The following is a 113,818-nucleotide window of genomic DNA, read 5'->3' as shown; positions in this document are numbered from 1 at the left end:
TATGCGTCCAAGCGGCAGAACAGCCAGTCAAATCAGACCTGTCACCCTTACCCGCCAGTACACGTGCCATGCAGAAGGCTCAGTGCTGGTTGAATTTGGTAATACTAAAGTGCTTTGCAATGCCACTGTAGAAGAAGGTGTTCCAAGATTTATGAAAGGGCAAGGCAAAGGCTGGGTGACGGCAGAATATAGCATGCTGCCCCGCGCCACTCATACTCGTAGTCAACGTGAAGCAGCACGTGGAAAGCAAGGTGGAAGAACCCTTGAAATTCAACGTTTGATCGCTCGCTCTTTAAGAGCCGCAGTAGACCTAAAGCTACTTGGTGAAAATACGATTACTATCGACTGCGATGTAATTCAAGCTGATGGCGGGACGCGTACAGCCTCTATTACGGGTGCCTGTGTTGCTTTGGTCGATGCGCTCACGTATATGCGTAGCAAAGGGCTCATAAAAGCGAATCCACTAAAACACATGGTTGCAGCGCTATCTGTTGGCATAGTGGCCGGCGAAGCCGTTGCCGACTTGGAATATATAGAAGATTCACAAGCTGAAACCGATATGAATGTTGTTATGACCGAAGCCGGTAGTTTGATTGAAGTTCAGGGAACCGCAGAGGGCGAGCCTTTTACATTCGACGAAATGCAAGAAATGCTTGAGCTGGCAAAGCACGGCTTAAGAGAGTTATTTGATATTCAAAAAACAGCGTTGAACTGAGTTATGAAAGAGTACCAAAAGGCGTTTATTGAGTTTGCCATTGAGCGTGGTGTATTGAAGTTTGGCGAATTTACCTTAAAAAGTGGTCGGGTGAGCCCCTACTTTTTTAATGCTGGGTTGTTTAATACCGGTGGCGACCTAGCGCAATTGGGCCGCTTTTATGCCAATGCTATCGTCGATGCAGGCTTAACGTTTGACGTGCTGTTTGGACCGGCCTACAAAGGTATTCCCATTGCCACCACAACAGCGGTAGCACTGGCTGATCATCATAATCGTGACGTGCCTTACTGTTTCAACCGCAAAGAGGCGAAAACCCATGGTGAGGGCGGCAGCTTGGTTGGTAGCCCATTACAAGGCAACGTGTTGTTGGTTGACGATGTGATTACCGCCGGGACAGCGATACGTGAATCAATGCAAATTATTCAGCAACAAGGCGCGTCTTTAACCGGCGTGCTCATTGCGCTTGATCGCCAAGAGCGTGGGCAGAGTGAATTATCTGCTATACAGGAAGTCGAGCGTGACTTTGGCACACAGGTGGTTTCTATTGTCAGTTTACACGATGTAATGCAATACATAGAAGGCCATGCTGCTTTATCTCAGTATGCCGACGCGGTTAAGGCTTATCGCGCACAGTATGGCATCTGATCATCAATTAGATACATTGGGCTTGCGCTGTCCCGAACCTGTTATGATGGTTCGGTTGAAGTTGCGTAAAATGGAAGTGGGAGAAACGGTTGAAATTACGGCTGATGATCCCGCTACCACCCGCGATATTCCCAATTTTTGTCATTTCATGAATCACACATTAGTGGAAAAGCAGGATCAAGACATCCCTTATCGCTATGTGATTAAAAAAGACCATTAGATTACCGCGTTAACCACCACACCAAGCCAATCAGAACGACCGATAACAGCATGGTTTTAACCTTGTGCTCGCGTATTAGTTTTTCCGCGCGGTCACCTGCCACCTGCACCAGTAAGGCGATGCCGAAGTATCGCAGCGCGCGTGAAATTGCGACAGCTATCAGGTATAGCGTAAGTGAAAATTGTGTTGCACCTGCTGCCAGCATGGCGATTTGCAGAGGAATAGGGGCTATGCCTGCTGTTAACACAAACCAAAAACCTTCATCGCGCATGCGTTGCATAAATTCACTGAGCTCGCGCTCGGTGACATAGTGCTCAACGATAACGTTGTGCAACAGGTCAAATGCCAGATAGCCGAGCGCATAACCGAACAGCGCACCTATTAAGCAGCCAAGCACGGCAACCGCTGCAATCAACCACAGTTTGTCTCTTCTTGCCTGCATAAGCGGCAACAAGGCTGCTTCTATGGGAATAGGAACAACGGTTGATTCTAAAAAAGACGCGGTCAGTACACCGGGAAGTAAGTGTTTTGACCGCACGAGTGCTTTCGTTTTTTTCTTAAGCTTCTCTACCATGTATGTCTAGAGGGCAAGGCTAGTCAGGTGAATGGAAAACCCTGCCATCTTTCATAACAAATGCGACAGACTCCATAACTGTGATGTCTTTTAGCGGGTCGCCTTCTACGGCAATAATGTCTGCCAGCTTGCCTTTACTGATAGTCCCTAAAGTATCGCTAATTTTTAGCAGCTCTGCAGTGGTGCGAGTTGCGCTAATGAGGGCCTCAGCCTCGGGCATCCCCGCCTCGACCATAAGCGCAAATTCCTGTGCATTTTCACCGTGCGGCGACACACCACTGTCAGTTCCAAAGGCAATGCGAACGCCTGCTGCATATGCTCTGGCAAAGGTATCCTGAATAAGGGGGCCAATTGCAGCTGCTTTGGGTCTAACGATATCTGGGAAAAACCCCTGGATTTCTGCTTTTTTGGCGACGAAGTCTCCTGCAAGAATAGTAGGTACGTAATACGTACCGCGTTCTTTCATTAGCTCCATGACTGATGCACTCATGTAAGTGCCATGCTCTATTGAATCCACGCCTGCCAGTATTGCTCTGCGCATCCCTTCTTCACCATGCGCATGCACAGCTACTGTCATATCATAGTCTTTTGCCGTGGAGACAATCGCGTCCAGTTCATCTGTCATAAACTGCGGATTTTGACCGCTTTTAGCAACACTCAATACACCGCCAGTTGCGGTAATCTTAATAAGGTCTGCGCCGTCCTTATACCGTTGTCTTACTGCTTTCCTCGCTTCAACCACGCCATCTACTACACCCTCTTTAGGGCCCGGGTCTCCCTGAAGGTCTGCCCGCATTCCGTTTGTTGGATCGGCGTGACCACCGGTTGTGGCGATAGATTTACCCGTAGTGTAAATGCGCGGACCATCAGCAATACCTGCGCTGATGGCGTTGCGAAGCGCAATGGTTTCATTCTGTGAGTCACCTAGATTTCTTACGGTAGTAAAACCAGCCTTGAGCGTCTTTCTTGCATAATAGGCCGCCGATAACGCATTGTCTGCATTGCTCTGGGTAAAACGCTTTATGTAGGTAGCAGGGCCTTCATGCTGAAATGAAAGATGTACGTGCATGTCCATGAGTCCGGGTAACACTGTGTGCTCTGACAAATCAATTACTGTGTCATCATCGCCTGCGTCTATGAATCCTTTCTTAATATCTACAATGGTGTTGCCATCTAGCACAATACTCATTTTTTCGTGCAAGGTCTCATCTTCGGCGGTAAATAACTTACCTGCATGAATGATAGTTTCAGCATGGGCGGTGGGTAAAAGCAAAGCAATACAGAGGAGTGAGTGTTTTAATTTCAGCATAGTAGTTGGGCTTATCATCGTTATTTTTACTCCACTTTAGGACAGGTCCGTCCCAGTAGTAAAGCGCATTAGCATTTCATTTGGCCCAAAATTATAGAAAGGCCGTCACTTTTCAGTAACAACAGGGTTTGCCCGTCTTGCTCAATCATGTCCGCTTCGTCGAGCATTTGGTAATACACATTCTGGTGGAAACGGGCATAGAGATTATGCCGGACCTTAACATAGGGGATGTCAGCGTCAGGCTGATTGGGGAGTGGTCGGCAACTTACCGCGTGGTCACTATTCAATGGGAAAGTGCTGCCGGTTTGTGTCTTTACCCAAATTGTTGTCCCCCTCCTCTCCCAGTCAATAATGACAAAAGGCACGTCATCTACGTTTATTTTTACCTTTTCGGCGGGGGTAACTAGAAAATAGTCGTTGCCTTCTTTTTTCAGCACAGATGCAAATAACGCGACAAGCTTAGGACGGGTGAAAGGTGTACCCTGATAAAGCCAGGTACCATCGAAAGCGATTTTTAATGGAATGTCACCGCAAAAGGGCGGGTCCCACGACTCAACAGGCGCGCCTGTTGACGAGTCTTTCAGGGAATCGAGGGAATCACGTAATGAAGCAGATAACTGACTAAGATCCACGTTCTTCTAGAAGCGCTTTTATCTCACGTAGCTTTGCTTTTATTCTACGCATGTTATCCGGACCTGTTCGAAGTAGCTGCTTTTGTGGGCTGGATAAGTTTTCAAGCCGATCGTCTTTGTACTTAAACATTACTGAATCAGTGTAGACTTCAACAGGCACTTTTACCTCAGGTGTGTCCAGCAGGGTATCAATTGCATTGATAAGTACCCGTTCAAAAGGCTCATCAGGATCGCCGATTTGTGCATACTGCGTTTGTATTTCCTCTTCATAACGCGCAAACAAGGTGAGCAATCGCGTATTATCAAGTTGCTCCATCGCATCCACGTAAGGGGTGTATCGTTTATAGCTGGCTGGGTCGATCCATTCTCGCTGTGCTTGTTGATAGGTGCGAAACTTCTGCGCAGGTGGCTCCAACAATCGATGATTCGGCGCCATTTCTTCATTGGCAAGGTTGGTTACCGACACCACAAACCGCTCCAACAGCGCTTCATTCACCAAGAAGTTGGTAATAATGTCACTGTTAGCAATGGTGACTAACGCCGTTTCAATAGCCGCATCGCTAATATCTAATGGTTCAGGCTCAGAAACATCTTCCTGTACAGGAGGCGGCGCTATCTCTGCGTCTGCATCAAGTTCAACAGAGGATGGCGGTGGCGTTGCTTCAAACACTTCAGGTTCGGGCTCAGGCGTTTCAGGAACCACAGGTTCAGGCTCAGCGATTGCAACAGGTTGAGGGGCTTCAGGTTCAACGTCTTCATCGGCTGACGGCCAAAAGAAAACCGCGAGAATTACAACCGCTATGACGACGGCAATAATAATGTGAGGTTTTAATGATGACGTGTTCTCGTCTGCTTCCATTTGATCCACCTTTTTCTTTCGCCTGCTACTAATACTATCAGAGATTGTGTTTTTTGTTAGAAATTCAATTAATTAAATTAGTTCCAATCCATGCACACTTTTGAACTTCAAAAGCCTACCGCGCGTAAATGAACATAGGCTTAATACAGTACTGCGAAGAGATGAAATTTGTTTATTCTGAACTCCTAAAAAATCCGCCCTGTATCGATTTGCTCGAAGTACATTCATTTGAAATGAATGTTTATTTGGTGAATATTGCGGTAGGGCAACACGCCGGCATGGTTTATGACGACTCTGATAAACCCAAGCGATTTCACAGCAGTGGTCATATTCGCGAAGCGTTTGCGGCCTTTTCTGTCAAAAAAGCGGTGATGGTTCACGACACGCCCTACGACGAGATGATCGGCAACCCACCCAAAGCCAGTGAAAAAATGGCGTTGCCATTCTCTATGGACCTACCCTATTAGGTATCTGCAAGGTAAGGCGTCAGCAATGCGTGCAGGTCTACCGTGGCACCCAATCGCTTCGCCAATAAGTACAGTCCGCCCAGCTTTCGATGCATAAAGGCGGCGTCTGCGGGCGGAGCCTGCCAGAAGGCTTCTTCCATACTCAGCGTCCAACCTAATTCTTGCAATCGCTGCGCGGCATCATTGTTGGCAAAGTTGTGGCCGCCTTTACTATGCAGGGGCTCACAGGCAATTTTCAGCATTGACAAAATGATCGACAATTGCGCTTCGGTGGCCGTACTGTCTACAAGCCCAATTTGCATTGCGGCTTGCAACAATGCGTCATCGTTTTGTCTGTGAGCTGCATGAATAAGCGCTAAATAAGCATGAGAAAGCGAGGCAGGAAAATCTCTGGTCGCGCCAAAGTCGAGTAGCACCCAGTAGCCGTCCTCGATATCGACAAGATAATTGGCCAGATTAGGATCTGTTTGTATGAGATTGAACTCGAATATTTCTTTAAAAAACAGTGCAAAGAGCGATGTCATCATCTTATTTTTAAGCGCTTGTGATGACTGTTCAAGAGCAGTAATCGGCTCACCTTTTTGAAATGTCATCGCCAAAACCGTTTCTGTAGTCCATTCTTCAACAATGGTGGGGCACTGATAATCCACCAATCCGTCGATACAGGCAGCATAGCGCTTAAGCATGTTTGCTTCTGTCTGATAATTTGCTTCGGCATGAAGCTGCACCTTTGCTTCATTGAGTAGCGGTTGAATATTGGCAGATTCCGGGATAATGCCGATGAGCTTGATCAGCCCCGCCACATTATCGACGTCGCTGTTGATGCTTTTTTTAATACCGGGATATTGCACCTTAATCGCCAACATGGTGCCATCCATCAGGATTGCCTTGTGCACTTGTCCTATCGAAGCAGCAGCGATAGGTGCATAGGAAAAATACAAGAGTTTGTCATGCCAGCCTTCGCCCCAAGCACTGTCTAAAACCTGTTGCAACTGGCCTTTGGGCATGGGGTCTGCATCGTCACGTAGCCTAGCCAGAATAGTTGCCAGTTCTGGAGGTAGAAACTCACCATCGTCAATCGAAATGAGTTGACCTATTTTCATTGCCGCGCCGCGCATAGAGGCCAGTTGATCAGCAATGCGCTCAATATTGGCAGGCGTCAGCACCAGGTCGGTCAACTTAGGGCGTTCTCCACGTAGCAGTGTCTTTGCCCCTCCTGACAGCACGCTACCTGTTACTGTGGCCGCTAAACTCCCCAGCCTTGAAAATCGGCTTATTCTTGATGTCGGGACGGCTCTACTTTTACGCTGTTTATCTGGCAACGGCCTGCTCTCTTAAAAATAAAGTTTGATTATAACTACAAAGCACTTCAATTTAGTACGTGGGTTTCTTATGCTTGGCTTCACAACGACTCAGTAAAGTGTAATCAATGTCAGCTTTTGAATGGAAACGCGCTGTGATCAAAGTGGGGAGTGCCCTTATTGCACCCTCTGGCAGTCAGTGCAGTGCGACTTATCTGTTACCCATTGCACAGTTTATCTCAGCCAGCCATGCCCTAGGCAAAGAGGTCATTATTGTTTCATCTGGCTCTGTGGCTGCAGGCCGAGATCAGATACCCGTTCACCACAGGGCAACTATCGCTGAAAAGCAAGCCATGGCCGCCATAGGTCAGACACAAATGATGGCTAACTGGCAGCGCTTTTTCGACCGACCCTGTGCGCAAATCATGCTTACGTATGACGACCTGCGAGACAGAACTCGTTACGTGAACATCAAAAATACCTTAGGGGAATTACTAAAGCACAATGCCATTCCTATTGTGAATGAGAACGACACTGTGGCGGTCAATGAATTGCAGGTGGGCGACAATGACAATCTTGCCGCGTATACCGCACTTGTAGCGCAAGCTGATACATTAATCATTTGTTCTGATATTGATGGTTTATATACGGCTGATCCAAGAAAAGACCCATCCGCGCAGTTAATTCCCAAAGTGAATAAAATCGATGAAGCGCTGTTTGCGATAGCGGGAGGAGCAGGTTCAGCCGTGGGTACTGGTGGTATGTTTACGAAGTTGCAAGCAGCTCAAAAATGCATGCAAAGCGGTATCCAAACTCTTATCGTTAATGGTAAAAAAGCAGACATTTTTGATGCGCTAAGACAAGGACAATCCCCCGGCACACTATTTATCCCAGACCAATCGGCCAACAAAGCCAGACAGCTTTGGTTAACGCATACGCTTACTTCATGCGGTGCAATCTCCATCGACAGCGGCGCATATCACGCCCTTTCTTCAAAGGGAGCTTCACTTTTACCAAGCGGAATACTGAAAGTAAGTGGTCACTTTAATGTTGGCGATGCGGTTGATATCACCCATGACAACAATGTTATTGGTAAGGGACTAGCACTGCTAAATAATGACGATTTGCAACGCATAAAGGGCCTGCAAGGTGAGCAGGCGGCATCAGTCTTAGGTTATGCTTTTGGGCCTGAAGTGGTGCACAGGGATGATATGGTGATCCTTAAATGAATGGCGTTATTCTGGATTTTGCCAGCGTGTTACCACATCAATTGGAGGTCGCAGGGCTGTATGAACTTCCCATTAACTGGACAGTGTTTGATAGCACGTCGCCAGAGCAAATCACTGAAAGGATAACCGAAGCAGACCTTATTTTGGTGAATAAAGTGGTGTTAAACGCAGCACAGCTGCAGACAGCTCAACAATTAAAATATATCGGTGTCATGGCAACGGGCACGAACAACATTGACACCCACTTCTGCGCTCAGCACAACATCCAGGTTCACAATGCGGTGGGCTATGGAACAGAAACCGTGTGTCAACACGCGCTGGCACTGTTGTTAACCTTGGCAAATCGCATCACACTGAATCACAAGGCTGCCTATCAGGGTACCTGGCATAACAGTGACCAGTTTTGTGTGCTGCAGCATCATCCTATTGAACTGTGCGGTAAAACGCTGGTTATTGTGGGGTACGGTGAGTTGGGGAAACGGTTTGCCAGTTTAGCGAACGCCTTGGGTATGAAAGTGATCGTTGCAGCGCGTCCCGGCGAAAAAAGCCTGAATCGCCCAGATTTTGACGAGGTGTTGCCAGAGGCTGATGTTGTGAGCTTGCATTGCCTGCTTAGCGAACAGACGCAAGCGATGATGAACAAAACCAGATTTCAGAAAATGAAATCGTCTGCAATTCTAATTAACACCGCCCGCGGCGGATTAATTGATGAGGCCGCATTGTTGTGGGCATTAGACCGAGATCAAATTGGCGGTGCTGGTTTGGATGTATTATGCGAAGAGCCTCCGCAGCGTGATAATGTGTTGTTGCAGAATCAAAGGCACAATCTGCTGATAACGCCACACTGCGCATGGGGAAGTATTGAAGCGAGGCAACGGTTGTTTAACCAAACCCTCGAAAACATTAAGACTGCACTATTCAGGAGCTGAAAATGCCACTCACCATTGCCGATGTCATGACTGCCCCCGTCTTTAGCTTATCCCCTGATGCTACCTTGCTAGACGCTCACAATGTCACCAGAGACAAAGGGATTCGCCATTTACCCATTATTGAGCCCCAGACCAATCAGCTGGTCGGCATAGTGACGCAAAAATTACTCATCAGCCGGGTGATCGCCCTGTTAACCAAGTTCGGCAATGATTCACTGCAAAGTGAAGAGGCAAAAGTTAACATAATGGATATTGCACTGAAGGAATTCGATACCGTCTCTGTCGACCAGTCAGTAGCAGAAGTGGCGAGTTTCTTTTTGAAAAACAAACACGGTTGCATGCCAGTTGTTGACGAAGAGGCACATGTGGTGGGCATTCTGACATCATCAGATTTTGTTAAGCTCACTATAAAACTGCTGGATGGCAGCAAGTCATTGTTCGATTAATGAGATTTAACAGTACCCGCGACATCGCTTTTAAGACAAAATAGGCGTCCAAACCAAACTTAAGCCTAAAAGGGATGAGCTACAGATGTCTGATGTTATTAAGGACGCGCCACTAGGTGTGAGAGGGTCGCTGATTCTCATGCTAAAAGGGGCCGTAATGGGCGCTGCAGACATAGTACCTGGTGTGTCAGGTGGCACTATTGCATTTATCTTTGGCATCTACGAGCGCTTTATTCAGGCATTGAGCCGTGCAGATATGAAGGCATTTAGTTTACTCAAGCGTTTTGACATTAAGGGCCTTTGGCGCCACTTTGACGGTCAGTTTTTGCTGCCGATCTTCTTAGGAATTCTGATCAGTATTGTTACTCTGGCTAAAGGCGTGAGCTGGATGCTGGAGCATCAACCTGTATTGCTGTGGAGCTTATTCAACGGGCTCATTGTTTTTTCTTTGCCCTTTTTTATCAAGGCAATAACGTGGCACGTTAAAACGTTGCTGATGGTGCCCCTGGGTATCGCCTTTGCCCTGGCAATAAACCTGATTAGCGGGAACATTCATGACCCGAATTTATTGCAAGTTTTTCTGGCTGGCACCATTGCGATAAGTGCCTTGCTACTCCCTGGCATCTCAGGCGCGTTTATTCTTGTGTTATTAGGTATGTATGAACCGGTAGTTAGCGCCCTGAAAGCCCTCGATATTACCGTATTGAGTGTTTTTGCATCAGGTTGCCTTGTGGGTATGCTAACCACTTCTAAGTTGATTGCCTTGTGCCTATCTCGGTTTCACGATGTTTTGATAGCCTTTTTAATGGGCGTGGTTATCGGTGCTCTGTATAGAATTTGGCCCTGGAAGTTAGCAGACAGTCCGGTATCCTGGGCAGCATTTGCTGCCAATGGGAACGACCCCCAGTACCCGATGTCCGCGCTATTTTTTGCAATTGGCGGGGGCTTAATGTTCTTGTTGCAGCAAATTGATAAGAGACGTGAAGCTGAGTGACTAGCGTAGCCGTTGGAGGTGTGTAATGAGTAAACGAATAACATTGATAAAAGGTGTAATTTTCTCGGCTGCGATTACACTCGTTTCTGGCTGTGGCACGTCACATTTAAACTGTGACACGCCAGATAACCAGGAGCGGCTGGTAAGTGCTTTGAATGAGTTAGTCAGCGACTACCTTGTTGCCAATGCAGAAAAAAAAGGCATTGCACTTGCCGAAAACCCATCCTATCCAGCGTTTACTGTCACCTCTTTTAATCAGCATATAATTGATATTAATGCAAAAAAGTGTGACTACATTGTAAAGGCCTCATTCCCAGCCACTAAAGCGGTACAGAACGCGATCCCCGTGTCAGTGGTGTTTAGAAGTACTGGCATCAATGGTCAAACCCATGAACTCAACGAATTCACAGTAGACCCCAGTGACGCTGTGAGACTGGGAATTGCTGCGGTAAAAAATGCGGAACAGGCTAAACAATAGCGAAATGAGCGGGATTTTTATACTATCTACCTACAGATAGATATAAGAGTTGTCATGAAAACACTGAACGCCACCGCGCATAAATTGTTAGACGCTGCCCAGGAGCGAACCCAAAAGCAAGGCTTCAATGCGTTTAGCTATAAAGATCTACAAAACGAGGTTGGCGTAAAAACGTCGAGTATTCACTACTACTTTCCTACCAAACATGATTTGGCGCTCGCCATGACACAACGCTACATTGATAGATTCAGTGAGGTCTTGGTGAATATCGAACGGCAACACGCCAGTCCACTAAACAGATTAGAGGCGCTAGGTGAGGTATATATGTCGGAAGTCAACGGGGGAAAGTTTTGTTTGTGCGGTATGCTGGCCAGTGACATGTTCTCGCTGCCTGACGTGGCGAGTAAGCAATTACACGTCTTTTTTGATTTACTCGAAAGCTGGATAGCACAAGCAATAACCGCTGGGCAGCAATCGGGTTTGGTGGCAAAGGTGGAAACTGCGTCATCACTTGCCAGCGCCTACTTAAGTCTGCTGGAAGGAGCAATGTTGATAGCAAGAGTCAAACATTCACCGGCGTACCTAGCCGACGCGATTAATGTGTTCGTTACAGGTCTCAAAAAATAATGGCACGGAGCGGGAAATTTTTTCAGTTGTGGTCCTGTCTGTAGAGCACATACGTACACACTTTGTCTTTCAAGATTATCCAGGTTCACAAGAGGAATCATTATGAGAATATCTGCCATTGCGTTCGCGGTTGCATCCGGTGTTTTATTGGCTAACACCGCCCCCATTCATGCCGAGCAGCGCGTACAAGCCACTGACTTTATCGCCCTATTCGAAAAACTCAGCGGAAAGCAACCGGGTGAACGCAAGGCTCATGCTACCGGTGTATGCGCAAGCGGCCGATTTGAACCTAACACGAAAGTCGATATTTTTACCAATGCGCCGCTGTTGAGTAACGGTAACTTGCCTGCCACAATCCGTTTTTCACTGGGTGGCGGAAACCCTGCCGCTGATGAGCGCGTGCCGGGTACGCGTGGTATGGGCGTTCAGATAAGCCTGCCAGACGGTACCCGTCATATGTTTACCGGGAACAATTTTCCGGTATTTGCGGGTAAAGACCCCGACACGTTTTTTGGGTTTCTTTCCACGTTATTACCCGATGAAAATGGCAACAGAGATCCGCAAAAAACCATGGAGTTTGTGAAAAACAACCCAAGCGTCCAGGCTAATCTCGCGTGGAATCAGCAGGCAAAAACGGCCTCGTCATATGGCAATACCGAGTTTTTTGGGTTGCACACCTTTTTTTATAACGGGAACAACGACCAGGTAATGTTTCGTTGGCACATCACACCCGATTTAGGAGTAAAAACACTCGATGCTGAGCAGGCGAATGCCATGAGTAACCCGTTTCTTGCTGACCGATTGGCTGAACAACTCAACGACGGGACTGTTAGCTACACGTTGAGCGCGATAATAGGTGAAGACGGTGATGCAGTGATTGACCCGTCTGTTCAGTGGCCAGAAGACCGTAAAAAGGTTGTGTTAGGCAAACTGGTGCTTGAGCAGTCTGGCGGCGATGGTTGTACGCCAGTAAATTTTGATCCAAATATCATGTCGGCAGGCTTCTCACCGAGTGACGATCCTGTGTTGAAAATGCGCTCCTTGGCTTATGCGGTTTCGTTCGGAAAACGATTGAGTGGGCAATAGCCGTTGAAAAAATAGCCTGACATTTTGTCAATGTACAAGTTGCCGTTGGAGATTAGGTTTTTTGGGAAGCGCATTACTCTCTGACGTTACTTGTGTTAATGACTTAGCGTTATTGTATTGCAGTGAACTGAGTGTTGTTAAAAGGGGGTTCCACTGATGAATATGATAAATTGTGATACTAAAATAGAGTAGCCCCAGAACGAATAATACGAGCAGCAATTGTACTGTTCTTCTGAGAATTGTGTTCAATATAGAAAACATCTCTAACGCCTCATGGTCTGCGATTTCGTGCCTTTTTCCTGCTTTCTTTGCGTGTGTGGGTAATAAAGTAAAGTCGCTACTTGAGCATGAGTGTAGTCAGGGTTAAGCATCACATACGTGAAACTCAATGGAGGTTATCAATTTGCCTAGTGGATTGGAGACCCTCTGCGGTAGGTAAAACAAAAGTTAAGGTGAGTGCCAAAGCCTATTGTAAAAAAAACCGCCCCCTTTAGCGGGTGGCGGTTTTGAATTTTAAGCAGGGAACCTTTCTGTACTTTTTATCCCCTGATAAATTCAGGCTTTTTCTGTTTTGTTAGAATTCGTAGATTACCGCTGCTGAGAGCAATTCATTTTGGTCTATTTTTGACTGCACACAACGGGTAATCTGCTTTTGACTAAATACATAAATACGGTCTAATTTCCCTTCCTCACCTGTTTTTATGTCGCTTAAAATAAAGGTCACATTTTCATCTTCGTCCAAGGCTCGCAGGCCGCTTCCAAACCGGCATAACACATCGCCGATGCGGGCTTCAAAGTCTGATAGAAACTGATTGGTTAACTTTTCTCTTGCTGCAATGCGTTCTTCACGCTTCTTTTTTTGCTCATTTTCAACTTTAGCTAAGTATTCCCGTACTTCGACCCTTTGCTTGGCCAGTGACTTTTCCTTTTCTCTGACTTTCTCCAGTTCCTTTTTCACCTCTTCCTTGGCTTGGTCTTTCAATGTCCTCATTTGAAACTCTAATTCGCGCACTTCTCGCTCTACTTCTCTTTCCTGCCAGGACATGTCTCGCTCTCTAGAGCGCAAATCCCTGAGCTTTTCTGCTGTTTCTTCCAAGGCTTCGCGAACGCGCTCATGCGCTTCACCGCTAATTTCAGTCCAGTCAGTGGAAAACTCAAAGGAAACGTCACCTTCTGTGGCGCTCATAGAAATGGGCGGCAAGGGAGCGTCATGAGGGAAAGCCTCTGACAATCCGGCTATGTCGATGAACAGTTGTCGAGGACTGCCTTTTGCAGAAAATGTGAAAACTACACCTTGGTTAGCCAAGTAGGTGGCTTGGGTCGAACGAATGCTGATTGGGCTTCTTCTGTCCTGCTGCTGAATAGCGGTATTAATGACGCTGGTCATAATTTCCAACTCTTTTTTTAATTCAGCTGGATCCGTTGCCGCCGACGCAGTGCCCATGACAAAGCTCATTGATAATGCGGAAAGTAACTTTTTCATTGGGATTACTCCTGTAGAGACGCTGAGTACACTTCAGCTTCAAGTTTGTTTAACTGGCGAGCATAAAAACGCTGATCGTCGTCGCGCTGCTCATTAATAAATTTGATTAATTCTGCAAAGTCTTCACGTCGTTCTTCTCTGCTTGTATCCAACAGGAAGCGGGTTAACTCTGTGCGACTCTCTCTGTTTTGTTCTTGCAGTGCATCGATATACTGGGCCAGCAAAACCTGATTATTTTGTTGGTGTTGTGCCATTTTTTCGTCCAGTAATGCAGCCACTTCCTGTTGCGAAGGGCCTAAGTCAAATCCCATTTGAACGCGACCATCTTGCATGTTTACTTCAAAACCTGTTACTACCATCACAATGGCCGCAAACGACATGGCCATTGATGCAGCAGGCATCCAAGACCAACGATTGTGTGAAGGTTGTCTTGAAAATGCGACCGTTTGCTGCTTGTCCCAGGCGGGTGGCACATGCCCAGGCTGATCTACTTCAAATGCAACGCGGTTAGCCGTATCAACCCTGGCCGAAAAGTCACTGTCTTCTATGTATCGGGCTTCAAACAGGGCTTGTTCCTCTTTGGACAATGCATTGTCCAACCATTTCGCCAAAAGCGCTTCATTACTGATAGTCGGCATAGTTATCCTCCAGCGCATATTTCAATTTATCGAGTGCTGAATAAAGTCGTGATTTTACTGTATTTGAAGAAATACCCAGTTGGGAGGCTATTTCATCAAACGTGAACTGACCAAAAAATTTAAGTTCAACCACCGCTTTTTGATTCATCGGCAAGGTTTGCATTGCCACATGTAGATCGCCAAACTCGTTGGCGTTTAGCACACCTTGTTCTGGTGTCGTTCCTTCACAGGCCTGCTCTGGCACATCATCAAGTCCGTCATGAGGGCGTTTGCGACGATAGAATTCAACACAGCGAAAATGGGCGATGCGGAATAGCCAACATTTAAAGCTGCCCTCGTTTCCGCCCCGATAGCTGTCCAGACTCTTGTAAACAGACAGAAAAATATCTTGCATTAAGTCAGCTGCGTCTGCATGACTGCCAGCCATACGAATACCGTAGTTGTATATGGCTTTTTCATAGCGTTCTATCAATGCGATCCAAGCCCTTTCATCACCTCGAAGTGCTTTTTTCACCAGTGTGTCATCTTGACGCTTAAACACCTGATATTCCTGTAAAGATGGTTGTGTTGATTATTAAGTCGAAAGGCGGGAAAAAAAAGTTTTGTTTTCGTTTATTTTTTTCAAAAAAAAAGGCTCACCAAAAAGGTGAGCCAAAACAGCAAGAACGCGTACACACTTCAACAGTGCCTATTCAAAAACGTAAAATAGAATTGTTTGGATCAAAATTGCAAAATTGAAGTGTAAATGATGAATGCCACAGACGTGATCGCTCATTTTTCCATTGATAATGTGCCTCTAAAACGCCTCTTTGCGTTGCGTTTTGTTCTTTCCATCCCCAACGACAATACCGATTTAGGACAGGATGTGCGGGAACTGGATATCTATCCGGAAAGGCTATACGACTCCTACATTCAGGAGTGGAGAGCCTACTCAAAGCGCGCCATTGTCAAACGAGTGAACGAAGAGGGGTGTGACAACATAATCACTGACATTGAACAAGAAATAAGAGAAGTTGTTCGTTCAGAGACGTTTAAAAACATGGTACGGCACGTGGAGTTTACAGCGCGTATGAGAGGCGCTGACAATGTTGCTTATCTCCCACACCCGCTAAAAAGACAATTAGAGGATTTCCTCAAATAGTGTGTGACAAGTTACTCGTCATCACCACTCTTGAATACACAACTTGTGGTGTATTCTTTGAGTTCATTGGCTGTCCAGTCGCCTTTGGGCTTCTCTTTCATATCTTCGCACCAGGCTTCACTCCCTACCTCAGGGGCGCAAGCGCTGAGTAGTCCAAAAGTGGCCATTATCACGGCAATTTTCACTATTTTCATGTTCTTCTCGTAGTTGCTGTACTTGGTCATTTCACCTTGCCGCTATTTCGCGAAAAGGTCAACATCTCATTGTCAGCGTTTGCGCACTGGTTTGTATTGCGTTGGGCAATATCCCCGCGTTACGCCTGCAGGGCGCAGTTTTGAATGTTTGGTTTTTCTACCACTGACTCTGGCTCGCCAGTTTTCGAAGGTCTTTTTTTTCAGATTTGCGCGCATCAATCGAATAACCTCGGGTTCGCTCAACCCATAGAGCTTTTCGATGGCTTCAAATGGGGTGCGATCTTCCCATGCCATTTCAATAATGCGAGACTGACTCGCGTCATCCAGTTCGGGCGTATGTGACATATGCTGAAATTCAGTAACTGCTTTTGCACTCTATACGTGAGCAGGCGTGTTTTGTTCATTTTCCTTATTGAGTGCTAAAAGGAGCAGTTGGCTGGCGGCGACGGCATCAGACATGGCTCTGTGATGGCGCGTCATACCTATATCGAAATGTGCAGTGAGCGCGGCAAGAGAATAGCTTTTCAATCCGGGATACGTTTTACGCATCATTTGCACGGTACACAGTTTGGGGCGTCTGTAACTTTGTTCCAACCGAGCAAATTCCTCTTTTATGAAGCCGAGGTCAAAATTCACGTTATGTGCAACAAAAATACAACCATCGGTAAACGTGTCTATTTGCTCGGCCACGTCACAGAATAAAGGCGCATTGGCAACCATGTTGTTGTCTATTCCTGTGAGTCGAGTTATGGCAGAGGGAATGTGACGTTGCGGATTAATCAACGATTGCCATTCATCCACTATCTTGCCAGCCACCATCTTCACCATGCCGACTTCTGTAATGCGATGATTACCTGCTCTGCCTCCAGTAGTTTCTATGTCTACAACCACGTAGGGCTGATTTGGGTCTCTAATCCATTCTACTTGAGTGATATGAATATCGAACCCATGTCGCTTTAGAACCTGAAGTGCCAATAATTGATTGGCCCTCAATTTATCACCGGGTGCTTTGATTTCTTCAAACCGCAATTGTTCACCGTCCAGCACCATAATGTCTGGATAGCCATCAGATAAATTGCTGAAATCTTTGGTAAACGTGGTGAGGAAATCTAATAATGACTGAATATTAGCGTGTTCGAGCAACACCTTGAGTTTGTCCAATAGGTTACTTCGCCACATAAAGAGTGAATTTACTTTGCCATAATGGGCCGTTGCTTGTTTTAAAATATGCGCAAAAAGGGCGTCTTTTTGGCTCAGCGTTGCGAGTAACTGATCTATCTGGTCACCGCATTGCTGGTAAAACTCATTGTGACGGAGTAATGCCGGACGGCGATCAAACTCATTGCTCAGCGCGCCTTTGTCACCTTCAAACAGCAAGGGCCAAAAGGTTAAGCCAAACAAACTTCGCCATAATTCATTTTCAGTTCGCCAGGCTTTAATGCCCTTGCGCTGGTAATACCCTATTACTCCTTGCTCCACCTGCTGGTTATACCGACTGTCTATGCCAATGCTATGGGTTGCATTTCGTAGCATGTCGGTTAATGTGCTGGTGCGTTTTTGTTTGTACTTCCTTGCATAAAAGTCTTCAGCGAACAACAGCAGTTTTTCAGACCCCCCGCCCTCAATAATGGCTTCAAGTTTTGTCTGAACACAGGCTTTGTGACCGTCTTTGTAGGTTTCTCGCAACCACTTTTCTTTTGCCTCATCACACTCAGACAATGCCATGGCGTGTAGTGCCCAGTGACGATCTATGACTAACGCATATTTACCGGCTTCATAAAGGAATTTAGCTTTCTGACGGGCTGCCTCTTTTGACGTTACATTAGGCAACGTGGCTAAATCGGGTAACTCCGACAAGGTTTTTGCGGCTATCTCTTCGCGCTGGCAAGCATAGTAAAACGCAGCCTGTGCATCCTCAGCATCTGCAAATCGGGCTTCTCCGGTCACGGCGTCAGAGCGAGTACGCATTACCCCAAGATCACGCATAGAAAATTGATTTAACTTGCCGCGCAAGTGACCAAAATAAACAAACAATAAAAATTTAATGGCAGGGTCAAAGCGGCGATAGATGTAGTCGATGCCTTTGAACGAAAGGTTTGATGTTGTCAGATTTTCTTGGCATGCCTGAATCACGGCACTTTTAGTGGCACTAGCAGGTACACAAACCGCGCTATTTTGTGACATTAATAAAAGCAATTCCGTTTTCGTTAAGGCCTGTGTAATCGCTGCTATCGGCGCCTCTTCGGGCAGACCTAATACACCGAGTTCTACGAGCTCTGCGATGCAATGAGAGGGGTGCAGGATTTCCTCGTGCTGCAGTGTTCGGGTTGCAACTAGCGGGTATTTCCGATTTGCTACTCTAACAACAATAGCCTGTTGATATTGGTTAAGTGCGTGGAAACTCCTTATAAATTCCGTCACATGTGAAGGCAAAAGGCCTGCGTTGTCGCCATCAAAAAAAGACAGAAACTCTTTGAAGTGATCCAGGTAGTAAAACGGTGGGAGTGTCTTTTGCATAGCCACAATGACTGTTCATATATACAGTTATTGTTTCACATTTATTTGTTGCTTGCCAACCCATCTAAAATGTCGGGCGAGTAATTCATCCTCTTTCAATGCATCCAGCGAAGTGAAGTGCTTTGCCAACTGCATTTCATTGTAAAGCTTGTGAATGCCGTCATGACATTGTCGGCATATCATCACTCCCTGCTGGAGTGTTTGCTTTGAGAAATGCTTGCGAAAATAAGGGCGTCGGTGCATCTTTTTGGGTATAAGATGGTGAAACGTTAATCGGGCAGTTCGCCGGCAGCATGGGCATGTATCTACTCGTTTTGTTGGCATAAACCTTATCCGCTATATCTGCGTAAAAGTAACACATTACGAAAAAGCAGGGGCTACCGATGAGTTTAACAGACGCAGAACGATTTGAATGTCCGTACTGCATGGCTTACAACGATATTGATATAGACTTGCAAAATGACATTGGTCAGCAACAAATCACCGACTGTCAGGTGTGTTGTCAACCCATTGAGATAGTTATCATGGAAACGGAGTTTGGACGGGAGATAATAGCAAAGCGTGACGACGAATAAACATTTTTCTAAGCGAGATATCGACGCCCTGCCGCAGCGTTTTAGGGCAAACTTTATCAACTGCCTGTCTGGTTTCAAAAGCGCCAACTTAGTGGGTACCCAAAACGCTGAAGGACACTTAAATCTGGCTGTGATCAGTTCGGTGGTTCATTTAGGGGCGAATCCGCCTTTACTGGGGATGATAATGCGCCCTCATACTGTGCGTAGAGATACAATAGAAAATATTACTGCTACCGGGGTATATACCATCAATCACATAGCCTCCGACTGGGTGGATAAAGCGCACCAGACATCAGCCAGATATGAGGCCGATGAGAGTGAATTCGACACAGTGGGCCTCACGCCAGAGTACTTGAGTGATTTTGCCGCACCGTTTGTGCAGCAAAGCCCCATCAAGCTAGGTATGCGATTTGTTGAGTCTGTACCGATAACACACAACGACACCACGTTACTCATTGGAGAAATTCAACATGTGCTTTTACCTGAAAGCGCCGTGACCGAAGATGGTCATGTTGACTTAAACAGGTGTGATATCGCGTGTATTAGTGGGCTGGACAATTATCACAAACCACAGCATATTGCTCGATATAGCTATGCAAAACCGGACAAGTCACTGGAGAAACTCTTACCATGATCCCAAATTTGGACCAACTAATATGGGTATGTTTGATTGCCTTTGGTGTGGCTGGGCTAATAGTATGGCTTATCGTTAAATTTACGTCAGTGTCAGACAATGATGCCAATGAGAATTGAACGATTGTGATGTAAATCAATCCAATTATAGGCAAGTACGGTATATGATAGGGAAAAGCCCGCCTCTGGCGGGTTTCGTTTTTTAAAGGGCAAAGTTAAAAAGAATTATTATCGTTATCAATACTTTGGAGACTGTATGAAATCTGTAAATCGTCGTGATTTCTTGAAACTAAGTGGTACTAGCCTGATCGGCTTAACCCTAGGTGGTGTGGCACTAAGAGCCAATGCACAGGACTTACCCCAGCTTGAGCTGGACGATGCTACGGCAAAAGCGTTGAAATATACGCATAAGTCTGAGGTAGAAGGCGCTGTATGTGATAATTGCATGTACATTCAGGGTACAGAAGGTGCCGAGTGGCGGCCTTGCGCACTGTTCCCAGGAAAGTCGGTCAATGCACAAGGCTGGTGTACGGCTTACGTCAAAAAGCCGGGGTAATTAGTTCGCTTTTGCTCCCTTCTCAGCGCTTTGTAGTGCGGGCGCTGAGAAGTCGTTAGCAAGCATCATAGGGCGCATATCTTCGGTGCGCGCTTTTTCTATCAACTGGCCAGCTTTAAACAGCGAGGCGTCTTCGTACTTTGTAGTGATAAAACTGATGCCAACTGGCATAGATTTAACCTTACCAGCGGGCACCGACAAATGCGGATAGCCTGCAATAGCAGCCATCCAGCCAATACCTGCAAAGCCACTCGGTGCATTGTCACCATATACCGCATCGATTAAGAAAGATGGGTTATTAGACGGCGCGACAAGCATATCGAGACTGTGCTCGTTTAACATGGCATCTATGCCTTTTTCTCTAGTATGGCTTTGCACCAGCGCAAGTGCTTCAAGATATTCTTCTGACTCGAGCCCCTTGGTTTCTTGTGCTTTTTCAAATATCGATTGATCAAACACTTGCAAGGCTTGTGGCGTTTTAGCATTCAGTGCAATTAAGGCCTCAAGTGTTCTGACTGGAATATCAGCGGGCGAATCAGCCAGGTAGTGATTGATACCATGCTTAAACTCGGCCAACAAAACGTGATACGCCTTGCCCCAAAAATCTTCAGGCATAGAAGGGCTCTCAATATCAATTAACTCTGCGCCTGCGTTGGCAAGCTTTTCAAGTTGCGCTTCAAAAACCTGTTTTACCCCCGCAACATTGCCCATCTGGTTACGTACAACACCAATTTTAAGTCCGGTTAAATCTGACTCTGGCGAAGCTGCAAAATTAAGCAGATGCTGACTGATCGCCTTGTGTTCATCTTTTGCCATAACACCGGCAAGCAGTGCCGCTTGGGCAACCGTTTGGGTCATAGGACCAGCCGTGTCCTGGCTGTGCGAAATAGGCACAATATATTGGGCTGATAAAAGACCAACTGTGGGTTTGAAGCCAACAATGCCGTTCATTGAAGCCGGGCATATTACCGAACCGTTGGTTTCAGTACCTATGGCCATATCGACAATGCCGGCGGCAACAGCGGCGCCAGATCCCGATGATGAACCACAAGCAGAGCGAGACAGATTATGTGGATTTCTGGTCAATCCACCCACAGTACTCCAGCCGCTGATGGAATCTTCAGAGCGAAAGTTTGCCCACTCAGACAGGTTAGTTTTGCCTAAAATCACGGCACCTTGCGCTCGTAGTTTCGCAATTATGGGCGCATCGCGTTTGGTGTCGTTGGCGATTAATGCAAGTGAGCCTGCCGTGGTCGGTAATTCTTTTGTTTCTATATTATCTTTAATCAGAATAGGGATACCTGCGAGTAAACCTTGCCCAGAACGGGCCTGATCTTTTGCATTAGGGTTGACTGACAACACGCTATTAATGCCATTGGGGCCATTATCTAAGGTTTTAATTCGGGCTAGCGCCTGTGTGGCTTGGTCTGCCACTACTGAACCTGTTAGCAGGCATGCCGCCATTAACAGGCTGATTCTTTTAATTTTTTTCATTTGTGTTCGCTCTGTGTGATTGTTCGGCTAGGGTAATCTTTTCAGTAAATCATCTTTCACTACGCAATAAAACCTTGACAGGATGAATTACAAGCGTAATCTTTAATTAAAATTACAGTTGTAATCAATGACTGACCATGGATATTTCAAAAACAGAGCTCGACGTAATGCAGGTGATTTGGGATAACGCGCCCGCAACTGCAGAAGAAATCATTCAGCGTTTAAATAAGGATAAAGAATGGCACGAGAAAACCGTAAAAACTCTGTTAAATCGCCTTGTCAAAAAAGGGGCGCTGAGTTTTAACAAAGTAGGTCGTGTGTATGAATACTATCCCTTGGTATCACAGCAAACCTATCAGGAAGAAGAAACGCAAAGCTTCATACAACGTTTATTCCGTGGACGCTTGTCTCCCCTTGTGGCGGGCTTCGCGAAAAAAGAGGAGTTGTCCAAAGAAGACATTGCCGCGCTTAAAAAGCTGATTGAACAATGGGAGCAAAAAAATGACTGACTGGTTAATTGAGCAAACCCTGCTCTTCTCTTGTACTGCTGTTTTTTTACTGTTTCTGCAACAGCCGCTGAGAAAAGCGATAGGGGCAACAGGCTTCTATTATTTATGGGCGATCATTCCTATTCAAATGACACTGTCTAGTTTCAGTATGTCAGTGTATTTGCCAGAATTTGTGACAATGCACCAATATGTAGTTACCGCATCTAAAGCGGTCGCAGTCAGCCACACGACGATGGAAACGTTTATACCTTCCATTTCATTAATTTGGCTCGGTGGTATGGCCTTTTGTGTGCTGTCTATTGCAATCGGGCATGTGAAGTTTGTGCGACGACTTCGGGGTGTTGAGTTAAAGCATAATTATTTTATGGCCGATCCCGCACTTCGTCACTACTGTGATTTAAGGGTATCTATTCAGGTGAGTGAGGCCGTCGATGTGCCCATGGTCAATGGCTTTTTAAAACACTCGATTGTTATACCAAAAGCGTTTTTTAAATTAGATGCCACTCAGCAATCTCTCATACTCGAACATGAATTCGTTCATTTCAGGCGCGGCGATCTTTACTGGAATTTGATGGCGCTGGCCATTGTTTGCCTGTTCTGGTTCAACCCTATTGCATGGCTTAGTTATATCCGATTTCGGCAAGCCCAGGAAATGGCCTGTGATGCACAGGTACTAATAAACAAAACTAAGACAACGCGCGCCGTTTACGCGCGGACCCTACTGAATCAGACCATGCAGGGGCATCAAGAATTACTCACTACGCTTCATTACGGAGGATTACATAACATGAAAGAACGTATTAGTAATATTCAAACCGGTTTTACCTATAATTGGCGGTTACTTCCGGTGGCCGTGGCACTGTTAGGCGGTTCGCTGGCCTTTCAGGCTGTAGGAGAAAACACAACTTCAGCAAAGGCAGACGTGGTCGTATCGCCTGTTAAGCGCATTCCGCCGGTATATCCCGAGTATGCGTCTTCACGAGGCATTGAAGGCACGGTTGTATTGTCATTCAGTGTAGAAAAAGACGGTAGCGTGTCAGACATAAAAGTCATGGAATCTGCTCATCAAGGCTTGTTTGATGCCGCGGCTATGCTGGCATTGCAAAGTTGGCAATACACCAAACCTGTGCATAAAGTTGAAAATCAGTCTGTGGCGATTGAGTTTGTATTAGGTGATACAGTCAGCAGCAACCTTCCCTCTGAGATGGAGGTGATTCACATTAAGGCGTAATAGCTGACAAAAATACAACAGAAAAAACCGTGCTTTAACAAGCGCGGTTTTCTGTGTTGTGTTTGCCATTCGATGGCGCAAGGCTTGTTCAAAATTGCAATCACCGTTATGGTGATCAGGATTGCTATCACAGTAAGGGACAGCGTTTTGAAACGAGTCATTGCATCACTACTATTAATTTTTATGGCCACGCCATTTACCATGGCGAATGACAGCGTTGAGGCCGATGCGCCATCAACCGAAACGACTGAGCATAAAGCGCGTATTCAGGGTAAAAATATTCGTTATCAAGTAGCTGCGGGCGACACTCAACTCAAAGACGAAGAGGGAAATCCCAGCGCAAATATCTTCAGTTTTTACTATCAGCGCACCGATGTAGAAGATCGTGCTCAGCGCCCGCTTATCTTTGTGTTTAATGGTGGACCTGGATCGTCGAGCGTATGGTTACACATGGGCGTATTTGGGCCTAAAAAAGTGGTCATTCCCAGTGATGCAGAACGCGTGGGAGCCCCTCCCTACCCAATTTTAGATAACCCAGAAAGCTTACTCGATATCGCCGATTTAGTGTTTATCGATCCTGTCGGTACCGGCTATTCCAAGCCTGTAGGTGGCAAAGAAGGGAAAGCATTTTGGGGTATCAAAGAAGACGCTGAAACCCTGGCTCAATTCATCAGAGTGTTTGTTACACGACATCAGCGCTGGAATTCGCCTAAATATCTGGCCGGAGAAAGCTACGGTACCACTCGTGCCGCGGCTATTGTGGGCGAGCTACAAGAAGGCTGGGGGAGTATGGATTTAAGCGGTGTTTTCCTCATATCGTCTATTCTTGATTTTCAAACGGGCGATTTCACGCCGGGCAATGACCTACCTTTTATTACCTTTTTGCCCACCTACGCGGCTACAGCCTGGTACCATAATGCCTTGCCTGATAGGTCAAAGTGGGATGATTTACCCGCCTTTTTAGACGATGTCAGGCAGTTTGCTTTAAATGACTACGCTACAACCCTGCTCAAAGGTGCGCTTGCCACCGATGAGGAATACCAGAATGCGGTAGACAAGTTGCATCAGTTTACCGGGCTCAGACAACAATATATTCAGCAAACCGATTTGCGTATTAATGAGCATTTTTTCATGAAAGAGCTGCTTCGCGATCGTGGTGAAGTCGTGGGAAGGTTAGACAGTCGATACGTAGGCGAAGATGAAAGCCAGGTGAGGGAGCGGCCAGAAACTGATCCATCGAGCTACGCCATCGACGGAGCCTATACCGCTGCTATTCAAAGTTATATGGCAAAAGATTTAAACGTGATCCGCGACAACAGGTATCAGGTGTTGTCGGGTGAAGTGTTTAGGAATTGGAATTGGCTGTACGGAGCGTCTCCTCGTGCGCAAGGCTTTGTCAGTATGAGTCCAATCCTGTCAAAAGCGATGCGCCAGAATAAAGACTTTAGAATATTTATTGCCAATGGCTATTACGATCTGGCCACTCCTTTTTTTGCTACCGAATATTCGATGAATCATTTTGGTTACGACCAGGAGCGCATTAAAATGGCTTATTACGAGGCTGGACATATGATGTATATTCACCACCCTTCACTAGAAAGTCTCGCGCAAGATATGCGGGCGTTTTTATTACAACAATAGGAATCAGCATGCCCTGGATACAGTTAAAAATAGATGCAAAAGCCAAAGATGCAGAGCGGATTGGTGACGCATTAGCTGAATGCGGGGCGCAGGCTGTGACTTTTGTTGACGCAAAAGACACCCCCATGTACGAACCCAAACCGGGTGAAGTGCTGCTATGGCCAGACACTACAGTGGTTGGCCTGTTTGATGCGCAAGATGATGTCAAAGCCGTAGCTCAAGCGTTACTCGATAACGAGGTAATTGATGCGGCTACCGTGTATCGCAGTGACCCACTTGAAGACAAAGACTGGGAACGTGAGTGGATGGATAACTTTCATCCCATGCAATTTGGCGAGCGTTTATGGATCTGCCCCAGCTGGCGAGAAATACCTGAACCCGATGCCGTTAATGTGATGCTAGACCCTGGCTTAGCCTTTGGCACAGGCACCCACCCTACCACATCATTATGTCTGCAATGGCTGGATAGGCAGAATGTGAATAACAAAACCGTGGTGGATTTTGGCTGCGGTTCAGGCATCTTGGCAGTAGCAGCCCTCAAACTGGGCGCAACCGATGCCATCGGCATTGATATTGATCCACAGGCGCTTCAAGCTTCAATGGAGAATGCGCGACGCAATCAGGTACAAGATAAACTCACTGTGTTTTTGCCAAAAGACCAGCCACAAATGCAAGCCGACTTTGTGTTGGCTAATATTTTATCCGGCCCATTATTGGAACTACGCCCGGTTATCAGCGGATACTGCAAACCCGGTGGTAAGCTCGTGCTGTCAGGGATATTGGCTGAGCAGGTGGGGGCAATTGAAACCGCTTACTCAGAAGAGTTTGAGCTTGAGCCCAGCGCTATTGAAGGCGAATGGGCCAGGGTGTCTGGTACTAAAATGGGGGCAGAGTAAAACCGTCTCTAGTTCTACTGGTCAATCACATTGAATAATTGGAAGAGCTTTTAACTTTTAGCCGAATATATGCGAGTCTGTTTGATACAGAGGATTAGTTTTCCAATGGTCATGGTAAGTTGGACTATGCAGCCGTAAGCAAGTAACTGTCATAGCGAATGGGCGAGTCAGCTTGGTTGTTTCGTATATGTCTTACTGTCCATGAAAAGCATTCTTAGCCTCAGCAATTAGTTTCTCGTATTGGCTCTGCGTTATTTCGCCTTTTAATAACAAGGCTTCTGCGCGCATCGTGTTCAGAAAATAGGTGTTTTCAATATCCGCGACAATATAGCCATATTCCCGTTCATTTATCAGGTTGGACCAAAACGCGGACCAAGCCAGTTTTTTATTCCATGGCACACCCCGACACCTTGTTGGGATAGCCCTTCAAAACGGCTTAAAAAATAGGGTCAGAGTAGATTTTATTTACACCGACCCATTCAAATGACAGCGTTGACGCAAAAAATCGTAGTTTCGTCGCTGTCAAGACCCAAAAGTGAAAAATTGTGCAAAAATTAGCCTTTTCAAGCGTTGAAAAAATGCGTAATATTGCCGTCCCATTTTTCTGGGTGAACGGTTTTTGAGCAGGGTAGGCATTATTCCATGCGGATTGGTCCATACAATTTAGCTAATAATGTAATGCTCGCACCCATGGCCGGCGTTACCGACAGGCCTTTCAGGCAACTGTGCGCAAGAATGGGGGCTGGGTTAGTCGTTTCAGAAATGTTGTCGAGTAATCCCAGAGTCTGGCACACCGCCAAGTCCAAACAAAGAATGGACCACACCGGTGAAACCGGTATTCGGTCGGTGCAAATTGCTGGTTCAGAACCTGAGCTCATGGCACAAGCGGCGCAAATGAATGTTGAAAACGGTGCGCAGATCATCGACATCAACATGGGTTGCCCGGCGAAAAAAGTGAATAAGAAGCTTGCGGGCTCTGCACTGTTGCAACATCCCGAGCAAGTAGAACAAATTGTAAAAGCAGTGGTTGATGCGGTTGATGTGCCAGTGACGTTAAAAATTCGCACTGGTTGGAATCCGGAAAACCGAAATGGCGTACATATAGCCAGAATTGCCGAACAAAATGGCATTCAATCACTCGCAGTACATGGCAGAACACGCGCCTGCATGTACAAAGGAAATGCTGAATACGACACAATAAAAGCGATAAAGCAGTCGGTGTCGATTCCTGTGGTGGCGAACGGTGATATTTGCTCGCCACAACAAGCTAAGTTCGTGCTGGATAAAACGGGCGCGGACGCGGTAATGATAGGTAGAGGCGCACAGGGGAATCCCTGGATTTTCAAGCAAATTACCCATTACCTGAATACGGGGGAGCTTTTGCCTCCACCGTCATTGGATGAGCAACGCCAGGTGCTTAGAGAACACGTGGCTAATGTGCATACATTTTACGGTGAAGTTACCGGTGTGCGCATTGCCCGTAAGCACGTTGGCTGGTACTTGGAACAATACGACACGGACCGTCAGTTTAGACGGGTGTTTAATGCAATCGAAGAAGAACGCACTCAACTAGATGCATTAAATACTTACTTTGACACGCTGCAAGAAAGTGAAACACGACAGATTTCACCGGCAGCTTAACGATTTTAACAAAAGAGCAAACAAGTAATATGTTCGATCAAAACCTAACTTCTCCTTTCACCACAACTGTGACTACGCCTTCTCAAACGCAAGCACAGAAGCCCTTACGTGATTCTGTAAAGCAAGCGGTTAACCGTTATCTAAAGCAGTTGGATGACACTAACATCGACAATTTATATGATCTTGTACTAGCGGAAGTTGAAGCTCCCTTGTTGGAAGAGGTGATGACTTTCACCCGTGGTAACCAAACACGAGCTGCTATTATGATGGGCATCAACCGTGGCACGCTTCGCAAGAAGCTTAAGCAATACGGCATGAACTAAATATCGTTGGGCCAGGCCCTATTTCAAAGAGCACCACATTGGGTGCTCTTTTTGTTTTACCCACCACCTTTTACTGATGAAAAAGACTATGCAATCAAATACTCCAATCAAACGTGCATTACTCAGTGTCTCGGATAAAACCGGCATTGTTGAATTGGCCACTTTTCTTCACGAATCTGGCGTAGAACTATTGTCTACAGGCGGAACCGCGCGATTACTGGCGGAAAAGGGATTACCTGTAAAAGAAGTATCTGAACACACCGGGCACCCTGAAATTATGGACGGACGTGTAAAAACGCTTCACCCCAAAATTCATGGTGGTATTTTGGGACGTCGCGATCAGGACGCTGCAGTTATGTCGCAGCATGAAATTGCACCGATTGATTTAGTCTGCGTGAATCTTTATCCGTTTGCAAAGACGGTCGCAAACCCAGATTGCACGATGGAAGATGCTGTAGAAAACATTGATATTGGCGGCCCTACTATGGTGCGTGCAGCGGCTAAAAATCACAAAGACGTTACCATAGTGGTGAACGCGTCTGATTATGACCGTGTTATATCTGAAATGCAGCAAAATCAGGGCGCGGTGACGTTTGAAACACGCTTCGATTTAGCCATAAAAGCGTTTGAGCACACAGCTCAATACGATGGCATGATTGCTAACCATTTCGGAGCTCTATTGAGCGAAGAGAGCCCTTATCCGCGCACCTATAACATGCAGCTCACCAAAAAGCAGGACCTACGCTATGGTGAAAATAGCCATCAGGACGCTGCTTTTTACGTTGAAAATGACATTCAGGAAGCATCTGTTGCTACGGCGGAACAGCTACAAGGTAAAGCACTGTCTTTCAACAACATAGCAGACACTGATGCCGCCCTTGAGTGTGTAAAAGAATTTGACCAACCAGCCTGTGTTATCGTTAAACACGCTAATCCGTGTGGTGTGGCCCTGGGTGAAAATATTCACAGCGCCTACGACCGCGCTTATAAAACTGACCCAACATCAGCATTTGGCGGCATCATTGCGTTCAACCGTGAGCTCGATGCGCAAACGGCGCAAGCCATTATCGACCGCCAGTTTGTTGAAGTCATCATTGCGCCAAGCGTGAGTGAAGAAGCCAAGGAGGTTGTCAGCGCTAAGCAAAACGTACGTTTGCTAGCGTGCGGCGAATGGCATGGTCAGCTTACTGAAGGGCATGACTTTAAGCGCGTAAACGGGGGATTGTTAGTTCAGGAACGGGATTTTGGTATGGTGGAGCGTGAAGATATGCAAGTGGTGTCAGAACGTCAGCCTTCAGAGCAGGAATGGAACGACCTACTGTTTACCTGGAAAGTGGCTAAATATGTTAAGTCCAATGCTATTGTTTATTGCAAAGACAGTATGACTATTGGTGTGGGTGCCGGACAAATGAGCCGCGTGTATTCTGCAAAAATTGCGGGCATAAAAGCCGCTGACGAAAATCTCGAAGTCAAAGGCAGTGTAATGGCGTCTGACGCCTTCTTCCCTTTCCGCGATGGTATAGACGCGGCAGCAGAAGCAGGCATTACTGCGGTTATACAGCCGGGTGGATCAATGCGCGACAACGAAGTGATTGAGGCAGCAAACGAACATGGCCTTGCCATGGTGTTTACCGGAATGAGACACTTCCGCCACTAACCGCGTGGGCTCTTTTTAATCGGTTCCGCTCTAAAATAGACAAACAGAGTTAAACAATATGAAAGTACTAATCATAGGTAACGGCGGTCGTGAACATGCATTGGCATGGAAGGCTGCCCAATCTGAAGGTGTTGAAAAGGTGTTTGTTGCCCCAGGTAATGCGGGCACGGCAACAGAGCCCAAGCTTGAGAACGTGGCAATTGGTGTAGAAGATATTGCTGCGCTGGTGGCTTTTGCCAAGGACAATGCCGTTGATTTAACCATTGTGGGCCCTGAAGCACCTTTGGTTATTGGAGTGGTTGATGCGTTTCAGGCTGAAGGCTTGACCATCTTTGGCCCCACTCAGGCCGCTGCTCAGCTTGAAGGCTCTAAAGCTTTTACCAAAGACTTTTTAGCCCGACACAAAATTCCTACAGCCGAATACGCTACTTTTACGCAAATTGATGAAGCCGTTGCGTATGTGCGCGAAAAAGGCGCGCCTATTGTCGTCAAGGCAGACGGACTCGCGGCAGGTAAAGGCGTGATTGTGGCAATGACGCTGGAAGAGGCTGAAGCAGCTATTCAGGATATGCTGGCCGATAACAAATTTGGCGAAGCGGGCAGCCGTGTGGTGATTGAAGAATTTCTTGATGGCGAAGAAGCATCATTTATCGTTATGGTTGACGGTAAAAATATTGCCTCTTTCGCCACCAGCCAAGACCACAAACGCGCCTATGACGGCGACAAAGGGCCAAATACTGGAGGTATGGGCGCCTACTCACCAGCTCCTGTGGTAACACCGGATGTGCATCAGCGCATCATGGAAGAAGTCATTAAGCCAACGGTTGACGGCATGGCATCAGAAGGCATGCCCTATACCGGTTTTTTGTATGCCGGATTGATGATCATGGCCGATGGCACACCTAAAGTCATTGAGTACAATTGCCGTTTTGGCGACCCGGAAACCCAGCCTATTATGCTGCGTTTGCAGTCTGATTTGGTTAGCCTGTGCCTGTCTGCCTGTAAAGGTGAATTGGCAGGAAAAGATATTGCATTCGACACGCGTGCTGCAGTCGGTGTTGTGCTTGCTGCTGGTGGATACCCCGGCAGTTATGATAAGGGCGAGCAAATCCAGGGTTTAGCTGAAGCTGCCCGGTTAGAGGGTAAGGTGTTTCACGCTGGAACTAAGCTAGACGGCGAGCAAGTGCTTACTAATGGAGGCCGAGTATTATGCGCTACTGCATTAGGCAACTCGGTTTCAGAAGCACAAACCGCGGCTTACACGCTGGCAAAAACGATTGACTGGCCCAATGTCATGATGAGAAATGATATTGCGTATCGCGCGATTGCCAGAGAGCAAGATCAGGCTTGATTATTCAAGCCTGCAAGCTTATAAAAGACGTTCTGTGTTGCAACTAGCGGAAGACGCATGTCAATAAAACATCCTATCATCGCCATCACAGGTTCGTCCGGTGCCGGTACGACTACGACGATGAATGCGATACAGCATATCTTCCGTAACCTTAATATTAATGCGGCATTTGTAGGCGGTGACAGCTTTCACCGCTATACGCGACCAGAAATGGAAGTAGAAATTCGCAAAGCACAGGAACAAGGTCGCCATATAAGTTATTTTGGTCCTAAAGCGAATGACTTTGGGTTGCTTGAAGACTTGTTCAAAAATTACGGAGAATTAGGTCAGGGTCAGTACAGACAGTACCTGCATACCTTTGACGAAGCCGTGCCTTTTAATCAGATGCCAGGGACCTTTACGCCTTGGCAAGACCTGCCGCACGATACCGACCTGCTGTTCTATGAAGGTCTGCATGGTGGCGTAGAAACCGAAGAGCACGATGTGGCGCGTCATGTTGACCTGCTGGTGGGCATGGTGCCCATTGTTAATTTGGAGTGGATCCAAAAAATTGTTCGCGACACCACCGACAGAGGGCATTCTCGTGAAGCCGTAATGAGCAGCATAGTGCGAGGCCTTGATGACTATTTTCACTACATCACCCCCCAGTTCTCTCGTACCCATGTTAACTTTCAGCGCGTGCCTACGGTCGATACTTCAAACCCATTTAGTGCCCGAGAAATTCCTACCCAAGATGAGAGCTTTGTGGTGGTGCGGTTTCGTCGCGAGATGAAGAACGTAAACTTTCCGTACCTTATGCAGATGATCGAGGGCGCCTTTATGTCTCGGGTTAACACGCTCGTTGTGCCGGGCGGAAAGATGGGGCTGGCAATGGAACTTATACTCACGCCCCTGATTGAAGAGATTATGGATAAAAAACGTCGTGCAGGTATGCAAATGGATTGGGTGACAGAAAAGTAGCCGCTAATTTACATCAGTAAGGCCAACTTTTTCCGGATAGTGCTTGTTGGCCTTTTTAATGAACTCAGCTTGGTTTTCCATCCAGTCATCGCGCACCCCTTTGCTGTAATTGAGATACAGCTTGTCATCGACAATTGAAAACGCTTCTTCATCAATACCAACAAAACGCCCTGCAGACATCGCATAAGCACAATACCCACCGTATTGAGGGGCATATTTTTCTGGCTCGGCAACAAACAGGTCTTTGTGTGCTTGCGAGCTGAAATACCAATCGGCACCACGCCACGAATAGGTAAATTCGTCAGTGCCTTTCACCGCCTTGTTCATCGTAAAGTAGGCAACAGTGTCATAGCCATAAATGGCCTTGTTGTTAAAGGTACCGGTTTCAATCGGGTCTTTCGCAAACGCCGAAAATGTTGTCAAAGTAAGTAAGGTCAGCAGTGTTGCAAGTCGTTTAAGCATAGGTCTGTCCGATAAATGTGAGGTTACTTACTCATTAAACCGGACAAGGACAAAACAACTTTCACAAGTGTGACACTATTTGTAACACTCTTTTACTTTGCACATCACCAATCACTTTTGAAAATAAGCAGTTAACGCTATAGTGAAACAAAAATCGTGGGAATCCGTTTTATGGGTCAGGAAACATCAAAAATACTGGTAGTCGATGATGATATGCGCTTGCGCAGTTTGCTGGAACGCTATTTAGTTGAGCAAGGTTTTCAGGTTCGAACTGCCGCCAATGCTGAACAAATGGATCGGTTGCTAGAGCGAGAGAATTTTCATTTGATGGTATTAGACCTGATGCTTCCCGGAGAAGACGGGTTATCGATTTGTCGCCGCCTGCGGCAGAAAGAAAATGAAATGCCTATCGTTATGCTAACGGCAAAGGGCGATGAAGTAGACCGTATTATCGGCCTTGAAATGGGCGCCGATGACTATTTGCCGAAGCCCTTTAACCCTCGCGAACTTCTGGCCAGAGTGAAAGCCGTGCTGCGCCGTAAAACGGTTGAGGCGCCCGGTGCACCCTCTCAGGAAGAGCAAATTATTGCGTTTGGTGATTACAAATTAAACTTGGCCACCCGTGAAATGACCGCCAATGGCCAGCCGCTCACGTTGACTAGCGGTGAATTTGCTGTATTAAAATCGCTGGTTACCCACCCTCGTGAACCGCTATCCCGCGATAAGCTAATGAACCTTGCTAGGGGCAGAGACTACAGTGCGCTGGAGCGCAGCATTGATGTGCAGGTTTCGCGTTTGCGCCGCATGTTAGAGAAAGACCCAGCCAACCCGCGTTATATTCAAACCGTGTGGGGGTTGGGTTACGTGTTTGTGCCCGATGGAGAGATGTCTTAAGCGGTAACGTTTGCTGTGAAATTATTACCACAAAGTGCGTTTGGTCAAACGGTACTGCTCATCGGCGTATTGTTGTTGATCAACCAGGTCGTGTCTTATATCTCGGTCACCAACTACTTTATCTTGCCGAGTTATCAGCAAATTAACAGCCTGATTGCTACACAAGTTCAGTCGCTGAAGTCCATCAATGAGGTGGTTGACTCGTCTGATAGCATAAACTGGATCAGTGAAAAAACCGGCATTTTGATTGTGCGGGAAGCTCAAGCGCAAACTCAGGGGCTCGCCGACGCTGTACGATATGAATTTATGTCCGATCAGGTGTCTGATCAATTAGGTGAACGGGCCGATGTGCGCATTAGTAAAAGTGCTGTGGGCGAACCTGCTAAGCCTTATTTGGTATGGGTAAACTTGGCATCCTCGCCAGATATCTGGATAGCTATCCCCATTCAGGGGCTCAGTGATGCTGACATATCCCCGCTAACTATGTATTTGATGGTCATTGGCATTTTAAGTGTTGCCGGTGGTTGGTTGTTTGTAAGTCGCCTAAACCGGCCACTGATGGCACTGCAACGCGCTGCCAATGAAGTGAGTAAAGGCCAGTTTCCACCTCCTATCGAAGAAAACGGTACCAGTGAAACCAAGCTGGTGACGAAGGCATTTAATCATATGAACGCCAGTATTCAGCAACTTGAGCACGACAGAACGCTCATGACGGCGGGTATTTCTCACGATTTGCGAACACCACTGACCCGAATTCGACTAGCAACTGAAATGTTGCCCGATGATCAGGACTGGATACGCGATGGCATTATTAATGATATTGAAGATATGAATATTATTATTGATCAGTTTATTGATTACGCGCGTCAAGACCAGCAGGAAGAGCTTGAGCCCACTGACTTCAATCGCATGATCAACGACATGGTTGATGCGCGGCAAATACAAAGCGATCACCACATCCGCCTAGACCTGTGCCCTTTGCCAGAGGTGCCCATGCGCAGGTTAGGAATTAAACGCGTGATGGACAACCTGATTGAGAATGCGTTTCGCTATGGTAGTAAGCAAATCGAAATATCCACTTTCATCAATATTAAAACCGATGAGATGGTATGCCAAGTGCGTGACTTTGGCCCGGGTATTCCTCCTGACAGGCTCAAAGCCATGTTTATGCCTTTTACACAGGGCGACACTGCCCGAGGCAGTGCCGGTTCAGGTCTTGGTCTGGCGATCACCAAGCGTATTATCGACAAGCATGGTGGCAATATAGATCTTCGCAACCATCCCGATGGAGGTTTGGTTGCAGAGATGACATTGCCACTGTCGTAACCGAGCGGCTATTCAGCACGGTGTGTTAGTGAGCTGAAGAACCGCCCGCTGCTGCACCGTTGTGAATTGCCTCAACATCGATGGCATCAAAACGGTATTCGGTGTGGCAATACTGACAGTTCATCGTGATACAGCCTTCTTCTTCAACGATGGCTAACAGCTCGTCTTTTTCTACATTGAGAAGCGCAGTAGCACTGCGGTCCTTTGAGCAGGTACATTTAAAGGCAATAGGCTGGCTTTCAAACAGCGTGATGTCATGCTCGTGATAAAGACGGTGCAATACCGTTTTAACGGGTAAGCTTAATATTTCCTCTGCGGTCAGCGTGTCAGCAAGTGCAGTGAAGTGGTGAAAATCGTCAGCGTCTTCAGTCGCTGTGACTGCGGCACTTGAGGGCAGCACCTGCAACATAAATCCAGCTGATGCGGTTTCATTGTCAGTTTGCTCAAACAGGTAAACTTTAGTGAGTAGCTGCTCGGACTGTAAGAAGTAGTTCTCCAAACACGCTGCCAATGTTGGTTTGTCGAGTGCAACAACACCCTGGTAGCGTTCGCCTTCATTGGGAGTGATAGTGATCACCAATACCGAATCGGCACACAATTCAGAAAAACTTTGGGGCAATGTCTGCATAGACTCGTCCCAACGCGCAATACCGCGATAGTTAAGCTTGTGATCAGCACTTACAATGGCATAGTTGACAGCGCCTTTACCCTGAATTTGCAGGCTAATCTCACCTTCAAACTTCAATGTGGCAGTTAACAACGCCGCTGCAGATGCTAACTCGGCCATCAAGGTTTTAATTTCAGCGGGGTAATCTGCGTTACCCAGCATAGTCTGCAAGCTGTCTTTTAGGCGTACCAGTTCGCCTCGCACGGGCGCATCGGTAAAAGTGAATCTGTGTAACGTATCAAAATCTGTCATAGGTATCCTGCACCACTATTGGTGTTTTAACTTAATAATTTCTCGTCGTTGTTTCTTGTCCGGGCGATTGTCTGGGCGAGGATTGTGAAAGGTTTGGGCCTGTCGGGCTGCCTTGTTTTCCTCTCGCTTTTCCAAACTGGCGGGTGTTTCGCTGTACAAGGTCTGTGCAATGGGGGCAGATTGTCGTTTATCAACAATGCCTTCTATTTTTACTTCCTTGATATCCCAACCCGCGGGTACTTTTATTAGTGCGCCTAACTCTACAACCTTACCAGGCTTACAGCGCTGTCCGTTGTAATGAACCTTTCCGGCTTGGATCCAGTCGCGCGCAATGCTTCTGGTTTTGCTTAGCCTTACCGCCCATATCCACTTATCCAGACGTACCTGAGCGTCTTGTTCTTTTTGATTGTCTCTTTTCATGTAATAAATTCGTCACTCTTTCGCATTAGAGTTGTGGCCCCTGCATTGACTAAGCTATGATGAACGGTCTCTACAACACAATCAGTAAAGCATGGCAGTAGATAAACTGAACCCACAATCCATGGCCTTGTTCTTTGGGCAACATCAACGGCAAATTAATCGTTTCGTCGTCGCGATACTGGCAATTTATTTGTTGGCCTTTTTGGCTGACCTTGTGTGGCGAATTATACCAGAGCCAAAAACTTCCGCACAAAATGCGGGGCAAATTGCAGAAAATAACGCTCAATCTTCCAGTAACAATAGCCCAAATACTGATATCAGAGCGCTGCAGCAACTGAATTTATTCGGCGATCTGGTTGTGCAAACACAGCCGGTACAAGAAGCCGTAACCGACGCACCTGAAACTCGCCTTAATTTGGTCTTAACCGGGGTCGTGTCCAGTTCGAACCTCGATTATGGTACCGCGGTTATTGAACACAGGGGAAGTCAGGCAGTGTATGGGATAGGTGAGAAAATAGAAGGGACCAACGCCATTCTCCATCAGGTTCAGTCTGATAGAGTGATTATTCGAAATGGCGTGCGCAATGAAACCTTGATGATGGAAGGCATCGATTATGAACAAGCTAACCGGGCGCGAGAAGCAAGACTTCGCGAAGTGGCCGTTGCTCAGCGCAACAGTTCGCGCAATGTTACGGCACCGGCGCCGGCTTCACGGCTTTCTAATGAAGCCATCGAGGCCACTCGTCAGTTACGTGAATCGCCGGATAGCTTTGTTGACTTTATCAGTGTTGCTCCCCACCGCGAAGACGATGTTACAGTAGGGTATAAAATTAGTCCGGGTAAAAATCCTGCGTTGTTTGAAGCCACCGGACTGAAAAGCGGTGATGTGGTTACACTTATTAACGGTTTGGATTTAACCGATCCGCAACAATCCATAGACGCCATGGGAGAGTTGCGCAATGCAGAATTTATCGAGCTAACAGTAAACCGAAATGGTGAAATTTTAACGCTTTATCTAGAATTGCCCGAAGCGTAAAGGTAAGTGAAAAGAATGATAAACAGGAAAACTCGTAGTATGAAGCACTTAGGCTCTACCATGGTAAAACGCCTGAGCGCGGCCGTTGTTGCCTCAATGGCATGTGCCTCGCTCTATGCGGCCGAATACATGCCTAACTTCAAAGAAACGGATATTCAGGAATTCATCAATATCGTCGGCAAAAACCTGCAAAAGACCATTATTATCGACCCCAATGTGCGCGGTAAGATCAGTGTGCGCAGTTACGATTTGATGAATGAGGAGCAGTATTACCAGTTCTTCTTAAATGTATTGCAAGTTTACGATTATGCCGCAGTAGAGATGCCCAACGGCATCATCAAAATTGTGCGTTCGAAAGACTCTAAAAAGTCGAATATTCCTGTTGTTGAAGGCGCTTCGTTGAACGGTGACGAGATGATCACCCGTGTTGTTCCAGTTTATAATGTACCTGTGCGAGAACTTTCGCCCATTTTGCGCCAGCTTAACGATCAAACTGGCGGCGGTAACGTTGTGCAGCACGACGCGTCAAACGTGATGATGCTGACCGGCCGTGCCACCGTGGTAAACCGTTTGGTAGAAATCATTGAACGGGTTGACCGAGCGGGTGATGAAGAAGTTGAAATAGTGAAGCTTAAGTTTGCGTCTGCTTCTGAAATGGTACGCATCGTAGAAAGCATTGAGAAAAACCAGGCCAAAGCTGCTACCTCGGCCAAATCAGCACCTCGCGTAGTGGCTGATGACAGAACCAACAGCGTGATTGTCAGCGGTGACACTAAATCTCGCGCGCGGCTTATCAACCTGATTGAACGCATGGACCAAGAGCTGGAAACCAGCGGCAATACCCGGGTGATCTTCCTAAATTATGCCAAAGCAGAAGATTTAGTGAAGGTGCTGCAAGGCGTAAGTGCCAGTATCCAAGCTGAAGAGCAAAGTGGCAATCAAACCAGACGCACTGGTGCCAATCGTGAAGTCAGTATCGATTCACATGAAGACTCAAACTCACTGGTGATCACCGCTGAGCCCGATATGATGCGCTCACTGGAAGAGGTCATTCGTCAACTAGACGTTCGTCGTGCCCAGGTTCAGGTTGAAGCGATTATTGTGGAGGTGTTTGAAGGTGACGGCACGACCTTAGGCGTGCAGTTTATTTCAGAAAGCGGCGGTGGTACACAATTTACCAATGGTGGTGTGGGAATCGGCTCATTAGGCGTGGCACTGAAGCAAGCGGATGATCGAACCGAAACCACTAACGTGCGAGACAGTGAAGGCAACATTGTGGTGGATGCCAACGGTAACGCTGTAACGCAAACCACATCTACACAAGGTGATTTCACCGCTCTGGCTAGCTTGCTCGGCGGTTTGAACGGCATGATTGCGGGTGTGGTAGAAGACGGCTGGGGCGCTGTGTTACAGGCTGTCAGTACAGACACTAATTCCAATGTGCTGGCAACGCCACATCTCACCACCATGGACAACGAAGAAGCTTTCTTCATCGTTGGTCAGGAGGTGCCTATTCTTACCGGTACGACAGCCAGTGCAAACAATGGTAACCCGTTCACCACGGTTGACCGTCAGGAAGTAGGTATCAAGCTTAAAGTCACCCCGCAAATTAATGAGGGTGATGCCGTACAGTTAATGATCGAACAGGAAGTGTCCAGTGTGAGCGGGGCGACTGCCGTAGATATTTCAATTAATAAACGTGAAATTAAAACCACGGTCATTGTCGATGACGGCGGCACTATTGTATTAGGCGGTTTGATAGATGAAGACGTGCAGGAAAGCGTGTCTAAAGTACCGCTTCTTGGTGATATTCCCATACTGGGTAACTTATTTAAAACCACTACGTCAAGTAAACGCAAGCGCAACCTGATGGTGTTCTTACGACCTAAAATTGTGCGTGATGGTGTTACCATGAATGAAATCAGCCATCGCAAATACAACTTTATTCGGGCTGAACAGCTAAAAAGACAGTCTGAAGGCGTGTCACTTATGCCGATGACAGAGTCGCCTGTATTACCCAAATGGGATGATAGTCTTACCTTGCCTCCAACTTATGATGAGTATTTGCTGAAGAAAGCAAAAAAAGAAGGTAAGGATGAATGAGCACAAAAGACGAATCGGTAGTGAATACTGACATTATCGCAGAGCCTGATGCCGTCGCTGAAAAACAATTAGCGTTTGGTTTTGCCAAGCGCAATCGCGTGCTGTTAGAAACCAATCAGCAACCCGCGATCTTGTACCATACCGCCGATACCCCCTTTACGGCGTTTGCAGAGGTCAGGCGATTTTTCGGCGCGCCGTTTACCCCCAAAGAAGTACCCAGTGATCAGTTTGACAGCATGCTGACCGCGGCGTTTCAGCGAGATTCGTCAGCAGCAAAGCAGCTCATGGAAGACTTGGGTAATGAAAGTGATTTGTTTTCACTGGCAGACGAATTGCCAGACACCGAAGACTTGCTCGACAGCGAAGATGATGCACCTATTATTAAGTTGATCAATGCCATGCTCGGTGAAGCAATCAAAGAAGGTGCCTCAGACATTCACATTGAAACCTTTGAAAATCAGCTGGTTGTGCGTTTTCGCGTCGACGGCGTATTGCGTGAGATTTTGCGACCCAATCGCAAGCTGTCTTCTATGCTGGTATCAAGAATTAAGGTCATGGCCAAACTCGATATTGCCGAAAAACGCGTGCCGCAGGATGGCCGTATTACCTTGCGAATTGCGGGTCGGGCGGTTGATGTGCGTGTGTCCACAATGCCGTCGAGTCATGGTGAGCGCGTGGTATTGCGTTTGCTGGATAAAAACAACGCGCGGTTAAATCTTGAAGATTTGGGCATGACGCAAGCTAACCGTGACCACTTTTCCGCGCTTATCAGAAAACCTCACGGTATTATTCTGGTAACCGGTCCAACAGGCTCTGGTAAAAGTACCACCCTGTATGCAGGTTTAAGCGAAATAAATTCAAAAGACCGCAATATTCTCACAGTTGAAGACCCCATAGAATTCGACCTGGAAGGGATTGGTCAGACGCAGGTAAACCCAAGAGTCGATATGACGTTTGCGCGTGGGTTAAGAGCGATTCTTCGGCAGGATCCTGATGTGGTCATGGTGGGCGAAATCCGCGATATTGAAACCGCACAAATTGCGGTTCAGGCCAGTTTAACCGGACATTTGGTATTGTCGACCTTGCATACCAACACCGCATCAGGTGCAATCACCCGATTGGAAGACATGGGTATTGAGTCCTTTTTGCTGTCATCCAGTTTACTCGCAGTATTGTCGCAGCGATTAGTGCGCACACTTTGCCCTAGTTGCAAGTCAGAACATACGCCCAACGCACGCGAATGTGAAATTTTGGGTATTGAGGAAAGTAGTGCAATTGCCAACCCCATTTTTTCGGCTCGCGGCTGCGCTGAGTGTAATCAAACCGGCTACAAAGGCCGTACGGGTATTCACGAATTGCTGATTGTTGATGAACACATTCGTGAACTTATGCATGCTGGCAAAGGCGAGCAGGTCATCGAACGCTATATACGTGAATCTACGCCCAGTATTCGTGAAGACGGCTGTAAGAAAGTGTTGTCTGGCCTCACTTCGTTAGAAGAAGTGCTGCGCGTTACCCGCGAGGATTAGAAGTGGCAGCGTTTGCATATAAAGCTATCGCATCAGATGGGCGCAATAAATCGGGTGTCCTTGAAGGTGACAATGCGCGCCAGGTACGGCAGCAGCTGCGCGAAAAAGGGCTAATGCCCCTCAGTGTGGAGCAGGTAGCCGAGAAAAACACCACGTCAGGCGGGAGTTTTTCACTCGCCTTATTCAAACCGAGCATTTCAGCATCTGAGCTTGCCCTGCTAACGCGCCAGCTTGCCACACTTGTGGAGTCAGCGTTGCCCATAGAGGAAGCGCTGTTAGCGGTTGCTGAACAATGCGATAAGCAGCGCCACAAAAGCATGATGATGGCCGTGCGCAGCAAAGTGGTAGAGGGTCATGGTCTGGCTGTGGCCATGAATGAATTTCCCAGTGTGTTTGATGAGTTGTTTCGCGCCATGGTGGCCGCAGGGGAAAAGTCAGGTCATTTAGATACGGTGTTGAATCGTCTAGCCGACTACACCGAAAAGCGTCAGCAGATCAAAAATGCGGTTACACAGGCACTGATATACCCCATTATTATGATGGTGTTTGCTGTGGGTATCGTTGCAGCACTATTAACTATAGTGGTTCCCAAAATTGTCGGGCAGTTTGATCAGATGGGCCAGGAGCTACCCCTAATTACTCAAATACTGATTGGCACAAGTGAATGGGTGCAAAATTATGGTGCTTTGTTTGTTCTGTTGATTATTGTCCTTGTTGTTGCTTTCAGGCAACTCTTAAAGCAAAGGCATCTGCGCTTAAAATACCACAAATTTATTCTGTCGCTGCCCATGGTTGGTAAGGTGTCTAGAGGGCTTAATACTGCTCGGTTTGCACGTACGCTGAGTATTTTAACAGCCAGTGCTGTGCCCTTATTAGAAGCTATGCGCATCGCCAGCGACGTACTGGAAAACCTGTATATCAAAGAGCGGGTTGCCGCGGCGTCAGATAATGTGAAAGAAGGCTCCAGTCTGCGGGCGGCTTTAGACAATACAAAACTTTTTCCACCTATGATGATGCATATGATTGCGTCAGGTGAGCGTTCTGGTGAACTTCAGCAAATGCTAGCCAGGGCTGCAGATAATCAAGACAGGGAATTTGAAACGTTAATTGGTGTCTCACTCAAATTATTTGAGCCCATTTTAATTGTCGCTATGGCAGGGATAGTGCTGTTTATTGTAATGGCCATTCTTCAACCCATACTTGCGCTAAACAATATGGTGATTTAATGAAAAATCGTAACGCACTGAAAGGCTTCACACTAATAGAAATTATGGTGGTGTTGCTCATTATTGGTTTAATTACGGCCGTGGTCGCGCCGCAGTTTTTAGGGCAGTCTGAAGAAGCCCAATTGAAAAAGGCGGCGATAGATATTCAGCAGCTTGAAAGTGCTCTGCAAATGTACAAGTTGCGAAATAATGTGTACCCCACTACAGAGCAAGGCCTGGACGCATTAGTTAATGCACCTACCGTCGACCCTATTCCTAGTAATTATCCAGAGGGCGGGTTTATTCGACGTCTGCCTGAAGATCCATGGGGACAGCCGTACCAGCTCATTAGCCCTGGAGAGTTAGGTGTTATCGATATTTTTTCAAATGGCCCTGACACATTACCAGGCACTGACGACGACATTGGTACCTGGAACATTGGTGACTATCAATAGAATACAATGATGCCACTGCCGTCAAAAGCCAGCTCCAAAGGCTTTACATTATTAGAAATATTGTTGGTGCTGTTTTTGATTGGGATGGCTGTCAGCTATGTCTTGTTCAACGCGTTTTCCGTAAGTCAATCTGACAGGTTAAAAGAGCAGGCACGCCGCTTTCAGGTTATTGTTGATATGGCTAGCGATTACGCGGTGCTCAATCAAACCGAACTGGGTATTCGCTTTGAAGCCGCAAAAAATGAATATTTTTTTATGGCGCTGGATGACGAAAACCAATGGCAGGTATTAGACGATCCGCTTTATTCTGGTCATACGCTGCCACAATCATTTTCTTTTGAGCTTGAACTGGACAGCTTGCCATGGGAAGAAACCGAGCGTTTGTTTGACAGAGAACTGTTTGATGAAACCTTGTCGGTGTCTGAAGACAGCGTAGATATTGGTAACGAAGAGGACAAATCACTTCCACCCCCGCAAGTTCTTATTATGTCAAGTGGAGAGATTACGCCGTTTAGTGTAATGCTGGCCTATGAGCCCGACTTTAGTGAAGAGTTTCCAGTGTATTTCTTTTTGAACAACAAAGATGTCCCACCCCTAGAGCTCAAAGGACCTTATGATGCGCCAGAGCAAGAGCCAGAATAAACGCTCACAGCATCATGGGCTGACCTTGTTGGAAGTGCTGGTGGCTATTGCCATCTTCGCCATTGTTGGCACTGCCATTCTAAAAGCCGTAGGTGATAACCTTTACTCGGTGGAGCAAGTGGAGTCTATTACCATTGCAAGCTGGGTTGCGAATAATCAACTAGCCCGTATTGAACTTGAAAAAAAATGGCCTATTCGCAATAACGCTCGAGGCAGTGTGAACATGGCGGGGCGCGACTGGTATTGGCGTCAACAAGTGTTGGATACCAATGACAGTGAACTTAAGCAAGTTACCGTTTATGTCGGCCGTGATGCAGGTTATGAAAACTCTATCACGTCAGTAACCGCTTACTTTGCGAAACCTACAGTTGAGGCTCAGGACTAATGCGCAGCGTTAACGGGTTTACAATGCTGGAAATTCTAATTGCGATGGCGATCTTCACTATGATCGGTATTGGCAGTACGGCATTACTTACCACTGTTATCGACAGCAATGAGGCGGCCAGTGAACGATTTGTACGGCTACAATCTCTACAGCGGGCCATGCTGCTAATTGAGCGTGATGTGCAACAGGCCATCGCCAGACCTGTTCGCATTGAGGGTGAGGCTATCGACAGAGTCATGTTTGGTGGGATCACCGATACCAGTGATGCAGACGGCCTAGCTTTTGTGCGGGCAGGATGGAGTAATCCGCAGTTCATGTTGCCTCGCAGTACGCTTGAATACGTGGCTTACCGGTTAACTGAGGGTCGCTTGGAGCGACTGTCGGGGCACTACCTGGACAATGTCATTGGTTATGAACCGAAGGAGCGTGTACTGCTCGACGACGTGCTTGATTTTCGTGTTGAATTTTATGTGGGGGGAGAAGAAGACGGTGAACTGCGCTGGTCTGATTCCTATGTGGGAACAACCCTACCCCAAGGCGTCGCCTTAATCATTGAAAGCGAAACCTTTGGAACACTCAGGCGTGAGTTTGCTCTAGTGGGGGCCAACTCATGAGAACGCAACAACGGGGCGTGGCGTTGGTTATTGTACTGTTGATAGTGGCAATAGTGGTGATACTTGCAACGGAAATGACGGGGCGGCTGCAACTGAATGTAAAACGTGCGCAGAATATTAAAGATAACAACCAGGCTCAGTGGTATGCCAACAGCGCTGAGGCGTTTGCTCGCAAGTCGATCAAGGACCTAATGCAAACCGAAAGTGCGAAAATACACTTGGCGCAGCCATGGAGTGATGAATTTGCTTTTCCGCTTGAAAACGGCGGTATTAAGGCAAAACTGGTGGATATGTACAGTTGCTTCAACCTTAATGCACTTAAAAAAACCAGCACTGAAGCACAAAGCCAACAACGGGTCACACCTGTTATGGAAGCGTTTCATCGCATGCTACTTGCCGTAGAGTTGGAGCAGCCCATAGAGTCATTTACCGCCGATACAGTAAGAGATTCACTCGCAGATTGGCTTGACGACGATGAACTACAGCGTAGCTTTGGCGCTGAAGACAGTGAATACAGTTCGCGACCCTTTCCTTATCTAGCGGCAAATGGTCTCATGGCTAGCCAAAGTGAGTTTCGTGTTATTCACGGTGTCAGTGCGCAGTGGGTGAATGCGCTTTGGCCACTTATTTGTGTTATTCCAGGGTCGGAAGAGCTAAAGATCAACGTGAATACGCTGACGCCAGAACTAGCACCAGTGTTAGCTGGTGTGCTAGGGGTGACCTTGCAGCAAGCCAATGATCTCATTAATACTCGGCCGCAAGACGGCTGGGACGACATTGCCAGTTTTATGGCTGAACCCATTGTTCAAGCAGCACAAGTCACAGAAGTGCAGCAAGAATGGCTGACGGTAACAACGCAGTATTTTATTTTGCATAGTAAGACCCGTTACAATAATGCGTCATATGCACTGTCTTCACTTTTTTATGTACCAAGTCCCGCATCGGTCACTGTGATTAGGCGCGAAATTGGAGGGGTAGAATAAATGGAACAGCTGATTGTCAGGCTGAATTCCGACGATAAAACACCAGTATCTTGGTTAGTTTGGTCGTCCTCAGAATCAGACGTTATTGCGTCGGGTGTATTGCCTGATGCTTCGCACCTTAACACGTTAAAAGAACGCGCTGGACAAAGGGCTATCATTGCATTAGTTCCAGGCAGTGATGTGTTGCTCAAGTGGGTGACACTGCCACCCAAAGCAAACAGAAAAGTCATCAACGCCATTCCTTTTATGCTTGAAGACGAGCTAAGTGAAGACATCGCTGACCTCTTTTTTGCTACAGGCCCTCGCCATGGCGATAGGCAAGCCGTTGCCATCGTTAAACACGATAAAGTCCGGTTGTGGCAAGCCCAGTTGGATGCTGCGGGTTTGTATTGTGAGCAGCTGCTGCCGGATGTGTTAGCGGTACCTCATCATCAGGATGGTATGTCGTTACTCACGCTAAGTGACCAGGTACTAGTACGCGAAGATGAATGGAAAGGCTTTCAGGGCGAAGCAGATTGGGTAGTGCCGGCATTAGCCCATGCTACAAAGCAGTCTGAAACCAAAGTAGTTATCAATAACTATAGCGACCTTTCTCTGCACGACGTGCCCAATACCGAGGTGGTTTCGCAAACGCTGGAATTACCTATGGCTGTGCTGGCGAAGCATGCTTTGTCTGCGTCTTTTAACTTGTTTCAAAATGAGTACAAAGTACGCAAAAAGTCATCCAGTACCTTGTGGACACAGTGGCGTTTAGCGGCAGGCTTGGCGGCGCTAGCACTTGTGCTGACACTGGTTGATAAAACCCTGACCTTGTATTCTCTCGAAGAAAGAAATAGCGTGTTGAAGGCGCAAATCGATACCCAGGTGAATGCTGGGTTTCCCAATATGGGGGCGTACCGTGATCTAAGACGCAAAGTGTCCAGTGAGCTGGCAAAACTTGAGCAAAGCGGTGGCGGTTCCAGCATGCTGGTGATGATGTCACAGTTGCAACCTGCGTTTGCCCTGTCAAAGGTAAAGCCGCAATTGTTGCGGTTTGATCAAGGCCGCGGTGAACTTCGCATCCAGGCGCTGGCGAGTAATTTTGAGGCATTAGAGCAGTTCAAAAACCAGGCTGAACAATCTGGGTTCATTGTTGAGCAAGGTGCAATTAACAATCGTCCAGAAGGCGTGGTAGGCTCATTGTCCATAAGGAGCGGAGCATGAACGAATTAAAAGCGCGTTTTATCGCATTGTCTGAGCGGGAACAAAAGCTGGTTGTTGCATCGGGTGTAGCTGTGGTTATTGCTTTGTTTTATTTTATTGTTTGGCAACCATTGAACAACGCCATTGAGACGGAGCAAACAAAGCTAAAAAGTCAGCAGTCCCTTCTTAACTGGGTGACTAGCCGAAGTCAAAGGGCACAGTTGTTGCGTGCGTCCAGTGCAACGTCAGGCGGATTCAATGGTTCGCTACCACAGGCTGTGAATACCACCACAAACAGACATAACATTGCCATTTCCCGCATGCAGCCTCAGGGCGATGACCTGCAGGTGTGGATAGACGAAGCTGCCTTTAATGATCTGCTCTCATGGTTACAGTCATTAGAAAGAATGGGTGTACAGATTAAGCAGGTAGATATTACTGATGCCGAGAAAAGTGGTCATATTCAAGTTCGTCGATTACAGCTAGGTAAAGCATGAAAAAAAACGTAATCTGGGGAATTTCCGCCGTCATTATCTTCGTGATCTTTATGCTGGCAAAATTGCCAGCTAGTCAGGTATTAGGGCGTGTATCTGTCGGCCCTAATATTGGCTTTTATCAGGTGGAGGGGACCCTCTGGCAAGGTGCAATGGCAAGGTTGAGCATTAATGGATTACCTGTGGAAGATGTATCTTGGTCCATCAACCCCTTCGCCTTACTGTTAGGTCAGGTTTCCCTAGAGGTACGTGGCGGCAACATCAGAGACCCTGAATTGATCTCTGTCCGTGGTCCGGTGCGTTTCTCGTTGTTCAATGTTAACCGTGTGCAAACGGAGGGGTTACAGCTTTATTTGCCGGCTGATCGCGCCCTTGCCAAAGTTGCCTTGCCAATCCCTGTGCAGGCAGGTGGACGCTTTAAGGTCAGCGTAAGCGAGCTGGATTTTGGTCCTCAATGTCACACATTAACCGGTAATGGCGAGTGGTTAAATGCATGGGTAGGCGGCACACAAGGCCCAATTGACCTGGGTAATTTTTCTGCGGCATTACAGTGTGAAAATAACCAGCTACGAATCCAGGTGTCAGAGCCAAACAGTTTAGGGTTGTCTCTTGTATCTACCATATCACCGGACTTTCAAAGCTTTTCGGTTGAAGGTAAATTCAAGCCCAGCGACACACTGCCCAATGAAGTGCATCAGGCAGGCAAATTTTTTGGCTCGCCAGACGCACAAGGTTACACTGCGTTTAAGCTTTGATGCTTTTGAGTGAATGTACCATCTCAAGGCAGGCGTGATAAGCGCGTTTACTTACGCCTGCGACAGATAATAGTCCATGAAAACAGTCGTTTAAATGGTAATGACTAACAGATACCCCCTGCTCGCGAAGTTTTTTTACCATTGCCAGTCCGCCACCCAGAAGTGGGTCAAACTCAACAGTGTAAATGCAAGTTTTTGGGCATTGGGCTAGATATGGAGATAATACAAGGCTAACGTCAGGCCGGCTTGCACAGGAAGGCGCAGGCAAAAAGTGCCCCTTAAAGTATTCAACCGTGTCACGTGTGAGAATCAGATTTGAGGTATATCGTTGGTAGGCATCGTCTGCGCGTAAATCAGCCATGGGATAGAGTAACCAAAGAAAGTGTGGTTTACTTTTCTCTTCCTGGCTTAGGCATAGCGATGTGGCCAGGTAAGCTCCAGCGCTGTCGCCGCCGGCTCCCATAGTAGAAGCGTTAACACCAAGTCGCTGCTGGTTGGTAACGATAAAATCCCAGCTGGCAGACGCATCTTCTAACTGCGCTGGAAATGGGTGTTCTGGTGCTAACCGGTACTCAACTGACAACACTATGGTTTGACTTTCATTCGCGACCAATCGACAAAATCTGTCATGAGTATCAACACTGCCTATAACGCACCCTCCGCCGTGAAAAAATACTATGGCGTCTGTGGCAGTGTTATTGGGGTAATAGGCACGCAAAGTTGAGTGACCGTTATCACCACGCAGCGGAAACGTAAAATCAGTTACCTTGTAAATAGCTTGCTTTCTTATACCAAGCAAACGATCGAATCCGGCAAAGATGCGTCGGTTCGTTAGCGGTGAGAAATTATGCAGGCTCGGACCCATTCCCAATAAACGGCCAATGTGCCGTTGTGCAGGGGCAAGCCCATTTAAACGTGTGTGAAGATTTGCTTTATTTTTCATAGTCGTTCAAGGCCAGAACGCTTATCCATAAGAGTAGTTGTCATTGCAATGCTGATGACAACTACTCTTATGGGTAGGCTTTCTAGCTCTTGTACTCCAGAGTCATTAACTACAGAAGCAGCAATATAGCGGAATGAAGAAGTGTTCGTTTAGAACGCTATTGCGCTAATCATAAAGGTCAGGAAAGCGAAACCGTGCGAGCGCAAGGGTCATGGCAACTTCATAAACACTCTGCCGGCTAGCTGTGTTATCGGTTAACAGACCAATGGCTCCGCCTTTTTGCTTGACGTTTTCCGTATTGAAGGCTTTGTCCATCACATCGCCTAATTCCATGCCTTGCGTAAGTTGTGTGTAAAACTCCTCGGGGAGTGGCAAGTTAGCACTGCGACCTACGGCCCAGTTATTAGCGTGATAAATGGCAACATAAGCAAAGGTTGCAGGCCCGTCTTCGAACTTATCTACGCCGCCTTCAATGGCAACCAACCAATCATCTTGAGTGGCGAGCTTGCTGTCTAATAACGCGTGTACGCGGTTTACTGCGCCCTGGCGAGTTTCTTCTTCCGTCATTGGCTGGTCGGCCACACCTGAGGGCACAGCAACGCCCTCTACAAGACACTCTGCCAAGCCGTCAAGCTGTCTAATAGTGTTGTGAGCGGCCTGTATTTTTACTGGATTCTTAGAGCCAACAAATAGCATCATCAGGGGTTCTCGTGGCGCGGGTTTGCAAGAATGTCGGCAGTCAGATCTCTATAGTCTTTTACAGCCGGAAAGTCGTTAATCTCTCTCAGTGGCTTTTGACTGTCTGGATTGGCGACACATAACAGGTGAGCAATACCGAATTTTTTTGCGGCATGCAAGATGGGAATGCTGTCATCGACGAACAGGGTGCGTGCGGGGTCGAACTCTAGACGTGAATGCACTTGTTGCCACAACGATTGAAACTCTTTGCTTACCCCAAACTCATGGGTCGATATTAGGGTGTCTATGTGCTTGTCTAGTGCTGTGTGTTCGAGTTTTAAACTCAGTGCATCCGGGTGGGCATTCGTCACCAGTACAACGCGTCTTCCTGTTTGTTTTAGTGCATCTAGGAACGGTATGGTGTCGTCCCGCATGCTAATCAGGTGATCAACTTCTCGTTTCGCGGCAATTAAATCCAGACCCAATTGTGCTTTCCAGTAGTCAAGGCAGTACCACTGAATGGTGCCGACCACTTTTTCATAATGGGCGTACAATTCATCGCGGCAAACGTCAATGGGTTTGCCTGATTTCTCAGCAATCTTTGCAGGCAAATGGTCGAGCCAGAACACGTTGTCAAAGTGTAAGTCTATGAGGGTGCCGTCCATATCTAATAAGACGGTATCAATTTGATTCCACGGCAGAAAGGGCAAGCGAACTTCCTTAAAATCTAGTAAGCTTTATGTATTGATTAATCAGCGACAGTGTAACGCATCAGCATGTCAGAAATCGACCCGGATAAACCACTCCCGCACATTGAGTCACGTAAAACAGTGGCAAAAAGTCGTTTTTTCCATGTAGAGCAGGTGGATTTGACGTTTTCCAATGGTGCTACCAGGCAGTTTGAACGCATGGCCGGTAAGGGGCGCGGTGCTGTAATGATAGTTGCACTGACTGATGATGATCATATGTTACTTATTCGCGAATACGCAGCGGGAACGCATTCTTATCAACTTGGTTTCCCCAAAGGCCTAATTGACCCAGGAGAAAGTCCTGAGCAAGCGGCTAACAGAGAGTTAAAGGAAGAAGCCGGGTTCGGTGCTAATACCCTGTCTAGGCTTCACACAGTGAGCATGGCGCCTACTTTTTTCAGTGCGCATATGCATATCCTGATTGCCGAAGGCTTGTATGCTGAGACGCTGCCTGGCGATGAGCCTGAGCCATTGGAAGTCATCAAGTGGCCCATTGATGATGTTGACGCCTTACTGGCCAGAGAGGACTTTGTTGAAGCACGGAGCATAGCCGCATTGTTACTGCTTCAAAAATGGCGGGAGGAATGATAAATGTTGCCTTATGATGCCCCCTTAGACGCCTTGCTAGCTCTGGCGAAAAGTACTGCCGAGAAAGCCGGTCAGGCCGTGCTGGAAGTGTATGATAAAGGCGAGTACGACGCCTATGAAAAACCTGATGAATCACCCGTAACCTCGGCAGATTATCTGGCAAACGATATTATTGTCAGTGCACTTGAAGCCAATACGCCCGATATTCCCATCGTCTCGGAAGAAAAGAAAATTGCCGCTTTGGAAGAGCGCAAAACATGGCAGCGCTACTGGCTTATCGACCCCATAGATGGGACGCAGGAGTTTATCTCTCGCTCGGGGGACTTTGCCGTTAATATCGCGCTGATTGAAAACAATGAGCCTGTGCTAGGTGTTATTTTTTGGCCTCCGGGGCAAACTACATACTACGCCACTAAAAATCAGGGCGCCTTTAAAGAATGTTCTGAAGAGCATAAGCAGATACACGTACGAAAACTCGACGATCCCAAAGAAAGTGTTGTCATTATTGCCATCAGCAGGCGACAATCACGGGAAAAGGTGATGTCTAGGATGAGCGCTAAACGGGTTTACCAAACATTACCCCTTGGCAGTTGTTCTTTGAAGGCCTGTTTTATTGCTGAGGGTAAAGCAGACGTTTTCATGCGCATTGGCGTGACGGGTGAGTGGGACACAGGGGCGTCTCAGTGTATTGTCAGAGAGGCCGGTGGTGATATTGTTGCAGCAACGTTTGAGCCATTAACTTACAACCAACGTACTTCTTTGGAAAACCCAGATTTTGTTGTTCTTGGTGATCAACGCGTGCCCTGGGAAAAGCTCGTTCAATATTAAGAGGGAATAACTATTATGCGTATTCTGGCGCTAGCTGCATGCTTTTTTGCATCTTGTGTATCTGCTGACTGGACTTTGGATTCAGAATCGGCTTCTGTGCATTTCATTTCGACAAAAAATAGCCATATTGCAGAAACTCATACATTCAACAACGTGAAAGGTACTTTGTCTGGTGTGGACTTGTCAGTCAGCATTCCGCTGAGCTCAGTCAATACTATGATCCCTATTCGCGACGAACGTATGCGTACGATGTTATTTGATGTCGCCAACAATCCTGTTGCCAGTTTCACTGCGCAGGTGGACGAATCGCTGATGGCGTTGTCGGTGGGTGAGTCGACAACGGCTGAGGTCAGTGGCAAGCTCGCGGTAAGTGGCGTGTCTGTACCTACCACATTTGAAGTGCGTGTTTCACGTTTGTCAGATAACGAAATCAATGTTGCGACAGTGAAGCCAAGTGTATTGAGCGCAAGTAGTTTTAAACTCAGTGAAGGCATTGAGGCACTGCGCAACATTGCTGGGCTTAAGGTTATCAGTGAGGCGGTGCCTTTAACGTTTAATGTAACGTTTAAAAAATAAGAAAAAGAGTCAGAGTAAAGCGTTACTCTGACTCCTTTTTTTTGATATCTACCGTTTCATGTAGTTCGGAATACTCAATAACGGCCTCACCTGACTCTAGTTGCGCTTTAACTTGCGCCACTTTCTCCTTTAAATCAGTGGTGTAGTCGCCATAGTCTGTGCCTTCTCGCAACACAAAGCTTTCTATGATGTTATTGAGAGTTTGTGCGTCTAACTGGTCAATTGGGATAATCATGGGCTTAAGTAGTCGGTAAAAAAACGAATGACGCGCTGATGCAGCCAGATGGAGGTGTTCCAGGGTAGGCCTTGCATAAACCCTACATGCCCGCCAGTTTCACTAAGTTCGATGGTGACATGGCGGGCCAGTTCTTTTTCATCAGGGATGACTAGATGATTCATAAAGGGGTCATCAATGGCATGCAAAATTAACGTTGGACAGTGAATAGCGCTTAAGAAGTGAAATGCGCTGCACTTCTCGTAATAGTCCTCTGCATCAACAAAGCCGTGTAACGGCGCAGTCACTTTGTCATCGAATTCTTTAAAACTGCGCATCTCATCTATTTCACTTTCTTTTAACGTAATCGTTGCTTTGTAATCAATCTTTTGCATCTTCGCTTTCAGCGTTCGCTTCATGCTCTTGAGCAGGTAGCGTTGATATACACGGGAAAAACCCTGATTGATGCTCTCTGAGCACTCAGCGAGCTTAAGTGGTGCTGATATTGCCACAGCCGCTGCTAGTCCGTGACTGGCTGGATTTTCACCGAGCAGTTTTAGAAGCATGTTGCCACCCAGCGACACGCCCAGTGCGGTTTTGGGTATATCCGGGAAGCGTTGGTCGAGGATCTTAAGAATAAAGAGTGCATCTTGCGTATCACCGGAGTGATAGGCTCTTGGTGTGCGATTAATTTCACCGCTGCAACCACGAAAGTGCATCATCACTACACGCCATCCCTGTTTGCTTAACATCGCCATCATGTCATTGGCGTAATGTGAGCGAACACTCCCTTCTAGGCCATGGAAAAGAATGACCATACCTGACGGTGTTTGTTGTTCTGGTCCCCAAGCAAGATCGACGAAGTCGCCGTCTGGCAATTCAACGCGCTCCCATGTAAAGGAGAAAGGTAGAGGCCGCCTAATGAAGCGAGGCCATATGGTCTGAACATGCCGATTTCTGGCCCAGGCCGGTGCGCGAAATGAGCTTCTGATAATTTTTCCGTATTGTCGCGATTCAGTGGTCATGAACGTCAGGCCTTCACTGGCAAAACTAGCGTGTTTTTGCTGTTTTCATCTAAGTCATAGTATGCCAAGAAAGTATCAATAGGGTCATAACTTTTTTGTGCCTTGGGCATGCCGTTAAAGGCAGCGATCAAGTTCTCCTGCTGTGCTCTTTCTAACGCCAATTCCTGCTGTTTAAGGGAGTTGTAGTTGCTTTGGTTTCCATGCTTAGCGGCTTTTCGTATTTCCCTATGCGCTTTTAATGTGTTGTCATCATGTTCTATAGCCCGGTGAAGGTAAGCGCACTGCTCTATCGATAAGCCTTTGTTGGCTTGTTCTAGAAATACGCAAAGGAGTAGCAGATTGACGTTGCAACCGAAATTATCCTGAAGAGTAAGGCAAGACTTGGCGACGCCTTCTTTCATGTAATGCTGGCAACTGAACTGCCAAAAATCGTCAGCTCGTAGCGTCAAAATCTGCCTCTGCGTTGTCCAGTGCTTCCTGTGCCTCCATCCATGCCATTTCTACTTCTTCCAGCGATTGCGATAGCTCGGCACGTTTAGCAATAATGCCTGTCAGCTCGGTTTTATTTTCATCTAGATACAGGCTGTTGTCTGCTAACCGGTTCTCGATATCTGCAAGTGCAAGGTTGAGCTTATCCATTTGTGATTCGGCTTGGCTCAGTAACTGTTTGAAAGGATGTAAGAGTTTACGCTTTTCTGCCTCAAGCCGTTTTTGTTCTTTTCGATTTTCCTTGGGGCCGGTGTCTGTTGATGAAAGTGAGTCATGAGTGACGGTTGACGGTGTCTGTTTGCTTAGGATCCAACTTTTATAGTCGTCCAAGTCGCCCTTAAATGGCGCCACTTTTTGCTGGTCTACCAAATAGAACTCTTCACATACTGCACCGAGCAAAAACCTGTCATGCGACACCAACACCATGGCGCCTTCAAACGTTTGCAGGGCCAGTGTTAACGCATGACGCATTTCCAAATCAAGATGGTTGGTTGGTTCGTCCAGTAGCAATAAGTTGGGTTTCTGATATACCAGTATTGCTAGTACCAAGCGCGCCTTTTCACCGCCAGACATGGGTGCAACGGGTGCTAGCGCGGCGTCTCCATGAAAATCAAAGCCACCCAGATAATTCCTAAGATCTTGTTCAGTCGCTTTTTTGTCTAAGCGCTGCAAGTGCAATAACGGGCTGGCTTCAGGATCAAGGGTTTCAAGCTGATGCTGTGCAAAGTAGCCCAAGGTGCACCCTTGTGAGAGTGTAAAAGAGCCCAGTTGAGGCGCCAGTTCACCCGCAAGAAGTTTGATTAGCGTTGATTTTCCTTGCCCGTTCCTCCCGAGCAAACCTATTCTTGAACCAGGTACCAAATTGAGCTTCACTTCTTCTAAAACTCTATGCTCACCATAACCCAGTGCAATATCTTCTAGGCCCACAAGTGGGCTGGGCAAAGAAGCTGGTGCTGAAAAGCCAAAGCGAAAACTGCTGTCCTGATGAGCAGGCATTAACGCTTCCATCTTTTCAAGTTGCTTAATGCGGCTTTGTGCTTGTTTAGCCTTACTGGCTTTGGCTTTGAATCGGGTGATAAACGAATTGAGGTGATCGATTTTTTGTTGTTGTTTTTGATATTCGATATCTTGCAGGCGAAGCCTCTCAGCCCGCTGTTTTTCGTAGCTGGAGTAGTTGCCCGTGTAGGTCACTAAGCTTTGCTGCTCAACGCTAATAATGTGATTCGCTGTCTGATCGATAAACGCCTTGTCATGAGAAATGAGCAACAAGGTGCCTTCGTATCGCTGTAACCACTTCTCCAGCCAAATAACGGCGTCTAGATCCAAGTGGTTAGTCGGCTCGTCTAACAATAACAAATCCGAAGGGCACAACAGCGCCTGAGCAAGGTTGAGTCGCATGCGCCAACCACCAGAAAAGTCACTTACTGGATGCGTTAACTGCTGTTGTGAAAAGCCTAACCCATCGAGAATAGTGGCAGCTCGAGCCTCTACATCATAAGCGCCAGCCTGCGCCAATTCGGCATGCAAGTGGGCAATCTCATCACCCTGCTCTGCTTTTTCTGCAACAGCCAGCTCAGTTTGAAGCTGTCGTAAGTGACGGTCACCATCAATAACATAGTCGATGGCAGAGCGAGACGTTGCCGGCGTTTCTTGTGCAACACTCACAATCCGCCATTGTGAGGGCACCAACACTTCACCTTCATCTACTTCGAGTTCACCGCGGATAAGCGCAAATAGACTGGATTTACCACAGCCATTTCGGCCAATCAGGGCCGCCCGATGGCCAGCAAATAAGGTTGCACTCGCGTCTTGCAATAGGTGTTTGGTGCCACGCCGAAAGGAGATGGCCTGAATCTGAATCATGGTAACAATACTGCGGCTTTACAAAAACGCCGCCAAGTGTAGCAAAAAGGAATGATCACCCAAAAGATTTAGTCGGTATAATACTAACAATTTCGCTAAGGAATGATGTAATGACTAACAGACAACGCAAACGTTTTATAGCAGGTGCTACCTGTCCGAAGTGTAAGTCACTGGACAGCATTATGTTGTATTTTGAAAACAATATAGAAAAACTAAAGTGTATTAAGTGCGACTATGCTGAGTCGCAAGCCCCTAACGGCGTGGAAAATGTATCCCGAAACGGCGAAAATGTGATTGGTGTATTTAAGCCACACTAAACGTTTGTTAATAGTGCGGTGGAGGCGCTTCTTCTGATTGTTTTGCAATATGCGATGGTTCCATGCCTTTGAGCTTTTCCACTACCTGCCTAAGCTGAAAACTCAACTGCTCAATGTGTTTATTCTGACGAGTTACTTCATCATTCAATGAGTCAATGGTGTGCTCCTGATAAGCCACTTTTACTTCGAGCTCTTCAATAGCACGCTGCATGTCTGCGTGTGTCATTTGGTTTGTCATGGCAAATACGGTTCCCAAGTTGATGTTAGCCCTGCGCTACTGGCCGATAATATGGTGCCATTACTCAAGAAGCCAACCGCATAGACCACCGAAGTTTTTGGTACACTGGTTTCTCTGGGCGCCACCTTCCACTCTGCGAGTTGCTCGCCGGTAGCCACAGACCATAAATGCATTCTTCTTGATGGCGACCCTGTTAGTAAGTACTTGCCATCACTTGAGAATTGAGCATCAGTAAAAATCTTCTGTCTGGCTATGTAAGATAGTGTACTGACGGGCTCACCGGTTTGGGCATTCCAAATTTTCGATTCTCTTTTACTGTCTGCGGTAAAAAGGTAGCGGCCTTCATCGTCGATTGCTACCTTGGTTACTCTGCTACTGTGATTAAAGGTGTGGATCACCTGTCCAGTGTCTGTGCTCCATAAATAGGCTAGGTAGTCATTGCCGCCGGAGAGGGCGAATTTGCCATTGGGAGAGATATCGATGCTATTGATTTTTTCTTGATGACCGAGAAATTCTATGCGCCTGCTAGTGTCAGGCTCAAAATACATGATTTTGCCGTTGCTTCGACCAACCAGAATACCTCTGCCGCCGTTTGCAACCGCAATATCCCTAATCGACGACTCATCAATACGCCAAAACCCTACGGGATCTCCGGTTGATACACTCCAAAGCGCAAAGGCCTCTCGGTCTGATGTCACCACATATTGGGCATCTGCCGAGATATGTACGGTTGTTACTAAATTATTGCCTTCACCCTGGTGCTGCCAGTTGTAAAGAGGCTCATCTTGCCCCACTCGCCAAACGTTGATGCCGTTGTTAACGCCACTCATAACAACTAACTCACCATTTGGGCTTATGTCAGCGGCAAACGCACCGTCAGCAGCGTGTCTCCATCGTTCAACAGGGGTGGTTTCTGGGACAGAGCAAGCAGAGAGCTGGCTCAGTATTGTCATGAGCAGGAACGTGTGTAAAAACTTTTTAACAATTCCGCGGTTAATCATGAATATGGGGTTTCGCATTGGCACAAGTATGTTTACCATACCACGGAACTTATTTTTGTTAATACGAGGAATATTGAATGCGTAAATCGCTAATTGCCGCTTCTACTGTGGTCGCGCTTGGTCTTATGGGCTGCCAGCAAGAGTCTGCTAATACTGAATCTGTGGAAGAGGCAACGTCTGCCGCATTAGATGTTCAGACAATGACAGAAGAGCAAAAGCAAGCTTATGCCATGGGGGCGAGTATGGGCGTGTTTTTTAATCAGCGCAGTCAACAAGTTGCGGAACTTGGTGGTGCATTAGACAAGGAACTAGTGCTTCAAGGCTTCACCGATAGTCTGGCGAACAACGCAGTGTTGAGTGATGTAGAAGTTCAACAGCTTACACAAGCTGCGCAACAGCAGTTCGCTACCTTGCAACAAGCTGCTGCGGCCAAAGCGGCAGAGGCAAACATCAAAGCGGGTGAAGCGTTCTTAGCAGAAAATGCGAATAAAGAGGGCGTTGTTACCACAGAATCTGGTTTGCAGTACGAAGTGTTGCAAGCGGGTGAAGGGGTTTCTCCAGAAGCGACGGACACGGTAAAAGTGCACTATCATGGCACCTTAATTGATGGCACTGTTTTTGATTCATCTGTTGATCGTGGTGAACCGGCAGAATTTCCACTTAATCGCGTTATTTCTGGTTGGACCGAAGGTGTTCAGCTTATGCAGGAAGGTGCAAAGTACCGTTTCTACATCCCCGCTAATTTAGCTTATGGTCAGCGCGCTACTGGTGCTATCACACCCAACTCAACGTTAATATTCGACGTGGAATTATTGGAAGTTGTTAAACCAGCCTCCGATGCGCCATCAGAGTAAGACACAAAAAAGCCGGTGATTAACACCGGCTTTTTTTGTAAAGCATAGTCCTTGCAAGCATATTTTCCAGATACAACTCGCCCTTTTGAAAGTGCAGAGACTCTCTAGAGCTGGCTCAGGTACTCACCCGAGCTTCGACTTACATAAAGTATAGCCGATATGCCTTATCTTGCCAGTCGATGTGTGATATGTGGTCGACGTTGTCCACGCCAACGGTAAGTGGCACATTTGTTTAAAATGAACTCACCAAATTTTAACGCAATCACCCCTGCACACATGATTATTAATATTGCAAACTGCTCGGGTTCCAGAAAAACAGTTACTATCCCAGCAATAAATAACATGGCACCTGTAAAAAGCAAAATAAAGCCCATTAATGTCAGGCTTGTTTTCATCGTTTCACACCATGGTTCGGGTTAAACTCATTCTTATTATTATGTCGCTGTCTTTTTTTTAACTGGCAGTTATGCCAAATAAAACGTGCAGACAGTGCTTGTTATTACAAGTCGGCACATTCAAAGACTCGACTTGTTATCGGCACGTTAACATCTTTTTAAAGTCTCTAATAGGAAAAAGGTCAGAAAAATCAAATGCCAACGCCAATAATTACCCGAAGCGGATACTTGCGACTGCAAAAGGAGCACGATCACCTATGGCGAATAGAGCGCCCGGAGGTAACCAAAAAGGTTGCGTGGGCCGCCAGTTTGGGCGATCGAAGTGAAAATGCAGACTATCAGTACAATAAAAAGAAACTGAGGGAGATTGACCGGCGGGTAAGGTATTTGCGCAAGTGCTTGTCTAATCTTAAAGTTGTAGATTATCACCCACAGCAGGAAGGAAAAGTGTTCTTTGGTGCCTGGGTTGATCTATACAGAGAGTCTGACGATCAATCACTGTCATTGAGGGTGGTCGGCTACGATGAGATTTTTGGTCGCAAGGACTATATCTCTATTGATTCTCCGATGGCGAGAGCCCTACTGGGTAAACAAGTTGATGACGAAGTAACAGTGATGATTGAGGGGCGAAAATCGGTATGGCTGATTGAAGAAATACGCTATGATACCGACGATAAATTATGATGTTTTCAACTCAACGAGCGTCAGCCAACGCTTGTTTTATTCTTCCGATAAAAAATGATGATTAATTCCCAAATAGCGCAAGAACTCAATGTAAAACCTGAACAAATTAACGCCGCTGTAGAGCTGCTAGATGGAGGCGCGACTGTACCTTTCATCGCGCGATACAGAAAAGAGGCTACCCAAGGGTTAGATGATACCCAGCTTAGGACGCTGGAACAGCGGCTTGGGTATTTAAGGGAACTCGAAGACAGACGTCAGGTTATCCTGAGAAGTATCGATGAGCAGGGCAAGTTAGACGATGCACTAAAAGGCAAAATTGTAAAAGCAGACAACAAAACAGCGCTTGAAGATTTGTATCTTCCGTACAAACCCAGACGTCGCACCAAAGGGCAAATTGCTATAGAGGCTGGCTTGGAACCTTTGGCCGACCACTTGTTTGCCAATTCTGAGCTAGATCCTGAAAAAGAAGCCAGTGCGTTTATTAATGCGGAAAATGGTGTTGCAGATACTAAAACTGCCTTGGAAGGAGCAAGACATATTCTCATGGAGCGCTTTGCCGAAGATGCCGCTTTGCTTGGAAAAATCAGGGATTATCTGAATAAACACGCCTATGTGGTAAGTTCGGTAGCGCCCGGCAAAGAAAAAGACGCGTCGAAATACAAAGACTATTTTGAGCACAGTGAAAAATACAGCGCAGTGCCCTCTCATCGTGCGTTGGCCATGTTCAGAGGGCGCAATGAAGGCATGTTGTTTATTCAATTAGATGCTGCGCCAGGACAAGATAGTGGAGTTTCGCCTTGCGAGGAAATTATCGCCGAGCATTTTTCTATTCGTCAGCAAGGGCGTGCAGCAGACAAATGGTTAGCTCAAGTGGTGCAGTGGACGTGGAAAGTTAAGTTGTCATTACATATGGAAACTGAGCTGTTTGGTGCGTTGCGCGAAAAAGCGGAAGAAGAAGCCATTAACGTGTTTGCCAAAAATCTCAATGACTTGCTTATGGCTGCTCCGGCAGGTGCGAAGGTGACCATGGGGTTGGATCCCGGTCTGAGAACCGGTGTAAAAGTGGCCATAGTGGATACAACCGGTAAAGTTATCGCTACCAACACCATTTTCCCTCATGCTCCTCAAAATCAATGGGACAAGGCAGCCAGAACGCTGGCGACATTGTGTAAGCAGCATAAAGTATCTCTAATCAGTATTGGAAACGGCACGGGCTCCAGAGAGACAGACAAGTTGGTTGCCGAAATGCTGAGCAATAATGACGATATAAAGGCGCAAAAAATCATGATCAGCGAAGCCGGTGCATCTGTTTATTCCGCTTCAGAACTTGCGTCAAAAGAACTGCCCGATCTTGATGTGTCTTTGCGGGGCGCTGTGTCGATTGCCCGCAGGTTGCAGGACCCACTGGCGGAGCTAGTGAAAATTGAACCTAAAGCTATAGGTGTTGGCCAGTACCAGCACGATGTTAGTCAGAGTTTACTTGGTCGAAGCCTTGATAAAGTGATCGAAGATTGTGTGAACGCCGTCGGCGTTGACCTTAATATGGCATCACCAGCGTTGTTGAGTTATGTCTCTGGACTGAACAAAACGTTGGCTCAGAATATTGTGCACTATCGTAATCAAAATGGGGCGTTTGCAAACCGCAAAGCGTTACTCAATGTTGAGCGACTTGGCCCTAAAGCCTTTGAACAAGCGGCCGGATTTTTGCGCATAGTGGAAGGTGATAATCCTTTGGATTCATCAGCTGTTCACCCAGAAGCCTACCCGGTAGTCGATGCCATCGTGAACGACACCCAGGTAGCGGTAAACGACCTAATTGGAAACACAGAAGTCTTAAAAGCGTTGTCGCCGGAGCGTTTTATTAATGATGACTTCGGGTTGCCTACAGTAAAAGACATTTTAAGTGAGCTTGATAAACCTGGCAGAGATCCGCGTCCTGAGTTTAAAACAGCTGCATTTAAAGATGGCGTAAACACACTATCAGACCTCAAAGTCGGTATGATTTTAGAGGGTGTGGTAAGCAATGTGGCAAATTTTGGCGCATTTGTTGACGTTGGTGTACATCAGGATGGCCTTGTGCACATTTCGGCGTTAACCAATAAGTTTATTAAAGACCCTCGTGATGTGGTGAAAACGGGGGATATTGTCAAAGTGAAGGTGATTGAAGTCGATGTTGAACGCAAACGTATTTCTTTCACAATGCGCTTAGATGACACGCCTGCACCTGCACAACCTCATGACAATAAACGAGCTTCGTCAGGGAAAAAAGCGTCAGCCCCCCGTCGCGAAAGGCCTCAGGCCAAACCACAAAACAATGCGATGGGGAATGCCTTTGCAGATGCTTTTGCTAAGGCCAAAAAATAGGGGCAGGTAATATTAAGCGTTCGCGCTAAACCCTTGCCCTTCAGGGGCAACGGCGTTGGCATAGAATTGGGCGATAACGGCACTGCGTTGCTGAATAAGGCCTTCGTCAAATGACAATGTACGGGTAGTGCCTGACGATGCCGCTTGATCCTGCTGTTCGCTTAATGAGGCACGGTCAAGTGTTCTTGTAGGCGTTGAAATGCGATTTCCATCAACAATGTCGTCGAGTGACGGTGGCGTTATCTCGGCGCTTTGTGCAGCGTTGTCTGCCACGTCTTCGCTGGCGTTTTGCAGTATTTCGCTTCGGGCTTCAAATGCACGCTGATTGGCTTCGGAGGCAACACGAAGATCCTGAGGCGAGGGGTTGGCAGGCGCTAAAGCTGCTGCCCTCACTTGCTGCATTTTTTGTAGCGTAGCTTCAGGCGTTTGCGCTTCTGAAATATCGATAGATACGCGCCCGCCTACGGCGTAACGTTGGCCGTCAGGCCCGGTTTCAAACTCATATTGTGGCGAACCTGCATACTGGCCGCCTACCGCAGCGTGCGCTTGTTCATGGGCACGTACTTCGCGGTCTCTAGCTTTTAGGTCGCGTACTTCTCGCTGCTCTGCTTGGTCTTGCTGACGTTGTTCAGCCTCCTCGCGGCCTGCACTTTCATCGCTACCGTTGTCTTTGTTTTGCTCCGCATTGCTAGCACTCTGATTACCCAATGACGATTGAATAGAAGGACGTTCATATACTAGCGGGTTGCTGAACTGTCCTGTGGCAAGACGTGCACGATCACTTTCGGAGCCTAAGCCTTTCTCGGGCTCACCTTTTTCGCTGTTCCCAGTTTGGGGAATCGTTTCTCTAAGCAAATTATCACGCCTGGCAGATTCCGTGCTGAGGTTGGCAGACGGAAAGGCCATGGTGGTGGGAATGGGCGTGACAATATTCATAACTAGACTTATGCCAGCGTGTCTATGATTCTGCCAACAGTATTGTTTGCCACCTCAAGTACTTTGGCCGAGGCTTGCGCATTAATGCTGTTGACCTGCAAAGAAACAAGGTCACTGGTTAGACTGTCGGGTGCCTGAGGCAAAATTCTAGATGTATTCTCAAGGCCCCTAATGGCCGCTTGCTGCAAAACAGCCCCTGGGCCTTGCTGCTCCAGTGTGCTTTGTGCTGTGCGTTGTGCAATTGAAAGTGAAGCTTGCGTAATACCGTCGGACGCACGCTGTAAGCCGAGCTGGCCAGACACTATTGCAGAATTCACATTGAAATTCGTGTTAATCATATACTACCTCTCATGGTTAATTATTAACCAAAACATGTAAAAACGGAAGATTATATACACTAATTATTTGTAAATGATAATCATTTGCAATAATGGGTGCTGTGTTATAGGGTTATCTCATCTAAGGCAAAAGTATCGGGGGATAGCCATGTTGGCATGGTTCACGAAGCGAAGGAAAAAAACACCGGTAACATTTATTCACAGACAAGCCTGTTTAGAGGCGCAGACCCTTAAAGGGCAAACCGCGTTGAAAAACAGAGACACTGTAGTTGCACAGCGCTTGTTGCAAGGGGTCTACTGCGAATCACAATGGTGGTTTGAGCAATCAGAACCCAGTCCACGATTAATTGCCATGTTTGCAGGGAGTGCAAGTTTGTATGCGAGCGCATTGTGGGAAGCAGGCGAATACGCTAAGGCTTTCTCTATAATTAATATAAGCAATCAAAAACTCGTAAAGGCAAGTCGCCAGAAAACCGCAGTGCAGTGCCGTCGACACTTCTATCAACATTGTATTGAAGCGCTTAATCAGACGATGGAAGATTTTACCATGACGGAAAGTTTACTTAATTAGGTAAAAAAAGCAGGCGCTAAGCGCCTGCAAACAAACATCATAGTGCGAGACACAATGGAGACTGTGTCTGAATTAAGAATGGCACATCTAATCTTTTAATGCAAATAAAAATCATTATCAATTAACAGTCCTCAAACAATTTCTTCAGAGGCAGTGACTTCACATCCATGTCTTTTGCACATTTAGCGTGTCAGACTTTGCGCGAGGTCAAAGGATCGCACATCGAGTATTGTTAAAGTGCCTGATATTCTTAGCAGACAGAGTTTGGCATGTTTACTCGACCTGAGTTATTGGCAAAATATAATAAGCGAGTCCCTCGCTATACGTCCTATCCAACGGCATTGATGTTCAATACCGATTTTGGAAATGACGACTTTGAGCGAGCGGCCAGAGACTCTATTAATGAGCAACTGTCGCTTTATGTGCACATTCCCTTTTGCAAACGGCATTGTTACTACTGCGGCTGCAATCGAATAGTAACCCGACACCAGGACAAGGCAGACCAATATCTGGACGCATTGGAAGTAGAAATGGCCACGCGTGCGCCCGTTTTTTCAGACAGAGACGTTACGCATATTCATTTAGGCGGCGGTACGCCAAACTTTCTTTCTTCCACTCAATTCACGCGTTTGACGAGTCTGTTCCACAAATTCTTTAATGTGTCTGACACCCTTGATTACAGTGTTGAGCTAGACCCTGGAAATCTGACCAAAGAAGAGTTGGCAGATTTAAAGCGACAGGGTGTGACCCGGATTAGTATGGGAGTGCAAGACACCAATATTGTTGTGCAAGAGGCTATAAATCGGGTGCAAAGCACCGAGCATGTAGGCGAGCTGGTGCACTATGCACACGGTATAGGTATTTGTTCAGTTAATTTAGATCTGATTTATGGCTTGCCCTTTCAAAACCTGACACGCTTTAAGCAAACGATTGCTGATGTCATTGCCATGTCGCCCGATCGTATTTCGCTGTTCAACTATGCGCATTTACCTGAACGTTTTGCCGGGCAGCGTAAAATCAAGCCTCAGTGGCTACCTTCTGCGGCGGAGAAACTCAGTCTGATCAGTGCAGCTGTCAAGGCGTTTGAAGAGGCCGGTTTTTGTCTTATAGGCCTTGACCATTTTGCAAAACCAAACGATACCTTGGCAAAAGCGTCTGTCAACGGGTGCCTGCACAGGAACTTTCAGGGATATACCACTGAGTATGGTATTGATCTATTGGGCATGGGGGCATCATCGATTAGCGCAATAGGTTCAACGTTTAGTCAAAATGCCAAGGCGCTGCCCGATTACTACGCCTTGGTTGATGAATCTGGGGCTGCTGTAGAGCGCGGAGTGAAACTGAGCAATGATGACCGTCTTCGCCAGTATGTCATTATGCAGCTCATGTGTAATTTGAAAGTGTGTAAACAGCAAACCAATGCTTTATTTGATATTGAATTTGATGAATATTTTAAAGAAGCATTAGAGCAATTGGCTTCTTTTGTTGACGACGGTGTGGTGACAATCACCCCTGATAGTATTCGTGTTTTACCTGAAGCCCGACTTCTGATCAGAAATATTTGTTATGTCTTTGATGCATATGGCAACAGTGATGCTTCCGGCCCACGCTATTCAAACGCGCTTTAGGCCTCTAATGTAGCAAGCCGGGGATCTGCACAGGTAATACAAACAACCCTTCACCTGAGGTAATAAGCAGGGTTTTTAGGTCTTTACCACCAAATGCCACATTGGTCGTACCGGGTGCAACAGGCAAACGCTGAAGTAGAACGCCTTGTTCGGAAAAGATCTGAATTTCTCCGTTGGTATGGCTAGTGACATAAAGGTTTCCCGCGCAGTCGACAGCCATGCCATCTGGCACGTCAACCTGCGCAAATACGCCTATCTTCTCTTCAACATCACCGACTTTGTTTAGCGCATACTGAGAAATATTTCCATCCAGATCGCCAACAAAAAGAAACCGCTCGTATCGTGATATAACAATGCCATTCGGCTTGTTAAGTGTTTTATCTATCAATTTTACGGCGTGAGTTTTCGGATCTACACGGTATACACCGGTAATGCCTGTTTCACTTGGTCGAGGGCCAAGTTGCCAATCAGGGTCGGTGAAAAATATTGCTCCCGACGAGTGCACTGTCAGGTCGTTTGGTGAGTTGAAGGTCTTACCGTTAATCCGATCAGCAATGATAGTTTTTTCTTTTGTCTCCCAAGAAAATTTTGAGAGAGATTGTGAATTGTGTGTGGCGGCATACAGCGCCTGCGCGGTCGCCACTAGGCCATTGCTGCCACTTTCGTGAATAAAGATTGATGTGGTGTTGGGTAAATCCAGTGCAAAAACCCTGGCGCTGGGTCCTGAGTTCTGAGGTTTTGAAAAATCCATTTCAGAAAAAAAGAAACGTTGATGCACTTGCGACCAGGTAGGCCCTTCCAAAAATTTAAAATCCTTCGAAATTAAATGCGGGCTCGCGTGACTAGCAACAGGCAATAGGTTACTTTCACACGCATCAGCGAACACAGAACCAATGTTAAGCGCTGCGGCTAGTAAGATAGTGCGAATAAATAGTAGCGAGAGATCCATAGTGCCTGCTTACTTCCAACCGAGCGTTTGTTCAAAGTCATTGTCTAGCTTTTGAGCGAAGTCCTTTGCGTGTTTTGCTACAGTTTCTAACAGCTTGTCTTCCTCACTTTGCGGTTCATAAGGTGGGACCTGTACCGGATAGCCTGCTTCGTCAATGGCCATAAAGGTAATAAAGCAGCGGTTAGTGACCACAACATTATCTTCTTTCGGATCTGAGGCACGAACCACCACATAAATGTGCATACTGGTTTTACCGGTATGCACAATACGCGCAGTGACAGAAATTAGCTGGCCCACCAATATAGGCCTAATAAACCGAATGGCATTGGCGGAAACTGTTACACAATACCGTTTACTCCATTGGGCTGCGCATGCATAGGAGGCTTGATCTATCCACTTCATTACCATGCCGCCATGCACCTTTCCGCCAAAGTTTACATCGGTAGGCTCCGCGAGAAATCGAAATTCTGTTTCATTATCTTTTTTCATGATCAGGACGCTTTTGATACCCGTAACAAGGAGGATAAAGGTATATTGTTGAAATAGACAAATAATAAATGGGTTTTCGCTATGCACGTATTGGTCACCGGCGGTACTGGCTTTTTGGGGATTAATGTTATCCAGCAGTGTCTGGACAAAGGTTGGTCCGTGACAGCGACACATAGAAAAAGCTCAAATGTGGATGCGCTTAAAACACTTTCCGTTGCGTTGTTAGAAGTCGACATGCTCGATAGAGATAACCTGATCACAATGTTTCCTGAAGACATTGATGTTGTCTTTCATATTGCAGGTGACACCAATATGTGGACACCCAATAATGATAAGCAATATCAGGCAAATGTGGTGGCAACAAGCAACTTGGTTGACGCGGCAATTGCTAAAAAGGTATCTCGCTTTATTCACACTTCATCCATTGCTGCCTATGGTTTTCACGACGATATTATTACCGAGAAAACACAAAGCAAGGCCTTGATCAGCAGTGTAAACTACATCAAAACCAAGTTTCAGGGAGAGCAAGTGGTCAAGACTGCCGTTGTTGAAGGGAAACTTGACGCCGTGATTTTAAATCCTTGTGCCATTATGGGCCCTCATGACAGGCATAACTGGTCGCAGTTATTCACAATGATAAAGCATGGCACACTACCGGGGGTTCCCGCCGGCGAGGGCTCCTATTGTCATGTCAGAGAGGTGGCGGCGGCGCATATTACTGCTGTTGAAAAGGGAGGTAAGGGAGAAAACTATATCTTGGCTGGGGTCGATCATGCCTTTTTAGAGGTGGTGTCGAAAATTGGTGTGCTGGTAGGTAAAAAAACGCCCTCATCTGCGATACCTAGCTGGGTTTTGCGTGCTGTAGCGCGAGTACAATACTGGGTGTCATTGATAACGCATAAAGAACCCAGTATGACACCGGAGAAGGCGTTAATGGTAACTAAGCGGGTGGCTGCTAGCAGTGAAAAAGCAGTCAGCGAACTCGGCTACAATGACAAAGTGCCTATTGATGATATGCTCGACGACTGCTACCAATGGTTGAAGGCAGAGAAACTGCTGTAGCAGGTTCACCCCCTTGCCGCTAATGCCATAGCGGTTGACATTGCATCTTGTTCAGTGCTTTTTTTATGTGGCCTTACCCCTACCCCTTCTATACGCCCGCTTTGTACTGAATAGTAATCCGCAATGGGTACATAAAGCTGAAAGCCGCCGGTAATGTCATACATTTTTTGTGACAGCATTTCACCTGCCGTTTTTTCTCCAACAACCGTTACGTGAGGCAACTGTTTAAGCGCATCAACGGCTAATTCAGCTGCGCTGGCTGTTTGCTTGCTCGTTAACACATACACAGGGCCTGCATAGTGTGGTAATAGTGGCTCAAATTGGACCCGGGTCATCATGTTGTCTTGGGCGTCACGCCAAAAGGCTTTAATCGACCAGCCTGACCATGGCGAAACGGTTTGAAGCTGTGCTTTTGTTGGGGGAGTGTCATGGGTTGCATGCCATTTCTGTGATACAAAAACGCCGGCATCTAGGGGCGAGTTCGTGAGGTGACCTACCAATGGTTTCACGGCAAAGGCACCACCCGTATTGGCTCGTAAATCGATGATCAGCGCGTCGGCATTATTGGCAGTGATTGCCTTATAGGCGGCTTCAATTTGCGCAATAGTATCTGTTCCCATCATGGTATTCACAGTCAATACGGCAGTGTTCTCGTGCCACGTTAACAGCGCACCTTTACCGCCGACTTGCATGTTATCAAGGTAGTCAGCCAGTGCGGAGGCGGGCTGGTGCATTTCATCAATCCTAACGTGAGAAAACGGCCCTGAATGCCACAATTGGTTAAATGAAGAGATAAAATCGGCACGACTTTCTGCTTTCTGTGCCATCTCTGCAACATTCATTTGTATCATCTTGTATTCTTCAGAGGCGAGTTGCTCAGGGTTGTAGTGAAACTTGGCCATGGTGGCGTCTATTTCTTCTAAGGACTTTGCAAACGGTGTGTCTTCTGCGAAAGCTGCCAGCGAAAAACACAGGCATATCAGTTGTAGCCACCAAAAGCGTTTGTATTGATTCATTTATTTTCACCCAAAGAGATTGGTTTTTGGTGTGATTTGCACGCAGTGTGCCAATTGGTAACTAGTTGATAAGAAAACCAATATTTTTAGCTTTTATTTCTGCTCAGTAAAAGAGTGCGTTAATTACTTATCAAGTGGTTAATTTCACTAACATGTGAGGCGATATATCTAAGGGGCCTTTTTTGTGTTTGTTTTTAGTACACCAATCCAAAACGCAAGCTCTAGCAGTGCGCCAATTGCAATAAACGCTATGGAGCCAATTACACTGCCTTTCATGTAACACAATACGGCAAGCAAAAAGGTACAGGCCAACAGGATAATTTTTGTCGACTTATTCATTAACTTCTCCCTGACAAAATACAGTCTGAGTGGTTCACTGTAGGGCAAAAATGCCAATGTTTAAGGGTAGCAACAAAATCAATGCGCCGACAAATGCGGAAAAGAGTTGTACAGAATAAAACATCAACGGGGAGTCATCCGGTGTATGCTGACCTCCAGCAATATAAACGGTCTTAGCGCTTAGGGAATATATCGCTGGGGTAAAAAAGATAATGCCAATAAAGGTGCATAGTGCAATATCACCCCAAGTAAAGCCAAATGATGGCATGAACAACCGTGATAACAATGCGAGAATGACAGCGAATAGAAAGGATTTCATTAATCGTTGTTTAGTGGTGCTAAGTGAAACTGGTCTCGATTATACTAGAGGGATGAGAATAGATTAACTTATTCTGCAAACTTCACTATACCGTTTGGTATTTCGCTTCGTATAATCGTGGTATGTTTCCCATCACTCAAATAGGTATATGCTCACGATGAATAACCCTTCCCAACACGAACAGCCCTCAGTTAAAGCTCGCACCATGGCCGATGCGCTGAAGTGGGTATCCGGTGGATTTGCACTGTTCAAAAGCGATGTTGGAACCTGGGTGAAAACCATAGTGGTGGGCTTTTGCATTATGATTGCCATGGGCATGATACCTGTATTAGGCAGTGTTGCCAGTATGCTTCTTACGTATGTTTGGATAGGGGGGCTGATGCTAGGTTGTCATGCTGTATATGAAGGGAAGTCATTCGACATTAAATACCTGTTCGCTGGCTTTAATACCAACCTATTAAAGCTTGTTCAGCTGTCGGTAATCACAGGGCTGGCATCCCTGTTTGTAATGTCGCTGGTTTTTAGCCCTGAAAATTATGAAGCAGCGCTTAACATTGAACAGCTGAGTCAGGCTGAAGCTGAAGCATTTATGCAAGACTTCTTAGTCAAATTCCTGTTTGTTATGTTACTTATGTTGCCACTTATTATGGCGTCGTGGTTTGCGCCTGCACTGATTGTTTTCCACAACATGAGTGTTTTTTCCGCCATGCGTGCGAGTATTGATGCCTGCGCTAAAAACGTGATGCCATTCTTGCTTTATGGCTTGGTGACCACGGCCATGTATATAGCAGCATTGATCCCCTTGTTTTTGGGATTGTTGGTTGTGTTACCGGTGATAGTCGCTTCCATTTATATGAGTTATCGCGATATCTTTTTAACCAGTGACAGCGCGCATTCAATGTCTTTTGAAGCGTGAAGTTCAATGTCAAACTAAGCAAAATACTTTAAATAGAGGTGCACATGTCAAAGTCTTATCCAGAAATAACTCAACGCATATCATCAAACCTCAAGGCTTTGAGGGGCGATATTAATGACACCATGCAGGGGTTTTCCGCTATGGCCAAAGCGGCTACCAGTGACGGGGTGCTTGACAAAAAAACTAAGGAACTTATTGCGCTAGCGATTGGGGTTTCAACCCGCTGCGATGGGTGTATCGGTTTTCACACCAAGGCGCTTGTAGATCTAGGTGCTACTAAGGAAGAAGTTGAAGAGACCCTCGCCATGGCTATTTACATGGGTGGCGGGCCATCACTTATGTATGCTGCTGATGCCATGTTGGCGTTTGAACAATTTAGTGAGTCAAAGTAGAGCGATGACGTTTAGTTTAGAAAGGCAATTGGTTGCTGAGTTTTTAGGCACACTTTTGCTGGTGTGTACGGTTGTCGGATCTGGGATTATGGCCGACCAGTTGTCTTCGGGCAATGTCGCCATTGCGTTACTGGGTAACACTATTCCCACAGGTGCCATACTGGTTGTGTTGATCATGATTTTCGGGCCGGTATCCGGCGCTCATTTTAACCCAGCTGTAACCTTGGTATTTTGGTTGAAGAAGCATCTGAATACGAGGTCTGCTATCTTGTATTGTAGCGCTCAGGTTATAGGAGCCGTAGCCGGTACTATAGTGGCACACCTGATGTTTGAGTGGGCACCGGTAGAGCTTGGAACAAAGCCAAGAACTGGCATCAGTCAATGGTTTTCAGAAGGCGTCGCTACCTTTGGTCTGTTAGCGACAATTTTGGGCTTTGTTAAATTTAAAGAAGATGCCGTTGCTTATGGTGTTGGCCTGTACATTACAGCTGCTTATTGGTTTACCGCATCGACCAGTTTCGCTAACCCAGCGGTTACCATTGGTAGAAGCTTTACCACCTCCTTTTCTGGTATTGCACCCACCAACATGCCAGGGTTTGTTGTGGCGCAACTTATTGGCGCATGCTTGGCTCTTGTGGTGTTTAATTGGCTACTCCAGAATAAAGCGCGGTAAGCTACTTTCTACGTTTGGGAAATACGATCGTAAAGCCCACACCGGCTTCTTGGTTGTGGTCGACAGAAATGGAGCCGCCTAGTGACTGAGTAATCAGGTTATACACGATATGCATGCCTAACCCTGTGCCGCCTTTATTTCGCTTAGTGGTAAAGAAGGGGTCGAATATGTGTTTTTTGGCCTCTTCTGACAGGCCTTTCCCATTGTCTCGATACACCACCATCACGTCATCGTTAACAACGTCAACCTGAATAGAAATAGTCCCTTCAGTGCCGTCGAAACCATGTAAAAGACTATTTGCAACAAAGTTAGTAAATATCTGATTTATTGCCTCTTTATCTTGAAATACATGGACGCTAGTGTCACTTTGAACGCAAATGCTGACTTTGTCTGTTTCAAGAGCGTGCAGGGTAAGATAGGCCTCAGTAATACTGGTTAACTGGGCAATTAAGTCGAATTCAGAGCGGCGTTCTTCGTCTTTTGATGCCGCGACCTTTTTGAAATCATTAATCAGTGCAGCCGCCCTTTCACTGTTCTTTAAGATCAGCTGGCTTAATTCATCGGCATCATTGGCATGTCGCAATAAATCACTTTTAGTGAGAGCGCCGGATTCTATTTGCTGACGTACCTTTTTGTTCATATCTACCAAAAGACTCGATGAGGTAAACATGATACCCACGGGTGTATTCATCTCGTGCGCAACACCCGCGATGAGCTGCCCCATGGAGGCCATTTTTTCAGACTCAACCAGCTTGCCCTGGGTTGCGCGCAGGTCAGCAAGTGACTTTTCTAGCTCATGTGTTCGGGCTTCCACCTTGTGTTCTAGCTCATCACCGTATTGGCGCAACTGTGACAGTGCCTGTGTCAGGTCTTTGCCTAACACTAAAATGCAATAGGTGACTAGCGATAAAATAATGAGAATAAAGGTGGCTGACGTAAGTCCGCCACTTGTATGTGCCTCTTGCCTAAGACCCAGATCGTTGAGTAAACCTATGGCCAAGATGTTCAATGCCGTCACAGAGAAGACAACCCACAACAGCTTTGGCGTACCCACCATGACTGCAAATGCAATGAGTGCGGGGAAAACCAGCAACACTTCATCGTTCAGGCCATTAAAAAGCCATATAAATACCAACATAAAAACCGTGGTAACTAACACAACGTAGTTAGCAGCCAAGCTAACTTTATTTTGCCTTAGCAACACGTAACCAAAACCAAACATCAAGGCAAAGAAAATAAGTAAAAACGTACTTGTTGTATTTATAACGAATAGCGAAATGATTGAGGCGCACAAAACTGCTATCTCTATACCAGTGATTATTTGACCAAGGCGCTTTTTCTTTAGTGCAATGTCGGCGTCTGCATCCATGATTTAGAGAGGGCTTTTGTTAAGTATTATTCATAGTAAACACTATGCTAAGCCATTCATTTATTCAACGTAAGGTGTTGTTTAATTATTGCTCAGTGCGCTGGTTTTGAGCATACTGCCAGTAGCAAAGAAAGGCATTGAGTCGGGTTAGGGAACATGTTCAGGCTGCAAAGTTATGTAATGCTGATAACGTTGATACTTTTTTCAGTGAAAGGGGTGGCATCGCAAAAGGAGTCATTACTTTGGTGTGTTGACGACATACCTGTGCGCCACTACTACAACGAGGGGAAATTGAAAGGAACAACGGTCGATTTTATGCAGGCGCTGGCAGAAAAAAGTGGCTTCGCGCTAAGGTACACTCAGAACACGCCATTTTCACGTTGTTTGATGCAAATGCAAGCCGGCGAGGCTGATTTAATGATGGCGCTAAATAAAAATGATGAACGCAGCCAATACATGCACCTATTTCCTGTTTATAAGGCTAGAAGTGAAACACTTTTTACGACTACCGAAGGGAAACAAGCATTTTCCCAGCTTGGCGATATCCGAGACAATACTCTTGCGACTATCAGTGGGTATTTGTATAACACCAGTGATTTAAGCTTACTCCAAAATCATAACCAAATAATCAGTGCCTATAGTGTGGAGGGAGCGCTGGCTATGCTGATCAGAGGGAAAGTCGATTTAGTAGTTGCGCCTCACTTTTCCACATTAGCGCGAATACAATCCAATCCTCACTTTAAAAACAACATAGTGACGTTACCCATCACTCTGGGGCAAAAGACTACGCGTTATGTGCACTTGGGTATTTCTAAACAGGCAAAACTGCCTGCTGAGCAAGTAGACACGATTCGTCAGGCATTACAGACACTAAAAGAATCTGGTGAGGCCGAACGATTATTGTTTCCTGCAGTTGTGAAGTCCTTGTAGTTGTACCGAAAAAGCTTGTCTGTAGCTAAGAGCTAGCTTGATTTACATCAATACACCTATTTCCCAGTCTGTTTAAAGTAGTTTGACACAACCTATGAGGATTGAGGCATGGCGAGCAAAGTGGATTTAACCCAATACGGCATAACCGGTGTAACAGACATTGTCTACAACCCGTCTTATGACCAGCTTTATGAAGAAGAGTTAAGCCCTTCATTGACGGGGTATGAGCGAGGTGTTGTTACCGAACTGGGTGCGGTTAATGTCATGACGGGTAAGTTTACGGGTCGCTCTCCGAAAGACAAATACATTGTGCTCGATGAAACCAGCAAGGCAAATTTGTGGTGGAATTCTGACAATGCCCCCAACGACAATAAACCTATCTCGCCGGATATCTGGGCAGATCTAAAGGCCTGCGTTGTAGAGCAGTTGTCCGCTAAGCGCTTGTTTGTCGTTGACACGTTTTGCGGTGCCAACCCTAAGCATCGTATGAAGGTACGTTTTGTTGTCGAGGTTGCCTGGCAGGCGCATTTTGTCAAAAATATGTTCATACGACCCACAGAAGAGGAGCTGGAGAGTTATGGCGAGCCCGATTTTGTAGTACTTAACGGCTCGAAAACCAGCAATAAAAAGTGGCGTGAACACGGCCTCAACTCTGAAGTTTTTACCGCGTTTAACATGACCGAAAAAATGCAGGTGATCGGTGGTACCTGGTACGGCGGCGAGATGAAAAAGGGCATGTTCGCCATGATGAACTATTACCTACCACTTGAGCATATGCCTTCTATGCATTGCAGTGCAAATGTAGGAGAAAAAGGTGATGTTGCCATATTTTTTGGTCTGTCAGGTACAGGTAAAACAACACTCTCAACCGATTCTAAACGTCGCTTGATTGGCGATGATGAGCATGGTTGGGACGATGATGGACTGTTCAATTTCGAAGGTGGCTGCTACGCTAAAACCATTGACTTAGATCCAGAAAGTGAGCCCGATATTTATAGAGCTATTCGTCGAAATGCCCTGTTGGAAAATGTCACCGTAGATGAAAACGGTAAGATAGACTTTACCGACAAGTCGGTTACTGAAAACACCCGTGTTTCTTATCCTATTGAGCATATAGACAATATTATTCTTCCCAGCTGCGCAGGGCATGCAAAAAAGGTGATTTTCCTCACTGCTGATGCGTTTGGTGTGTTGCCACCCGTGGCGAAATTGACACACGAGCAAACCAAGTACCACTTCTTATCGGGATTTACGGCCAAGCTTGCGGGTACGGAGCGCGGCATTACTGAGCCTGTCCCCACGTTTTCAGCCTGCTTTGGCAAAGCTTTCCTGACCTTGCATCCAGTGAAGTATGCGAATGAACTGGTAGCTCGCATGGATAAAGTCGGTGCTACGGCTTATTTGGTGAATACGGGATGGAATGGTAGTGGTAAGCGTATATCAATCAAAGAAACCAGAGCAATTATCGATGCTATCTTAGACGATAGCCTGGATGATGCAGAAACACATGAGTTGCCCATTTTCAATTTAGCCATCCCCTACCAGCTGCACAAGGTTAACAGTGATATATTGGACCCAAGAAATACTTATGACTCAGCTGAGCAGTGGACAGAAAAAGCCCAGATCTTGGCGCGCAAATTTATAGATAACTTTGAGCAGTATACCGATATTCCACACGGGGAAGCATTAATTGCAGCCGGACCTAAACTGTAAGGAGCGGAACTGAAATGGGACAGCAAGTGATCAAAGCGAATTTCACGCCGAGTGATTTTGCTGCCTTTCATACCAAGCTTGATGCCCAATTAGCCGAACTTAAAGCCCGTTTGGCACAGCCGCAACAGGCTGGTCTTCATTCGGCATCTTTTGGAGCCGAACTTGAGTTGTATCTTGTCGATACAGGTTTTATCCCACAACGCGCCAATCAAACTTTGCTCGCTTTGGCTAATGACAAGCGTCTTACTGAAGAACTGAATCAGTACAATCTGGAAATCAACCTGTCGCCTGTAATGGCAAACCAACAGCCTTTTACCGCTATGCACAATGAGCTTAGGCAGGTAACTGGAAGGCTGCAAGACTTAGCCGCCAGTATAGGTTCCCGTGCGTTATGGACGGGTATCTTACCTACCTTAAAAACGGAACATCTGGCGTTAGACTATCTCACGGATTCGCCCCGTTTTCGCGCTTTAGCGAAGCAGTTGAGTGCTATGCACGATGGGCCCTTTCAAGTCGACATTAACCATTTTGAGTCACTAGACCTAACGTGTGACGAAGTCACCTTGGAAGGCGCAAATGCTTCTTTTCAAGTGCATTTTAAGGTACCTGAATCTGACTTTGTACCCTTGTATAATGCGGCTCAGTTGGTGACACCATTAGCCTTGGCATTGAGTGCCAACTCTCCCGTACTCATGGGTAAAAAGCTATGGCATGAGACACGGATTGCGCTGTTTAAACAGTCGATAGACAGTCGTGTGAAACAAGAAACAAACTGGCGACAGCCAGCCAGAGTCACGTTTGGTCAGGGCTGGTTGCGAAAATATGCGTGGGAACCATTTGCAGAAAGCGTTGCTTTATATGAACCCATTCTCCCCAGTATAGACAATGATTCGTCACCCTTTGCAGAACTGTTACTGCATCATGGTACTGTTTGGTCATGGAACCGAGCGATTTTTGACCCTCACAACAACGGGCATTTGCGTATTGAATTTCGTGCTTTACCGTCTGGACCCACGCTCTCAGATATGGTTGCCAACGCGGCTTTTATCATTGGTTTGACACAAGCATTTTCACATAATATCGACCAATATATGGCTAAATTGCCGTTTCAGCACGCTGAATACAACTTTTACCGCGCAGCAAAACAAGGCCTAGATGCCAAAATATTGTGGCCCTGTGATAGACAATACCAATTAATTGAACGGCCAATTATTGAGGTGTTACCCGCTATGCTGCCCATGGCTGAGCAGGGGCTTGAAGAGCTCAACGTAGACCGAAAAGATATAAGTCAGTATTTGGCGATCATTGAACAGCGTATTGCCACACGCCAAACGGGTGCTACATGGCAGTTAAACCAGGTAGAAAAGTTAGAACAAACACGCAATAGGCAGCAAGCGTTGGAGAAAATGCTTTCACTCTATCAACAAAATATGTTGACGGATAATCCGGTCGCAAATTGGACACTGTGATGAGTGGTATACAATTAAGATCGTTTACAGCTTCCTCTATGGCCCAGGTTCATTCTTTTGATCATTTATTAACGACATTAGGAGGCCCTTGTGAGATTGTCTTTAGGGGGATAGATGACTCACGTGTGAGAGTACTGACTACACTTCTGCATGGCAATGAACCTTCTGGCTTAAGAGCCATATATCGCTATTTGAAAACTGGAGAGATGCCAGCGGTTACAACCGTCTGTATTATAGCCTCTTTGTCAGCAGCCTTGACGGCTCCGCAGTTCTATTATCGTATGCTGCCCGGTCAGGCAGACCTGAATCGCTGCTTTACGCACCCTCCTGACGGTTTACAAGGGGCGTTGGCGACGGCAATTCGCCAACGTATTTTAACTCTCTCGCCCGAGGCTGTGGTCGATATTCACAATACCTCTGGCAGTGGCCCGGCATTCTGTGTTACCACGAATGACAGCGACCAAAATATCGCATTGGCATCGCTTTTCTGCCAAAGGGTTATTACCACCGATATTCAGTTAGGATCTTTAATGGAGCAGGACTTTGATTGCCCCATTATAACGTTTGAAGCGGGTGGAAGTCAGGATAATCAGGCCGATGAACTGGCGTTCTATGGACTGAAGGCATTCATGAATACACCTCGTCTGGACCAAACAAAGCAGGATATGGAAAGGCTAACTTACCCGAGAAGGCTGGAATTACAGGCTTATAAGCCCATCGTATACGCCAGCAAAATGGACACTACCGCTGCGATAACGATGCGCAGTGACATCGAACACCACAATTTTGGTACTACACCTGCTGACACACAGTTGGGCTGGTTAAATGACGCTATCGAATCCGTCTTAAAACTGGACAGCCAGCAACGACTCCTATCGGCATGTTTTGAAAAAAGAGGCTTTGAGCTGTATACCAAAGTGCCCATGCGTTTATTCATGGTGACAACGCGTGCTGACATCGCTGCCTCTGATTGCCTCTTTTACTTTCAACATCCGCCACTCGAAGGTTAATCGAGCTACAGTTTTTAGTATTCACAGAGCAAATCATTAAATAATTGTACGCAGATCAAGGAATACAAAGAGAGACTTGATACTCTTACCCTGAAATTAACTAGATGCTAGATATTATGCAATCTCTCAAATCGCAGTTTTACAATGAAGTAGAGTGGGGCAAGTTGCTGAAGTCTGGAGACCGGCTATTTTTAGGGTCGAATGCTGCCATTCCCAGCGCCTTAATGGACAGTCTCATTCATGATGCGCCACAGATAAAAGATTTAGAGGTGGTGCATATCGTCACGTTTAGTGACTGTGAGTGGGCGTTGCCCAAATATAAAGACCGCTTTAAAGTGAATACATTTTTTATCCATTCTGAAAATGTACGCCGAGCTGTTGATGAAGGGCGAGCTGATTACACACCTTGCTTTTTAAGTGAGATTTCCCAGTTGTTTAATGATGATACCTTGCCGTTGGATGTGGCGTTAATTATGGTGTCACCGCCCGATGAACTCGGCTATTGCTCATTGGGCGTGAGTGTGGACATAGTCATGTCTGCAGCGCGAAGCGCAAAACACATTATTGCGCAAATCAACCCGAGAATGCCAAGAACAGGCGGACATTCTTACCTGCACATCAGTGAGTTCAGTGCTTGCTTACAGCACGAAGCGCCATTACCTCAAATTCTGCCGCATGAACCTAATAAAATAACCGAACGAATAGGACAGTACGTCTCCTTACTGGTTGGTGATGGTGCGACACTTCAGCTTGGCATTGGAAAAATTCCCGACGCGGTGACCCGCTATTTGTTTAACCATAAAAACTTGGGTATTCACAGCGAAATGATCAGTGATGGCGTGATGGAGCTCATGCGCAAGGGGGTGATAAACAACCGTCAAAAAACGTTTCATCCAGGTAAAACGGTAACCAGTTTCTGCGCGGGCACCGACGATTTATATCAGTTTGTCGACAACAATCCTCACGTGGAATTTTATCCAAGTAGCTATGTCAATAAACCGCGTAACATCGCTATGAATGACAATATGGTGTCTATTAACAGTGCACTGCAAGTAGACCTTACCGGCCAGGTTGTCGCTGACAGTATTGGACACGATTTTTACAGTGGTATTGGTGGGCAAGTTGATTTTGTCTCAGGGGCAAGCATGTCCAAAGGTGGCAAATCGATTATTGCCATGCCGGCTACCGCCAAAGACAAAACAATATCACGCATTGTCGCCGACCTGACGCCTGGCTCAGGTGTAGTGACCTCCAGAGGTAATGTTGATTATGTAGTTACAGAGTTTGGCATTGCTAGGTTAAAAGGCAAAAGCATTCGCGAGCGTGCTCTGGAACTCATTCGCATTGCGCACCCTAAATTTCGCGAAGCCTTGTTGTCAAAAGTACGCGAGCATTTGTGGGTGCCTGATTATCAAAAACGTTACCCCACCGACATTGATGAGTTAGGTGACGTACAGATCATTCCTGTCGATATACGTGGCGAAAAATACTATTTGAGGCCCTTAAATCCTGCTGATGAGCGTCGGCTGCAGGAGTTCTTTTACTCTCACACTAAAGAAACGCTTAGGCTGCGTTATAACGCGGTGCCACAAGCAATGACCAGAGAAAAATCCTGTGATTTGGTCAGTGTTGATCAGACCAAAGATGTGGCGCTGACCATTGTGAAACAGGAGGGCTCCAGTTTGGTGATCGAAGCAGTCGGTCGATATTATCTTTACGATAATCAGCCCTTTTGCGAAGTGGCATTTGTTACCAGAGAAACCCAACAGGGTAAGGGTATGGCCTCTCGGTTACTTAACACCATGATAGACATTGCAAAAAAGCGACGGTTACAAAAGATGTTTGCGTTTGTAAAAGCCGAGAATAAACCCATGATCAGTGTGTTCGAGCAAGGAGGGTTTAGGCGCTTACCAAGCGAAGATCCGAGTGAAATTGAACTGATCTTAGATTTGGAAGGGGACTGACCATGCAAATAACTATTTTCGGTAGCCCTAAATGTGCGCTTCACAATATGGACCCTGAGCATCCTGAGTGTCCACAACGATTGCACCAGATCAATGATCAGTTCATCTCGTCAGGCCTTGAATACATATTGCAGTTTCAGGATGCCAAGCCAGTGCAAAAACGTATATTGCAGCTGGCGCATGATTCTGACTATGTCGAAACCATCTTTGCCAAAGCGCCGAAAGATAAAGACGAACGCGTTTGGCTTGACGATGACACCATTATGATGCACCACACGTTAAGTGCTGCCTTGCATGCCGCTGGGGCAGCGAAAGAAGGTATAGATAAAGTATTGGAAAAAGACAACCAGGTTGCTTTTTGTGCTGTGCGCCCACCGGGACATCACGCAGGTAAAGATAGTGCGTCAGGTTTTTGCATTTTTAATAATGTGGCGGTAGCGGCGCGCTATGCATTAACACAAACGGGTATTGATAGAGTCGCTATCGTCGACTTTGATGTGCACCATGGCAATGGCACGCAAGATATTGTCGAAGGTGATGATCGCATTCTTTTCTGTTCGTCATTTCAACACCCTTTTTATCCTTATACAGGAGAAGGTCCAACAGCTGACAATGTAAAGAACATCCCCGTACCCGCAGGTACTAAAGGAGACGCATACCGGGAATTAGTCGCCCCATGGTTTGAGCAAATGACAGCCTTTAAACCTGACTTAATCTTGGTGTCTGCGGGCTTTGACGCACATGCCGAGGAGAGTCTGGGTCATTTACGCCTGGTTGAAGACGATTACCGATGGTTAGCCATGCAAATTAAAACGGTAGCCGATCAGCATGCCAAAGGACGCATTGTGGCTGTGCTAGAAGGGGGTTACGCGCTTAGTGCGTTGTCTCGCTCGGTGGTTGCCTTCCTCAAAGGCATACTCGAAGCGAACTGAATAATAAGTTGGCAGGCAGCGGTGACATTGTTGTCTCCGCACAACCTGCCGGATAGCGCATTAACTGAACATACAGGCTGCAAGGCTTTTCTGAAGTCCTACAATGTCGACCCCCCCTTTTAACTCTTTTGAAATCGGCGCAGGGTCGCTGCCAACCCAAATTTTTAACTCAGCGTCTGCGTCAAATGTGCCTGCTGTTTCAACTGAGAACTTGGAAATACTCTTATACGGTATAGTCAGATATTCTGACTTTTTGCCTGTAAGGCCTTGCCGATCAATGAGAATAAGTCGCTTGTTGGTAAATACGAACATGTCTCTGAAAACTTTAAAACCTGCTTTGACTTCTTCCCCTTCATACACAACAGATTCCAGGGTTTCTTGCAGTTCTTCCATATCGACTTCAGACGCATTGCCCATCAGGCTTGATAATAATCCCATCTTTCTCTCCTTAAAGTTAAAGGGGACAGCCCCTTAAAGTGATCTTGTATCTAGTTTAGTTTAATTGGCTCTCCCAGCCCTAAACGCGATAATTTTTCTAATTGTGTTTCTGCATCACCCACTACCACATAGATCATATTTTGCGGCTTGATAAACTGCGTTGCCAGTTGTTTAACCGAGTCTACTGTCAGCGCCTGAACCTGTTGAATATGCTGATTAGCGTAATCGGAACGGTAGCTAAGCTGGCTAATCGATTGCAGCATGTCAATTTTAGCATCCATCGTTTCAAACTCGCGGGCATAGCTTTTGACATAATAACTCTGGGTTGTCGCCAGTTCTCTGTCGGTATAATTGGCCGCATAATTTTCCACTATGTGTTTGATTTCTTGTAAAGATTCAAAAGTAACATTGGAACGAACGCTGGTAGAAATCGTGTATCGACCCCAGTGTTTACCACCATAGAAGCGGCTTCTTATACCGTAAGTATAGCCCTTGGTTTCGCGAAGTTGTTGCATCAACTGAGATGCAAAACCGCCGCCACCGAGGCTGTAATTGGCAACATTGGCAACGAAAAAGTCGTCACTAGTCGCATTCATGCTCACGTGGCCTATCTCTAGCACAGACTGTTTTGCACCGGGTACGTCATAAAAATATAGTTGCGATGTTTTTATTTCGATGGGTGCGGGTAGTTCAGGCAATGTGAGTGCTCTGGATTCCCATTTTTTCTCAATATTAGCCAGCGATTGCATGACAGCATCTTTAGACACATCACCGACTACATGAACACTGGTCATATTGGGCACTACATAGTTTTCATAATAGCTTTTAAGCTGAACCATTGTTAGCGCGGTGACACTCTCCTCCGTTCCCTGTGAGGGGCGGGAAAGCGGATGTGACGCCGGATAAGCCTGTTTAGCAAATGCCATATTTGCTAACATGATTGGGCTCGCTTCACTTTGTTGAATATCGCTGATGACTTCTTGTTTTACTAGCGCCAGTTCAGCATCATCCCAACGTGGTTCCAAAAGCATCTCAGTAACAAGTGCCATCGTTGCAGCGTAATTCCTGGCTAATGTGTCTACGTTCACTTCAATTGACGTATTGACCAGCCTTATATTAATGGACGCCCCCAACTGGTTGATGGCTTCTTCTAACTGCTCTGGTGTTTTAGAGCGTGTTCCGCGATTTAACAGGCGAGCCGTAACATTGACCAAACCCGATTCGCTGGCTTTTTCAAATAGCAGGCCGCCGTCCATAGTGAAATTGACCGACACCAAAGGCACTTCATTACTCTGTATACCTAATACTTGAATACCGTTAGTCATACTATCACGCCATACAGCTGGAGGCGTAAGCTGCGGTGATTCGCCATAAGGTGGTTCGATAGAGCGATCGAAAGTAGATGGCGTTCTTTCATAACTGGCTTGCTGACTGGGGTCGACGTTTTGCTCCGCCCCCTCGACAATTTTTTCTTCCACCACCTGTGCCACAATGGAGCCGGATAAGCCCAAGTCAGGTTTACCTCGAGGTACAAAACTGGTGGCCACAAAGTGCTGCCCTTTTACATAGGTGTTGTAGACTCGATTTATGTCGTCTGCGGTGACGCTTTGCATTTCTGCAACAATCTGATTGATGCGATTAGGGTCGTCAAAGAACACATTTAAGTCAGCTAATCTAAATGCTTTCCCCAATACGCTGGTTAAGCCCTGATAATAACTGGTCTCCATACTTGCTTTTATACGGTTGAGGTCGTCTGTGCTAAAGCCGTCCTGTTCAAATTTGGTAAAGGCTTCGTTGATCGCCTTTTCGACAACATCTAAATCTATGTCGTTAAAGGCTCGTACACTCATCATTAACTGGCCGGCTAGCTCTGCCTGATAATGATAGGCAGACACGTCTGATGTGAGGGCTTTATCGTCTACCAGCACTTTATTAAACGGGGCGCGCTTGCCCTCACTGAGTAGTTCGACCAACATATTCAATGCGTAGCTGTCTTTGTGTCCTCGCGGGATAGTTGGCCATGCGAGTGTTAATTCTGGCAACTTGGCAAAGTTGTCTTCGTGAATGCGCTTTTTGGTTTCAGTAAGCACCACGGGAGTCTTGGGAAGCGGGGTTACGGCTTCACCTCTTGGTATTTCATCAAAGTACTTGTTAACCCATTGCTTGGCTTGAGCTGTGTCAAAGTCACCTGAAACTACTAAGGTCACATTATTGGGCACATACCAGCGTTTAAAAAACTGTTTTACGTCATCCAGTGTTGCTGCCTGAAGGTCGTCCAATGAGCCAATGACCTGCCAGTTGTAGGGGTGGTCTTGAGGATAAAGGTTCTTGCTAATCACATATTGGGTATGGCCATAGGGCCGATTGTCATAGGACTGACGCTTTTCGTTTTTGACCACTTGCTTTTCTTTTGCCAGCACGGGTTCAGTGACTGTATTAATAAACCAGCCCAGCTTATCAGCCTCAGCCCACAACATTTTTTCTAACGCATCGTTGGGAACTGTCTGAAAGTAAGCGGTAATATCGCGACTGGTAAATCCATTTGCTCCTGAGCCGCCGATGCGGGCGCTGAGCTGATCGAGTCCACCTTTACCCAAGTTTTCTGATTCTAGAAAGAGTAGATGCTCAAATAGGTGTGCAAATCCGGTTCTACCTGGAAGTTCTCTTGCTGAACCGACATGCGAGGTTAACGAAACCGCGACAACCGGATCAGAGCGGTCAACATGAAAGATCACGTCTAAACCATTATCAAGGGTAAACTTTTCGTAGGCTATATTAATGGCCGTTGCTTTAGGTTTGTCTATATTGGCGGTGGGTTCAACCACCTCTGGAGCAGGTTTACAGGCATTAAGTGTTACCAGGCAAAACACGGCCACGACGCGAGTATAAATTGTCTTCATGTAGGATCCCTTTTTATTTGCCTATTTTTTAGCGTGTAAATCTGCAAACATCAACGTAAAAGACAGAATATCTTGTTACATGCTATGACTGGGTGACTCCTCTCCATTGACCAAATAAAATTGGACAATGAATTTGTTATTATATATTGTGTCAATTAAGGGTAATAAATTATTCAATTGGGTCTTGGGGGCAGTAGCCACTATGCGAGTTAATCTGTTGAATGTAATGCTAATACTAGTGACGTTATGTGGCTCACAGTGCTTGGCTGATGAAAAACAGCCCACTGAACAAGACGCGCTGGCGTTTTATAATACTGTGATGGGCGCTGATCCTATACTTCCTGCCAATCTGGACGCCAAAACGATAGGGTGCGCGCTAAATGATAAGCCTATTTCAAGCGACTATCTGAATTCTCGACAGGCGCGTTATGAGCAGCATGGATGGGAAGGCAGAGTAAGTGCAGACTGGTCATTCTTTCAGGGGGACGACAGTGAAGGGCGTATAACGGTTATTGATTTTAGACATCAAGATAAGGGTGTGAGTTATCGTTACTTGTCTAACGGCACCCAACACAAGGTTTACGAGCCTTGGAGTTCTTCTAAAGTGCTGGCGTTTACCGGTGCAATTTCCCAAGCAAGAAAAGCGGGTGTAAGCGATGTGGGGTATGTCGGAGAATTTGCGCTTGCCGACCTTATCACCAGTGTGAATAGCTACGAGGCGTTTGGTAAGGCAGACGGAAACAGCAATGCTATTGCAAGCTATTTTGTTAACCTGGCGGGCCGTGATTACTTGACGGCACTTTTTCATGATGAATGGCTAAAGTTATCAAATGAAAAGATATTTTTCCGTGGAGCTTATGGCACAGACGTATTCGACCCACTCTCTTCAGAATGGCGCGACGAGGAAAGTGAAGAGGTTGCGGTTTTTTCTGGTTTTACGCGCAACAGCGAAGACCCTGGGTATCGTTCTTACCGCTGTGATGATTGCGGCCTCACTGGCAATAAACCCATGACGACGCTCGCCCAGGCAGAGTGGTTAAAGCGTTTGGCAGCACATGAGCGCGATCCTTTAACGCAGCATCCTGAGCTGAAAGTAGAAGACATTCAATTGTTGTTTTACGGTGTAGGCCATACGCAAGAAGGTGCTGAGGCCGGAGGCATGCTTGCGGGGATCAGCCATGCATTGAGTCTAGCTATTGCTCGGCATATTAGTAGTGATGCAGACCTCACATCTAAAGACGCGAAGCGCGTTTTAGATACAGCGACCAATGGTGAATGGCGTATTTTCCAAAAAATTGGTTGGGGTCCAAGTGAGACACGAAATACGGGTGAAAATGTCATGTTAGCGCACGTATGCTTACCTGAATATCAGGGGGGGCGCGAGTTCACTGTGGCAGCCCAAGCGTCTCATCCCGAAGCGAAGGAATCTTCCGTTGGCTATTCTGGAATGAAAATGCAACGATTGCTAGATACCAGCATAGCGAAGCTGTTAGCAACTCAATAAGGAAAGCAATGTTATCTGATCCGTTTTCTTATATCGCCTCACTGCTCTTCATTGCAGGTGTCCTCAAGGCAGTTGAGGTACACAGTCGATGGCGACTATTTTCTGTGTTACCTGCCATCGTTCTTTTGTATTTTCTCGTGATGGTTGCGTCCACCCTTGGTCTGTGGGAAAAAAGCGCAGATATGAGCAATGCTTATAAAGTTATGAGAAATAACTTGCTTCCGGCAATGATTTTTCTAATGTTGCTTCAGGCTGATATGCGTAAGATCATTCAGCTTGGTCCGCGTATGCTAGTCGCTTTTTTGTGTGCAGCACTCACGATAGGTGTGGGTTTTATCGTATCTTTTTCACTGTTTCAGTCGCAACTTGCCGCTGATGCGTGGAAAACATTTGCTGCGCTGTGCGGCAGCTGGATGGGCGGTACAGGCAATATGGCGGCTATTCAGCTGGCACTTAATGTCCCTGATTCCAGTATGGGATATACCCTGCTCATAGATTCTATTGATTACGCAATGTGGGTGATGTTCCTGTTAGCGCTTGTGCCGTTTGCGGGACGCTTTGCAGCCTGGACTGGTGCAGATACACAGGCCATCGAAAAAGTGAGTAAGGGACTGACACAGGAAAATAACCACCAAGAGCAAGATAAAACGTTTAGTCTGCTGTTTTTGTTAGGTGTTGCCCTGACGGTGTCTGCAGTCTCGCAATATATCGCCGGGTGGCTGCCTGTGTCAGCTTATTTTACCACCACTGCTTGGACCGTACTTTTAGTCACTGTTTTTGGTGTGGTGGGGGCCATGTCGCCATTGTCACGGCTGTTTGGTGCGGTGGAATTGTCCAATCTCATGCTGTATTTGATTATTGCGCTGATCGCGTCGAGAGCCGATTTTGCGGAACTCACTCAGGCGCCAGTCTACATTATCGCTGGCTTAGTCATTCTTGCTGTGCATGGCAGTTTGATGGTGTTACTTGCCAAGTTATTTAAGTTTGACCTATTTACCATGGGCATTGCTTCGCTGGCCAATATAGGGGGCGTTGCGTCAGCACCAATCCTCGCCGCCGCCTACTCAAGAGCCCTCATACCGGTTGGTGTATTGATGGCTATGCTGGGTTACATTATAGGCACTGCTGGTGGCCTATTGGTTGGCCGCATACTAGCCGCAATTGCAGGAGTACAGTAAATGCATATATACAGGAAAGCGGCCTACATCCTATCGGTTTTTTGGCTCTCGGTTTGTGCCAATGCTCTGGCTGAATCAGGAAGGTTTACATCGGATGTAATAGGTGTAAAAGAAGACCATTTTTCGGTGTCGTTCTGGATAGATAAATTAATTGAACCAGAAAAAGAGCTTATGGATGCTGAGCAAATAAAAGAATTTAATACGCAACTGATCAACGAAAATCCCCACGTTACCAATCCTCTTTCAGTTCCACGCACATTGAGCAGAGAAGCGCTTTCAGACAAACTGATGTCGATCAGCAGTCGGCCAGGATATCCGCGCTTTTATCTTGACGGACGAGAGCTAACCGACGCTGACTATGCTAAGTATGAAGCTTCACTCAACCGAGAAGCGATTCAAGAATCCAATACGGTAGAATATGCACTCGTTGTAAAACGCACCGCGTTGCGAAAGTATCCTACAAAAGACAGGGTGTTGAACTCAGGTATGGATGCTGATTTAGACCGCTTTCAGGAAACCGGCGTGTTCCCGGGTGATGTCGCTGCCGTTTTGCACTACAGCGCAGACAATAAATGGGCGCTGATACAGGTTTTTCACTACATCGCTTGGGCACCAGTGGAAGATTTAGCTGTCGGCGAAAAAGCGCAGATTAAGCGCTTTTTAGATGCGCCAGAGCGACTCGTAGTAACCGGTGCCAAGGTCTTTACTAACTATGTCCCAGACAACGCACTCGTCTCTGAGGTGCAGTTAGATATGGGGGTGTCGTTGCCACTGATGAATGCCAGCAATTTTAAGGGGTCTATATACGGTCAAAACCCTTATGCTTCTTATGTGGTTGAGTTACCTGTGCGCGATGAGCAAGGTGGACTGACGTTTAAACCGGCGTTAATTGCCCGTCATCACGATGTGCACAAAGGGCTATTGCCTCTCAATGAGAAAAATCTGCTTGCACAGGCGTTTAAATTTTTGGGTGAACGATATGGTTGGGGCCATGATTACAACGGTCGTGACTGCACGGGCTTTGTGGGTGAAATATATCGCACCTTCGGCTTGTTAATGCCAAGAAATTCCGGTGACCAAGGGTCAACTGATTACGGCATTAATACGCGTTTCAAGGATGCGAGTCTGCACACAGAAAAAACAGCTGCGCTGGCTAATATGGCCGTTGGTGACCTTATTTATATACCAGGCCACGTAATGATGTATATCGGTGACTATCAGGGTGAGCCTTATGTTATCCATGCCGTAAAAGGGCTGGGTTACAACAATGATCAAGGTCAATTTTACAGCGGTACCTTAAATGGAGTGTCTGTAACGCCACTTCTTCCGCTGAGAACCAGTCAAGAGACCAGCTACCTTGACCGTATTTACAACATTAAACGCCTTTATGGCCAACAATAAGAGAGACCTTTGATGGAGCAAGTGTTTTCTCAGTACGACACACTGGATTGGATAGTTTTTGCTGCATACGGTGCTGTACTGCTTGCCACAGGGTGGTTTTTTAATCGACGCTCAGCCAATAGTCAGGATTATTTCCTTGGTGGAAACAGTATGCCCGTATGGGTGGTGGCGATTTCTGTTCTGGCTACGTCGCAATCGGCCGCCACGTTTTTAGGCGGTCCGGATCAAGGGTATCGGGGTGATTTATCATACCTGACCACCAATATAGGGGCTATTATCGCGGCTTTGCTGGTATCTGCTTTTTTAATTCCGCGTTTCTATCAACATAAGGTGTATACGGTATACCAGTTGCTCGAACAACGATTTGGTGAGAGCGCCAAGCAGCAAGCAGGTATTATGTACCTGTTTGGCAGGGTGTTTGCCAGTGGTGCCAGACTTTATATGGCGGCCATTGCGGTTTCCATGATCTTATTTGGCAATTTTGAAGCCAGCAGCGTTGTTTGGTCTATTGTACTCATGACCGCTATCGGCTTGCTGTATACGGTATACGGTGGCATAAGAACGGTTATTTATAGCGATGTTGTGCAATGTGTTGTTTATGTTAGTGCGGCGATATTAGTCATTTATTTCTTGCTTGAGGCGATTCCCGCAGACCTGCCTGCCATTGTTAGCGCACTGCAGGCGCCGGCCCCTGATATGGAGTCTAAGCTAAGTCTGTTTCATTTTGACCTCGATTTTTCACCGTCAGGTGTGTTTAACTTTTGGTCCATAATGACGGGATTTGTACTCTTGAATGTCGCTGCTTTTGGATTAGATCAAGACATGACGCAACGCGTACTCACGTGTAAAAATGCAAAGGAAGGCAGTAAAGCCATGTTGTTCTCTGTAGTGATGGTGATCCCTGTTATGTTTTTGTTTATCTGCATAGGACTGCTGCTGTTTATCTACTATCAGCGCCCGGATATTATGAGCCAGTCGGGCTCGTTAGAGGGCACACCAAACTTCCAAGGTGAGAATGTCACCATTTTTATGTATTACGTGCTTAACCAAATACCCGCTGGTGTTAAAGGTTTTGTGACCATAGGTATTATCGCGGCCGCGCTGTCTACGCTCAATTCAGGACTCAACTCGATGGCGTCTGTGTTGGTTCAGGATATCTACAGGCCTTATCAGCTAAAAAGAAACGTAAATCATGCCGAAAAACACTATGTCAAAGCCGGACAAATCGCCATGATTATCGTCGCTGTGGCCCTGGCAGCTATGGCTTGCCTCTGCTACTACTGGCAACAATATACAGACATGCCTCTCCTGCAATTTGCGCTGAGTGTAATGGTATTCTCGTACAGTGGATTACTCGGTGTGTATTTGATCACTCTCTTTTCTGCTAGAGGGTCCAAAAACTCAGTGACAGCAGCCCTGGTTGGCGGCTTTGTTAGCACACTATTTATGCAGCCCTATGTGATGCAAAGTGTACTTCCTAGCGAATATCATTTTAGTCTTGGGTTTACATGGCAATTATGTATTGGTACTGCCATTTCAACCCTTATTTGTTGGCTTGGTAAAGCGCAAACCAAGCAAAACGATCAATTACAACCGGCAGTATCATCATGAATTCAAATAGCCAACAAGAAAATAATGTAACGGATCAATTATTGTCTCAATTAGAGACGATTACGTCTGAGTGTCGCAATCCGAATACATTAGACATCGATTTACTCTCCACTCGTCAAATTGTTGAAAAAATAAACCGGGAAGACCATCTTGTTGCAGGTGTTGTTGGAAAGGCATTAGATAATATTGCGATGGCTGCTGACAAAATCGTCGAGGCTTTTAAACAAGGCGGGCGTCTCGTTTATTTGGGAGCCGGTACAAGTGGCAGAATGGGTATTTTAGATGCCGTTGAGTGCTTACCTACATTCAGTGTGCCAGCGGGTATGGTTGTTGGCATAATTGCAGGCGGTGACAAGGCTATAAAAGTGGCTGTCGAAGGAGCAGAAGATGATGGCGACGGGGCCATTCGCGATCTAAAGAATATTGGGTTTTGTGAAAAAGATGTGTTGGTTGCTATTGCTGCCAGTGGTCGCACACCTTATGCGATATCTGGACTTGAGTATGCGCGCGCCATTGGTGCTGTGGCGGTGGCAGTGGCGTGCAATAAGGGGGCACCTATGTTTGAAGCTGCTGATATTGCAATTTGCGCGGAGGTGGGCCCTGAGGCGCTTACAGGCTCAACCAGAATGAAATCTGGAACTGCACAAAAAATGATCCTGAATATGCTGACTACGGCCAGCATGATACGCATTGGCAAATCGTATGAAAATCTTATGGTAGATGTAAATGCCAGTAACGAAAAGCTCAGAGCACGTGCCATAAGGATTGTTATGCAGGCATCAGGCTGCCAAAAAGAGGTTGCTGCACAGGCACTTAAGCTTGCGGGTAATAGCGCTAAACTAGCTATTCTGATGGTATTGACCGGGCTTGGTGCGCAAGATGCCAAAGCCCTTTTAGACAAGAACCACGGATTCTTACGTGCGTCAGTAGAGGACAAACAAGGCAATGACTAAGTGGTTGTGGTGCGCCATTTGGGTGCTGCTGTTTTTAGCAGGCCCCTCTGCGTATGCAGATAGTGAACAAAAAACGTTTTTGCTAGGTGCTGAACGTCAGGACATCTACTTGCCTTTGCTAAAAGATAAACGTGTAGGCTTGGTAGTGAATGCGTCGTCCAGAGTTGGACAGGCGCACTTAGTCGACACTTTGTTAGCAGACAAGATGGATATTGTCAGTATCTTTGCCCCTGAGCACGGCTTTCGTGGCGATCATGATGCCGGCGCTAAAGTAGAAAGCGGGCTTGATCCAGTCACAGGGATTCCGATCATTTCTATCTATGGCAAGAATAAAAAGCCACAGCCTGACGTATTGCAAAACATCGATGTGATTGTGTTTGATATTCAAGATGTTGGGGCGCGCTTTTACACTTATATCAGCTCAATGCATTACGTAATGGAAGCTGCTGCGGAACAGGGCATTGAGATGGTGGTACTCGACCGGCCCAATCCCAATGGCGCATTTGTAGACGGGCCAGTTCGCGAACCCGGTTTTGAATCGTTTGTGGGGATGCATCCTATACCATTATTGCATGGCATGACAGTGGCTGAGTTAGCCAGAATGATAAAGGGTGAAAAATGGATAAATGCCGCCCAAGAACTTATCCTTCACACCGTGCCTATGCAGGCATATCAAAGGCAAATGCCTTATTCTTTGCCTGTGCCTCCTAGTCCAAACTTACCTAATGACCAGTCCATTCAGTTATATCCATCACTGTGTTTATTTGAGCCGACAGTGGTGAGTGTTGGCAGAGGGACAGATTTTCCTTTTCAGGTGATAGGACATCACGCTGTTGAACTGGGAACATTTACATTCAAACCTCGATCTATTCAGGGTGCAGCAAGCAACCCAAAATTGAAGGGAAAGACACTGTTCGGTATCGACTTGCGCAACAGCGACATAGCGGGCTTGGATTTGGGATTATTGTTTGAGGTGTTCAAAAAGTTCAAAAACACTGATACCCCATTTTTTACCTCACCTGACTTCTTCGATAAGCTCGCAGGAACTGACAGGTTAAGAAAGCAATTGGAAGCGGGAGAAACATGGGAACGGGTCAGAATGTCATGGCGCACAGACCTGGCTGACTTTCGACTGGCACGTCAGCCCTATCTCTTATATCCCTAAGTCAGGAGTCTCTGAATTCGCCGACAACGGTACGGGTTTTTTCGAGGTATTGTCTGCCTTGTCGTGACGATTGTGTAATGGCAATGAATACCATATCAATAATAAATTCTTGGGCCGTGCGTGCCAGAATTGAAGACAATCTAGTCGCCTCTTCTTCAGCGACAGAGAATAATTTGACGTCAGCGAGGTCGGATATAGGGGTACTGCCAAAACGAGTGAGTGAAATAACCTGACTGCCATTTTCTTTGGCCTGATTCACCACTCTGACCACTTCTTTGGTGCTGCCAGATTCACTGATAGCAAAAACCAGGTCGCCTTTTCCAAAGGTTGAGGCAATAGCAAGCTGGGCATGACCATCAGGCTCTTCTATCGCAAACAACCCAAGTTTCTGAAGTTTGTATGAAAAATCTTTACCGACAAGTGCAGAGCCACCCAGGCCGCAAATTAGAATGCGCCTTGCCGACTTAATAATTTCTACCGCTTTACTGATTGGCTGAGGATCATTGAGGTGCTTAGTTTCATTCAGCACAGCATGTTTACTGGACAGCAACTTGTCAGCAATTTGATTCAGGTCGTCACTCAGGGTGATTTTCCCAGTCAGTTTATTGTCGCTGGCCTCACCATTAAGCGCATCAATCACACCAAGTTTGAATGCAGGATAACCTTTATAGCCTAACTTCTGAGCGAACTTCACAACGCTGGATTGACTCACTCCAACCACTTTGGCCAATTCTTGTGATGACAACTCACGCAAAGCATTGGCTGAGGATAAGGTAAAATTGGCTAATTTGAGTTCACTGGCTGACAGGCTGTTTTTGATAGCTCTTATTTTTGTAAAAGTCGACATGGTTCAGATAAATTTTTTATTCTTTAAGATTATTCTAACGCAATTTTAAATAATTACTATTCTGTTTGTTTATTATCCTAAAAATAACGTATTTAAGCTGGTAAAAAATTAAAATAATATTTTATTTCCATTTGCCATTTATTTTTGAAAGAAATATTGCCTGCTTGTAGTGTGGTTATTCTAAATGACCACCTTTACAGCTCTAAATTCTGACTAGACTTTCCAAATAATGCCACGTTTGTACATGCCAAACATCACTAGGTAGCTCACAAGCAAAAACAGCAAAGCGAAAGCCAGTGAGCCGTTGTAGTTTCCAAATACAGGTTGCAAGGCACTGGCATATAGCCAGCCTTGAAATGACGTCTGACCCACTGGGATCATGATTAGAATCCTAGCCAACACACCGGCGAACATAAAGAAAGCGATGCTATTGGCACCAAAGACTACGAAGGGCGCAGTCCATTTCCTGAAGCCTTTCATATCAATCAAAAATAAACACAGTGCCAGACTGAGGCAGGCCAGTCCCGAGCTCATCAATACGTAGCTTGGCGTCCAAAGTGCTTTATTAATAGGTACAACAAACGATAAAAATTCCCCGGCCAAGTATCCAGCTATCCCTACTAATGCGAGCATGAGGGTCTTTCGTGACAAGCTAGCATTGCTGGCCAGCCACTGGCCAGCAAAAACACCACTTAAACAGGTTGCAACGGCTGGCAAGGTGCTAAATATACCTTCAGGATCAAAAGGAAAGGGTGTGGCTTTTGGGTAATAGACATGCGCAGAGCCGAATACGACACTGTCCAGCCATGCCGCGAAGCTATTGCCAAAATCAAACAGCCCAGAATAGGCATTGCCTTGAGCATCATAGTAGACGGCCCACTGCATGCTTGCCCAATATCCTAGCATTAATGCACCAAAGGCAATAATTCTGCCTCGATTGTTCAGCCACAACATAAGCATCAGTGTAAGTAGAAAGACAATGCCAATACGCTGCAAAACGCCTGGCAAGCGTATTTCTACAATTCGATCAGTCCACCAGTTGTAGTTGGGATCAAAGGTGTTGTAATAAAACACTGCCAGAAAAAGGCCGAGTAAAATAAGCTTAGTGCAGCGTATTAACCCTTGCTTGAGTATTGCGCTATTTGGTTGACCCTTCGCAAGTTGCTTAGGGACTGACAGGCTCATTGAAAGCCCAACAATAAACACAAAAAACGGGAATATCAGGTCTGTGGGTGTCCAGCCGTGCCACTCTGCGTGTAATAGTGGTGGGTACACGTACTGCCAACTGCCTGGGTTATTCACCAAGATCATGGCGGTAATTGTAATACCCCGTAATGCATCTATAGCAAGCATTCTATCCTGAGATAATTTAGACATTACCTCACTGATATGACTGGACAACCAAGACACTACTAGTGTGCCTTTTTAGAAATGGAAACAGGTAAGCTTCCTTTGGCTTCAATGTCTCCCACCATGACTTTGACAAGCGCATTAAATATTGGGCCTGACACTATGTCAGTCTCTGCATCAATAGAAATGTTATACGAAAACGCGGCCATTTGCGCATCGCTAACGTCTTCAAACTTCTCATGGATATAGGGCGTGCGAAGAGTAACGAAAGCCAGGGGAGTGTTGTTGTCGTGATAGTACTCGGCAATTTTTTGCTGTGCAGCCATTACCTGTTCTGGTGTAGAACGAATTTGTACTGCGCTGGCATCATTGGCGACTTCTGCAGGACTTTGCTGAGGCGAAATGTCACCTAAAATTACCAGGTCAACGGCTGAGTCTGACGGGGTAAACGTATCGTCTACCGACGCCAAATGTTCGCAAGTCACATTAACCGAAGGCTTGTACTTGGCGAAAGCAGACTCCATTGCTTTGCATCGCATGTCGTCGGGCATGTACATCAGCACGTTGGCATCTTCTTTTGTAATAGGGAAAATGTCATTGTTTTTAACCATCACAATAGAGGCATCCGCCAGTTCCTGCTCGGCGGCTCTGTGGACTCTGCTTTCCTGATACTCAGCTGCATTTTTGACCAGGGTTTCCAATGGCGCTTTTGCCCACTCTTGAACCTTGTACTTGTCTTTTAGATCAGTGATACGCTTTGCTGATGCGAGAACATCGTCTCTGTCCAGCTCGCCAGATTCAACAGCTGCAACTAAGGCGTCTAGTAGGTTACTCACTAAAGAAACGTCTTCAGGGCTGCGGATGTATAAAGGCATCAATGCAATGTCACTGCCTGCTTTAAAGGTTTCGATGACGGCTTGAGTTTGCTCAAAGAAATGCGCTATACCGTGCATATCGAGTGCATCAGTGATTACTACACCCTTGTAGCCCATATCGTCACGTAGTAAATCCCTTAGAATTTTTGAAGACATAGTGGCAGGCACTATGCTGTCTGTTCCGTCTTTAGTGACAAAAGTAGTATTGTCTAAATTAGGAAACTGTATGTGCGCAGTCATGATCATGTCTACATCACCATTTGACACTGTGTATCTAAACGGTGCTAAGTCAACACGTTCAATTGTATCGCGATCATGAGACACCAATGGCAGGCCTACGTGGCTGTCTACCGTTGTATCTCCGTGCCCAGGGAAGTGTTTTATAGCAATGGCCACACCGGCTTGTTGCATCGCTTCCATTTGAGCCAAACCTAACTTACCTACCCACTCAGGATTTTCAGAATAGGAGCGAACGTTAATAACCGGGTTCTCGGGGTTAACGTTAACGTCTACCGTTGGCGCAAGGTTCACGTTAAAGCCCAGCACTTGTAAATCCTGACCAATGGCAAAACCGGATGTTGAAGCAAATTTGGTATCAAAATTAGTATACGTTGCACCTATGGCCATGTTGCCCGCGAATGCCGAAGCAAAATCAGGCGGAATACGCACCACCCGTCCGCCTTCCTGGTCGACAGAAATGAGTAACGGTGGGATGCCTGCCTCTGCGGCTAAATTCTGAATTTGATGATTCAGAGCAATGATTTGTTCGGTTGATTGCAAGTTTTCAGCAAACAAAATAATACCGCCAATCTTATCTTGGGTAATGATAGGCTTTAATTCATCTGGGATAGATGTAGTAGGCGTTCGACATGCATTGCCTTTTGTGCCATCGGTGCAGAAGTGACGAATGTCCAGCATGAGTTTTTGCGCCAGTGCGTCCCTGATCTGTTCACTTGATGATGCGTCTGAAGGTGCTGCAGCAGCTTCTTTTTCCTGGGATTGCGGTGAGCAAGCCGTCAGCAAAAGGCCACATGCAACTAGCATAGACTTGGTTGTGCTAGTCATAAATGTTGCTTTCATAATGCATATTTCCGATAGTAAGTTACTGTAATCACTCTAGATTTATTGGCAATTCGACGTGTTTCTCTACGTCTGCCACTCTATTCTTTGTAGTATTGTCAACGTTGTCATTATGTTGGCATTTTAGTAAAGGTGCAATGGTTTTTACATAGGATCAACAAAATGACAACAGCAATTTATGTATTTCTGCGCTCGCATTGAGCAAGTTTCTTGTATTTTTTGCTAACGCGTGCTTGTTTTTAAAAGATGTATTTCCTCTCATGATTTTATGCTCGGCGACTAGGTAACGACAAAATGAAAAAAGCGTTCGGAATATTAGGTTTTATTTGCTTTACACTGGCTGGTTGCAGTCTGTCGTCGAATAGGACAACGGATAATAAACTGATGCCAAATGACTTTATCATCGTCAATGACCTCGTTAAGGAAGCGCACTTCGATATCAAGTACTATGGTAAAGACAACTTTGTTGGCACACCCGTTGATGGCTATGATGCACCACTGTGTGTGTTGCAAAAACGTGCGGCTGAAGGGTTAGTGAAAGCTTCAAATGCAGCCCTTAAGGAGGGTTACCGCTTGAAAATATTGGATTGCTACAGGCCACAGCGAGCTGTTTCGCACTTTGTCCGATGGGCGAGCAATTTAGCCGACACAGTAACCAAAACCCACTACTACCCCAATATTCCTAAAAGCACTTTGCTCGGACCTTATATTGCTGAAAAGTCTGGACACAGCAGAGGGGCAACATTAGATGTGACGTTAGAAAAGCGTTCGGCAGAGAACACGTGGGAGCCGGTAGATATGGGTACACCGTTTGACTTTTTTGATCCTCTATCACACACAGTAAACAGTGAGGTAGGCGAATCGGTTCTTCAAAACAGACAGCGATTAATTCGTTATATGCAGGCAGGCAATTTTGTGAACTACGAGTTAGAGTGGTGGCATTTCAGTCAACAGGAACAGGTGTATCCAAATACCTATTTTGACTTTCCTTTGCAACTAACAACTGACAATACGCGTTAGGGCGGCACCTGATTTGACTGGCGCAATAGGAGTCATGTTGCTATATAAAATATTATTAAATATTCCAGTTTAAGAAAATAAAATATTTACATGTGAGCCCATTGTGCTAGGTTACACTCAAGGCTACTGTTTCAGATTGTTAGCCAATTGGAATTCTTCTCAAAGTAGAGCGCGCATCCCATTATGAAAAATTTGACTTTGTTCACCCAGCGACGGGCTAAGTCTATGTCTAAGATGGCTTTTTTTATTCTCGCCCTTATAGGGGTTAGCAGTTGTGCAAGCAACTCTTATGAACAATTACCGTCTAAAAACTATAGTGAACGAGTGAAGTTTTTGGTCATGCACTTCACTGCAATTGATTATCAGAAATCAGTGAATGCGCTCGTTGAACCTGGAAATGTCAGCTCGCACTATTTATTGCCTGAAAACTACGATATCAGCTACCCCTACGATGTGTTAAAAGTGATGCAGTTGGTGCATGAGCACGACAGAGCATGGCATGCCGGCAGAAGTTATTGGCAGGGCAGGGAAAACATCAATGACCAATCTATTGGCATTGAAATTGTTAACGTGCCTCAGTGTGAATACGACAGTGGTGGCGAGGGCAGCCGAAGGGAACATGGTGAAGGAAGAATGTGTGTTTTTCCCGACTACGACCCAGAGCAAATTCAAATGCTCATCACGTTGAGTAAAGACATACTGGCCCGCAATCCTGACATTGGCCCGACGCAGGTTGTGGGGCATTCCGATATTGCCCCAACCCGCAAAAACGATCCAGGCCCAAGATTTCCTTGGTACGAATTGTACAAAGCTGGAATTGGCGCTTGGTATGAGGTGGAAACCGTTAAGAAATACTGGCAACAATTTAACGATGTTCTCCCGTCGGTAGGGCTCGTTCAAAAAGCTCTTCGAACCTATGGTTATGGGCAAGAGGAAACGGGACGACTCGACCCAGCCACCATAGACACATTGTCAGCTTTTCAAATGCATTTTGTGCCATGGCGTGTAACTGGCCAAATGGACAGTCAAACTTTAGCCACCTTATTTGCACTAATAGACAGATACTTTCCTGAAAAAGTGGAGAGTCTCATGCAGGCTTACACAAAGGAAGTGAGTGATATTCCTGTATTAGTTGAATCAAAGGTTAAGCGCGGACAAATTGATCGGGCGTTTGGTGATGTTTCATTGACAGAGAATCCACTGACCGATAACAGACTGTCCTTTCAGTCTTACCAAGGACGCGGCGAAATCACTATTCAAAATATAAATGCTGAGTCAGCCAGCATTTTTGTGAATGGTGAAAAGCTCAACATTGCAGACCCGTTGAAGCCATTGCATGAATACGTTTATCCGTTATCGCGCAGAACGATAGACGGCGCAAATCGTTTATATGTCGAATCAATCTCACCTGCCGACGGGCAAATTGAAATACGCATTCCCTACCCCCGGCTCATTGATAAAACGGAACAGTATGAACAACGTTTTTCTACCGTAGACAAACTTATTCAACAGGATGTTAAAAACGGCTTCCCCGGTGCCGTTTTGCTGGTGGTCAAAGACGGTGAAATCGTCAAGCGCACCGCTTATGGTTACTCGCGAAAATACGCTGATGGCGGAATACCGCTAACACAACCGGTTGAAATGAAAACTGATACCCTGTTTGACCTCGCGTCAAATACAAAAATGTTTGCAACCAATTTGGCTTTGATGAAATTGGTTAGCGAGGAAAAACTGGACGTTAATTTACCCGTCTCTGCCTATATTCCTGAGTATCGCGGTGGCGGTAGAGAGGCGCGATTGGTAAGGGACCTGCTTACCCATACGGCGGGCTATGCACCTGAAGTCCGCTTCTTTGACAGCAAGAATCCATTGGGGAAACGCTTTTTTTCTCAGAACCGCTCGCGCACAGAATCATTGTTATTAACCCGTGTGCCTTTGGTGTCTGATGGCAGTAACGCGCCTGTTTACAGCGATACAGACTATATGTTGTTAGGTGTGCTGGTTGAGAAAGTAGCAGGTATGCCACTTGATGACTACGTAGAACATGAGCTTTACCACCCGCTGGGGCTAAAAAATACGTTATTCAACCCTTTGCATAAAGGGTTTGGTGCAGCCCAGTTTGCCGCTACAGAAATTCAGGGCAATACCAGAGGGGGGCGTATTACATTTGATAATATTCGACAGCACGTACTTCAGGGAGAAGTCCACGATGAAAAAGCATTTTATTCGTCGGGTGGCATTGCTGGCCATGCTGGCCTGTTTTCCACCGCTGATGATCTCGCTGTTTTAGCACAATTAATGCTGAATCGCGGTGGCTATGGTGATGTTGAACTGATTAATGGAAAAGTCGTAGACAGCTTCGTCAAGCCAGAAGAAAACGATGCGACGTACGGATTGGGATGGCGCAGAGCCAGTGAAGGCGAAAAAATTTCACACTTTGGCCCCTATGCCAGTGCATCTGCGTTTGGCCATACCGGCTGGACCGGTACTGTGTCTGTTATTGACCCAGAACACGATCTGGCTATTATTTATCTGACCAACCTTAGGCATACACCATTAGTCGATAATGAAGAGTCTGGGCTCGAGTTTAAGGGCCGATCGTACGAATCAGGCCGGTATGGCAACGTGATAAGTTTGGTGTATGAGGCGTTGTTGAACCACTAACCCATTGCTGTGGCTGACCACTGCAATCAAGATGTCATTGTGTGAGACTCAGCGATCAGATATATTCATCTCGCTCGCCTGCTAGGGCGTCGGCTTTATTCAAGCACCTAATCAGAAAGGATGGTTATGCGACGGATTGTTTTATTTTTACCTGTGATTTTTTTGTTGGTGTCAGCCTCTTTGCATGCGCATCCCTTTGTCGGAACCTGGGAGTTAGTCTCCGGCGAATATATCGATCAGGACGGTAAGCGAGTTCAATACAGTGACTTAAATTTTAAGTCTCTGAAAGTGATAACCGAACAGCACTTTAGTTTTGTTACCATGGCTGGTGAAGCATTCTGGAGCGCAGGCGCTGGTCAATATTGGTTCACTGATGACCAATACATTGAGTTGCCCAGTTACAATTCTTTCTCGTCTCCAAAGGGCAAAAAATACGTTTTTACCTACAAAATAAATGGCGATGAGTGGCACAACGAGCGCTGGGAAAATGGGGTGAGGGTAGAATTTGAGGTCTGGCGTCGCAACAAACCTGAAGAGCATGAATCTGCTAAGTAAGCTCTCACTGCTCCAGCCGTATCCTGAACTATCTCGCGCACTCAAGTATTTTGCTTGGTTCGGCCTATTTTATCTGGCCTTTATTTTTGTCTAGAGCTATTTGTAGTGGCAAGCGAATAAATATTATTGATTAATTACCTTGGCGATAGTGGCTTGTAAGCGCGATTTGTTGACCGGTTTACTGAGGTAGTCGTTCATACCGGCAGCAATGCATTTTTCTCTGTCGCCATCTAACGCATTGGCAGTGAGCGCAATAACTGGGACTGATTGCCACACTACTCCTGCCTTTCCTGAACGAATGTGTTTTGTCGTGTCGTAGCCATCTAAAACAGGCATTTGACAGTCCATTAAAATAACGTCGATGTCGTTAGGATTCAGTCTTTGCAATTGTTCAATGGCTTGCTTTCCATCTTCCGCAAGCTGAACTTTTACTTTTAGGCTTTCCAGCATGTCTATTAATATTGCCTGATTAATGTCGTTATCTTCTACAACCATCACACTCATACCCGCAATGTTGAACTTATTTTCCCTGTTATCAGGTTGAGGTTTGTCTTGTTCAGTAGCGCGAGACAAAGGCACTTCAAAATAGAAGGTGCTGCCCTTATCAGGCTGGCTGGTCACATCAATTTTGCCTTCCATCAGCTTGAGAATTTGCCGACAAATTACCAGGCCCAAACCCGTGCCCTGCACCGACTTAGTGGTGCTGTTGTCAACTTGATGGAAGGGTTGGAAAAGCTGTGCCAACTGGCTCGAGTCCATACCGATTCCGGTATCAGTGACGCTGCATGTTAATGTATAGCCTTGTTCGCTGGGGTTCAGTGATGCTGTCATGGATATCATGCCATTGCGGGTAAATTTATTGGCATTGCTAAGTAGGTTAAGCAGTATTTGCTGTAGACGCGTTTTGTCACCAACAACAAGGGTATCTTCCCAGTTTTTAGTGTAATTGAGTGTATTGCCATACTGCGGCAGACTGGGTCTAGTAATGAACATGACTTGCTCAAAAACCTCGTCAAGGGAAAAGGCTTCTGAATACAACGCAAACTTTCCCGCCTCAATCTTCGAGTAATCCAGAATATCATCTACGATCCGGGATAGAAGCTCAGAACTGTTTTGTGCCAGTCGCAGTTTTTCTTGTTGTTGAGCGGAAAGTTCCTCATAACTTAACCTGTCCAGCATGCCGATGATGCCCGCGATGGGAGTGCGAATTTCATGACTCATATTAGCTAAAAATCGGCTTTTTTCTCTGGCTGCCGCTTCTGAACTAAGGCGTAGCTCGTGTTCTTTATTAAACAAGGCTTCCATGCGACGAAATAGAAAATTCATACCACTGAGCGCAATGAGTTGCCCGGTAAGGATCACGAGTAGCCAGCGTACCTCAGTATCTTGAGGGGAAAAGTCCACCGCATAACTGTAACTGGTAAATAAGGTAGCAGGCGTTAGCACGAGTATCATCACTTGTGAGGCTCGGTTACTTATAACGGCAAGAGTCAAACTGCATATAACAGCGGCGACGCCTGAATGACTAATCGATGCATTGACCAAACAATTAAGGTTGGCGGCAAGTAAGGCCATTAATGTTAATGACCAAGAAAGGGCATGCGCTTTGTATTTGTGCCTGTAAAGATACAAAAGAATAAATGCGCTAAAAATAATGACTTGAATAGTGAGTGCAACAATACGCGTATCTGCAATAAGGTTGAAGTAAACAGATATTGCCAAGAAGGGTAAACTGAAATAAGCCAGCGCTTTGAGAATCGCACTAATATAAGCATGCTTCAGCATTTCTTCATTATTGGCGCTCGATGATTGCACTAATTCTGCCTTGGGCTCACTATCAGATGTGTTATTAATGATTATATGCTTGTTTTTATGAATAGCGAGTCAACAGAAACTATGCTAACTGTAGTCGTTTATTATTATCATCGACTAGATCTATATTTTTATTGATTGTATAAGCATATAGCTTGGTGGAAAGCTGCAACTGCTATGTTTGTCAATGGTGCTGAGCTAAAAGGAGAGTGCAATGCCAGCGGTAAGTGAGATTCTAAGTAACCACTTTACAAATTTGCCCAAAGAGAGCTTATTGAACGCTGAGCAGGCAGCGCAAAAATATGTGCCAAACACATTAGGTGAGTCCTTTTTACTTTCTGCGGCAATTTCGTTGACGACCCATGAAGATATCAGGCAGCTCATTGAACTGGCTATTACTCATGGGTTTATACTCCAACCCGTTAGCAGCGGAAACAATTGGGGCTATGGCAGTATTGCTCACAGTGATGAGCGAGAGGTGGTGTTACTTGATCTGGCAAACATGAATCAGATCACGCCAATTAGTAAAGAGTTGGGGTTGATCTCCGTGCAACCAGGTGTCACGCAGCAGCAGTTATATGATTACCTCAAGGACAATGATTGGCCCTATATGACACCCGTTACAGGTGCCGGACCGAGTTGCAGTATATTGGCCAACGCGCTTGAGCGGGGATATGGCATTACACCCCACACTGACCATTTTGCTGCTGTAAATAAAATTACAGCTATAATTCCCAACCCTGAATTTTGGGAGAATAGTGCCAAAACCTGCCTGTATGAGTCAGGTGTAGGAACGCTCGATCTGTCTAACGAAAAGGTTGTCGATCATTCATTCAAGTGGGGGCTTGGCGCCTACATAGATGGGCTGTTTACCCAGTCTTCCATGGCCATAGTGACGGACATTACAATACGGCTTGCGGAAAAGCCTGAGGGTTTTACTTCTTTTTATATCAAGATAAATGACGCTGAGAAACTGGATGCAACCGTGCGCTTTATCCGAGATACACTCAGAGATTTCGAAGGCATAATCGGTTCTATTAATCTTATGGACAAACGCAGGTTACTGGCAATGGTGGCGGAAAATCCAAATGGAAATGGCAGTCACAGTGTTATGACAGATGAACAAATTGCTGAACTGGCGAAGAAAAATGACGTATCTGAATGGATGATAGCAGGCTCTATCTACGGTCAAAAAGGCGTAGTAAAGGCGGTAAAAAGTTTGATTCGCAAACGAGCTGGTTTCGCCAATCAAACTATTTGGTCAGACGGTTTGTTAATTAAGTTAGGAAAGCTAGTCAGCAACTTATTCCCCTTTGGTTTTTTAAAGGCCGCAAAAGAGCAATTGAAGGCTTTAGATGAAGGCATTGATATTATGCTGGGTAAACCACAGCAGGTTGCGCTTCCACTGGCCTATTGGCGCAATCCAAGGGTTCAACCCGACAAATCACGTATCATGAATCCTGCGACCGACGCATGTGGTTTACTCTGGTATGCACCACTTATCCCGATGAATGAAGAAAAAATAAGAGAATTTGTCGCTTTTATTCGAAAGACAACGCCAAAGTACAAAATTGAACCTTTGATAACGTTTACTAACCTTAAACACGATTGTATCGACTCGACTATCCCGATTATTTTTGATCTGCACAATCCCGAAGCTCGTCAAAATGCCTATGATTGCTTAAACGAGCTCTATGAAGAGGGCCGTAAGAGAGGATATGTGCCATACCGAATGAACGTTACGCAACAGCGAGAGGTGCTTTCGGCCGACGTAATGCACTGGCAAATAGTAAAGTCGATAAAAGCAGTTTTCGACCCCAACAATATTATTGCGCCCGGTCGTTACAACCCATAACGAAGCATAATTACCACCCACTGATCGTGCTGAGCTCTGCTAATACAGTGTCGTTTTCTACAAGAAAAAAGTGGTCATATTGTGCTGCTGTAGAGCAGGCATGATTGGGCAAAATGCGCAGTTTACTTGCCAACGGGAAGCTTGAAATTGCTGTTTCAGATGACCCATTGCGGTGTTGCAAAATACCGTGTTCCTGATTGGCGTCTGCGATAATGAAATCAGCTTTTACTTTTCCTTCAACTGTACAAACCAGTCCATAACCTTGGTCTACGGGGTGTGATGCTGTTCCCCGATCACGGGACATTGCCATCCAACCTGCATCTGTAATAACCCAGTCTTTATGTTGCTGATGGCCTATCACGCTGGCCAGCACACTCATTGCTATATTCTCATTCTTACACACCTGCAAACCGGCCATCACTAAATCAAAGAGCACATACACGCCTGCCCGCACCTCTGTTATACCGGTGAGATCATCAATGGCGAAGGCAGTGGGTGTTGAGCCAATGGAGACTTCAGCACATTCTATACCCTGCTGTCTGATGCGGTTGGCTGCGAGAATAGAGAGGTCTCTTTCCTGCCGTGCTATGGTGCGTTGCTCTTCATGACTAAAGCAGTTATATGATTCACCTGCATGAGTCATTACACCTTTGAGTTCAGTGTGTTCAGATTGATGTAAAACATTGGCTATATTGATAATTTCCTGACCCTGAGGGTCTGCGCCAGAGCGGTGTCCGTCGGTGTCTAATTCAATCATTACGGGAAAGATGCATCCAAAGGCGCTTGCTGAATCAACAACTCGAGTCGCCATATCGACACTATCCAATATAATGGTTAGGTGACACCCCTGATTTAAAAGCTGTGCTACGTCTTCTAGTTTGCTCGGTACTATGCCAACGGCATACAGCACGTCCTTGTAACCATGGGCGAAGAAATGCTTGGCCTCCTTTAACGTTGAAACGGTAATGCCACTGGCGTTGCCACCCTCAAATATTGCTTGTGTAATTTCGACAGATTTGTGCGTTTTCACATGGGGCCTGATGCGGCAACCAAGCGAACCTATATGTGTTGATAGTCGGGCGATATTGTTCTGCATCTTCACCTTATCAATGAGGCAAGCAGGCGTTGGCAAGTTGGAAAGTGAAAGCATAAAAAGGCGAACTTTATCAGGTAATAATACGAGGATACGTTAGCATAGCTAGCGCATTAAGCGACCGGAATTAGTAACTATTTCATCCCAGTAGGGCGTTTCTCCAATGTAATCTTTGGCAAAATCAATGAAGGCACGTATTTTAGGTGTCAGTTGTCGATGCTTTGAATAAGTCATGTATATAAAACTATCTGGAGTAAGTGAGTAGTTACTTAATACTTGAATGAGCTCTCCATTTGCCAAATGTTGGTACACGCTCCATGTGGAATTAATAGAGATTCCCATTCCTTCAACACTTGCATCCCGGATGGCCTCGTCGTGATCAATAGAAAGGCTACCGCTGGCCTTAATGTTGTGCAGGTTCGTCTCGACCTGAAAGGTCCAGTGCTGTTTACCTGAGAAAGTTATACAGTTGTGCAATTTGAGTTCTGATGGATGAGTAGGCAAGCCGTAACGCGAAAGGTAAGAGGGTGAAGCACACACCACTTTTATGTCGTCGGCCAATTTTATAGCGCCAATGTCATTGTCCGCTAACACGGTACTTTGAAAGACAATGTCAACGTCGTCTTCCATAACACTAACCCGAGTATCTGAGAGCCTCAGATCGACAGTAAGTTGCGGATATAACTCGACAAATCCATTTATTACTGAGATGAGGTGCATGCGCCCAAATGATGCGGGTGCGGCAATGTGTAGTGTACCACTTGGCACTACTGCGCCTTTACCTACAGAGGCTTTCGCAGTATCAACACTGCTCAAAACGTCTTCAGCATGATACAAGAACGCTTTTCCCTCAGTTGTCAGTGAGACACTTCTCGTTGTGCGATCAAGTAGCTTTGTACCAAGTTCCTGCTCCAGCTTGTTGAGGTAGGAGCTAGCGACTGCAGGTGAAATTCCCAGTGATTCGGCTGCCTGAGTGATGTTATGGGTGGTCGCTACACGGACAAAGAGTGCGAGATGCTTAATATTCATTTTCAATAAAAAATAAAAAGATATGCCTTATTTTGGTGGATTATCAAAGTAATGGCTAGTAAAAATGGTCGGTACTACCCTAGGCTGTGTCTGTCTGCGGTTAAAATTCCCGCTTTTCACCGGGTTTGGAAAAATAGTCTAATTCGGTTTGTTGCAGCTTTAGGGGGACTTTAATCGGCACATGTACGCCTACTGCTTGCTTTACTCGTAGGGTCTTTTCCAGAATATAGCGGCCCTCGGCACCCTCTAAAAACCAATAGGGTGGAAATCCAATCTGGGTGTCACGTTTGTTCCAATGTGACTGATAGGCCTGATAATGTTCAATTTGTGGGTCGGCATCTCCCATATGGATAACCGTGGCCGTATTGGCAAAGGACAAGCGAAAAACGAGGTTTTCTACGTCTGCCCGACCGGGCCAGCCTGCATGGGGAATGCGCACGGCTTCAACGTGAACACCTTCAATTTGCTTCTGCCAGGGAGACGAATTGAACGCAAGCTCGATGGCATAAATTCTCTCTTTCATTGCGCTTACATGATCACTTGACAACAAATTAATCGCTTGCTGTGGAGCAACGAGTTTTACTGTGGGGTGCAATGTCATATAGCGTGCTACATCGTCAGCAGAGAAGTGATCTTCATGGGCATGACTAATGACGATCATATTGACATTGTTATATGGTATTTCGCCCTTGAAAATGGCTTGTCTGATGTTGTGTGGCACTTTTTGATAAATGCCAAATCCATTGTGGAAAAACGGGTCAAATAACACTTTATGCTCACCACTCTCTACCAATACTGCTTCGTTACCAAGGTAATGGGCCACATTATCTTTATGTTCATGTGTAGGGTGTGCTGTCGCTACAGCAATATAAAAAAATGCGGTTAGTATGAATAGTTTCATGCTTAGGGTGATACTGAGACTTCAATTGCGGTGTACGTTAGCAATAAGTCATGTGAAGCTCAACGTTGAGATATTCGTGTTAAAACTCTCAACCATTCAACCTTAATTGGCTTTAATTCGTAGTAACTGTCTTTAAAAGCGTGTCAGTATCCAGCATGATACTGCTTCACAAAATATCAATAATAAAAATGTTGAAGGGAAACCTATGTCAGTTAAGTTCTCTGTAAAACCCCTGTATCTCGGTGTATGCGCGGCATTATCACTAGGCTTGTCGCCCGTAGCCAATGCACAGGAAGTACCAATTATTCAACCGGGTGCACCGGGACAAGAATCAAAAAAACTCGACAAAGATCAGGCGATAAAAGTCGCGGATACCAGTTTTACTAAAGCAGATGTTGCGTTCATGCAACACATGATCCCGCACCATGCACAAGCAGTGGAAATGGGTAACCTGGTTGCTGACCGAACCAATAATAAAAAGATCCTTACCATCGCAGGGCGGATAGAGCAGTCTCAGGCTGATGAAATTAAGTTTATGCAAGACTGGCTTACACAACGTGGCCAAGAGACAGAGTCGGCGCATTTTAAGCACATGGATCCAACCTCTATGGGCATGGCAACGCCAGAGCAAATGGCCGAGCTGGCTGACGCAGAGGGTACCGAATTTGACCGTCTCTTTTTAACCTTGATGATACCCCATCATCAGGGGGCCGTAGACATGGTTGATGACCTACTCGATACTGCAGGGGCTGCCTATGACCCGGTATTATATAATTTCGTAAAAGACATCGTCGCTGATCAGACCGCAGAGATTATTCAAATGAATAACATGCTGGCAAACCTCTCTAGCGATCCAAGATCAAATTTATCTCCAGGTTTCAGAAACGCGGGCGAAGCCATTCAAAATTTGACACTCGTAAGCACCTTGCCGAAGCCTGCTGGTTTCTTTGATCCGGAAAACCCGGCCAATATTCCCCCAGTTATGCCAAAGAAAGCCAGTAAAGATGATGAGAGCGAAGAATCGGAAGTGACAAGAGACAGAGAGGAGGATGCTGGCGATGCTAAAACTCAGTATAGCGATCGCTGGCCATTACTCAGTTTCTGGAATACCGATATGGCTTTCTCTGAGGATATCCTGGTAGCAGGTAACTATCATGGCTTTAATATTTATCAACTCAATGATGCGGGTCTACCAAACCTGATGAGTTCGATTGTGTGTCCAGGTGGTCAAGGCGATGTGTCAATTGTCGGTGACTTGTTAATTATGTCTGTTGAACAGAATCGTGGCCGCATCGATTGCGGACTTGAGGGTGTAGACGGTGATATTAGCGACGAGCGCTTTCGTGGATTAAGAATATTCGATATCTCAGATATTACGCGTCCTAAGCAAGTAGGTCTGGTACAAACTTGCCGTGGCTCGCATACGCATTCCGTGGTGAAAGCTGACGATGAGACTATCCTTGTGTATAACTCAGGCACATCATTTGTTAGGGATAACGAAGAATTAGCGGGCTGTATTGGTGAAGTCGCCGGTGATGAGCGCACGGCGTTGTTCAGAATTGATGTGGTAGAAATCCCTGTTAAAGACCCATCAAAAGCGCGTATTACCTCAAGCCCAGCAGTATTTGCTGATGATGAGGGGCGGGTTGCCGGCTTATGGCTAGGTGGTGATCATGGTGAGGGCACGCAGGATACTCGTCCTACCGATGAGTGCCATGATATTACCGTGTTTCCATCGGCCAATATTGCCGCCGGCGCATGCTCCGGAAACGGGATCGTATTCGATATTTCTGACCCATATAATCCAAAGCGTATTGATGCAGTGACTGACCCAGGTTTTGCTTACTGGCATTCTGCAACCTTTAGTAATGATGGCACTAAAGTGGTCTTCACCGATGAGTGGGGAGGCGGGACCCAGCCTCGCTGCAGACCATCGGATCCTCAGGAGTGGGGGGCCAATGCTCTTTATTCTATTGTTGACGGTAAGCTTGAATTCGAAAGCTATTACAAAATTCCTGCACCACAATCTGAACTCGAAAACTGTGTGGCTCACAATGGGTCAGTGGTGCCTGTGCCGGGTCGGGATATTTTTGCCCAAGCTTGGTATCAGGGTGGCCTGTCGCTAATGGACTTTACAACGGCATCTGAACCACAGGAAATTGCCTATTTTGACCGCGGCCCTATTCACGACGAAGAAGTTGTCATTGGTGGCTACTGGTCAACCTATTGGTATAACGGGAAAATTTATGGCACAGCCATAATCCGAGGACTGGACGTTTTCGAACTCACGCCTAGCGAGTTTTTGTCTGAAAACGAAATTGCTGCGGCGAAGTTGGCAGACATGGGAAATACTTTTAACCCACAGCAGCAATTTCCTGTGACATGGCCAGACGTCCCTGTGGTGGCATTGGCGTACCTAGATCAGCTTGACCGTCATAGTCAAATCGACCAAAAAGTATCTGGGGCTTTGAGGGAAACGTTGAGTCGTGCACAGCAAGTATTGGACGCTGGCATGCAAGATAAATCTGTAGCGACCCTACTTCAGCAAAAATCTGATATGGTCAAGCAGCTAGCAAGCAAAACGCCTTCTTCCAACCGCTTGAGCAATTTAGCCAGCACCCTGACAGGGATTGCGAAGCAGCTCTAATATTGGCCTTTTTAAAACCAGCCCTGGTGGGCTGGTTTTAATGGGTTATTTTCACAAAATGCTGTACCATGGCGCGCTAGTTATCAAAAGGCTTTACGGCCATAACTCCTCTTGAAACTGAAGTGCAATGAACGGGCAATTGAAACATGATTCGCTAACCGCCGAGCAGGTAGAATCCTTCAACCAAAATGGTTTCCTTATCATAGACATTGGTTTGGACGATGCGACTATCGACTCGGCAATCAGTGATATGGAAATAGCGATTGAAGAGGAACGAGACGGCCGAGCATTATGGCCTGGGATCAGAATTCAGGATGGCTGGAAACACAGCGACGCGATTAAGAACATCGCTTTAAACGCCAGCGCGTTTGATGCATTAGCGCAGCTGTTTGCGCGTACCCCGCTCGCATTTCAAACACTCAATTTTCCCGTTGGTACTCAGCAAAAAGCACATTCGGACACCATTCATTTTAATTCAATGCCATCGGGTTTTATGGCTGGCGTGTGGGTGGCTTTAGAAGATGTGAGCTTAGACAACGGGGCACTAGTTTATTACCCAGGTTCTCACAAATGGCCGGAATACAACATGCAAGACGTGGGCATGGGAATTGGCTATGACAATTACAAACATTACGAATCGTTCATTGAAGCGCGTATAGCCGAGTCCAATATTTCGCCCTTTTATGCTGAATTAAAAAAAGGGCAGGCTTTAATATGGCATGCCAATTTGGTTCATGGTGGTAGTAAGCCCCGTATGGCAAATAAAACTCGTTTTAGTCAGGTTACACATTACTATTTCAAAGGGTGTAAGTACTACACGCCCATGAATTCAACGCCTGACAATATCGCATGGCGCCAGCCCACATGGATAGATGAAAAAGAAACGCTGTCAGATAAGTTAGTACGCATGGCAAAACAGCAAGCTAAAAAACTGGTCAAACGGTTCTAACGACCTGATGCGCTCAAAAAAAATCACACTTATTAGAAACAGACTGCGTAAAACCCTCTATCACAGTTTACGTACCAACGACGCAAGGCTGCCTTTGTTATTTGTTCATACCCCTAAAACCGGTGGAACGAGTTTTAGAATGGCGGCGGAAAGGTCTAAAAAATTTAAACACGTATTTTGTGATTACGGCGAAGACAACAATAAAACTACGCCAGTATTAAACCAACTTGGGTATAAGCTTGAAGGGAAAGAAAAAGAAATTGGCGCGTTCCTGAGCACACAAAAAGACTATATGCTCACCGGTCATTTTGGTGCTGATAAACACATGCATCACTTTTTCCCCTATCAAAGTGTGATCTTTATTAGAGACCCTGTTGACCGGGTTATTTCTGAGTATCATCACAAAACGCGACTGAATGAGTATTCGGGAAGCATAGAAGCCTTTATCAGAGAGCCTAGGTTCAAAAATGTTCAGTATCATCAGTTTGGCAGCCTGAATCCGGTGTATTGGGGGTTTGTTGGGTTATGCGAACAGTACAGGGAATCACTGTCGCTGATTAACATTCTGTTCAATCTTGATCTTCAACTACTTAGAGAAAATCAAAACCCAGGTAAATCACAACCAAAATACAAAGTCGACACAGCCCTGCGTGAATTAATTGTAGAAAACAATGCTAAAGATATGCAGATATACGGCCACTGCAAAGCGCTTCTCAGCTATCGTTTATCGAGTCAAAAACAGTGCGTTGATTGGCTATATGGCGGTTGGCGTTTCACTAAAACTAAAATTATAGGAAAAGCGTTCAAGGCGTTTTCAAATACGCCGGTGACGCTGGCGCTGCTCATCAACAATAAAGAAGTTGCTCAATGTAAGGCTGAACAACATAATCCCATTTCATGTAAAGGGGTCCGTCAGCCGTTGCAGGGGCATATTGGGTTTACCTTTAATTTGAACAAGCTTCCTGTGCTGAACGATGACGATAACGTAGAGGTGGTTTGCGCCCACTCGGGACAACACTTGTTCAGAATGGACTAAATCAATAAGCTGAGTAAAAAAGGGGCCTGACGCCCCTTTTTGATGTTTACAGAAGGCTGTGATTAGTCGCCACTGACTAAACCACGATTGCGCAGCAGAGCATCAGTGTTTGGCTCACGACCGCGAAAACCTGTGTAGGCCTCTAAATAGTCTAACGTGTCGCCGCGACTGTAGATAAAGTCATAAAGCTTCTTCGCAGTAGCTTCATCAAAGATGTCTCCAGCTTCAACAAATGCATCGAAACCATCTGCGTCAAGGATTTCAGACCACATGTAGGCATAATAGGCAGAGTGGTATCCACCTGCAAAAATGTGTCCGAAGTGTGTGCTGCGATGGCGCATGATAATTTCTTTGGGTTTGCCATACCCGTTAAGAATTTCTTCCTCAAAGGCTCTTACGTTAATGTCCTGCTGTTCAGTCAGCTTGTGATAAGCCATGTCGACTAATGCTGATGCGGTAAACTCAATCGTGGCAAAACCCTGATTGAATGTGCTGGCATCCTTAATGCGCTGCAAAAGCTCTGCTGGCATAGGTTCATTGGTTTGGTAATGACGCGCAAACTTTTCAAGAATATAAGGCTGAGCGATAAAGTGTTCATAGAGCTGTGCAGGGAACTCAACCCAATCGCGAGGTACACTGGTGCCAGCCAACGTTGGATAGGTAACATTGGAAAGCAAGCCGTGTAAAGCATGTCCAAACTCGTGAAACAGGGTCGTGGCATCTGAATAGGTCATGAGCGTAGGTTGACCGTCAGCAGGCTTGTTAAGGTTCATATTGTTGATGATGAGTGGTTTAACGTCACCAGCCAGTTTTTGCTGTGTGCGGAACGAGCTCATCCATGCGCCAGTGCGTTTAGTATCACGGGCGTAGTAGTCACCAAAGAACAGGCCTACAGAGTTTCCTGTAACGTCTTTGACTTCCCATACCCGAACAACTGGGTTGTATACGGGGATGTCTTTGCGCTCTTCAAAGGTTAACCCAAACAGACGCTCAGCAACGTAAAATTGAGCTTTTATCATGTTTTCCAATTCGAAGTACTGGGTCACTTCACTTTGGTCTAGGTTAAACTTGGCTTTGCGCACTTTTTCAGCGTAAAAACGCCAGTCCCAAGGCTCAAGTTCGTGTTCGACGCCTTCTTCAGCCATCACTTCTTTAATCCAAGTGCGCTCCTGATTGGCTTTTTCAACGGCAGGCTCCCAGACTTTCAGTAGAAGATCCATGGCTGCTTCTGGGGTCTTTGCCATAGTGTTAGACAAGACGTAGTCAGAGTGATGTTTATATCCTAGTAATTGGGCGCGCTCGATACGTAAATTAACAATTTCTGAAATAACTGCTTTGTTATCAAATTCATTGTCGTTGTCGCCACGCATTGCCCAACCTTTAAAGGCTTTCTCACGCAGATCCCGACGTTCTGAGAATTGTAAAAACGGCTCAACGCTTGAACGTTGTAAAGTGATTACATACTTACCTTCAAGGCCTCTTGAATTAGCCGCTGCAGCAGCTGCATCAATTTGACCTTGTGACAAACCGTCAAGATCACTCTCTTCCAATACCAAGGTAAATTCACGTGTGTCGTTTAACTGATTCTGGCTAAACTCTGTAGTTAGCGTTGAAATGCGCTCGTTGATTTCAGCAAGGCGAGCACGTTGCTTGGCATCAAGATTGGCTCCTGAGCGAATAAAACCATTGTATAATCGTTCAATTAAACGTACCTGCTCTGCATTGAGGTTGGCTTCTTCTCTGGTTTTATAAACGGTGTCAACGCGGTTAAACAAGGCTTCATTCATCTGAATTTGATTGCTATGCCGAGTTAACATCGGAGAAATGGTACGTTGTAGCTCCTGCATCTCTTTGTTTGATTCAGTGCTGGTAAGGTTGAAAAATACCCGCGATACTCTTTGTAGTTCTGCACCTGCCAATTCCATCTGATCAATGGTGTTTTCAAAAGTGGGATTGCTGTCGGCGTTCGCTATCTCATCGATTTGCGCCTTGTGCATCGCGATTGCTTTTTCAAAAGCCGGCAAAAAGTGCTCCGTTTTAATCAGTTCAAAAGGCGGCGCACCAAAGGGTGTATCCCAGTCCTGAAAGAAAGGATTGGCGTCAGCCACGACAGCCGGTTGCTCAGTGGCCGTGTTATCTTTTTGCTCTGCACTGGTGTCTTGTGCGGGTTTAGAACACCCCCCAATTAACAGTGCTAAAGCAACAGCACCTGCAGGGGCCCATTTATTCACATTATATGTGGGCATTTTTACTCCTATTAAAATAATTATAATGTCGTTAGGGGTCACCTTTTTTGGCATTTACTGCCAGGCTTCCCAGGATTTTTTTATTGTTTAAAACGCTAATGTTTCTTCGATTCGCTCTGCAAGGTTATCTGCGACTGCTTCGTTGTCAGTGATGAACTCTATTCGAGAATCTTTTGCAGAATCCAGTGAGGTTTCCCCTACCACGCCGTCAGCAATATTAAAGCTGAAGACACCCTCTTCGGTAATAACCACGGCTTTCAACCTGTCTACCTGAAGCTCTGTAAACAATGAGCGGCAAGTTTGATAGTCAAGCCATCGCTCTGGTGAGCATATCCATCCGCGCGAATAAAACCCTTCGCCTTGGTTTCTTACACTGATAACGCCTTTAGTCGGTGCTTCTACCGAGCTGGATGCGTGCACATCAGCATGTGTGTGGCCATGAGTGTGTTGTTTTTCGGCTTCTTGTTGCGCTAAAAAGCCAGCGGCGATTGCAGAAGGATTGTGCAATATACTTGGGTCGATAATACCTTTTT

117 protein-coding genes (1 of these 117 running past the window's edge) are annotated in these 113,818 nt (G+C 46.2%); 71 read left to right on the top strand and 46 right to left on the bottom strand.

The genetic code is table 11. From position 1 onward, the window contains the following. The first annotated feature begins 1 nt into the window (after position 1). The 3 genes from rph to tusA are packed head-to-tail and all read left to right on the top strand — an operon-like array spanning position 2 to position 1,580. Entirely contained in the window at positions 2-715 is a 714-nt protein-coding gene (rph, locus tag DRW07_RS11715; RefSeq protein WP_124028096.1) for a ribonuclease PH, read from the top strand. 3 nt (positions 716-718) lie between these two features. Further along, complete coding sequence (pyrE, locus tag DRW07_RS11710; protein ID WP_124028095.1) at positions 719-1,360, top strand: orotate phosphoribosyltransferase; 642 nt, start codon at positions 719-721, stop codon at positions 1,358-1,360. Beyond that, complete coding sequence (gene tusA, locus DRW07_RS11705) at positions 1,350-1,580, top strand: sulfurtransferase TusA (RefSeq protein ID WP_124028094.1); 231 nt, start codon at positions 1,350-1,352, stop codon at positions 1,578-1,580. The genes pyrE and tusA overlap by 11 nt, the downstream gene beginning before the upstream one ends. 1 nt (position 1,581) lies before the next feature. Here the strand turns inward: tusA and DRW07_RS11700 are convergent, their stop codons facing one another. From DRW07_RS11700 to DRW07_RS11685, 4 genes are all read right to left on the bottom strand, one after another. Next, entirely contained in the window at positions 1,582-2,154 is a 573-nt protein-coding gene (locus tag DRW07_RS11700; RefSeq protein ID WP_124028093.1) for a YqaA family protein, read from the bottom strand. Between the two features lie 19 nt (positions 2,155-2,173). Continuing rightward, on the bottom strand, positions 2,174-3,463 hold the full coding sequence (locus DRW07_RS11695; RefSeq protein ID WP_124028092.1) for a metal-dependent hydrolase family protein: 1,290 nt from the start codon (positions 3,461-3,463) through the stop codon (positions 2,174-2,176). Positions 3,464-3,531: 68 nt separating this feature from the next. Then, complete coding sequence (locus DRW07_RS11690) at positions 3,532-4,095, bottom strand: DUF1285 domain-containing protein (protein WP_124028091.1); 564 nt, start codon at positions 4,093-4,095, stop codon at positions 3,532-3,534. Continuing rightward, on the bottom strand, positions 4,085-4,954 hold the full coding sequence (locus DRW07_RS11685) for a DUF3014 domain-containing protein (protein ID WP_124028090.1): 870 nt from the start codon (positions 4,952-4,954) through the stop codon (positions 4,085-4,087). Before DRW07_RS11685 ends, DRW07_RS11690 begins: the two co-directional genes overlap by 11 nt. A gap of 161 nt (positions 4,955-5,115) precedes the next feature. On the opposite strand from DRW07_RS11685, the gene DRW07_RS11680 reads away from it, so the two are divergent. Then, positions 5,116-5,421 carry a DUF6482 family protein gene (locus DRW07_RS11680; RefSeq protein ID WP_124028089.1) on the top strand — a complete coding sequence of 102 codons (306 nt, stop codon included), beginning with the start codon at positions 5,116-5,118 and terminating at the stop codon, positions 5,419-5,421. Here DRW07_RS11680 and DRW07_RS11675 read toward each other — a convergent pair. Then, on the bottom strand, positions 5,418-6,743 hold the full coding sequence (locus DRW07_RS11675; protein ID WP_124028088.1) for an ABC1 kinase family protein: 1,326 nt from the start codon (positions 6,741-6,743) through the stop codon (positions 5,418-5,420). The genes DRW07_RS11680 and DRW07_RS11675 overlap by 4 nt on opposite strands. A gap of 107 nt (positions 6,744-6,850) precedes the next feature. Here DRW07_RS11675 and proB point away from each other — a divergent pair, with 107 nt between their 5' ends. From proB to DRW07_RS11640, 7 genes are all read left to right on the top strand, one after another. Continuing rightward, positions 6,851-7,951: a glutamate 5-kinase gene (gene proB, locus DRW07_RS11670; RefSeq protein ID WP_124028087.1), complete on the top strand. Its 1,101-nt coding sequence runs from the start codon at positions 6,851-6,853 to the stop codon at positions 7,949-7,951. Further along, complete coding sequence (locus DRW07_RS11665) at positions 7,948-8,880, top strand: D-2-hydroxyacid dehydrogenase (RefSeq protein ID WP_124028086.1); 933 nt, start codon at positions 7,948-7,950, stop codon at positions 8,878-8,880. Before proB ends, DRW07_RS11665 begins: the two co-directional genes overlap by 4 nt. A gap of 2 nt (positions 8,881-8,882) precedes the next feature. Further along, entirely contained in the window at positions 8,883-9,326 is a 444-nt protein-coding gene (locus DRW07_RS11660; protein WP_124028085.1) for a CBS domain-containing protein, read from the top strand. An 85-nt stretch (positions 9,327-9,411) separates the two neighbouring features. Continuing rightward, on the top strand, positions 9,412-10,320 hold the full coding sequence (locus DRW07_RS11655) for a DUF368 domain-containing protein (RefSeq protein WP_124028084.1): 909 nt from the start codon (positions 9,412-9,414) through the stop codon (positions 10,318-10,320). Between the two features lie 25 nt (positions 10,321-10,345). Next, on the top strand, positions 10,346-10,798 hold the full coding sequence (locus DRW07_RS11650; protein WP_124028083.1) for a hypothetical protein: 453 nt from the start codon (positions 10,346-10,348) through the stop codon (positions 10,796-10,798). A 54-nt stretch (positions 10,799-10,852) separates the two neighbouring features. Next, positions 10,853-11,425, top strand: coding sequence for a TetR/AcrR family transcriptional regulator (locus DRW07_RS11645; protein ID WP_124028082.1), 573 nt, complete (start codon positions 10,853-10,855; stop codon positions 11,423-11,425). A 102-nt stretch (positions 11,426-11,527) separates the two neighbouring features. Continuing rightward, the gene (locus DRW07_RS11640; protein ID WP_124028081.1) at positions 11,528-12,511 is read left to right on the top strand and encodes a catalase family peroxidase; all 984 of its coding nucleotides are present in this window, start codon (positions 11,528-11,530) and stop codon (positions 12,509-12,511) included. A gap of 574 nt (positions 12,512-13,085) precedes the next feature. On the opposite strand, the gene DRW07_RS11635 is transcribed toward DRW07_RS11640, so the two are convergent. Genes DRW07_RS11635 through DRW07_RS11625 form a run of 3 tightly spaced genes read right to left on the bottom strand, consistent with a single transcriptional unit; the run spans position 13,086 to position 15,173 of the window. Then, on the bottom strand, positions 13,086-13,994 hold the full coding sequence (locus DRW07_RS11635) for a hypothetical protein (RefSeq protein WP_124028080.1): 909 nt from the start codon (positions 13,992-13,994) through the stop codon (positions 13,086-13,088). Positions 13,995-13,999: 5 nt separating this feature from the next. Then, positions 14,000-14,632, bottom strand: a complete 633-nt coding sequence (locus tag DRW07_RS11630; RefSeq protein ID WP_124028079.1) for a hypothetical protein — start codon at positions 14,630-14,632, stop codon at positions 14,000-14,002. Further along, positions 14,616-15,173, bottom strand: a complete 558-nt coding sequence (locus DRW07_RS11625) for an RNA polymerase sigma factor (RefSeq protein ID WP_124028078.1) — start codon at positions 15,171-15,173, stop codon at positions 14,616-14,618. Before DRW07_RS11625 ends, DRW07_RS11630 begins: the two co-directional genes overlap by 17 nt. 204 nt (positions 15,174-15,377) lie before the next feature. On the opposite strand from DRW07_RS11625, the gene DRW07_RS11620 reads away from it, so the two are divergent. Further along, positions 15,378-15,773, top strand: coding sequence for a hypothetical protein (locus tag DRW07_RS11620; RefSeq protein ID WP_124028077.1), 396 nt, complete (start codon positions 15,378-15,380; stop codon positions 15,771-15,773). Between the two features lie 11 nt (positions 15,774-15,784). Here DRW07_RS11620 and DRW07_RS11615 read toward each other — a convergent pair whose 3' ends face one another. The 4 genes from DRW07_RS11615 to DRW07_RS11600 are packed head-to-tail and all read right to left on the bottom strand — an operon-like array spanning position 15,785 to position 18,808. Beyond that, a complete protein-coding gene (locus tag DRW07_RS11615) occupies positions 15,785-15,997 on the bottom strand; it encodes a DUF3012 domain-containing protein (RefSeq protein ID WP_205665395.1) in 213 nt (70 codons plus the stop codon). 42 nt (positions 15,998-16,039) lie between these two features. After that, on the bottom strand, positions 16,040-16,312 hold the full coding sequence (locus DRW07_RS11610; RefSeq protein ID WP_124028075.1) for a TIGR03643 family protein: 273 nt from the start codon (positions 16,310-16,312) through the stop codon (positions 16,040-16,042). A 30-nt stretch (positions 16,313-16,342) separates the two neighbouring features. Next, complete coding sequence (locus tag DRW07_RS11605; RefSeq protein ID WP_124028074.1) at positions 16,343-18,484, bottom strand: exonuclease domain-containing protein; 2,142 nt, start codon at positions 18,482-18,484, stop codon at positions 16,343-16,345. A gap of 27 nt (positions 18,485-18,511) precedes the next feature. After that, positions 18,512-18,808, bottom strand: a complete 297-nt coding sequence (locus DRW07_RS11600) for an HNH endonuclease (protein WP_124028073.1) — start codon at positions 18,806-18,808, stop codon at positions 18,512-18,514. Between the two features lie 59 nt (positions 18,809-18,867). Between DRW07_RS11600 and DRW07_RS11595 the strand changes: the two genes are divergently transcribed. From DRW07_RS11595 to DRW07_RS11585, 4 genes are all read left to right on the top strand, one after another. After that, positions 18,868-19,059 (top strand): zinc ribbon domain-containing protein, encoded by a 192-nt coding sequence (locus DRW07_RS11595; protein WP_124028072.1) that lies wholly within the window; start codon positions 18,868-18,870, stop codon positions 19,057-19,059. Beyond that, positions 19,046-19,693 (top strand): flavin reductase family protein, encoded by a 648-nt coding sequence (locus DRW07_RS11590; protein WP_124028071.1) that lies wholly within the window; start codon positions 19,046-19,048, stop codon positions 19,691-19,693. Before DRW07_RS11595 ends, DRW07_RS11590 begins: the two co-directional genes overlap by 14 nt. Then, positions 19,690-19,812, top strand: a complete 123-nt coding sequence (locus tag DRW07_RS18530; RefSeq protein WP_276310715.1) for a hypothetical protein — start codon at positions 19,690-19,692, stop codon at positions 19,810-19,812. Before DRW07_RS11590 ends, DRW07_RS18530 begins: the two co-directional genes overlap by 4 nt. Before the next feature lie 136 nt (positions 19,813-19,948). Then, positions 19,949-20,248, top strand: coding sequence for a high-potential iron-sulfur protein (locus tag DRW07_RS11585; protein ID WP_124028070.1), 300 nt, complete (start codon positions 19,949-19,951; stop codon positions 20,246-20,248). Here the strand turns inward: DRW07_RS11585 and DRW07_RS11580 are convergent, their stop codons facing one another. Further along, positions 20,249-21,742, bottom strand: coding sequence for an amidase family protein (locus DRW07_RS11580; protein WP_124028069.1), 1,494 nt, complete (start codon positions 21,740-21,742; stop codon positions 20,249-20,251). 137 nt (positions 21,743-21,879) lie between these two features. Here DRW07_RS11580 and DRW07_RS11575 point away from each other — a divergent pair, with 137 nt between their 5' ends. The 4 genes from DRW07_RS11575 (at position 21,880) to prmA (ending at position 26,019) form a co-directional block, all read left to right on the top strand. Then, a complete protein-coding gene (locus DRW07_RS11575) occupies positions 21,880-22,251 on the top strand; it encodes a BlaI/MecI/CopY family transcriptional regulator (RefSeq protein ID WP_124028068.1) in 372 nt (123 codons plus the stop codon). Beyond that, positions 22,244-23,482, top strand: a complete 1,239-nt coding sequence (locus DRW07_RS11570) for a M56 family metallopeptidase (RefSeq protein ID WP_124028067.1) — start codon at positions 22,244-22,246, stop codon at positions 23,480-23,482. The genes DRW07_RS11575 and DRW07_RS11570 overlap by 8 nt, the downstream gene beginning before the upstream one ends. An 84-nt stretch (positions 23,483-23,566) precedes the next feature. Beyond that, positions 23,567-25,123, top strand: coding sequence for a S10 family peptidase (locus DRW07_RS11565; RefSeq protein ID WP_240630589.1), 1,557 nt, complete (start codon positions 23,567-23,569; stop codon positions 25,121-25,123). An 8-nt stretch (positions 25,124-25,131) separates the two neighbouring features. Beyond that, positions 25,132-26,019: a 50S ribosomal protein L11 methyltransferase gene (prmA, locus tag DRW07_RS11560; protein ID WP_124028066.1), complete on the top strand. Its 888-nt coding sequence runs from the start codon at positions 25,132-25,134 to the stop codon at positions 26,017-26,019. Between the two features lie 192 nt (positions 26,020-26,211). Here prmA and DRW07_RS11555 read toward each other — a convergent pair whose 3' ends face one another. Next, positions 26,212-26,418: a hypothetical protein gene (locus tag DRW07_RS11555; RefSeq protein WP_124028065.1), complete on the bottom strand. Its 207-nt coding sequence runs from the start codon at positions 26,416-26,418 to the stop codon at positions 26,212-26,214. A 243-nt stretch (positions 26,419-26,661) separates the two neighbouring features. Here DRW07_RS11555 and dusB point away from each other — a divergent pair, with 243 nt between their 5' ends. The 5 genes from dusB (at position 26,662) to DRW07_RS11530 (ending at position 31,951) form a co-directional block, all read left to right on the top strand. Then, positions 26,662-27,660 (top strand): tRNA dihydrouridine synthase DusB, encoded by a 999-nt coding sequence (gene dusB, locus DRW07_RS11550; RefSeq protein WP_124028064.1) that lies wholly within the window; start codon positions 26,662-26,664, stop codon positions 27,658-27,660. Positions 27,661-27,689: 29 nt separating this feature from the next. After that, positions 27,690-27,983 carry a DNA-binding transcriptional regulator Fis gene (fis, locus tag DRW07_RS11545; protein WP_124028063.1) on the top strand — a complete coding sequence of 98 codons (294 nt, stop codon included), beginning with the start codon at positions 27,690-27,692 and terminating at the stop codon, positions 27,981-27,983. Positions 27,984-28,071: 88 nt separating this feature from the next. Then, positions 28,072-29,640 carry a bifunctional phosphoribosylaminoimidazolecarboxamide formyltransferase/IMP cyclohydrolase gene (gene purH, locus DRW07_RS11540; protein ID WP_124028062.1) on the top strand — a complete coding sequence of 523 codons (1,569 nt, stop codon included), beginning with the start codon at positions 28,072-28,074 and terminating at the stop codon, positions 29,638-29,640. Positions 29,641-29,698: 58 nt separating this feature from the next. Beyond that, positions 29,699-30,991 (top strand): phosphoribosylamine--glycine ligase, encoded by a 1,293-nt coding sequence (purD, locus tag DRW07_RS11535; RefSeq protein WP_124028061.1) that lies wholly within the window; start codon positions 29,699-29,701, stop codon positions 30,989-30,991. 57 nt (positions 30,992-31,048) lie between these two features. Beyond that, a complete protein-coding gene (locus DRW07_RS11530; protein ID WP_124028060.1) occupies positions 31,049-31,951 on the top strand; it encodes a phosphoribulokinase in 903 nt (300 codons plus the stop codon). Between the two features lie 3 nt (positions 31,952-31,954). Here the strand turns inward: DRW07_RS11530 and DRW07_RS11525 are convergent, their stop codons facing one another. Beyond that, on the bottom strand, positions 31,955-32,413 hold the full coding sequence (locus DRW07_RS11525) for a YHS domain-containing (seleno)protein (protein ID WP_124028059.1): 459 nt from the start codon (positions 32,411-32,413) through the stop codon (positions 31,955-31,957). 171 nt (positions 32,414-32,584) lie between these two features. Here DRW07_RS11525 and ompR point away from each other — a divergent pair, with 171 nt between their 5' ends. Together ompR and envZ are read left to right on the top strand one after the other, a co-directional pair. Further along, positions 32,585-33,307 carry an osmolarity response regulator transcription factor OmpR gene (gene ompR / locus DRW07_RS11520; RefSeq protein WP_124028058.1) on the top strand — a complete coding sequence of 241 codons (723 nt, stop codon included), beginning with the start codon at positions 32,585-32,587 and terminating at the stop codon, positions 33,305-33,307. A gap of 15 nt (positions 33,308-33,322) precedes the next feature. After that, entirely contained in the window at positions 33,323-34,633 is a 1,311-nt protein-coding gene (gene envZ / locus DRW07_RS11515) for a two-component system sensor histidine kinase EnvZ (RefSeq protein ID WP_124028057.1), read from the top strand. A gap of 25 nt (positions 34,634-34,658) precedes the next feature. Here the strand turns inward: envZ and hslO are convergent, their stop codons facing one another. Next, positions 34,659-35,552 carry an Hsp33 family molecular chaperone HslO gene (hslO, locus tag DRW07_RS11510; RefSeq protein WP_124028056.1) on the bottom strand — a complete coding sequence of 298 codons (894 nt, stop codon included), beginning with the start codon at positions 35,550-35,552 and terminating at the stop codon, positions 34,659-34,661. A gap of 15 nt (positions 35,553-35,567) precedes the next feature. Beyond that, positions 35,568-35,972 (bottom strand): S4 domain-containing protein, encoded by a 405-nt coding sequence (locus DRW07_RS11505; RefSeq protein WP_124028055.1) that lies wholly within the window; start codon positions 35,970-35,972, stop codon positions 35,568-35,570. Between the two features lie 91 nt (positions 35,973-36,063). On the opposite strand from DRW07_RS11505, the gene gspC reads away from it, so the two are divergent. Genes gspC through DRW07_RS11445 form a run of 12 tightly spaced genes read left to right on the top strand, consistent with a single transcriptional unit; the run spans position 36,064 to position 47,355 of the window. Further along, positions 36,064-37,008 (top strand): type II secretion system protein GspC, encoded by a 945-nt coding sequence (gene gspC / locus DRW07_RS11500; RefSeq protein WP_124028054.1) that lies wholly within the window; start codon positions 36,064-36,066, stop codon positions 37,006-37,008. A 60-nt stretch (positions 37,009-37,068) separates the two neighbouring features. Further along, on the top strand, positions 37,069-39,111 hold the full coding sequence (gene gspD / locus DRW07_RS11495) for a type II secretion system secretin GspD (protein ID WP_377923156.1): 2,043 nt from the start codon (positions 37,069-37,071) through the stop codon (positions 39,109-39,111). Then, the gene (gene gspE, locus DRW07_RS11490; protein ID WP_124028052.1) at positions 39,108-40,640 is read left to right on the top strand and encodes a type II secretion system ATPase GspE; all 1,533 of its coding nucleotides are present in this window, start codon (positions 39,108-39,110) and stop codon (positions 40,638-40,640) included. The genes gspD and gspE overlap by 4 nt, the downstream gene beginning before the upstream one ends. Positions 40,641-40,642: 2 nt before the next feature. Beyond that, a complete protein-coding gene (gene gspF / locus DRW07_RS11485) occupies positions 40,643-41,866 on the top strand; it encodes a type II secretion system inner membrane protein GspF (protein ID WP_124028051.1) in 1,224 nt (407 codons plus the stop codon). Beyond that, positions 41,866-42,300, top strand: a complete 435-nt coding sequence (gspG, locus tag DRW07_RS11480; protein WP_124028050.1) for a type II secretion system major pseudopilin GspG — start codon at positions 41,866-41,868, stop codon at positions 42,298-42,300. Before gspF ends, gspG begins: the two co-directional genes overlap by 1 nt. Before the next feature lie 6 nt (positions 42,301-42,306). After that, positions 42,307-42,942: a type II secretion system minor pseudopilin GspH gene (gspH, locus tag DRW07_RS11475; RefSeq protein WP_124028049.1), complete on the top strand. Its 636-nt coding sequence runs from the start codon at positions 42,307-42,309 to the stop codon at positions 42,940-42,942. After that, entirely contained in the window at positions 42,914-43,327 is a 414-nt protein-coding gene (gene gspI / locus DRW07_RS11470) for a type II secretion system minor pseudopilin GspI (RefSeq protein WP_240630587.1), read from the top strand. Before gspH ends, gspI begins: the two co-directional genes overlap by 29 nt. Then, positions 43,327-43,941 (top strand): type II secretion system minor pseudopilin GspJ, encoded by a 615-nt coding sequence (gene gspJ / locus DRW07_RS11465; protein ID WP_124028048.1) that lies wholly within the window; start codon positions 43,327-43,329, stop codon positions 43,939-43,941. The genes gspI and gspJ overlap by 1 nt, the downstream gene beginning before the upstream one ends. Beyond that, entirely contained in the window at positions 43,938-44,924 is a 987-nt protein-coding gene (gene gspK, locus DRW07_RS11460; RefSeq protein ID WP_124028047.1) for a type II secretion system minor pseudopilin GspK, read from the top strand. Before gspJ ends, gspK begins: the two co-directional genes overlap by 4 nt. Continuing rightward, a complete protein-coding gene (gene gspL / locus DRW07_RS11455) occupies positions 44,925-46,127 on the top strand; it encodes a type II secretion system protein GspL (RefSeq protein ID WP_124028046.1) in 1,203 nt (400 codons plus the stop codon). Further along, a complete protein-coding gene (gspM, locus tag DRW07_RS11450; RefSeq protein WP_124028045.1) occupies positions 46,124-46,603 on the top strand; it encodes a type II secretion system protein GspM in 480 nt (159 codons plus the stop codon). Before gspL ends, gspM begins: the two co-directional genes overlap by 4 nt. Next, the gene (locus DRW07_RS11445; RefSeq protein WP_124028044.1) at positions 46,600-47,355 is read left to right on the top strand and encodes a type II secretion system protein N; all 756 of its coding nucleotides are present in this window, start codon (positions 46,600-46,602) and stop codon (positions 47,353-47,355) included. Before gspM ends, DRW07_RS11445 begins: the two co-directional genes overlap by 4 nt. Here DRW07_RS11445 and DRW07_RS11440 read toward each other — a convergent pair. The 3 genes from DRW07_RS11440 to yrfG all read right to left on the bottom strand — a co-directional run bounded on the left by DRW07_RS11440 (position 47,345) and on the right by yrfG (position 49,686). Beyond that, positions 47,345-48,298, bottom strand: coding sequence for an alpha/beta hydrolase (locus DRW07_RS11440; protein ID WP_124028043.1), 954 nt, complete (start codon positions 48,296-48,298; stop codon positions 47,345-47,347). The two genes, DRW07_RS11445 and DRW07_RS11440, sit on opposite strands and share 11 nt — an antisense overlap. A 165-nt stretch (positions 48,299-48,463) precedes the next feature. After that, entirely contained in the window at positions 48,464-48,997 is a 534-nt protein-coding gene (gene yjjX, locus DRW07_RS11435) for an inosine/xanthosine triphosphatase (RefSeq protein WP_124028042.1), read from the bottom strand. Next, on the bottom strand, positions 48,997-49,686 hold the full coding sequence (gene yrfG / locus DRW07_RS11430) for a GMP/IMP nucleotidase (RefSeq protein ID WP_124028041.1): 690 nt from the start codon (positions 49,684-49,686) through the stop codon (positions 48,997-48,999). The genes yjjX and yrfG overlap by 1 nt, the downstream gene beginning before the upstream one ends. 66 nt (positions 49,687-49,752) lie before the next feature. On the opposite strand from yrfG, the gene nudE reads away from it, so the two are divergent. Genes nudE through DRW07_RS11415 form a run of 3 tightly spaced genes read left to right on the top strand, consistent with a single transcriptional unit; the run spans position 49,753 to position 51,717 of the window. After that, on the top strand, positions 49,753-50,313 hold the full coding sequence (nudE, locus tag DRW07_RS11425; protein ID WP_124028040.1) for an ADP compounds hydrolase NudE: 561 nt from the start codon (positions 49,753-49,755) through the stop codon (positions 50,311-50,313). A gap of 3 nt (positions 50,314-50,316) precedes the next feature. Continuing rightward, the gene (gene cysQ / locus DRW07_RS11420) at positions 50,317-51,141 is read left to right on the top strand and encodes a 3'(2'),5'-bisphosphate nucleotidase CysQ (protein WP_124028039.1); all 825 of its coding nucleotides are present in this window, start codon (positions 50,317-50,319) and stop codon (positions 51,139-51,141) included. A 15-nt stretch (positions 51,142-51,156) separates the two neighbouring features. Further along, positions 51,157-51,717 carry a YceI family protein gene (locus tag DRW07_RS11415; RefSeq protein ID WP_124028038.1) on the top strand — a complete coding sequence of 187 codons (561 nt, stop codon included), beginning with the start codon at positions 51,157-51,159 and terminating at the stop codon, positions 51,715-51,717. 22 nt (positions 51,718-51,739) lie between these two features. On the opposite strand, the gene DRW07_RS11410 is transcribed toward DRW07_RS11415, so the two are convergent. The 4 genes from DRW07_RS11410 to DRW07_RS11395 are packed head-to-tail and all read right to left on the bottom strand — an operon-like array spanning position 51,740 to position 55,308. Continuing rightward, complete coding sequence (locus DRW07_RS11410; RefSeq protein ID WP_124028037.1) at positions 51,740-51,952, bottom strand: YheU family protein; 213 nt, start codon at positions 51,950-51,952, stop codon at positions 51,740-51,742. After that, the gene (locus tag DRW07_RS11405) at positions 51,949-52,956 is read right to left on the bottom strand and encodes a hydrolase (RefSeq protein ID WP_124028036.1); all 1,008 of its coding nucleotides are present in this window, start codon (positions 52,954-52,956) and stop codon (positions 51,949-51,951) included. The genes DRW07_RS11410 and DRW07_RS11405 overlap by 4 nt, the downstream gene beginning before the upstream one ends. Before the next feature lie 5 nt (positions 52,957-52,961). Then, positions 52,962-53,405, bottom strand: coding sequence for a TIGR02444 family protein (locus DRW07_RS11400; RefSeq protein ID WP_124028035.1), 444 nt, complete (start codon positions 53,403-53,405; stop codon positions 52,962-52,964). Then, a complete protein-coding gene (locus DRW07_RS11395; protein ID WP_124028034.1) occupies positions 53,389-55,308 on the bottom strand; it encodes an ATP-binding cassette domain-containing protein in 1,920 nt (639 codons plus the stop codon). The genes DRW07_RS11400 and DRW07_RS11395 overlap by 17 nt, the downstream gene beginning before the upstream one ends. A 110-nt stretch (positions 55,309-55,418) precedes the next feature. On the opposite strand from DRW07_RS11395, the gene DRW07_RS11390 reads away from it, so the two are divergent. Then, on the top strand, positions 55,419-55,625 hold the full coding sequence (locus tag DRW07_RS11390) for a YheV family putative zinc ribbon protein (protein ID WP_124028033.1): 207 nt from the start codon (positions 55,419-55,421) through the stop codon (positions 55,623-55,625). 7 nt (positions 55,626-55,632) lie between these two features. Here the strand turns inward: DRW07_RS11390 and DRW07_RS11385 are convergent, their stop codons facing one another. Next, positions 55,633-55,863, bottom strand: a complete 231-nt coding sequence (locus tag DRW07_RS11385; RefSeq protein ID WP_205665394.1) for a SlyX family protein — start codon at positions 55,861-55,863, stop codon at positions 55,633-55,635. After that, a complete protein-coding gene (locus DRW07_RS11380; protein WP_124028189.1) occupies positions 55,860-56,816 on the bottom strand; it encodes a WD40 repeat domain-containing protein in 957 nt (318 codons plus the stop codon). Before DRW07_RS11380 ends, DRW07_RS11385 begins: the two co-directional genes overlap by 4 nt. Before the next feature lie 125 nt (positions 56,817-56,941). Between DRW07_RS11380 and fkpA the strand changes: the two genes are divergently transcribed. Continuing rightward, positions 56,942-57,718 carry an FKBP-type peptidyl-prolyl cis-trans isomerase gene (gene fkpA, locus DRW07_RS11375; protein WP_124028032.1) on the top strand — a complete coding sequence of 259 codons (777 nt, stop codon included), beginning with the start codon at positions 56,942-56,944 and terminating at the stop codon, positions 57,716-57,718. A gap of 164 nt (positions 57,719-57,882) precedes the next feature. Here fkpA and DRW07_RS11370 read toward each other — a convergent pair whose 3' ends face one another. After that, positions 57,883-58,113: a hypothetical protein gene (locus tag DRW07_RS11370; protein WP_124028031.1), complete on the bottom strand. Its 231-nt coding sequence runs from the start codon at positions 58,111-58,113 to the stop codon at positions 57,883-57,885. 195 nt (positions 58,114-58,308) lie between these two features. Here DRW07_RS11370 and greB point away from each other — a divergent pair, with 195 nt between their 5' ends. Continuing rightward, positions 58,309-58,797, top strand: coding sequence for a transcription elongation factor GreB (gene greB / locus DRW07_RS11365; protein ID WP_124028030.1), 489 nt, complete (start codon positions 58,309-58,311; stop codon positions 58,795-58,797). Between the two features lie 57 nt (positions 58,798-58,854). Beyond that, the gene (locus DRW07_RS11360) at positions 58,855-61,161 is read left to right on the top strand and encodes a Tex family protein (protein ID WP_124028188.1); all 2,307 of its coding nucleotides are present in this window, start codon (positions 58,855-58,857) and stop codon (positions 61,159-61,161) included. Positions 61,162-61,173: 12 nt separating this feature from the next. Here DRW07_RS11360 and DRW07_RS11355 read toward each other — a convergent pair whose 3' ends face one another. After that, a complete protein-coding gene (locus DRW07_RS11355; protein WP_124028029.1) occupies positions 61,174-62,097 on the bottom strand; it encodes a putative metalloprotease CJM1_0395 family protein in 924 nt (307 codons plus the stop codon). 8 nt (positions 62,098-62,105) lie between these two features. Further along, positions 62,106-62,435 carry a hypothetical protein gene (locus DRW07_RS11350; protein ID WP_124028028.1) on the bottom strand — a complete coding sequence of 110 codons (330 nt, stop codon included), beginning with the start codon at positions 62,433-62,435 and terminating at the stop codon, positions 62,106-62,108. A gap of 148 nt (positions 62,436-62,583) precedes the next feature. Between DRW07_RS11350 and DRW07_RS11345 the strand changes: the two genes are divergently transcribed. Then, positions 62,584-63,006 (top strand): hypothetical protein, encoded by a 423-nt coding sequence (locus DRW07_RS11345; protein ID WP_124028027.1) that lies wholly within the window; start codon positions 62,584-62,586, stop codon positions 63,004-63,006. A gap of 269 nt (positions 63,007-63,275) precedes the next feature. Continuing rightward, positions 63,276-64,634 carry an oxygen-independent coproporphyrinogen III oxidase gene (gene hemN / locus DRW07_RS11340; protein ID WP_124028026.1) on the top strand — a complete coding sequence of 453 codons (1,359 nt, stop codon included), beginning with the start codon at positions 63,276-63,278 and terminating at the stop codon, positions 64,632-64,634. A gap of 4 nt (positions 64,635-64,638) precedes the next feature. On the opposite strand, the gene DRW07_RS11335 is transcribed toward hemN, so the two are convergent. Both DRW07_RS11335 and DRW07_RS11330 read right to left on the bottom strand, forming a co-directional pair. Further along, positions 64,639-65,583, bottom strand: a complete 945-nt coding sequence (locus DRW07_RS11335; RefSeq protein WP_124028025.1) for an SMP-30/gluconolactonase/LRE family protein — start codon at positions 65,581-65,583, stop codon at positions 64,639-64,641. 9 nt (positions 65,584-65,592) lie between these two features. Beyond that, positions 65,593-66,072 carry an acyl-CoA thioesterase gene (locus DRW07_RS11330; protein ID WP_124028024.1) on the bottom strand — a complete coding sequence of 160 codons (480 nt, stop codon included), beginning with the start codon at positions 66,070-66,072 and terminating at the stop codon, positions 65,593-65,595. An 81-nt stretch (positions 66,073-66,153) separates the two neighbouring features. Here DRW07_RS11330 and DRW07_RS11325 point away from each other — a divergent pair, with 81 nt between their 5' ends. Next, on the top strand, positions 66,154-67,134 hold the full coding sequence (locus DRW07_RS11325; RefSeq protein ID WP_124028023.1) for an NAD-dependent epimerase/dehydratase family protein: 981 nt from the start codon (positions 66,154-66,156) through the stop codon (positions 67,132-67,134). 5 nt (positions 67,135-67,139) lie between these two features. Here the strand turns inward: DRW07_RS11325 and DRW07_RS11320 are convergent, their stop codons facing one another. From DRW07_RS11320 to DRW07_RS11315, 3 genes are all read right to left on the bottom strand, one after another. Beyond that, a complete protein-coding gene (locus tag DRW07_RS11320; protein ID WP_124028022.1) occupies positions 67,140-68,150 on the bottom strand; it encodes a S41 family peptidase in 1,011 nt (336 codons plus the stop codon). A gap of 168 nt (positions 68,151-68,318) precedes the next feature. Next, the gene (locus DRW07_RS18340; RefSeq protein ID WP_165870482.1) at positions 68,319-68,489 is read right to left on the bottom strand and encodes a hypothetical protein; all 171 of its coding nucleotides are present in this window, start codon (positions 68,487-68,489) and stop codon (positions 68,319-68,321) included. A 34-nt stretch (positions 68,490-68,523) separates the two neighbouring features. Continuing rightward, the gene (locus DRW07_RS11315; protein WP_124028021.1) at positions 68,524-68,808 is read right to left on the bottom strand and encodes a hypothetical protein; all 285 of its coding nucleotides are present in this window, start codon (positions 68,806-68,808) and stop codon (positions 68,524-68,526) included. Between the two features lie 157 nt (positions 68,809-68,965). On the opposite strand from DRW07_RS11315, the gene DRW07_RS11310 reads away from it, so the two are divergent. Genes DRW07_RS11310 through DRW07_RS11300 form a run of 3 tightly spaced genes read left to right on the top strand, consistent with a single transcriptional unit; the run spans position 68,966 to position 70,789 of the window. Beyond that, positions 68,966-69,724 carry a BPSS1780 family membrane protein gene (locus DRW07_RS11310; RefSeq protein ID WP_124028020.1) on the top strand — a complete coding sequence of 253 codons (759 nt, stop codon included), beginning with the start codon at positions 68,966-68,968 and terminating at the stop codon, positions 69,722-69,724. A gap of 44 nt (positions 69,725-69,768) precedes the next feature. Continuing rightward, the gene (locus DRW07_RS11305) at positions 69,769-70,116 is read left to right on the top strand and encodes a carboxymuconolactone decarboxylase family protein (RefSeq protein ID WP_124028019.1); all 348 of its coding nucleotides are present in this window, start codon (positions 69,769-69,771) and stop codon (positions 70,114-70,116) included. A gap of 4 nt (positions 70,117-70,120) precedes the next feature. Beyond that, complete coding sequence (locus DRW07_RS11300) at positions 70,121-70,789, top strand: MIP/aquaporin family protein (RefSeq protein WP_124028018.1); 669 nt, start codon at positions 70,121-70,123, stop codon at positions 70,787-70,789. Position 70,790: 1 nt separating this feature from the next. Here DRW07_RS11300 and DRW07_RS11295 read toward each other — a convergent pair whose 3' ends face one another. After that, a complete protein-coding gene (locus DRW07_RS11295; protein ID WP_124028017.1) occupies positions 70,791-72,158 on the bottom strand; it encodes a sensor histidine kinase in 1,368 nt (455 codons plus the stop codon). Between the two features lie 180 nt (positions 72,159-72,338). On the opposite strand from DRW07_RS11295, the gene DRW07_RS11290 reads away from it, so the two are divergent. The 6 genes from DRW07_RS11290 to DRW07_RS11265 all read left to right on the top strand — a co-directional run bounded on the left by DRW07_RS11290 (position 72,339) and on the right by DRW07_RS11265 (position 80,176). Continuing rightward, complete coding sequence (locus DRW07_RS11290) at positions 72,339-73,088, top strand: substrate-binding periplasmic protein (RefSeq protein WP_165870481.1); 750 nt, start codon at positions 72,339-72,341, stop codon at positions 73,086-73,088. A gap of 108 nt (positions 73,089-73,196) precedes the next feature. Further along, positions 73,197-74,801 carry a phosphoenolpyruvate carboxykinase (ATP) gene (gene pckA, locus DRW07_RS11285; protein ID WP_124028015.1) on the top strand — a complete coding sequence of 535 codons (1,605 nt, stop codon included), beginning with the start codon at positions 73,197-73,199 and terminating at the stop codon, positions 74,799-74,801. A gap of 14 nt (positions 74,802-74,815) precedes the next feature. Next, a complete protein-coding gene (locus DRW07_RS11280; protein ID WP_124028014.1) occupies positions 74,816-76,270 on the top strand; it encodes a glutamate-cysteine ligase family protein in 1,455 nt (484 codons plus the stop codon). Further along, entirely contained in the window at positions 76,270-77,280 is a 1,011-nt protein-coding gene (locus DRW07_RS11275; protein ID WP_124028013.1) for a M14 family metallopeptidase, read from the top strand. The genes DRW07_RS11280 and DRW07_RS11275 overlap by 1 nt, the downstream gene beginning before the upstream one ends. 116 nt (positions 77,281-77,396) lie before the next feature. Continuing rightward, positions 77,397-79,244, top strand: coding sequence for a bifunctional acetyl-CoA hydrolase/transferase family protein/GNAT family N-acetyltransferase (locus tag DRW07_RS11270; RefSeq protein WP_124028012.1), 1,848 nt, complete (start codon positions 77,397-77,399; stop codon positions 79,242-79,244). 2 nt (positions 79,245-79,246) lie between these two features. Continuing rightward, positions 79,247-80,176, top strand: a complete 930-nt coding sequence (locus DRW07_RS11265; protein ID WP_124028011.1) for a histone deacetylase family protein — start codon at positions 79,247-79,249, stop codon at positions 80,174-80,176. A gap of 60 nt (positions 80,177-80,236) precedes the next feature. On the opposite strand, the gene DRW07_RS11260 is transcribed toward DRW07_RS11265, so the two are convergent. Both DRW07_RS11260 and DRW07_RS11255 read right to left on the bottom strand, forming a co-directional pair. Next, positions 80,237-80,614, bottom strand: a complete 378-nt coding sequence (locus tag DRW07_RS11260; RefSeq protein WP_124028010.1) for a PH domain-containing protein — start codon at positions 80,612-80,614, stop codon at positions 80,237-80,239. A 50-nt stretch (positions 80,615-80,664) separates the two neighbouring features. Then, positions 80,665-83,514, bottom strand: coding sequence for a M16 family metallopeptidase (locus DRW07_RS11255; protein WP_124028009.1), 2,850 nt, complete (start codon positions 83,512-83,514; stop codon positions 80,665-80,667). A gap of 202 nt (positions 83,515-83,716) precedes the next feature. On the opposite strand from DRW07_RS11255, the gene DRW07_RS11250 reads away from it, so the two are divergent. The 6 genes from DRW07_RS11250 to DRW07_RS11225 are packed head-to-tail and all read left to right on the top strand — an operon-like array spanning position 83,717 to position 91,326. Next, entirely contained in the window at positions 83,717-85,018 is a 1,302-nt protein-coding gene (locus tag DRW07_RS11250; RefSeq protein WP_165870480.1) for a hypothetical protein, read from the top strand. 8 nt (positions 85,019-85,026) lie between these two features. Continuing rightward, positions 85,027-86,196, top strand: coding sequence for a DUF819 family protein (locus tag DRW07_RS11245; protein WP_124028007.1), 1,170 nt, complete (start codon positions 85,027-85,029; stop codon positions 86,194-86,196). Next, positions 86,197-87,597, top strand: coding sequence for an NlpC/P60 family protein (locus DRW07_RS11240; RefSeq protein WP_124028006.1), 1,401 nt, complete (start codon positions 86,197-86,199; stop codon positions 87,595-87,597). A gap of 21 nt (positions 87,598-87,618) precedes the next feature. Beyond that, a complete protein-coding gene (locus DRW07_RS11235; RefSeq protein ID WP_124028187.1) occupies positions 87,619-89,208 on the top strand; it encodes a sodium:solute symporter in 1,590 nt (529 codons plus the stop codon). Continuing rightward, positions 89,205-90,161 (top strand): N-acetylmuramic acid 6-phosphate etherase, encoded by a 957-nt coding sequence (gene murQ, locus DRW07_RS11230; protein WP_124028005.1) that lies wholly within the window; start codon positions 89,205-89,207, stop codon positions 90,159-90,161. The genes DRW07_RS11235 and murQ overlap by 4 nt, the downstream gene beginning before the upstream one ends. Further along, positions 90,154-91,326, top strand: coding sequence for an exo-beta-N-acetylmuramidase NamZ family protein (locus DRW07_RS11225; RefSeq protein ID WP_124028004.1), 1,173 nt, complete (start codon positions 90,154-90,156; stop codon positions 91,324-91,326). Before murQ ends, DRW07_RS11225 begins: the two co-directional genes overlap by 8 nt. A gap of 1 nt (position 91,327) precedes the next feature. Here the strand turns inward: DRW07_RS11225 and DRW07_RS11220 are convergent, their stop codons facing one another. The 3 genes from DRW07_RS11220 to DRW07_RS11210 form a co-directional block, all read right to left on the bottom strand. Continuing rightward, positions 91,328-92,173, bottom strand: coding sequence for a MurR/RpiR family transcriptional regulator (locus DRW07_RS11220; RefSeq protein ID WP_124028003.1), 846 nt, complete (start codon positions 92,171-92,173; stop codon positions 91,328-91,330). Between the two features lie 213 nt (positions 92,174-92,386). Beyond that, entirely contained in the window at positions 92,387-93,550 is a 1,164-nt protein-coding gene (locus tag DRW07_RS11215) for an acyltransferase family protein (protein WP_124028002.1), read from the bottom strand. A gap of 35 nt (positions 93,551-93,585) precedes the next feature. Next, positions 93,586-95,463: a glycoside hydrolase family 3 protein gene (locus tag DRW07_RS11210; RefSeq protein ID WP_165870479.1), complete on the bottom strand. Its 1,878-nt coding sequence runs from the start codon at positions 95,461-95,463 to the stop codon at positions 93,586-93,588. 309 nt (positions 95,464-95,772) lie between these two features. Between DRW07_RS11210 and DRW07_RS11205 the strand changes: the two genes are divergently transcribed. From DRW07_RS11205 to DRW07_RS11195, 3 genes are all read left to right on the top strand, one after another. Then, positions 95,773-96,498: a M15 family metallopeptidase gene (locus DRW07_RS11205; protein ID WP_205665393.1), complete on the top strand. Its 726-nt coding sequence runs from the start codon at positions 95,773-95,775 to the stop codon at positions 96,496-96,498. Between the two features lie 183 nt (positions 96,499-96,681). Beyond that, a complete protein-coding gene (pbp4b, locus tag DRW07_RS11200; RefSeq protein ID WP_240630585.1) occupies positions 96,682-99,162 on the top strand; it encodes a penicillin binding protein PBP4B in 2,481 nt (826 codons plus the stop codon). Between the two features lie 126 nt (positions 99,163-99,288). Next, positions 99,289-99,717, top strand: coding sequence for a hypothetical protein (locus DRW07_RS11195; protein ID WP_124028000.1), 429 nt, complete (start codon positions 99,289-99,291; stop codon positions 99,715-99,717). 123 nt (positions 99,718-99,840) lie between these two features. Here the strand turns inward: DRW07_RS11195 and DRW07_RS11190 are convergent, their stop codons facing one another. Then, positions 99,841-101,532, bottom strand: coding sequence for an ATP-binding protein (locus DRW07_RS11190; protein WP_124027999.1), 1,692 nt, complete (start codon positions 101,530-101,532; stop codon positions 99,841-99,843). Positions 101,533-101,743: 211 nt separating this feature from the next. Between DRW07_RS11190 and DRW07_RS11185 the strand changes: the two genes are divergently transcribed. Beyond that, entirely contained in the window at positions 101,744-103,384 is a 1,641-nt protein-coding gene (locus DRW07_RS11185; protein ID WP_124027998.1) for an FAD-binding oxidoreductase, read from the top strand. A gap of 10 nt (positions 103,385-103,394) precedes the next feature. Here DRW07_RS11185 and DRW07_RS11180 read toward each other — a convergent pair whose 3' ends face one another. The 3 genes from DRW07_RS11180 to DRW07_RS11170 form a co-directional block, all read right to left on the bottom strand. Next, positions 103,395-104,534: an alanine racemase gene (locus DRW07_RS11180; protein ID WP_124027997.1), complete on the bottom strand. Its 1,140-nt coding sequence runs from the start codon at positions 104,532-104,534 to the stop codon at positions 103,395-103,397. A gap of 48 nt (positions 104,535-104,582) precedes the next feature. Then, entirely contained in the window at positions 104,583-105,506 is a 924-nt protein-coding gene (locus DRW07_RS11175) for a LysR family transcriptional regulator (RefSeq protein ID WP_124027996.1), read from the bottom strand. 100 nt (positions 105,507-105,606) lie between these two features. Next, complete coding sequence (locus DRW07_RS11170; protein WP_124027995.1) at positions 105,607-106,407, bottom strand: MBL fold metallo-hydrolase; 801 nt, start codon at positions 106,405-106,407, stop codon at positions 105,607-105,609. Positions 106,408-106,612: 205 nt separating this feature from the next. Here DRW07_RS11170 and DRW07_RS11165 point away from each other — a divergent pair, with 205 nt between their 5' ends. The 3 genes from DRW07_RS11165 (at position 106,613) to DRW07_RS11155 (ending at position 111,039) form a co-directional block, all read left to right on the top strand. Next, positions 106,613-109,054: a DUF305 domain-containing protein gene (locus DRW07_RS11165; protein WP_124027994.1), complete on the top strand. Its 2,442-nt coding sequence runs from the start codon at positions 106,613-106,615 to the stop codon at positions 109,052-109,054. Positions 109,055-109,181: 127 nt separating this feature from the next. Then, positions 109,182-110,003, top strand: a complete 822-nt coding sequence (locus DRW07_RS11160) for a phytanoyl-CoA dioxygenase family protein (protein ID WP_124027993.1) — start codon at positions 109,182-109,184, stop codon at positions 110,001-110,003. A 7-nt stretch (positions 110,004-110,010) separates the two neighbouring features. After that, on the top strand, positions 110,011-111,039 hold the full coding sequence (locus DRW07_RS11155; RefSeq protein WP_124027992.1) for a sulfotransferase family 2 domain-containing protein: 1,029 nt from the start codon (positions 110,011-110,013) through the stop codon (positions 111,037-111,039). 62 nt (positions 111,040-111,101) lie between these two features. On the opposite strand, the gene DRW07_RS11150 is transcribed toward DRW07_RS11155, so the two are convergent. Next, positions 111,102-113,285, bottom strand: coding sequence for a M3 family metallopeptidase (locus DRW07_RS11150; RefSeq protein WP_124027991.1), 2,184 nt, complete (start codon positions 113,283-113,285; stop codon positions 111,102-111,104). A gap of 87 nt (positions 113,286-113,372) precedes the next feature. After that, positions 113,373-113,818, bottom strand: the 3' portion of a protein-coding gene (locus DRW07_RS11145) for a CobW family GTP-binding protein (RefSeq protein WP_124027990.1). Its footprint extends 571 nt past the window's final position; 446 of the gene's 1,017 nt are visible here — the last part of the coding sequence; its start codon lies off the right edge, out of view; the stop codon is at positions 113,373-113,375.

Source organism: Paralteromonas sediminis, from assembly GCF_003820355.1.
Classification (GTDB): Bacteria; Pseudomonadota; Gammaproteobacteria; order Enterobacterales; family Alteromonadaceae; genus Alteromonas_F; species Alteromonas_F sediminis.
The sequence above is the reverse complement of the archived record's forward strand: the minus strand, read 5'-3'. Positions and strand labels throughout refer to the sequence as shown.

Excerpts from the sequence above, each read along its gene's own strand:
- rph (WP_124028096.1), top strand. The coding sequence starts at position 2 with ATGCGTCCAAGCGGCAGAACAGCCAGTCAAATCAGACCTGTCACCCTT.
- pyrE (WP_124028095.1), top strand. The coding sequence starts at position 719 with ATGAAAGAGTACCAAAAGGCGTTTATTGAGTTTGCCATTGAGCGTGGT.
- tusA (WP_124028094.1), top strand. The coding sequence starts at position 1,350 with ATGGCATCTGATCATCAATTAGATACATTGGGCTTGCGCTGTCCCGAA.
- DRW07_RS11700 (WP_124028093.1), bottom strand. The coding sequence starts at position 2,154 with ATGGTAGAGAAGCTTAAGAAAAAAACGAAAGCACTCGTGCGGTCAAAA.
- DRW07_RS11695 (WP_124028092.1), bottom strand. The coding sequence starts at position 3,463 with ATGCTGAAATTAAAACACTCACTCCTCTGTATTGCTTTGCTTTTACCC.
- DRW07_RS11685 (WP_124028090.1), bottom strand. The coding sequence starts at position 4,954 with ATGGAAGCAGACGAGAACACGTCATCATTAAAACCTCACATTATTATT.
- DRW07_RS11680 (WP_124028089.1), top strand. The coding sequence starts at position 5,116 with ATGAAATTTGTTTATTCTGAACTCCTAAAAAATCCGCCCTGTATCGAT.
- proB (WP_124028087.1), top strand. The coding sequence starts at position 6,851 with ATGTCAGCTTTTGAATGGAAACGCGCTGTGATCAAAGTGGGGAGTGCC.
- DRW07_RS11665 (WP_124028086.1), top strand. The coding sequence starts at position 7,948 with ATGAATGGCGTTATTCTGGATTTTGCCAGCGTGTTACCACATCAATTG.
- DRW07_RS11660 (WP_124028085.1), top strand. The coding sequence starts at position 8,883 with ATGCCACTCACCATTGCCGATGTCATGACTGCCCCCGTCTTTAGCTTA.
- DRW07_RS11655 (WP_124028084.1), top strand. The coding sequence starts at position 9,412 with ATGTCTGATGTTATTAAGGACGCGCCACTAGGTGTGAGAGGGTCGCTG.
- DRW07_RS11650 (WP_124028083.1), top strand. The coding sequence starts at position 10,346 with ATGAGTAAACGAATAACATTGATAAAAGGTGTAATTTTCTCGGCTGCG.
- DRW07_RS11645 (WP_124028082.1), top strand. The coding sequence starts at position 10,853 with ATGAAAACACTGAACGCCACCGCGCATAAATTGTTAGACGCTGCCCAG.
- DRW07_RS11640 (WP_124028081.1), top strand. The coding sequence starts at position 11,528 with ATGAGAATATCTGCCATTGCGTTCGCGGTTGCATCCGGTGTTTTATTG.
- DRW07_RS11635 (WP_124028080.1), bottom strand. The coding sequence starts at position 13,994 with ATGAAAAAGTTACTTTCCGCATTATCAATGAGCTTTGTCATGGGCACT.
- DRW07_RS11630 (WP_124028079.1), bottom strand. The coding sequence starts at position 14,632 with ATGCCGACTATCAGTAATGAAGCGCTTTTGGCGAAATGGTTGGACAAT.
- DRW07_RS11620 (WP_124028077.1), top strand. The coding sequence starts at position 15,378 with ATGATGAATGCCACAGACGTGATCGCTCATTTTTCCATTGATAATGTG.
- DRW07_RS11615 (WP_205665395.1), bottom strand. The coding sequence starts at position 15,997 with ATGACCAAGTACAGCAACTACGAGAAGAACATGAAAATAGTGAAAATT.
- DRW07_RS11610 (WP_124028075.1), bottom strand. The coding sequence starts at position 16,312 with ATGTCACATACGCCCGAACTGGATGACGCGAGTCAGTCTCGCATTATT.
- DRW07_RS11605 (WP_124028074.1), bottom strand. The coding sequence starts at position 18,484 with ATGCAAAAGACACTCCCACCGTTTTACTACCTGGATCACTTCAAAGAG.
- DRW07_RS11600 (WP_124028073.1), bottom strand. The coding sequence starts at position 18,808 with ATGCCAACAAAACGAGTAGATACATGCCCATGCTGCCGGCGAACTGCC.
- DRW07_RS11595 (WP_124028072.1), top strand. The coding sequence starts at position 18,868 with ATGAGTTTAACAGACGCAGAACGATTTGAATGTCCGTACTGCATGGCT.
- DRW07_RS18530 (WP_276310715.1), top strand. The coding sequence starts at position 19,690 with ATGATCCCAAATTTGGACCAACTAATATGGGTATGTTTGATTGCCTTT.
- DRW07_RS11585 (WP_124028070.1), top strand. The coding sequence starts at position 19,949 with ATGAAATCTGTAAATCGTCGTGATTTCTTGAAACTAAGTGGTACTAGC.
- DRW07_RS11580 (WP_124028069.1), bottom strand. The coding sequence starts at position 21,742 with ATGAAAAAAATTAAAAGAATCAGCCTGTTAATGGCGGCATGCCTGCTA.
- DRW07_RS11575 (WP_124028068.1), top strand. The coding sequence starts at position 21,880 with ATGGATATTTCAAAAACAGAGCTCGACGTAATGCAGGTGATTTGGGAT.
- DRW07_RS11570 (WP_124028067.1), top strand. The coding sequence starts at position 22,244 with ATGACTGACTGGTTAATTGAGCAAACCCTGCTCTTCTCTTGTACTGCT.
- prmA (WP_124028066.1), top strand. The coding sequence starts at position 25,132 with ATGCCCTGGATACAGTTAAAAATAGATGCAAAAGCCAAAGATGCAGAG.
- dusB (WP_124028064.1), top strand. The coding sequence starts at position 26,662 with ATGCGGATTGGTCCATACAATTTAGCTAATAATGTAATGCTCGCACCC.
- fis (WP_124028063.1), top strand. The coding sequence starts at position 27,690 with ATGTTCGATCAAAACCTAACTTCTCCTTTCACCACAACTGTGACTACG.
- purH (WP_124028062.1), top strand. The coding sequence starts at position 28,072 with ATGCAATCAAATACTCCAATCAAACGTGCATTACTCAGTGTCTCGGAT.
- purD (WP_124028061.1), top strand. The coding sequence starts at position 29,699 with ATGAAAGTACTAATCATAGGTAACGGCGGTCGTGAACATGCATTGGCA.
- DRW07_RS11530 (WP_124028060.1), top strand. The coding sequence starts at position 31,049 with ATGTCAATAAAACATCCTATCATCGCCATCACAGGTTCGTCCGGTGCC.
- DRW07_RS11525 (WP_124028059.1), bottom strand. The coding sequence starts at position 32,413 with ATGCTTAAACGACTTGCAACACTGCTGACCTTACTTACTTTGACAACA.
- ompR (WP_124028058.1), top strand. The coding sequence starts at position 32,585 with ATGGGTCAGGAAACATCAAAAATACTGGTAGTCGATGATGATATGCGC.
- hslO (WP_124028056.1), bottom strand. The coding sequence starts at position 35,552 with ATGACAGATTTTGATACGTTACACAGATTCACTTTTACCGATGCGCCC.
- DRW07_RS11505 (WP_124028055.1), bottom strand. The coding sequence starts at position 35,972 with ATGAAAAGAGACAATCAAAAAGAACAAGACGCTCAGGTACGTCTGGAT.
- gspC (WP_124028054.1), top strand. The coding sequence starts at position 36,064 with ATGGCAGTAGATAAACTGAACCCACAATCCATGGCCTTGTTCTTTGGG.
- gspD (WP_377923156.1), top strand. The coding sequence starts at position 37,069 with ATGGTAAAACGCCTGAGCGCGGCCGTTGTTGCCTCAATGGCATGTGCC.
- gspE (WP_124028052.1), top strand. The coding sequence starts at position 39,108 with ATGAGCACAAAAGACGAATCGGTAGTGAATACTGACATTATCGCAGAG.
- gspG (WP_124028050.1), top strand. The coding sequence starts at position 41,866 with ATGAAAAATCGTAACGCACTGAAAGGCTTCACACTAATAGAAATTATG.
- gspH (WP_124028049.1), top strand. The coding sequence starts at position 42,307 with ATGATGCCACTGCCGTCAAAAGCCAGCTCCAAAGGCTTTACATTATTA.
- gspI (WP_240630587.1), top strand. The coding sequence starts at position 42,914 with ATGATGCGCCAGAGCAAGAGCCAGAATAAACGCTCACAGCATCATGGG.
- gspJ (WP_124028048.1), top strand. The coding sequence starts at position 43,327 with ATGCGCAGCGTTAACGGGTTTACAATGCTGGAAATTCTAATTGCGATG.
- gspK (WP_124028047.1), top strand. The coding sequence starts at position 43,938 with ATGAGAACGCAACAACGGGGCGTGGCGTTGGTTATTGTACTGTTGATA.
- gspL (WP_124028046.1), top strand. The coding sequence starts at position 44,925 with ATGGAACAGCTGATTGTCAGGCTGAATTCCGACGATAAAACACCAGTA.
- gspM (WP_124028045.1), top strand. The coding sequence starts at position 46,124 with ATGAACGAATTAAAAGCGCGTTTTATCGCATTGTCTGAGCGGGAACAA.
- DRW07_RS11445 (WP_124028044.1), top strand. The coding sequence starts at position 46,600 with ATGAAAAAAAACGTAATCTGGGGAATTTCCGCCGTCATTATCTTCGTG.
- DRW07_RS11440 (WP_124028043.1), bottom strand. The coding sequence starts at position 48,298 with ATGAAAAATAAAGCAAATCTTCACACACGTTTAAATGGGCTTGCCCCT.
- yjjX (WP_124028042.1), bottom strand. The coding sequence starts at position 48,997 with ATGATGCTATTTGTTGGCTCTAAGAATCCAGTAAAAATACAGGCCGCT.
- nudE (WP_124028040.1), top strand. The coding sequence starts at position 49,753 with ATGTCAGAAATCGACCCGGATAAACCACTCCCGCACATTGAGTCACGT.
- cysQ (WP_124028039.1), top strand. The coding sequence starts at position 50,317 with ATGTTGCCTTATGATGCCCCCTTAGACGCCTTGCTAGCTCTGGCGAAA.
- DRW07_RS11415 (WP_124028038.1), top strand. The coding sequence starts at position 51,157 with ATGCGTATTCTGGCGCTAGCTGCATGCTTTTTTGCATCTTGTGTATCT.
- DRW07_RS11410 (WP_124028037.1), bottom strand. The coding sequence starts at position 51,952 with ATGATTATCCCAATTGACCAGTTAGACGCACAAACTCTCAATAACATC.
- DRW07_RS11405 (WP_124028036.1), bottom strand. The coding sequence starts at position 52,956 with ATGACCACTGAATCGCGACAATACGGAAAAATTATCAGAAGCTCATTT.
- DRW07_RS11395 (WP_124028034.1), bottom strand. The coding sequence starts at position 55,308 with ATGATTCAGATTCAGGCCATCTCCTTTCGGCGTGGCACCAAACACCTA.
- DRW07_RS11390 (WP_124028033.1), top strand. The coding sequence starts at position 55,419 with ATGACTAACAGACAACGCAAACGTTTTATAGCAGGTGCTACCTGTCCG.
- DRW07_RS11385 (WP_205665394.1), bottom strand. The coding sequence starts at position 55,863 with ATGACAAACCAAATGACACACGCAGACATGCAGCGTGCTATTGAAGAG.
- DRW07_RS11380 (WP_124028189.1), bottom strand. The coding sequence starts at position 56,816 with ATGACAATACTGAGCCAGCTCTCTGCTTGCTCTGTCCCAGAAACCACC.
- fkpA (WP_124028032.1), top strand. The coding sequence starts at position 56,942 with ATGCGTAAATCGCTAATTGCCGCTTCTACTGTGGTCGCGCTTGGTCTT.
- DRW07_RS11370 (WP_124028031.1), bottom strand. The coding sequence starts at position 58,113 with ATGAAAACAAGCCTGACATTAATGGGCTTTATTTTGCTTTTTACAGGT.
- greB (WP_124028030.1), top strand. The coding sequence starts at position 58,309 with ATGCCAACGCCAATAATTACCCGAAGCGGATACTTGCGACTGCAAAAG.
- DRW07_RS11360 (WP_124028188.1), top strand. The coding sequence starts at position 58,855 with ATGATTAATTCCCAAATAGCGCAAGAACTCAATGTAAAACCTGAACAA.
- DRW07_RS11355 (WP_124028029.1), bottom strand. The coding sequence starts at position 62,097 with ATGAATATTGTCACGCCCATTCCCACCACCATGGCCTTTCCGTCTGCC.
- DRW07_RS11350 (WP_124028028.1), bottom strand. The coding sequence starts at position 62,435 with ATGATTAACACGAATTTCAATGTGAATTCTGCAATAGTGTCTGGCCAG.
- DRW07_RS11345 (WP_124028027.1), top strand. The coding sequence starts at position 62,584 with ATGTTGGCATGGTTCACGAAGCGAAGGAAAAAAACACCGGTAACATTT.
- hemN (WP_124028026.1), top strand. The coding sequence starts at position 63,276 with ATGTTTACTCGACCTGAGTTATTGGCAAAATATAATAAGCGAGTCCCT.
- DRW07_RS11335 (WP_124028025.1), bottom strand. The coding sequence starts at position 65,583 with ATGGATCTCTCGCTACTATTTATTCGCACTATCTTACTAGCCGCAGCG.
- DRW07_RS11330 (WP_124028024.1), bottom strand. The coding sequence starts at position 66,072 with ATGAAAAAAGATAATGAAACAGAATTTCGATTTCTCGCGGAGCCTACC.
- DRW07_RS11325 (WP_124028023.1), top strand. The coding sequence starts at position 66,154 with ATGCACGTATTGGTCACCGGCGGTACTGGCTTTTTGGGGATTAATGTT.
- DRW07_RS11320 (WP_124028022.1), bottom strand. The coding sequence starts at position 68,150 with ATGAATCAATACAAACGCTTTTGGTGGCTACAACTGATATGCCTGTGT.
- DRW07_RS18340 (WP_165870482.1), bottom strand. The coding sequence starts at position 68,489 with ATGAATAAGTCGACAAAAATTATCCTGTTGGCCTGTACCTTTTTGCTT.
- DRW07_RS11315 (WP_124028021.1), bottom strand. The coding sequence starts at position 68,808 with ATGAAATCCTTTCTATTCGCTGTCATTCTCGCATTGTTATCACGGTTG.
- DRW07_RS11310 (WP_124028020.1), top strand. The coding sequence starts at position 68,966 with ATGAATAACCCTTCCCAACACGAACAGCCCTCAGTTAAAGCTCGCACC.
- DRW07_RS11305 (WP_124028019.1), top strand. The coding sequence starts at position 69,769 with ATGTCAAAGTCTTATCCAGAAATAACTCAACGCATATCATCAAACCTC.
- DRW07_RS11300 (WP_124028018.1), top strand. The coding sequence starts at position 70,121 with ATGACGTTTAGTTTAGAAAGGCAATTGGTTGCTGAGTTTTTAGGCACA.
- DRW07_RS11295 (WP_124028017.1), bottom strand. The coding sequence starts at position 72,158 with ATGGATGCAGACGCCGACATTGCACTAAAGAAAAAGCGCCTTGGTCAA.
- DRW07_RS11290 (WP_165870481.1), top strand. The coding sequence starts at position 72,339 with ATGCTGATAACGTTGATACTTTTTTCAGTGAAAGGGGTGGCATCGCAA.
- pckA (WP_124028015.1), top strand. The coding sequence starts at position 73,197 with ATGGCGAGCAAAGTGGATTTAACCCAATACGGCATAACCGGTGTAACA.
- DRW07_RS11280 (WP_124028014.1), top strand. The coding sequence starts at position 74,816 with ATGGGACAGCAAGTGATCAAAGCGAATTTCACGCCGAGTGATTTTGCT.
- DRW07_RS11275 (WP_124028013.1), top strand. The coding sequence starts at position 76,270 with ATGAGTGGTATACAATTAAGATCGTTTACAGCTTCCTCTATGGCCCAG.
- DRW07_RS11270 (WP_124028012.1), top strand. The coding sequence starts at position 77,397 with ATGCAATCTCTCAAATCGCAGTTTTACAATGAAGTAGAGTGGGGCAAG.
- DRW07_RS11265 (WP_124028011.1), top strand. The coding sequence starts at position 79,247 with ATGCAAATAACTATTTTCGGTAGCCCTAAATGTGCGCTTCACAATATG.
- DRW07_RS11260 (WP_124028010.1), bottom strand. The coding sequence starts at position 80,614 with ATGGGATTATTATCAAGCCTGATGGGCAATGCGTCTGAAGTCGATATG.
- DRW07_RS11255 (WP_124028009.1), bottom strand. The coding sequence starts at position 83,514 with ATGAAGACAATTTATACTCGCGTCGTGGCCGTGTTTTGCCTGGTAACA.
- DRW07_RS11250 (WP_165870480.1), top strand. The coding sequence starts at position 83,717 with ATGCGAGTTAATCTGTTGAATGTAATGCTAATACTAGTGACGTTATGT.
- DRW07_RS11245 (WP_124028007.1), top strand. The coding sequence starts at position 85,027 with ATGTTATCTGATCCGTTTTCTTATATCGCCTCACTGCTCTTCATTGCA.
- DRW07_RS11240 (WP_124028006.1), top strand. The coding sequence starts at position 86,197 with ATGCATATATACAGGAAAGCGGCCTACATCCTATCGGTTTTTTGGCTC.
- murQ (WP_124028005.1), top strand. The coding sequence starts at position 89,205 with ATGAATTCAAATAGCCAACAAGAAAATAATGTAACGGATCAATTATTG.
- DRW07_RS11225 (WP_124028004.1), top strand. The coding sequence starts at position 90,154 with ATGACTAAGTGGTTGTGGTGCGCCATTTGGGTGCTGCTGTTTTTAGCA.
- DRW07_RS11220 (WP_124028003.1), bottom strand. The coding sequence starts at position 92,173 with ATGTCGACTTTTACAAAAATAAGAGCTATCAAAAACAGCCTGTCAGCC.
- DRW07_RS11215 (WP_124028002.1), bottom strand. The coding sequence starts at position 93,550 with ATGTCTAAATTATCTCAGGATAGAATGCTTGCTATAGATGCATTACGG.
- DRW07_RS11210 (WP_165870479.1), bottom strand. The coding sequence starts at position 95,463 with ATGACTAGCACAACCAAGTCTATGCTAGTTGCATGTGGCCTTTTGCTG.
- DRW07_RS11205 (WP_205665393.1), top strand. The coding sequence starts at position 95,773 with ATGAAAAAAGCGTTCGGAATATTAGGTTTTATTTGCTTTACACTGGCT.
- pbp4b (WP_240630585.1), top strand. The coding sequence starts at position 96,682 with ATGAAAAATTTGACTTTGTTCACCCAGCGACGGGCTAAGTCTATGTCT.
- DRW07_RS11195 (WP_124028000.1), top strand. The coding sequence starts at position 99,289 with ATGCGACGGATTGTTTTATTTTTACCTGTGATTTTTTTGTTGGTGTCA.
- DRW07_RS11185 (WP_124027998.1), top strand. The coding sequence starts at position 101,744 with ATGCCAGCGGTAAGTGAGATTCTAAGTAACCACTTTACAAATTTGCCC.
- DRW07_RS11180 (WP_124027997.1), bottom strand. The coding sequence starts at position 104,534 with ATGCTTTCACTTTCCAACTTGCCAACGCCTGCTTGCCTCATTGATAAG.
- DRW07_RS11175 (WP_124027996.1), bottom strand. The coding sequence starts at position 105,506 with ATGAATATTAAGCATCTCGCACTCTTTGTCCGTGTAGCGACCACCCAT.
- DRW07_RS11170 (WP_124027995.1), bottom strand. The coding sequence starts at position 106,407 with ATGAAACTATTCATACTAACCGCATTTTTTTATATTGCTGTAGCGACA.
- DRW07_RS11165 (WP_124027994.1), top strand. The coding sequence starts at position 106,613 with ATGTCAGTTAAGTTCTCTGTAAAACCCCTGTATCTCGGTGTATGCGCG.
- DRW07_RS11160 (WP_124027993.1), top strand. The coding sequence starts at position 109,182 with ATGAACGGGCAATTGAAACATGATTCGCTAACCGCCGAGCAGGTAGAA.
- DRW07_RS11155 (WP_124027992.1), top strand. The coding sequence starts at position 110,011 with ATGCGCTCAAAAAAAATCACACTTATTAGAAACAGACTGCGTAAAACC.
- DRW07_RS11150 (WP_124027991.1), bottom strand. The coding sequence starts at position 113,285 with ATGCCCACATATAATGTGAATAAATGGGCCCCTGCAGGTGCTGTTGCT.